The organism is Paraburkholderia sp. JHI869, assembly GCF_038900775.1.
GTDB lineage: Bacteria > Pseudomonadota > Gammaproteobacteria > Burkholderiales > Burkholderiaceae > Paraburkholderia.
This window is the reverse complement of record NZ_JAYMSC010000020.1, coordinates 57,672-160,880: the sequence shown is the minus strand read 5'-3', so window position 1 is coordinate 160,880 and position 103,209 is coordinate 57,672. Positions and strand designations below refer to the sequence as shown.

The following is a 103,209-nucleotide window of genomic DNA, read 5'->3' as shown; positions in this document are numbered from 1 at the left end:
CGTTCACACCGTGCGGGCGGACCATGCAAAACCGGCCGGAGGCCGGGCCGCCCAAGGCGGGGGCGCGCCCGGCCTCCGGCCGGTTGCGTTTGAAGCGCAGCTTATTGCCTTATTGCGTCAAGGTCGACGCCTGCACCGCCGGTTCCGCCACCGGGCCGCCGACGGTCGGCACGTCGGCCGATTCGGAGGGCCGGATTGCCTTCACGACGAGCCGCTCGGGGTGGATCTGCCGGTTCAGGTGCTGGGTTTCGCGCGTACCCGAAGAGGGCGTCGGGCCGAACATGCCGGCAATGGCCGCAAAGGCCAGCCCGTTGGCGAGAATCAGAATGGCGATCAGCCAGCGCAGCATCGTGTGAAGCTCCTTCGAAATCGTTCGTTCAGTTTCAGGGCCAGATATGGGCGCCGCGGCGGCGAAGCGCTCTTCAGCACTGCGCCGCGATGAGCGCCAGGCCCGAAAGCACCAGTGCATCGTGGCGAGTATGCGGCACCTTGAGCGCCGCTGTCACTTCGGCCGCGGCGCCGCCGCTCACCACGAGCCGCACCGGCATTCTCCACGCATCCTGTAAATCGGCCCAGGCGCGCTCGATCAGCGCCGCCTGCGCAAGCGCACAGCCCGCCGAAATCGAGCTTCGCGTGTCGGTGGCGAAGGCGATGCCCGGTTGCGCAGCATCTGCCATGCCGCCGGCGACCACGGGCAGTTGCGCCGTGTGTTCGCCGAGCGAGCGCATCATGAGCGTGAAGCCCGGCGCGATCATGCCGCCCACGAACGTGCCGTCGGCGCGTAGCGCTTCGAGCGTGGTGGCCGTGCCGAACGTCGCGATCAGGAGCGGCTCGCCCGGATACGCGGCGTGCGCGCCGATCATGCCCGCCCAGCGGTCGCTGCCGAGGGAGTCGGGTGTCGCATAGCTGTTCGTCACGCCGCACTGCTGCGCGCAGGCCCGCACGACCGTGCGCGTGAGACCGGGCCAGTGCGCCTCGACTAGCGCGTCGAGGCGCTCCCCGACTGACGCGCCCGCGACGTTCGAAATCCACGCGCCAGTGGGCCGGGGCAGCGCTGCCCATTCCTCGCAACCGGCCTCATCACGTGGGGCGGGCGTGGATGGCGCGCCGTCATCACGCATGTGATCCATCGCACCCGCATGCAGGCGCGACCCGTCCTGTGCGACGAGCGCCCATTTGATCCTGCTGTTGCCTGCGTCGATCAGGAGGAAGGGGCCGCGGCTCATGCGCCGCTGTCCGCGAGCCGCAGCGACACGTCGCCGGCCGTGACAGTCTCGCGCCCGGTCGGCGTATCGACGAGCAACTGGCCGCGCTCGTCCACGCCGGCCGCCGTGCCGCGCAGCAGCTCCCGGCCTTGCTCGTAGATGGCGACCTCGCGGCCCGCGTACGCGTGGCACGCGTTCCAGCGCGCCTGGAAGGGCGCGAAGCCCGCCGCGCCGAAGCGTTGCAGCGCGGCTTCGAGCGCGTTGAGTTCGGCGGCGAGCGTGTCGGTGAGATTGGCGTTCGGCCAGGCGCGCGAGAGCGCCGTGGGCGTCGTGCCGGGCACGACGGCCGCGCTGCCGCCGGCGGCGTTGAGCGCTTCGACCTTGGCGGCGAGCGCATCTTCGCCGCGCACGTTCGTGCCGATGCCGATCACGACCGCTGTGGCGTCGGCGGTGGTCCAGGCCGTCTCCACGAGGATCCCCACCAGCTTGTCGCCTTCGAGCAGCACGTCATTGGGCCACTTGAGCGCGATTTGTCCGGGCGCCGTCACGGGCAGCGTGCGCAGGCCGTCCACCAGCGCCGAGCCGATGGCGAGGCTCAAGCCCGCAAGTCCTTCGATCGGACGTGGCAGCACGCAGCCGATCGAGAACAGCAGCGCGTCGCCGGGCTGCGCGACCCAGGTGCGGCCGCGCCGGCCGCGGCCGGCTGTTTGCAGATAGGCCACGCGCACGATCGGCCGCGCGAGCGCGTCGCGCTTTTGCGGCAGCGCCTTCAGGCGCGCCATGAGGTCGGCGTTGGTCGAGCCGGTTTCCTCGACGATCTCGATGGGCCAGTCGTGCGCGGCCGGGCCGAACAGCGTAATCGCGCGGTTGCGGTCGATGCGCCAGTCGTCGGCGCTCGGAGTATCGGGGGTGGGGGGCGTCGCATTCATGTCTCATATTGTAGTGGCTGGGACGCGGGCGGCAGGCCGCAACGCCGGGTTTGACCCGAAATGTGGGTAATTCACATGCCACCCACAGGCGGCCCACAGGTTATCCACGGAATCATCCACAGGCTCGAAGGTGTCCGATGGTGACCATCGCGCCGCCGATTTCCTTGCAATTTGCTTAATCTTTAGGCAATTCACAGCTCGCCCACAGGCAGTCCACAAGTTATCCAGAGATTTGTCCACAGTGCGTCTCGGTTGTGACTGTCGGCTGTGCGCTTTCGGCCCGACGAAACGGGGCGCGTTCGCTACAATGTTTGCTCACCCCGTCCGTCGAGTGCTTACCCTTGAATCAAGACACGCCGCCCGGCCTTGAAGTCTCGGCCGGCACCCACGGAAAGACCGTGCGCCTGTCTGGCCAGTGGACAGCGCTCGCGCTCGCGCGCGACCGCGACCAGGGCGGCGCGGCAGTGCGGCTGCGCGCGCTCGCCGAAGAGCGCGTCGGCGAATGGGACCTCTCGCGCGTGGAGCGCATGGACCACGTGGGCGGCCAGGCGCTCTGGCGCGTCTGGGGCCACAAGCTTCCCGCCGATCTCGTTGACCTCACGCAAACGCAGCGCGATATCTTCGAGCGCATCGCGCTGCTCGATTCCGTGCGCGAGCCGGCGGAGCGCGTTGTACGGATCGATCCGGTCACGCAGCTCGGTCTCGCGATTTTTTCGTTCTTCGACCACCTGTACGGCGGCATCGCCATGTTCGGGCGCGTGATCCTCGATCTGCTGCTCGTGCTGCGCAAGCCGAAGGTCACACCGTGGATCGAGATTTCCGCGAACATCTACAACGCAGGCGCGCGCGCACTGCCCATCACGGCGCTCGTCGCGTTTCTGATCGGGATCGTGCTGTCGTACCTCTCGGCGCAGCAATTGCGGCTGTTCGGCGCGAACCAGTTCATCGTCAACATCCTCGGTCTCGCGGTGATCCGCGAACTCGGGCCCGTGCTCTCGGCGATTCTCGTGGCGGGGCGCTCGGGTTCGGCCATCACCGCGCAGATCGGCGTGATGCGGGTGACCGAAGAACTCGACGCCATGCGCGTGATGGGCATCTCGCACGGGCTGCGCCTCATCCTGCCGCGCGTCATCGCGCTCGGCGTCGCCATGCCGCTGCTCGTGATCTGGACCGACATCATTGCGTTGCTAGGCGGCGCGATCGCGGCGAAGATCGTGTTGGGCATCGACATTTCGTGGTTCATGCGCTCGATGCCCAGCGTCGTGCCGATCGCCAACGTGTGGATCGGCCTCGGCAAAGGAGTGGCGTTCGGCATGCTGGTGGCGATCGTGGGCTGTCACTTCGGCTTTCGCATCAAGGCGAATTCGCAGAGCCTGGGCGAGGGCACGACCACGTCAGTCGTCACGTCGATCACGATCGTGATCCTCGCCGACGCCGTGTTCGCGATCCTGTTCCAGAACGTGGGGCTTTCATGAGCACGACTGGCACGACGGTAACGACGATCGAGACGAAAACGACCGGCACGATCACCACGCCGCTCAAGGAGGTCGCCCAGGATCTCCCGCTGCCGACAATCGGCGAGCCGGTGATCGAGGTCCACAACCTCTCGAAGCGCTATGGGCGCAACATCGTCCATCAGCATCTGAACCTCGAGATTCGCCGCGGCGAGATCGTCACGCTCGTGGGCGGCTCGGGCTCGGGCAAGACCACGCTCGTGCGCCAGATCCTCGGGCTCGAGAAGCCGACCTCGGGCAGCATCAAGATGTTCGGCGAAAACATCACGACCATCGACGCCGAGCACGCCCGCCTCATGCGCACGCGCACCGGCATGCTGTTCCAGCAAGGCGCGCTCTTTTCGTCGCTCACGGTGTTCGACAACATCGCCCAGCCGGTGCGTGAGCTCGGCAAGGTGCCGGCCGGCCTGCTGCGCGACATCGTGATGCTCAAGCTCGAAATGGTCGGGCTGCCGTGCAAGCACGCCTCGAAGATGCCGGCCGCGCTCTCGGGCGGCATGATCAAACGCGTGGGCCTCGCGCGCGCGATCGTGCTGGAGCCGGAACTGCTCTTTCTCGACGAGCCCACGGCCGGGCTCGACCCGCGCTCCTCCGACGAAGTGGTGGAGCTCATCAGCACGCTGCACCGGGCGTTGGGCCTCACGGTGGTACTCGTCACGCACGACCTCGACGCCATGGTCGCGCTCTCCACGCGCGTGGCCGTGCTCGCCGAGCGCAGGGTGCTCGTGGCGGCGCCAGTGGAGGAGGCGGCGAGCGTCGATCATCCGTTCATCCGCGAGTACTTTCTGGGCATGCGCGGTCGGCGCGCGCTCCAGGCGCTGCCGCCCGAGCGGCGCGCGAAGCTGCCGCCGGCGGCGCTCGCTCCCGCGGCGGTGGGGTACAAGCCGTGGTAGGGCCCGCGCACGACAATAACCGGCTTAGCCAGCGCCTCGCGGCCGCCAAAGAAGGAATCTGACGATGGAAAACAAACCGCATGCGTTCTGGGCGGGCATGTTCACGATAGTGCTTCTCATCGTGATCGCGCTTGTCGTCATCTTCTTCAGCGCAGACCGCGCCGTGCGCGTGCCGTACGACCTCATCTCGCGCTCGAGCGTGACGGGCCTCTATCCGGATGCGGCGGTGCGCTTTCGCGGGATCGACGTGGGCAAGGTGCAGTCGATCAAGTTCGATACCCAGCATCCGGGCCAGATCCGCATTCGCATTCTCGTCGACCAGAAGGCGCCGATGACGCGCTCCACCTTCGGCTCGCTCGCGCTGCAGGGCGTGACGGGCATCGCGTTCGTGCAGCTCGACGACAACGGCATCGACCTCTCGCCGCTGCATTCTTCGCTGGCGCATGTGGCCGAGCTGCCGTTGCGCCCAGGCCTGCTCGATCAGCTCCAGCGCCGCGGCGACGCGCTCCTGCGCAAGCTCGACAACATCGCGGGCGACATCGACCAAATGCTCTCCGAAGACAACCGCAAGCAGGTGATGCAGGCCGTGAACAGCCTGCAGCAGGCCGCGAGCAGCGTGAACGTGCTCGCCCAGCAGCTCCAGCCCACCACGAAGGCACTGCCGGGCGCGGTGACCGAGCTGCAGCGCACGCTGCAGTCCACCAACACGCTCGTCACGAGCATGAACCGCCCGGACGGCCCGTTCCAGACCAACCTGAACAAGGCCGGCACGGCGGCGGCCCAGGCGGGCGCGGCGCTGACCTCGATCGACGCCTCGATCCAGGAGCTTTCGGCGCGCGTGGGCTACGACACGCTGCCGCGTGTGGACTCGCTCACCGACGACGTGCGCTCAGCCATGCGCTCCGTGGACCGCGCGGCGGGCACCTTCAGCATGAGCCCGCGCAGCGTGCTGTTCGGCGGCGCGCCGCAGCCCGCACCCGGGCCCGGCGAGCCGGGCTTTGCGTGGCCGTCCGCTGCGGGGACGAAGTAAGTCGCGCTCCCGTGTGCGGCCTTACGCGGCACCATTCGATGCACTTTCGCGCGGCGCCTGCGCCGCGCGCCCAAGAAGGAAACGCAATGTCACGTACTTCACGCCTGCCACGATCGATGCAACGCGCCGCATGGCTGGCGGCGCTCGCGCTCGGTGCGCTCCTGGCCGCCTGCGCGGGCAGTCCGTCTTCGATCAACGATGTTCGCTACGACCTCGGGTTGCAGTCGTCGCAGGCGGTGCAGGGTGCGCAGGCCGCCCCCGCGGCGCCGGGGGCCAAGCCACTGCTGAAGGTGCTGGCTGTCAGTGCGCCGCCGCCGCTCGAAAACGACGGCATCGTCTACCGCATGAATTTCGATTCGCAGCGCACGGCACGCTACGCGAACAGCCGCTGGACGATGTCGCCCGCGCGGCTGCTCACGGAACGCCTGCGCACGTCGCTTGGCGCTTATGCGACTGTGGTCGCGGGCGGCGACGCCGTGCATGCGCCGATGCTCAAGGTCGAGCTGTACGAGTTCGAGCAGGTGTTCGAGAGCGAGACGCAAAGCGCGGGCGTGCTGGCGGCGCGCGCCACGCTCATGCAGGGCGGCAAGGTGCTGGCGCAGCGCTCGTTCGCCACGCGTGCCCCGGCGGCGACGCCGGACGCCGCGGGCGGCGTGCGCGCGCTGCAGGCGGCCAGCGACGATTTCGCGAACCAGCTGGGTGCGTGGCTGAGCACGCAGTCATTGGCGGGCACGCCTTGAGGGGGGCGTCGAGGGGCAGATACAGGCGCGCCGCGATGACGGCGCGCGGCGTGGCATTGGGGGCAAGGGCGGGATAGCGGCATGATCGAAGCGGGACGGCTCCGGCTGCGCGCCCCGCACGGCGGGCGGCGCGGGATGGACGGCGACGAGGGTGGCCAAAGCGGTGGCCCGGGCGCAGGCGAAGAGCGCGGTGCGATCGCCAGCGGCGACACACCTGCGCCGCATGCGGCTACGCCCGCGTCCGCGTCGTCATCCCCGACGCCCGCCCCCGCACGCGAGCCGCTGCCGCGCCAGGCCTCGACGCTCTCGCGCCAGTCGCTCGCGCTCTACACCGCGCTGATCGTCTACGGCTCGTGGTATCCGTTCTCCGGCTGGCGCTCGCTCGGCCTCAGTCCCTTTGCCTATCTTGGCGATCCGTGGCCGCGCTACTGGACGGTTTTCGACATCGTCACCAACGTGCTCGGCTACATGCCGTTCGGCGCGCTCGTCGTGCTCGCCGCGTGGCCGCGCTGGCGCGGCTTGCTCGCGGTGCTGCTCGCCGCGGTCGCGGGCACGCTGCTCTCGGGCGTGATGGAGGCCGTGCAGACCTGGCTGCCCACGCGTGTCGCGTCCAATCTCGATCTCGCCTCGAATGCGCTCGGTGCGTTGCTCGGCGCGCTCGTCGCGGCGCCCGCCACCGGCGCGCTGCTCGAGCGCGGCTTCCTGCGCCGCCTGCGCTTTCGCTGGTTCGAGCGCGACGCGGCCGTGCTGATGGTGCTCGCGGGGCTCTGGCCGTTCGCGACGATGTATCCCACGCCGCGACTCTTTGGCTTGGGCGAGTGGGCGCGCGCGCTGTGGCAGCGCCTCGACGGCTCGATGCAGGACGCCGTGCTCGCCTGGACGCCCGCCGCCTGGCATCTGCGCTCGCTGCCCGACATGCTCGCCGCGCGTCTGCCCGATAGCGGCTGGGAGGCGATCGTCACGACGCTGAACCTGTTCGGTGCGGCGGCGTTCGCCACGCTCCCCATGCGCTCGCGCGCGCCGCGTGCGCGGCTCGTCATCGCGCTCATTGCGGTTACCCTCGTCGTCAAGGTGGGCGCGACCTTTCTGCAGTCGCAAAGCGGGCTCATCTTCGACTGGGCGACACCGGGGGCACTCGCGGGCCTCGTGTGGGGCACGTTGCTTGCGTTTCTCGCACTGCGCCTGCCACGCGCCGTGCGCGCGGCGGCGGCGACGCTCGCGCTTGCTGCGGCCCTCGTGTTCGCGAACGTGCTGCCCGTGAACCCGTATTTCGACGTCGTGCTCGCGGACTGGCGCCAGGGCCGCTACCTGCACTTCAATGGCCTCGCGCGCTGGCTCGCATGGACATGGCCGTGGGCCGCGCTCGCGTGGACGGCGTTTTCGCTCGAACGCGCGTGGCTCGTGCGGCGCGCTCGCCGGGCCGCGAAGCGCGCTCGCCACGACGCGTGAACGGTCGCGGGGCTCATCTGAGCGTTCACGCCACGCTCGTTATAATCGACCGCATCGCCGCGCAGCCACGCTCGCGCGCATTTCAACGTAATGCAATGCCTCATGTAACGCCTCAGGCGGGCCACGCGCTTTCAGCAAGCCTGCGCTCACTGCACGACACTCACCGGTGCCCCACGCCATGACCGATTCGTTCTACAAGTACCACGTCTTTTTCTGCCTGAATCAGCGCGAGCCTGGCGCGGACCGCCCGAGCTGTGCGAACTGCAACGCGCAAGCCATGCAGGAGTACGCGAAAAAACGCGTGAAGCAGCTTGGCCTCGCAGGCCCAGGCCAGGTGCGCATCAACAAGGCGGGTTGTCTCGACCGCTGCGAGGAAGGCCCGGCCGTCGTCGTGTATCCGGAAGGCACGTGGTACACGTATATCGACGAGAGCGATATCGACGAAATCGTCGTCTCGCATCTGCAGAACGGCCAGGTGGTCGAGCGCCTGAAAATCGACCGCTAACTGGCCGCAGATTGACCGATAAGGACTGCCGCACGATGAACGCCCAGACACAAAAATTCCAGATCGACGGTCCCGTCGGCAAGATCGAATGCGCGCTCGACGTGCCCGACGCCGGCACGACGCCGCGCGGCATTGCGCTCGTCGCGCATCCGCATCCGCTCTTCGGCGGCACGATGGACAACAAGGTCGCGCAAACGCTCGCGCGCACGCTCGTGCAGCTTGGGTACACGACCTACCGCTCGAACTTTCGCGGCGTAGGCGAAACGGCCGGCACGCACGACAACGGCATCGGCGAGCAGGACGATCTGCTCGAACTCATTGACTACATGCGCGCGCAACCGGGCCAGGCCGACGTGCCGCTCGTGCTCGCGGGGTTTTCGTTCGGCACCTTCGTGCTCTCGCACGTCGCGAAGCGCTATCTCGAAGCGGGCGGCGCGATCGAGCGCATGGTGTTCGTCGGCACCGCGGCGAGCCGCTGGGAAGTCGCGCCCGTGCGCGAAGACACGCTCGTGATCCACGGCGAACTCGACGACACCGTGCCCATTCTCTCGGTGTACGAGTGGGCCCGCCCGCAGGAATTGCCGATTGTCGTGATTCCGGGGGCAGAACACTTCCTGCATCGCAAGCTGCACATCCTGAAGCGCGTCATCGTCGAAGCGTGGCGCTGACGACGCATTTGCATCGGGCCGCGATGTTTCGGGGCCTGATGCAAGGCGTTCGTCATGCGTCGAATGCCGAGAGAAATGCGTGAAAAATGCACGACAGGTATGCGCAAACGTGTGACATCGCGAAAATTCGCCGCGACGTGACGCGTATAATGTTCGCCAATTTTGTGCTTGCTGCGCTGCGATCGGCGCATGCACGTTATCCGCATTCCGCCTTTTACCGACCGTGCGCCGCATGGCGCGCTACGTTCATCCCGTCCCAATTCAGCCCGACCTGAACCTATGCGTTTTCTCTCCTCCGGCCAACCGTCTTCTTTCGTTTCTTCCTCGATCGTCCGCAACGTCACGCTCGCAGCGCTGTTGCCCGCCTCGCTTCTCGCGAACGCGGATGCATTCGCCCGTACGCCCGCACACAGCGCGGGCGTGAAAGTGCAGGCGCAGCCGCAAGCAGAAGTGGCTGTCGGCACCCCTGCGGACAACGTGCTCGGCGGGCTGCCGCCTCCGGGCGTGAATGCGCGCTCGTGGGTGCTCGTCGACGCCACCGCGAACCAGGTGCTCGCCTCCGGCAATGCCAATGAGCGTGTCGAGCCCGCGTCGCTCACGAAGCTCATGACCGCGTACCTCGTGTTCGAGGCGCTGCAGAGCAAGAAGATCACGATGGATCAGATCGTCAATCCGAGCGAAGCCGTGCGCCGTGTGAAGAACGACGAGTCGCGCATGTTCATCGAAGCCAACAAGCCGGTCTCGGTGCATGACCTCGTGTACGGCATGATCATCCAGTCGGGCAACGACGCGGCTATCGCGCTTGCCGAACTGGTGGGCGGCAGCGAAGCGAACTTCGTCAACATGATGAACGCCGAAGCGGCGAAGCTCGGCATGACGCACACGCACTTCGCCGATGTGAACGGCATGCCCGACCCGAATCACTACACGTCGGCCGGCGACCTCGCCACGCTCTCCGCGCGTCTGATTCGCGACTATCCCGAGTACTACGACATCTTCTCGGTCAAGGAATTCAAGTACAACAACATCAAGCAGCCGAACCGCAACCGCCTGCTGTGGATCGACCCGACGGTCGACGGCCTGAAGACCGGCCACACGCAAGCCGCGGGCTACTGCCTGATCGCGTCGGCCAAGCGCCCGATCGCGGGCGGCGGCAACCGCCGCCTCGTCTCGGTGATGATGGGTGAGGAGAAGGAACACGATCGCGTGCAGGACAGCCTGAAGATGCTGAACTACGGCTATAGCGCGTACGACACCACGCGCATCTATCAGGCGAATCAGGCCGTGGCGACGCCGCGCGTCTACAAGGGTACGCTCGACGCCGTGAAGGTCGGCGTGCAGAAGGACCAGTTCGTCACGCTGCCCAAGGGCGCTGCCGACAAGGCCAAGCCGCAGGTCGAACTCTCGAGCCCGCTGATCGCACCGCTCACGGTTGGCCAGCAGGTCGGCACGGCGAAGTTCGTCGGCGCGGACGGCAAGGTGCTCGCGCAGGTTCCGCTCGTTGCGCTCGAAGCCGTGCCGCAGGCCGGCATCGTGGGCCGCGTGTGGGATTCGCTCATGCTGATGGTCAACAAGAAGAAGGGTTGATGAGCGCTTCAGCGATGCAAGCGGCCGAGCCGCTCGTCTGGCTCAACGGCGAGCTCACGCCGCTTTCCGAAGCGCGCATTCCCGTGCTCGATCGCGGTTTTATCTTCGGCGACGGCATTTACGAGGTCGTGCCCGTTTATGCGCTCAACGCGGGTGAGGCCAAGGTGCGTGTGCCGTTTCGCATGACGCACCATCTCGCGCGGCTCAAACGCTCGCTCGAGAAGGTCGGCATTGCGAATCCGTTCGACGAAGCGGGCTGGCGCGCGCTGGTCGCGCGCCTGATCGAGGCGAATGAAGCCGCGGGCGCGCTCGCGCGCGAGGCTCACGCCAACTTCTACGTGCAGGTCACGCGCGGCGTGGCGCCGCGCGGCCACGCCTTCCCGGCGGCGGCCACGCCCACCGTGTTCGCGATGGTCAATCCGCTCAAGCTGCCAGGCGACGCGCAGCGCGAGCAAGGCGTGCGCTGCGTCACGGCGGAAGACAAACGCTGGCTGAACTGCGACATCAAGTCGACCTCGCTGCTCGGCAACGTGCTGATGGCGCAGCACGCAGCGGAAAACGACGCGTTCGAGACGATCCAGCTGCGCGACGGCTGGCTGACCGAGGCGTCTTCGTCGAACGTGTGGATCGTGAAGGGCGGCGCGCTCTTTGCGCCGCCGCGCAGCAACCGCATTCTCGAAGGCATTCGCTACGGCCTGATCGAGGAGCTGGCCGAGGAATGTGGCGTGCGCTTCGAAGCGCGCGAAGTATCAGAAGCCGAACTGCGCGAGGCGGACGAGATTCTCGTGACCTCGGCAACGAAGGAAGTGCTGGCGGTCGTCTCGCTCGACGGCAAGCCAGTTGGCGGTGGTAAGCCGGGCCCGGTCTACGCGGCGCTCCACGCGGCGTATCAGCGCGCGAAGCAACGCGAGGCAGAGGCTGTGCGAGTATCGGCCGCCGAGCTACAGGAAGTGGAGAAATGAACGTGACACAAATGAATGTGACGCAGCAGGCAAGCAACCCCGAAGCGAAAGAGTCGCTGATCGAATTCCCCTGCGATTTTCCGATCAAGGTGATGGGCAAGACGCATCCGGAATTCCAGGACACGATCGTGACGGTGCTGCGCGAATTCGACGGCGGCTTCGACGCCACGACCATCGAGACGCGTCCGTCGAGCGGCGGCAACTACACGGGCCTCACCGTGACGGTGCGCGCCACGAGCCAGGCGCACCTCGACGACATTTACCGCGCGCTCACCGGGCATCCGATGGTGAAGATCGTGCTGTAAGGGCTGGCGTTCCGCTGGCTGGAGTTTCAACGACAAGGGCCGCACACAAGTGCGGCCCTTGTTGCATCTGCGGCTTCTATTTCAGGGCATGTCGCCGATGCGCGCGCGTTGCGCCGCCGCGGCGGCCGTCATCAGCGGACCGGCTTCGCAGGCGTCCTCGTAGAGCCGCCGGAAACGCGCAACCTCGTCGAACACCCAGTCGCGAAACGCCTGCACGCGCTCTGTCTGCATGCGTTGCGGCGGGCAGATGAAGTAGTAGCGCCACGGGCTCGGCCCGTCGACGTCCTTGAAGAGACGCACGAGGCGCCCGAGCGTGATCTCGTGCATGGCGAGCGAGCGGCGCACGAGCGCGATGCCCTGGCCGTCCATCGCGGCCTGCAGCAGGTTCGACGAGTCCTGGTAAAGCACGCCGCGCTTCGGTTCGGGCAGGTCCTCGAGGCCCGCCGCGTCGAACCAGGGGCGCCAGAGTTCGTCGTCCGAGCGCAGCAGCGGCAGCTTCGAGAGTTCGCGCGGGTCCTCGGGCAGCTTGCCGCCGTTGAAATCGGGCGAGCAGGCGGGAAAGAAGATCTCGTCGAGCAGGAGCTCGGCGTGCAGCCCCGGATAGTGGCCGTAGCCGAAACGGATGGCGACATCGACATCGTCGCGCGCGAAGTCGGTGAGCGAATTCGTGGATTGCAGCTCGACGTCCCACTGCGGATGCGCCTCGATGAAGCGGCCGATGCGCGGCGTGACCCAGCGCGCCGCGAACGACGACAGCATCGACACCACGAGCCGCCGGTCGCGGTCGCCCGCGCGAATTTCCTGGGTGGCGTGCGCGAGCTGGTTGAGCGCGTCGCGCACCTGACCGGCGTAGCGGCGGCCGGTGTCGGTCACGCGCACGCGCTTGCCGTCGCGGGCAAAGAGCGCCACGCCCAGCTCCGCTTCGAGCGCGCGGATCTGGTGGCTCACGGCGCCGTGCGTGACGAAGAGTTCGTCGGCGGCGCGCGAGAAGCTTTCGTGGCGGGCGGCGGCCTCGAAGGCCTTGAGCGCGTTCAGCGCGGGTAGCTGGCGCAGATCCATATCGTATTTTTTCTCACATAGCCGTGAAAATTGATCGTTTTGCTCGATCCCTTATGGCATCTAGGATTGTAGCCATTGGAGCAGGTCATTCGGAGTCGAAAATGAGAGAAATTTCTTCGGATATCACGTTTGAAGTGGCGGCCGATCAAACGGCTTCTGTACGCGTCACGCGCAGCACGCGGCTGACCGTGAAGTGCGGCACCATCTGGGTCACGCGCAGCGACGACACCGCCGACTACTGGCTCGAACCCGGCCACACGCTGCGGCTGCGGCGCGGCGAGCGGCTGTGGATCGGCGCGGAAGGCGGTGCGGCAGCGTGGGTCGGGTTCGCGGCGCCGGCGCGCCTGAGCGAGCGCGTGGTCGATCTGGCCGCGCGCGCCGCGCAGCGCGCAGGCGTTCACATCGGCGACGGCTGGCGCACGGTTTGATCGTACGGTTGTCTTTTCAAAACGGCGGCGATGGGAGGGCAACCCCACCGCCGCCGTTATCCGTAGCATGCCCGGCGCGCTTGTCCCGAATTCGGTAAACTCCCGGAATCATGTGCGCCACCCCGGTTTCACCCTCGCAAATTTCTTCCGACCCCGGCGAAGCCGCGGCCGCGTCTCAAACGGCAAGTTCGCCCATCGTCGTGCGCTGGCGCGGCAACGAGGCTTATCAGGCAAGCTTCGACGCCATGCGCGAGTTCACGACTGCCCGTGACGCCCATACGCCGGACGAAATCTGGCTCGTCGAGCATCCACCCGTGTTCACGCTTGGCCAGGCCGGCAAGCCCGAGCACCTGCTCGTGGCCAACAGCGGCATCCCGCTCGTGCAGATCGATCGCGGCGGGCAGATCACGTACCACGGGCCGGGCCAGGTGGTGGCCTATCTGCTGCTCGACTTGCGGCGACGGAAGCTGATGGTGCGCGAGCTCGTCACGCTCATCGAGGACGCCGTGATTGAAACATTGGCGGCGTATAATCTCGCGAGCGAGCGCAAGGCCGGCGCGCCTGGCATTTACGTGCCACAACAGGCAACCGGCGCGAGCGCCGCGCACACGGGCGCGAAAGTCGCCGCCCTCGGGCTGAAGATCCGCAACGGCTGCAGCTATCACGGCGTGAGCCTGAACGTGTCGATGGATCTGGGTCCATTTCTCGCGATCAATCCCTGTGGTTACGCCGGTCTCGAGACCGTCGACATGGCCACGCTGGGTATCGATGCGAGTTGGCGCGATGTCGCCGCCACGCTGGCGGCGCGGCTCGAGGCGAATCTCGCGGCGCACGCAGCAACCATTCTTTTGGCAGCCGAAGCGGCTGCCACAGACCCTTCAGCCGAAGCGGCTGTCGTGGAACCGGCCGTATCGGCCGTCTCCGGCGGGGAACCGCCGCAACCGCAGGCTGGCGTTGCTCCGGCGGCCTGACTGGATCGAAAGCATGACTGACATCACTGCGAACCCCGCTGGCGCCAACGCCGACGCCGTTCCCTACGACGCCACCGCAAAACAGAAGGCGCAGGCCAAGACCTCGCGCATTCCGATCAAGGTCATTCCCATCGAGAAGCTCAAGAAGCCCGAGTGGATCCGCGTGAAGGCGGCCACGGGCAACTCGCGCTTCTACGAGATCAAGAACATCCTGCGCGAGCACAACCTGCATACGGTGTGCGAGGAAGCGAGCTGCCCGAACATCGGCGAATGCTTCGGCAAGGGCACCGCGACGTTCATGATCATGGGCGACAAGTGCACGCGCCGCTGCCCGTTCTGCGACGTGGGCCATGGCCGCCCCGATCCGCTCGACGCGGACGAACCGGCGAACCTCGCGCGCACCATCGGTGCGCTCAAGCTCAAGTACGTCGTGATCACGAGCGTGGACCGCGACGACCTGCGTGACGGCGGCGCAGGCCACTTCGTGGAGTGCATCCGCCAGGTGCGCGAACAGTCGCCCGAAACGCGTATTGAGATTCTCACGCCGGACTTCCGCGGCCGTCTGGATCGTGCGATCTCGATCCTCAACGCCGCGCCGCCGGATGTGATGAACCATAACCTCGAAACGGTGCCGCGCCTCTACAAGGAAGCGCGTCCGGGTTCGGACTACGCGCACTCGCTCAAGCTGCTCAAGGACTTCAAGGCGCTGCATCCCGAAGTCGCGACGAAGTCGGGCCTGATGGTGGGGCTCGGCGAAACGCCGGAAGAGATTCTTCAGGTCATGCGCGATCTGCGCGACCACGACGTCGACATGCTGACGATCGGCCAGTATCTCCAGCCTTCCGAGCATCACCTGCCGGTGCGCGAATACGTGCATCCCGACACGTTCAAGATGTACGAGGAAGAGGCGTACAAGATGGGCTTCACGCACGCGGCCGTTGGCGCGATGGTGCGTTCGAGCTATCACGCCGATGTGCAGGCGCATGGGGCGGGGGTGGTTTAAACAAGCCGCCGCTTGCCGCACGCAATCGAAAAGCCCGCTGAAATGCGGGCTTTTTGTTTTGCGCTGCGCTCGAACAGCGCGACACACGCAGCGATTCCAGGCCCATCCACCTCAACGCGAAAAGCAATGCTTCAGCAGCGTCATTAGCTAACGCGGATAAGTTAGAACCACCTGCCGCCAGACTCCCTATAGTCGGAACCTTCATTCACTCGAACGTCGTTCCGCCGGAGTCTCTCGATGAACCCTCGCGCCATCCCTGCATTCGCACGCCGCCCGCACATCGCCGCCGTTGCATTCGCCGCCGCCTGCCTCGCCGCCGCGTTCGGCACGCCGCGCGCGCACGCCGAAACGCGCGAGGTCGTGATCGCGTATCAGGACATGGTGGTGCCGTGGCGCTACGCGCAGGCGACGGGTGAAGTCGAAAAGGAAACGGGCTACAAAGTCACCTACCGCAAGCTCGCGAGCGGCGCCGACGTGATCCGCGCGCTCGCCTCGGGCTCGGTGCAGCTCGGCGAGGCCGGTTCGAGCCCGATCGCGGCGGGCCTCTCGCAGGGCGTGGATCTCTCGCTCTTCTGGATTCTCGACAACATTAACGACGCCGAAGCGCTCGTCGCGCGCGACGGTTCGGGTGTGACGAGTATCGCGGGCCTCAAAGGCAAGACGATCGGCGTGCCGTATGTCTCGACCTCGCACTTTCACGCGCTCGTCGCGTTGCAGAACGCGGGCGTGAATCCCGCCGACGTGAAGATCGTCAATCTGCGTCCGCCGGAAGTCGCGGCCGCCTGGCAGCGCGGCAATATCGACGCGACCTACATCTGGGACCCCGTGCTCGCGCAGGTGAAGAAGAACGGCCGCGTGCTGATTACGTCGGGCCAGGTGGCGAAGGCCACGGGCAAGGCGACCTTCGACGGCTTCGTCGTGGACAAGCGCTTCGCGAAAGACAACGCTGACTTCGTCGCGAAGTTTGTGAAGGTGCTGGCCGCCGCCGATGCCGATTACAGCGCGCATCGCACCGCGTGGAGCGCCGCCTCGCCGCAGGTGCAGGCCGTGGCGAAGGAGTCGGGAGCGGATGCCGCAGAAGTGCCCGCGAGCCTCGCGCTCTACGCGTTCCCCACGCCCGCCGAGCAGGCCTCCAGGCAATGGCTGGGCGGCGGCGCGCAGTCGGGTGCGGCGCAGTCGCTGCTCGCAACGGCCGCCTTCCTCAAGGAGCAGGGCACGATCCAGAATGTGCTGCCCGACTACTCGGTGGGCGTCGATCCGCAGTACGTGCAGCGCGCCGCTGCGCATTAAGCGCAAGGAACTGCACATGAGCGCGCTCGCGATCCGCGATCTCACCGTTATCTACGAAGGCGCGCGACGTGACGCTGCGCCGAACGTCGCGCTCGCGAACGTGAACCTCGATGTGGCGAGCGGCGAGTTCGTCGTGGCGCTCGGTGCATCGGGCTGCGGCAAGACTACGTTGCTCAACTGCATCGCGGGGTTCATCGAGCCGGCGCTTGGCGAGGTGCGCGTGAACGGCGCACGCGTGGAGGGCCCGGGTGCCGAGCGCGGCGTGGTGTTCCAGAAGCATGCGCTGCTGCCGTGGCTCGACGTGCTCGATAACGTCGCGCTGGGTTTGCGCTTTCGGCGCGTGCCGAAGGCGCAGCGCGAGCGCATCGCGCGCGAGCAGCTTGCGCTCGTGGGGCTCGAAGCGCAGGCGCGCGAACGCGTGTACGCGCTCTCGGGCGGCATGCAGCAGCGCGTGGGCATTGCACGCGCGCTCGCAAGCGATCCGCAGATTCTGCTGATGGACGAACCGATGGGCGCGCTCGACGCCATGACGCGCGAGCAGGTGCAAACGCTCGTGCTCGACGTCTGGGCGCGCACGCAGAAGACGGTGTTCTTCATCACGCACAGTGTGGAGGAGGCGCTTTTTCTCGCGACGCGCATCGTGGTCATGACGCCGGGGCCGGGCCGCATCGAGCGCGAATACGAGGTGCCGTTCGCGCGCCAGTATCTCGCCACGCGCGATGCGCGCGCGGTGAAGTCGTCGCCGGAATTCATCGCGTGGCGCGAGCGACTGGTGGATTTGCTGCACGCGGACGCTGGCGCACACGAGGAGCCGGTATGAGCGTGCCGCAAGAGTCGTTGAGAGACGTTGCGCTGAAGGCGCGTCGCGTCACACCTTTGGCCGTTGATGCACGCGAGGCGAAAACGGCCCGCTCGAAAGTCTGGCGCATGCCCGGCGAAGGCCCGACTGCCGCGCTGAGCGCGGCCTCGGTGGCGGCGCTCGCGCTGCTCTGGTGGCTCGCCACGCATCTGCACTGGCTGCCGCCCCTCTTTCTGCCGACGCCCGAGGCCGTCTGGCACGCCTTCACCGACGCGCTGCACGGTCGCATTCAGGGCGGCCTGCCGCTCTCCGAGCATCTGTTCTGGAGCGCGCTGCGCGTGTTCGGCGCGTTCCTGCTGGCGGTGGTGACGGCCGTTCCCGTCGGTATTCTGATGGGCGTGTCGCGCATCGCGCGCGGCCTGCTCGATCCGCCGCTGGAGTTCTACCGTCCGCTGCCGCCGCTCGCCTATCTGCCGCTCGTGGTGATCTGGTTCGGTATCGACGAGACGGCCAAGATCGTCGTGATCTGGCTCGCGTGCTTCGCGCCGATTGCGATGGCCGCGCGCGCCGGTGCGAAGAGCGCGAGCGTCGAGCAGATCCGCGCGGCGGCGTCGCTCGGCGGCGGCTTCGCGCAGATCGTGCGCTTCGTCGTACTGCCCGCCGCGCTGCCGGAGATTCTCACGGGCCTGCGCATCGCCATCGGCTTTGGCTGGACCACGCTCGTGGCCGCCGAAATGGTCGCCGCCACGGCGGGCCTGGGCCAGATGGTGCTCAACGCGTCGAGCTTCCTGCGCACCGATGTCGTGGTGATGGGCATCGTGCTGATCGGGCTCATCGCCTGGGGCTTCGATCTGGGCATGCGCGCACTGGAAAAGCGGCTCGTGCCGTGGAAGGGGCGGGGTTGATCGCTTTCTGGAAATCCAAACGCCTATAGGGCGCGATTCTGGAAACCCAGATTCGCGTCATGCTTCGTCGGATAAAAATCCTTATAAATCAACGGCGTGAGCGCCTGCGCTAGCTGGCACTCTCCTTGCAATTAAGAACGCGCGGCCACCCAGGCTGCGACATAAAAACAGCAAGGAGACAGCCGATGTCCGATCCCATCTTCCGGTTTCGCTGATCCCCAGTTTCGTCCTGTCGCGGCCCGAACTCGTTTCGTTCGGCCATTGGCTTAACTCATTTGCGGGAACCATCGTGAAGAAACCTCTCCACAAAGTCCTCTACGTCCAGGTGATCGTGGCGATCGTCATCGGCGTGATCCTCGGCCACTACTGGCCCGCCCTCGGCATCGACATGAAGCCGCTCGGCGACGCCTTCATCAAGCTCATCAAGATGGTGATCGGGCCGATCATCTTCTGTACCGTCGTGACCGGCATTGCCGGCATGGAGGACATGAAGAAGGTGGGCCGCGTGGGCGGCAAGGCGCTGCTCTACTTCGAAATCGTCTCGACCTTCGCGCTCGTGCTCGGCTTGATCGCCACGCACGTGCTGAAGCCGGGCGCGGGCTTCAACGTCGACGTCCATTCGCTCGACGCCAAGGCCGTGGCCAGCTACGCCGAGAAGGCGCACGGCCAGAGCTCGGTCGACTTCCTGATGCACATCATCCCCGACACGATCACCTCGGCGTTCGCACAGGGCGAAATCCTGCAGATCCTGCTGATCGCGCTGCTGTTCGGCGCCGTGCTCACGCAAATCGGCGAGCGCGGCCGCGTGGTGACCGAGTTCATCGACAGCGTGTCGGGCGTGCTGTTCGGCGTCGTGAAGATCGTCACGAAGCTCGCACCGATCGGCGCGTTCGGCGCAATGGCGTTCACCATCGGCAAGTACGGCGTGGGCTCGCTCATCCCGATGCTCAAGCTCATCGGCACGTTCTATCTCACGTCGATCGTGTTCGTGCTCGTCGTGCTCGGTACGATCGCGCGCTTCACGGGCTTTTCGATCATCCGCTTCGTTTCCTACATCAAGGAAGAAATGCTGATCGTGCTCGGCACGAGCTCGTCGGAATCGGCGCTGCCGCAGCTGATGCAGAAGCTCGAGCGCCTTGGCTGCTCGCGCTCGGTGGTGGGCCTCGTGGTGCCGACCGGCTATTCGTTCAACCTCGACGGCACTAACATCTACATGACGATGGCGGTGCTCTTCATCGCCCAGGCGACCAACACCGACCTCACGTGGACGCAGCAGCTCACGCTGCTGGCGGTGACGATGCTCACCTCGAAGGGCGCGAGCGGCGTGACCGGCGCGGGCTTCATCACGCTTGCGGCGACGCTCGCCGTGGTGCCGACCATTCCGCTCTCGGGCATGGTGCTGATCCTCGGCATCGACCGCTTCATGAGCGAGTGCCGCGCGCTCACCAACATCGTCGGCAACGGCGTGGCGACGGTCGTGGTCTCGGCATGGGAGAAGGAGCTCGACCGCAACAAGCTGCGCGCCGTGCTCTCCGGCGAGATCGAAGAAATGAAGGAAAACGCGGGCGCGTAAGTCCCGCTGGGCGGGCGCGCGCAAGCTGTGAGGCGCGCGCCGCCCGCCGATGTTTCGCCTCTCGATGTTTCGCGGCCATAGCCGCTGGGCGGCGCGAGCGTTTCCCCTGCGTGAGCGTCGCCCTTTTTGTTTTTCTCGTCTGACCTGGCTGCACGTTGTCTGCGTGTGCCCGAAGCCCGCTGTCTGCCCTGGACGTCCGGGACGCCCCAGCGCGGCCGTGTGCCACAATCTCCCTCATCCCCCTCGACCGTCTGGAAGCCGCTCACGTGACGCGCCGCCTCATCATCCTCTTCGCGCTCGCAGCCGGCCTCGTCGCGGTCTGCGCGCTGACGTGGGCGCTCACGTGGCAGGCCGGCATCGACGCGCTGCGCCGCAATGCCGCCGTGCGCGGCGACCGCACCGCGGCCTCGCTCAAGAGCACGCTCGAGCGCTACGACTCGCTGCCCTATATCGTCGGCGAGCATCCGCTCGTGCAGGACGTGCTCGTCGATCCGCGGCCCGAGTGGGTGGCCGCCGCGAATCGCTATCTCGAAGACGTGAACCGCCACGCGCGCGCCACGACGACCTACATCATCCGCGCCGACGGCATGAGCATCGCGGCCAGCAACTGGCGCGATCCCGACAGCTTCGTCGGCGTGGATTACCGCTTCCGGCCGTATTTCATCGACGCGATGAACGGCGGCGTGGGCCGCTTCTTCGGCATCGGCACGATCTCGCACGATCCGGGCTACTACGTTTCACAGCCCGTGCGGCGCGACGGCAAGATCGTCGGCGTGGCCGTGGTGAAGCTCAATCTCGAATGGTTTCCGGGCACCGATGCCTCGGAGCCGCTGCTCGTCACCGACGATCACGGCGTGATCTTTCTCTCCTCAGTGCCCGCGTGGAAGTACCGCACGGTGCGCCCGCTGCCGCCGGCCGTCGTGGCCTCGATCGACGCCACGCGCCAGTACGCAAGCGAGCCGATCGCGCCGCTGCCGACGAGCGTCGAGCGCGTGTTGCAGGGCGACGCCGACATCGTGCGCATGGGCGCGGGCATCCGTGCGCCGCGCTACCTGGAAACGCGCCGCTCGCTTGGCGAGCCCGACTGGCATCTCGTCACCATGTCGTCGATCGACCCGGTGCTCGACGCCTCGCGCAACGCGACCATCATGACGGGCTTCGGCTATGTGTCGCTGTGCCTGTTTGGCTTTTACTGGCGCATGCGGCGCGCGCGCGTGAAGGAGGTGATGCGCAGCCGCGCGATGCTGCAAAAAGCCTACGCGATGCTCAACGAGCGCGTGGCCGAGCGCACCGCCGATCTCTCTCAGGCGAACGAGCGCCTGCAGCGCGAGGTGGCGGAGCGCACGCGCGCCGAGGCGGAACTGCGCGCCACCCAGGACGAGCTGATCCAGGCGAGCAAGCTCGCGGCGCTCGGGCAGATGGCGGCGGGCATCACGCACGAGCTGAACCAGCCGCTTGCGGCCCTGCGCAGCTTCTCGGACAACACGCGCGTCTTTCTCGAGCGCGGCCAGTACGCGGCGGCCACCGAAAACCTGGAGGCGATCGGCTCGCTCACCGATCGCATGGGCAAGATCGTGAACCAGCTCAAGCTGTTCGTCGGGCGTGCACGGCCCAAGAGCGCGCGCGCACCGGTTGCCCGCGCGCTGCGCAACTCGCTCGCGTTGCTCGGCAAGCGGCTCGACGGCGTGCGCGTCGATCTCTCGTTGACGCAAGACGGCGCACCGCCGGTGCCGCTCGATGTGGATGCCGAGTACCCGGACCTGAGCGCGCAGAGCGACGACCTGCGGCTCGAGCAGGTGCTCATCAACGTGCTTGGCAATGCACTCGACGCCGTGGCGGGCCTGCCGTCGCCGCGCATTGCAATCGACGTTCAGGCGAGCGCTGCGACGCTCGCCATCGCGGTGAGCGACAATGGGCCGGGCATTCCGGAAGAGGTCTTGCCGCGCCTCTTCGAACCGTTTTTCACAACGAAGGAAATGGGGCAGGGGCTTGGCCTCGGTCTCGCGATTTCCTCGTCGATCGCACGCGACTGCGGCGGCTCGCTCACGGCGAGCAACGCACCGGAAGGCGGCGCGCGCTTCGTGCTGACATTGCGACGTGCGCGCGCGGACGCCGCGAGCGCGGCGCGTGCGGCCGGGCTGTGAAGTCTGTAGCCCGCTTTTGAATGAATCAGGATGACGAACGAACACGGTGAACGCATGGTCAACACCGCGCCCGGCCGGGTGCTCTACGTAGAGGATGACGAGCTCGTGCGCCGTGCGGGCGTGCAAAGCCTGCAGCTCGCGGGCTTCGACGCCGCCGGTTTCGCCAACGCGGAAGGCGCGCTGCCGCTCATCGACGCCGACTTCGCGGGCGTCGTGGTGAGCGATATCCGTCTGCCGGGCATGAGCGGGCTCGACTTGCTCGCGCAATGCCACGAGCGCGCGCCCGAGGTGCCCATCATCCTCGTGACGGGTCACGGCGATATCTCGATGGCCGTGCAGGCCATGCGTGACGGCGCGTACGACTTCATCGAGAAGCCGTTCGCCTCCGAGCGTCTCATCGAAACGGTGCGGCGCGCGCTGGAGCGGCGCCTGCTCGTGCTCGAAAACCTCGCGCTGCGCCGCGAACTGGCGGGGCAGAACGCGCTTGCGCCGCGCATCATCGGCAAGAGTCCGGCCATCGAACAGGTGCGCAAGCTCATTGCGAACGTCGCGCCCACGGACGCCTCGGTGCTCATCAACGGCGACACCGGCGCGGGCAAGGAGCTGATCGCGCGCAGCCTGCACGAGCTTTCGCCGCGCCACGACAAACCGTTCGTCGCGCTGAACTGCGGCGCGCTGCCGGAGACGATGTTCGAGTCGGAGATGTTCGGCTACGAGGCGGGCGCGTTCACGGGCGCGGCAAAACGGCGGATCGGCAAGCTGGAACACGCGAGCGGCGGCACGCTCTTTCTCGATGAGATCGAGAGCATGCCGCTCTCGCTGCAGGTGAAGCTGCTGCGCGTGCTGCAGGACGGCGTGCTGGAGCGCCTCGGCTCGAACCAGCCGGTGCGCGCCGACTTGCGCGTGGTCGCGGCGGCCAAGGGCGACATGAGCGAGCACGTCGCCGCGGGGACGTTCCGGCGCGACCTGTTGTATCGGCTTAACGTCGTGACGATCGCGCTGCCGCCGCTCGCGGAGCGCCGCGAGGATATCGTGCCTTTGTTCGAGCATTTCCTGCTCGATGCGGCGGTGCGCTACCAGCGTCCCGCGCCGCTCCTCACCGAGCGCGACCGCATGCGCCTCGCGCAGCGCGACTGGCCGGGCAACGTGCGCGAGTTGCGCAATGCGGCGGACCGCCGGGTGCTCGGGATTCCCGACGATCTCTCCACGGGCGCGGCGGGCGGTGACGACGATGCGTTGCCGCTCAAGGAGCGTGTGGAGCAGTACGAACGCGCGCTGATCGCCGACGCCCTTCAGCAGAGCAACGGCGCGGTCGCCCAGGCCGCCGAGCGGCTGCAGATGGCGAAAGCCACGCTGTACGAGAAGATTCGCCGCTATGGGCTGGTGGCGCGCGGCGAGGCGTGAAGACGTAAAAAAAGCAGCGGAGTTTCCGCTGCTTTTTCGTTGGCCAGCCGTTGCGTACGTTGCGTATCAGGTCGCCAGCGCCTTTTGCAGCAACTGGTCGAGTTCCGCGAACTGCGGCTCGCCCACATAGCGCTTGAGAATCTTGCCGTCGCGGCCGATCACAAAGGTCGTGGGCGTGAGCTGGACGTTGCCGAACTGCTTCGCCGCCGAGCCGTCATCCATCGCCACCTTGAACGGCAGCTGACGCGTTTGCGCGTAGTTGGCCACGTACATCGGCGCGTCGTAGTTCATCGCCACGGCTACGAACTCAAGACCTTCGCCCTTGAAGCGGTTATAGGTCTGGACCATCTTCGGCATTTCGGCCATGCAGGTGGTGCAGCTCGTCGCCCAGAAGTTGACAAGGTAGACCTTGCCCTTGAGGTCGTTCGTGGAGACCTTCTGCCCGGACAGGAGCGTGAAAGTCGCGTCGGGTACGCGCTGCTGGCTGCCGAAAAAGGCGAAGTAGCCGGCCACGGCGATCGCGACGACCACCACCGCCGCGCCGATGCGCATGAGCGCGCCAGAACGCGAGTTCGATGAATTCTGGGATGCAGCAGTCATGAGTCTTGCCTCGTGCGCCAGACGACGCGGGTGTTTAGCCGAAACATTGTAGCGCCGAATTTCCCGGCATAGCGGTTGCTGGACAACACCCGGGTATGCGCCGGCGGATAATGTCGCGCACCTTTCACTCCCGTGACGACTCGCGCCCCATGGCCCTAGACATCCTTCGCCGCGTCCGCCTTTCGCTGAACCTCCCGTTGCGCGCCTTCGTTCCCGCCCGCCTGGCGGCGCTGGGCGTAGTTGCCGCCGCGCTCACGCTGGCTGCCTGCTCACCCACCTACGACTGGCGCACGATTTCGAATGACGCGAGCGGCTACTCGATCGACATGCCGGCCAAGCCCGACAAGGACGAGCGCAGCATCGTCGTGAACGGCACGCCCATGCGCATGCGCGTGCAGACGGCCGAAGTCGCTGGCGACGTGTTCGTGGTCGGCACGCTCGACCTGCCCGACGCGCAGCCCGCAACGCAGCAAAAGGCGCTCGACTTCCTGCGCGCGGGCCTCGCGCGCAACGTAGGCGCGCCGACCGACGCGCACGCGGTGGCGGTGCCGCTCGCAGCGGGCGGTTCAGTCGACGGTGTGGAGATGCGCATCGCTGGCAAGGCGGGCGCAAATGGCGAGACGCGCACGATCCACGCACGGCTCGTCGCGAAGGGCGCGCGCGCCTACCAGGTGGCGATCGTCGGACGCAGCGAGCCCCCCGTCGAGCAGGCCGACCAGTTCTTCGGATCTTTCAAGCTGTACTGAGTTTTTGGACTCCGCAGTACGCCTGACGGAGCGATGTTTCGCTCACGCAGCGACGGGCGTTTGCGGGCCGAAGTGAAAGTTGCGCCGCAGGTAAACACGCTAATTACCGGATTTGATTGAGGGTTTACTGGTTACCCACAGGACCTGTGGGTAACTTTGTGGAAAACAATGCGGCGTTGGCCGGAAAGGGCCGTCCTGTGGGCTTTCTGTTAGTTTTTACTGCTTTTCTGTAAACGCAGAAAGGCAGAAGAATCAATGGGTTATGAAAGTCGGTCAAGTGTAATGCGAACCATACACAAATCCGGGGTCAACATGACGAAGTGTGCATAAGTCAAGTCTTGACTTCGATTTATTGGCGCTATTCACATTCCTGGACGGCACAAGCACCGCCGTGCTTTTCCGCGAATTTGCCATTGCGTTTTCTTATCGCTCGGCAAACACGCGTCGGTACTGCACAGCCTCCGCCACGTGCGCGGCCTCGGGCATCGCGGCACCCGCGAGATCGGCAATTGTGCGCGCGACCTTGAGCACCCGGTAATGCGCGCGCGCCGACCAGCCGAAGCGCTCGCCCGCTTCGCGCAGCAGCGTTTCACCTGCGGCGTCCGGCTGGCAGACTGCGTCGGTCTCGCGGCCGGTCAATTCGCGATTGGTTTTCCCCTGGCGCGCAAGCTGGCGCTCGCGCGCCGCCTGCACGCGAGCGGCGATCGCGGCGCTCGGTTCGGCGTTCGCGCTCGCGCGGGCGGCCAGTTCGGCGGGGGGCAGCGCGGGAATCTCGATCTGGATGTCGATGCGGTCCAGCAGCGGCCCCGAGAGCTTGCGTAGATAGCGCGCGGCGCTTTCGGGCGTGCAGCGGCAGCGCCCTGCGGGGTCGCCGCGCCAGCCGCACGGGCAGGGGTTCATGGCCGCAATGAGCTGACACGCGGCAGGAAAGTCGGTTTGCCACGCGGCGCGCGAAATCGTGATCGCACCGACTTCGAGCGGCTCGCGCAGGGTTTCGAGCACGTGGCGGTCGAACTCGGGCAACTCATCGAGAAATAGCACCCCTAAGTGCGCGAGCGTGATCTCGCCCGGTTGCGGCGGATTGCGGCCGCCGATCAGCGCGGCTGCGCTCGACGAATGATGCGGCGCGCGAAACGGCCGCTTGCGCCACTGCTGCGGCGTAAAGCCGACCGCGCTGGCCGAGAGCAAGGCGGCGGAGGCTAGCGCCTCGTCGTCGGTCATGAGGGGCAGGAGTCCGGGCAGGCGCGCGGCGAGCATCGACTTGCCAGCGCCAGGCGGCCCCACCATCAACAGATGATGCCCGCCGGCCGCTGCGACTTCGAGCGCCCGGCGCGCGCCGCGCTGGCCGACCACGTCGGCCATGTCGAGAGGCGCGGCGGTGGAGGCGGCGTCGAGGGCGCTCGCATGTACGGGGGCGAGACGCGCTTCGGGATCGACGCCCGCAAGGTGCGCGCAGAGCGAGCGCAGGTCTGCCGCGCCGTACACCGCGACGCCCGGCACCAGCGCCGCTTCTGCGGCATTCTGCGCAGGCAGATAAAGCTCGGGCACGCCCGAGCGTTCGCGCGGGGCATAGGCGAGCGCGAACATTGCTTCGTCGGTCTCAGTATCAGGAATCCGAAGGATATCGCCCTCGGTTGCGGCTTTAGCGCCGGACGTTGCTGCATCGTCGGCACGCGCTTCGCGATTCTTGCTCGCGCGTGCCGTGCCGCATGCCATGGCGAACGCGCCGCGCATCGGCCGAACGGCGCCGGTGAGCGAAAGCTCACCCGCGAACTCGCGGTGCGCAAGCGCCGCAGCCGGAAGCTGCCCGCTCGCGGCGAGAATGCCGAGCGCGATCGGCAGATCGAAGCGGCCCGATTCCTTGGGCAGATCGGCGGGCGCGAGATTGACGGTGATGCGCCTCACGGGGAAATCGAAGCCGCAGTTCGAAAGCGCGGCGCGCACCCGCTCGCGGCTTTCGCGCACTTCGAGGTCGGGCAGGCCGACGATGGAAAACGACGGCAGCCCGTTGGCGAGATGGACTTCTACGGTGACTTCGGGCGCGCGGCCAGCAGCCGGCGCGCGGCTGCGCACCACGGCAAGCGACATGGGATTCTCCGGAAGGTTGGCATGCGGAAGTGGCGCGCGCGTCGTACATCGCTTCGGACGTACTGCGCGCGCCATGCATGCGCCAGGCTGGTGAGGCGTATGCCCCTTTACGGTTCCATTGCGATGACGCTACGGATCGCTTGCGGCGGTGCGGCAGGGTGCTGCACTCAATTGCGCACAGGAATGCGCAACGAAATGATCAGGAGGACTGGCTAGTCACCGGCAGCTTCTGTTCGAGTTCGGCCACGCGGCGCTCGAGTTCTTCGAGGCGCTGGCGCGTGCGCACGAGCACCTGCGTTTGCGCGTCGAATTCCTCGCGCGTGACGAGGTCCAGCTTCGAAAAGCCTTGCGACAACATTGCACGCACATTGCGTTCGACGTCGCGCGCCGGCGAGTTCTTGAGCAGATCGCTCACGCGCGACTGCAGATCATTGAATACGTCATTAGGTTGCTTCATTCGATTCCCCTTCGCTGCACAAAAAATGTGCAAGTTTTGTTTCGCCTGTGCCCCGCGACGGACCGTGATCGATCTTGGTGCGAACTCGCAGGGCAACGGCCTAGTGTGCGCGCAAGTGGTGCGCACCGCTGGCCAGTGTGCTTCGCGCGGTGGCGCGGCGGGCCAGTTTCAGCCGCTGTGCGGCGCCCAGCGCGGCAGCGATGCCTGAGAACACTGTAGCAACGTTCCCCCCGCCACGCCACCGCGCGCGCGTCACGCTGGCCGTTCGGCCAGGGCCTTGCGCGCCGCGCCCCTCAAGGCGCGGACCGGCATTGTCCATGGCTTTGGGCGCGCTTGCATCGAAGTCCATCACACGGGCTTTGCAGACGGGGTGATGCGAATTGGCACGGGTGTTGCTAATACTGCCCCGCGCACCGAACGACGGTTGGCTCACGGTGCGCCAGCGGAGCGGCGACGCATCATGCGCCGCTCGCAAGGCGCCCGTTGCAGAAGCAAACAAGGAATGAAGCAAACCACAGCGAGGACTACATGAAACTGATTACAGCAATCATCAAGCCCTTCAAGCTCGATGAGGCGCGCGAAGCCCTTTCGGCGATCGGCGTTTCGGGGATCACGGTGACGGAAGTGAAAGGCTTCGGTCGCCAGAAGGGGCACACCGAGCTGTACCGCGGCGCGGAGTATGTCGTCGACTTCCTGCCGAAAGTGAAGATCGAAGCCGCCGTGGCCGACGACATCGTCGAGCAGGCCATCGAGGCGGTCGAACGCGCGGCCCGCACGGGCAAGATCGGCGACGGCAAGATTTTCGTCACGCCGATCGAACAAGTGATCCGCATCCGCACCGGCGAAACCGGCGCCGACGCGCTGTAAAGGCCCGCAGTCGAGCCTAAAGAGACCGAGACAAGAGGAAAGAGGAAACCGAGATGCGCAAACTTTTGATGTCCTTGATGATGGCTGGCTCGCTGCTGGCCGGCGGCGTCGGCGCCGCACTGGCGGACGACGCGTCCGCCCCCGCCGCGGCCTCCGCGCCGGCGGCTGCCGCATCGGCACCCGACGCATCGGCGCCCGCAGCCGCTCCGGCTTCGGCCCCCGCCGCCGACGCTGCATCGGCGCCGGCAGCCGCCGCAAGCGCCCCGGCCGACGCATCAGCTGCCGCTGCAGCCGCCGCGCCCGCCGCACCGACCGCGCCGTTCTCGGTCGATTCGTCGAAGATCAACTCGGGCGACACCGCGTGGATGCTGACCTCCACCGCGCTCGTGCTGTTCATGACGATCCCGGGCCTCGCCCTCTTCTACGGCGGCATGGTCCGCAAGAAGAACGTGCTGTCCACGCTCATGCAGAGCTTCGCGATCACTTGCGTGGTCACGGTGATCTGGACGGTGGTCGGCTACTCGATCGCGTTCACGCCGGGCGGCTCGTTCATCGGCGGCTTCTCGCGCATCTTCCTTGAGGGCATGAACTACATCAAGGGCGACAAGGCGACGACGCTCACCGTGAGCCACCTCGCGCCGACCATCCCCGAGACCGTGTACTTCGTCTATCAGATGACGTTCGCGATCATCACGCCGGCGCTCATCACGGGTGCGTTTGCCGACCGCATGAAGTTCTCGGCGATGCTCGTGTTCATGTCGCTGTGGTCGATCATCGTCTACTCGCCGATCGCGCACATGGTCTGGGAACCGACGGGCTGGCTCGCCAGCGCCGGCATCCTCGACTTCGCGGGCGGCACGGTCGTGCACATCAACGCCGGTATCGCGGGCCTCGTGTGCTGTATCGTCCTCGGCAAGCGCGTGGGTTACGGCCGCGAAGTAATGGCGCCGCACAACCTCGTGCTCACGCTGATGGGCGCGGCCATGCTGTGGGTGGGCTGGTTCGGCTTCAACGCGGGTTCGGCAGTCGCGGCTGACGGCCGTGCCGGCTTCGCGATGCTCACGACGCAAATCGCCACCGCCTGCGCTGCGCTCGGCTGGATGTTCGCGGAGTGGATCGCCAAGGGCAAGCCCTCGGTGCTCGGCATCGCTTCGGGTGCTGTGGCGGGTCTCGTGGCCGTGACGCCGGCATCGGGCTTCGTCGGCGTGCTGGGTGCGATCGTGATCGGCGTGGTGGCGGGCGTGGTCTGCTTCTGGTCGGCCACGTGGCTCAAGCACAAGTTCAACTATGACGATTCGCTCGATGCGTTCGGCGTGCACGGCATCGGCGGCATCATCGGCGCAATCCTGACCGGCGTGTTCGCGGTGAAGGACATCGGCGGCGCCGACGGCAGCGTCATCCTCCAGATCAAGGGTGTGCTCACGACCCTCATCTACAGCGGCGTGGTGAGCTTCGTGCTGCTGAAGGTGATCGACATGGTGATGGGCCTGCGCGTTTCGGAAGAGGAAGAGCGCGAAGGTCTGGACGTGGTTCTGCATGGCGAACGCGTGGAATAAGCGCGCCGTTCTCGATGGTTTGATCTAGCAGGGCAGCAAGCAGCGACCTGGGCCCGCCTTTTCGGCGGGCCCTTTTTCTTTTTGCGCGCTCGGGCGCTGGGTGTGGGGATTGCTCTCGCGGGAGTGAGTGCGGGTGGAATAAGCGCTTGCCCCGCGCGTTCGCATAGTGCCCCTTCAGCTCGTGTGCCCAATTGCGCCGGACGGCGCGCGCGGTCCAGAATGGATATCCGGCGTGAATATCCGCGCGGATGGAACCGGCGATTGACCCTACCGCTCATGCGGGAATGCAAGCGGGGAATGCAGGCGGGAATTCACGCGGGGAGGCATCAGGGCAAGCCCGTCTTGCAACTGGCGTGATCGTCCCCAGATAGACGACCGGTTTCCCTACAATCAAAGCATTTCGTCCGCGAGTCACCCCTTATGGTCCCGCATCTGGTTACGGCGTTGAATGGACCGCTCCTCGAACTGGAGCAGCGCATCCTCGACGCGACGCCGGCCATCGAGCGCTGGTTCCGCCTCGAATGGCAGGAGCACACGCCGCCGTTCTACGCCTCGGTCGACCTGCGCAACGCCGGCTTCAAGCTCGCGCCCGTCGACACCAACCTGTTTCCCGGCGCCTTCCACTGCCTGCCGCAGGAAGTGCTGCCGCTCGCCGTGCAGGCGGCCATGGCCGCCATCGAAAAGATCTGCCCGGACGCGAAGAACCTGCTCGTGATTCCGGAGATGCACACGCGCAACGCGTTCTATCTGGAGAATGTCGCGCGTCTCGCCACGATCATGCGCCAGGCGGGCCTGAACGTGCGCTTCGGCACGCTCGACGAAACCATCGCCGGGCCGGTCACGATTTCGCTCGCAGACGGCCAGAAGATCGTGCTCGAACCGCTCGAGCGTTCGCAGCGGCGCCTGGGTCTGAAGAACTTCGACCCGTGCTCGATCCTGCTGAACAACGATCTATCGGGCGGCATTCCGCCGGTGCTCGAAAACCTGCACGAGCAGTACTTGTTGCCGCCGCTGCACGCGGGTTGGGCCGTGCGCCGCAAATCCACGCACTTCTCCTGCTACGACGACGTGGCGAAGAAGTTCGCAAAGATGGTGGGCGTGGACCCGTGGATGATCAATCCGTACTTCTCGCATGTGGAAGGCGTGGATTTCGAGGCGCGCACGGGCGAAGAGCAGCTCGCCACCGCCATCGACGCCGTGCTCAAGAAGATCGCGAAGAAGTACCGCGAGTACGGCATCACCGAAAAGCCCTACGTCGTCATCAAGTCCGATGCCGGCACGGACGGCCGCGGCGTGATGACGGTGCACGACGCCTCGGAGGTCGCCGCACTCACGAAGCGCGAACGTGCGAAGATGTCGGCCACGAAGGACGGGCTCGAAGTGCATGACGTCATCGTGCAGGAAGGCGTCTACACGTTCGAGCACATCGGCGACGAAGTGGCCGAGCCGGTCGTGTACATGATCGACCGCTACGTGGTGGGCGGCTTCTACCGCGCGCACGGCAGCCGCGAGCGCGACCAGAACCTGAACGCGCCGGGCATGCACTTCGTGCCGCTCGGCTTCGAGCACACGGCGCTGCCCGACACGCGCGCGAAAGCGGGCGCGGCGCCGCCGAACCGCTTTTACATGTACGGCGTGGTGGCGCGGCTCGGGTTGCTGGCGGCTTCGGTCGAGCTGGAGAAGACCGACCCAGAGGCGATCCAGGTCTGATCCGGCCATCAACATTCATACAATTGAACGCAGCGCCCGCCACCGTGCGGGCGTTGCCGTCATAAAACCAGGAACGACGCAGAGACGATATGGACATTCTCTTCATCGCCGATCCGCTCGAGCGGTTCAAGATCTACAAGGACTCGACCTACGCGATGATGGCCGAGGCCGCGAAGCGCGGTCACAGGCTCTTCGCGTGCGAGCCCCAGCACCTCGCATGGGTGAACGGCCAGGTCGAAGCCGATGTGCGGAGTTTCACGATCATCGGCGACACGGCGGACCTGCATCGCGAAACGTGGTTCGAAGCCACGGCCGATGCGCGCGCGCTCACCGGCTTCGACGCCGTCGTCATGCGCAAGGACCCGCCGTTCGACATGGAGTACGTGACGTCCACATGGCTGCTCGAGATCGCCGAGCGCGCGGGCGCGAAGATCTTCAACAAGCCGCAGTCGATTCGCGATCACTCGGAAAAGCTCGCCATCGGCGAGTTTCCGCAGTTCGTCGCGCCCACGCTCGTCACGCGCAGCGCGGCGCGTCTGCGCAAGTTCCACGAAGAGCACCAGGACGTGATCCTCAAGCCGCTCGACGGCATGGGCGGCATGGGCGTGTTCCGCGTGAAGGCGGACGGCATGAACCTCGGCTCGATCATCGAGATGCTGAGTCACGACGGCGCGCGCAGCGTGATGGCGCAGAAGTTCATCCCCGAGATCAAGGCCGGCGACAAGCGCATTCTGCTGATCGGCGGCGAGCCGGTGCCGTTCTCGCTCGCGCGCATTCCTCAGGGCAGTGAGGTGCGCGGCAATCTGGCGGCGGGCGGGCTTGGCGTCGCGCAGCCGCTCACGGCGCGCGACATGGAGATCGCGCAAGCACTCGGGCCGACGCTCGCGGCACGCGGCCTGCTGCTCGTAGGGCTCGACGCCATCGGCGACTGGCTCACCGAGGTCAATGTCACGAGCCCGACCTGTTTCCGCGAAATCATGGAGCAGACGGGCTTCGACGTGGCCGCCATGTTCATCGACGCGCTGGAGCGCGCGGCGGCGTGAGTTTGGGCCCCGGAGCGTTGCCCGGGGCGCATTTGAGGCCCGCACCTGGAATGCGGGCTTGAAAGCCGCATGTATGGCGGCATCTGCCGGCTGTGGGCGCCTTGCAGGGCGGGCGCTCCATCGAAACCTTGGCTGGCGGGCAGTTTCGGACCACGAAAGGTTGCGCACGCGCCTGGAGCTTGTGAATCGCGCGCGATATCTGTCGCCGCGGTGAGCAGAACCGCCTCGCGTGCGCGAAAATGACCCTGCTACAATGCCGCGAGCCCGCGTTCCGGGCTGGCAAACCAGCGTCGACAAGGCGTTTTGGCTGCCGCGCGGCGCGTGTTCCGACCCTGCGAGCCCACGGCTGGCCGCAGGTTCGGCGCTGCAGGACGCGACCCACGAATCGTCCGGGCATCAACCTGAGCCGTTTTTTGCAGTCAAGCTGACATGGCAGGGATTCTGATCATTGCGCACGCACCGCTCGCCACCGCGCTACGCGAGTGCATCGCGCATATCTACGGCGGTTGTCCGGCGCGCATCGGCGCGCTCGACGTGCTCCCCGACAGCGACCCGGCTGAAGTGGTCGCCAAGGCGAATTCGGAGATCGAGCGCTTGCGCGAGGAGAACGGCGCGCTCGTGTTGACCGACATGTTCGGCGCCACGCCTTCGAACATCGCGGCGCGCCTCGCCACGGTGCCCGAAGTGCGCGTGCTGGCCGGCGTGAATCTGCCGATGCTGGTGCGGGCCGTGTGCTACCGCGCAACGCCGCTCGACACGCTCGTCGAAAAGGCGCTGGCCGGCGCGAGCAAGGGCGTCCAGACCATCGGACCGACCATGCCGCCCGTTGCGCCCGCCGCGAGCGCGTGCGGTTGCCCGCCGACGCCCTGCGCCGAAACCGCTGCCGACGAGGCAAAGCAGCCCGCGAATCAGGCCATAGCCCAAGGCGCAACGCAGACCGCTGGCGCGACCCGCGAGCCAGTTTGCACCGGCGGCGTTGCCGCCGGCATGCTCAGGCCGGCTGGCAGCACCTGAACCGGCAGCGCAGCACCGAAAGGCAAAAACAAGGCACATCGAAAGAACACAGTCACACTTCCACACCCTGCGTCCGGATCGACCTATGCTGCAACAAGAAACGACCATTGTGAACAAACTCGGCCTGCACGCGCGGGCGTCGGCGAAGCTGACGCAGCTCGCAGGCAACTATCAGGCGGAAATCTGGATGAGCCGCAACGGCCGCCGCATCAACGCCAAGAGCATCATGGGGGTCATGATGCTGGCGGCAGGCATCGGCAGCACGGTGATGATCGAAACCGAAGGCCCGGACGAGGCCGACGCCATGAGCGCGCTGCTCAAGCTGATCGCCGACAAGTTTGGCGAAGGTCAGTAAGACGCGCGTGGTCATTGCGCCTGGCTCGAGACGCCGCGGTTCGCCGCGGCGTTTTTGTTTGTGCGCGGGGACTGCTGCACTTGGCCGCAGTCAGGCTCGAACAGGCGCGCATGGCCACATTCGGCCGCGCTGGAATTTATAATCATCGCCGGGGTCTGAGAGAGCGCATTGCAGCGGTTTGCCGCAGCATCAAATAACCAGAGGAGGTGCGCGTGCCGTTCACGCTGCATGGAATTCCCGTATCACGCGGTATAGCCATCGGGCGAGCGTATCTGATCGCCCCGGCTGCGCTCGACGTCGACCATTACCTCATCGAGCACGCGCAGATCGAAGACGAAATCGTGCGTTTTCGCGCGGCGCTCAAGGCCGTGGAGCACGAGCTCGACACGCTGCGCTCCGACCTCGCCGCCGACGCCCCTTCCGAAATGGGCGCGTTCATCGGCGTTCACCTCATGATCCTGAACGACGTGATGCTCGTGCAGGAGACCATCGACCTCATCCGCACGCGCCGCTTCAATGTGGAGTGGGCGCTTACCGAACAGCTCGAACGCCTCTCGCGCCACTTCGACGACGTAGAGGACGAATACCTGCGCGAGCGCAAAGCCGATATCGAGCAGGTCGTGGAGCGCGTGCTGAAGTCGCTCGCGGGCGCCATGCCCCCTTCGCTGCACGGCGGCTGCGACGAGATGATCGTCGTCGCGCACGACATCGCGCCGGCCGACATGCTGCAGTTCAAGGGGCAAACCTTCCAGGGTTTCGTCACCGATCTGGGCGGGCGCACCTCGCACACGGCCATCGTCGCGCGCAGCCTCGGCATTCCGGCGGCCGTGGGCGTGCAGCAGGCGAGCGCGCTGATCCGTCAGGACGATCTCATCATCGTCGACGGCGACCATGGTGTCGTGATCGTCGATCCCGCGCCCATCGTGCTGGAGGAGTACACCTACCGGCAAAGCGAGATGGCGCTCGAGCGGCGCAAGCTGCAGCGCCTGAAGTTCTCGCCCACGCAAACGCTGTGCGGCACGAAGATCCAGCTCTACGCGAACATCGAGCTGCCCGAGGACGCGCAGGCTGCGCTCGACTCGGGCGCGACGGGTGTGGGCCTCTTTCGCACCGAGTTCCTGTTCATGAACCACAAGAACCACCTGCCGGAGGAGGACGAGCAGTTCGCCGCCTACCGCCGCGCGGTGGAGCTCATGAACGGGCTGCCCGTGACGATCCGCACGATCGACGTGGGCGCAGACAAGCCGCTCGACGCGATGAGCGCCGGCGACGGTTACGAAACCGCGGCGAACCCGGCGCTCGGCCTGCGCGCGATCCGCTGGAGCCTGTCCGAGCCGCAGATGTTCCTCACGCAGTTGCGCGCGATCCTGCGCGCCTCGGCGTTCGGTTCGGTCAAGATCCTGATTCCGATGCTCGCGCACGCGCAGCAGATCGACCAGACGCTCGACCTGATCCGCGAGGCGAAGCGCCAACTCGACGACGCCGGTTTCGCCTACGATCCCAACGTGCAGGTCGGCGCGATGATCGAGATTCCGGCGGCCGCGCTCGCGCTGCCGATGTTCCTGCGCCGTCTCGACTTCCTATCGATCGGCACCAACGACCTGATCCAGTACGCGCTCGCCATCGACCGGGCCGACAACGCGGTGGCCGACCTGTACGATCCGCTGCATCCGGCCGTGCTGCAGCTGATCGCGCATACGCTGCGCGAGGCGAAGCGCGCAGGCGTGCCGGTTTCGGTGTGCGGGGAAATGGCGGGCGACCCGGCGTTCACGCGCTTGCTGCTCGGCATGGGGCTCACCGAATTTTCGATGCATCCGAGCCAGTTGCTCGTGGTGAAGCAGGAGATCCTGCGCTCGCAGCTCAAGGCGCTGGAAAAGCCCGTGTCGGAAGTGCTGGCCGCTTTCGAGCCCGAGGAACTGCAGGCGGCGTTGCAGCGTGTGGCGCAGGCCTGAACCTCTCTACGCGCGCGCAAATGCAAAAAGCCCCGGCGTGTCCGGGGCTTTTTTCTGGCTTGGCTCACGCGTGCGTCAGGCGTGCCGGTGCCGCTCGCCGCACACCGGGCAGTCGGGCTGCCGCGCCACGCGCATCGTGTTCCACTCCATGCGCAGCGAGTCGAGCATCATGAGCCGCCCGACGAGCGTCGCGCCGATGCCGCCGATCACGCGCAGCGCCTCGGCCGCCTGCATCGCGCCGATGATGCCCACCGTCGGCGCGAACACGCCCATGGTCGAGCACGCCACCTCCTCGAACGGCTGGTCTTCGGGAAACACGCAGGCGTAGCAGGGCGAGGCGTCGTCGCGGAAGTCGAACGTGCTGATCTGCCCGTCGAAGCGCAGCGCCGCGCCCGAAACGAGCGGCACGCCGTGCTTCACGCACGCGCGGTTGATGGCGTGACGCGTGGCAAAGTTGTCGGTGCAGTCGAGCACGACGGTCGCGCCCGGCACGTGCGCGTCGAGCCACGCATCGTCGATGCGCGTTTGCAGCGCGTTCACCTTCACCTCGGGATTCAGCCGTGCGATGGCCTCGCGCCCCGACTCGACCTTCGCGCGGCCCACCGACGCCGTCTCGTGCATGATCTGCCGCTGCAGGTTGGTGAGGTCGACGGTGTCGTTGTCGACGAGCGTGAGCGTGCCCACGCCCGAAGCCGCGAGATACATCGCCGCCGGCGACCCCAGGCCGCCCGCGCCCACGACAATCGCGTGCGCGTCGAGGAAGCGCTGCTGCGCCTCGATGCCGATCTCGTCGACGAGGATATGGCGGGAATAGCGAAGGAGTTGGTCGTCGTTCATCGCGATGCGCTTGTTCGATGGCGCTGCGATGGACTTCCAGAGCCTGAATGGCCCTGAATCGGGAAGCGCGCGCCGGGGAAAGACAGTGCCGTTATTGTAACGACGCCGGCGGCTGGAGGAGGGGCGGCCTCGCGACCGGCGTACAAGACGCGCGGGTCGCGAGGCGGTGCGGCGTGTTACTTACTTCGCCGGAGCCGAGGCCGGAGCCGGAGCCGGAGCCGACGCTGAGCCCGGGCCCGGCGCCATGATGAGCGTTGCGGGCTTCACGGCGATCGGTGCGGAAGCGGAGGTCGGCGGCTTCTGCTGCGCGAGGCGGCGCTCCATCGGCGACTTCGATTCCGTCACCGGCTTGCCCTGGAGCTTGTTCAGGGCTTGCTGGAGCATGAAGTCGTCGGTGGAACCGAACTCGACCGGCTTGCGCTCGCGATCCTTCTGGCGCTGTTCCGGCGTCTTCTTGTCGTTCTGCTCTTCGAGCTGACGCAGCATGTCCATGCGCTCCTGCTCGCGCACTTCCTGCTCCTTCTTCTCGTCTGGGTCCTGCGTGTTGGCGAGGTGGTTCTGGTAGTCCACTTCGCGCGTGACGAGTGCGTCGTCCGGATCGCCGTCCGAGTACTGGTCGACCGCGATGTCAGGACGGATGCCCTTGTTCTGGATCGAGCGGCCGCTCGGCGTGTAGTAGTACGCCGTGGTCAGGCGCAGCGCCGTGTCGGCCGTCATCGGGCGCACGGTCTGCACCGAGCCCTTGCCGAACGTCGTCTTGCCGACGATGAGCGCGCGCTTGGAGTCCTGCAGGGCGCCCGCGACGATTTCCGATGCCGACGCCGAGTAGGCGTTGGTCAGGACGACCATCGGCACGGTCTTGAACTCGGCCGCCTCGCCCTTGAGCGGGTCGCCGTCGAACGACGGCAGGCGGTAGTTCTCGTAGGTGTCGCGGTAGACCTGCTTCGAGTCCGGGATCTGGCCGTTCGTCGAGACGACGACCGAATCCGGCGGCAGGAACGCGCCGGCCACGCCCACGGCGCTTTGCAGCAGGCCGCCGCCGTTGTTGCGCAGGTCGAGAATGATGCCCTTGAGGTTAGGCTCCTGGCGCGCGATGTCCTGGAGCTTGGCGGCGAGGTCAGGGACCGTGCGCTCCTGGAAGCTCGTGATGCGGACATACGCGTAGCCCGGCTGCAGGATCTTCGACTTCACGCTCTGCACCTTGATGATGGCGCGCGTGATGGTGAGCGGGAACGTGCGATCGTCGGTCTTGCGGAAGATCGTGAGCGTGACCTTGGTGCCCGGGTCGCCGCGCATTTGCTTCACGGCCTGGTCGAGCGTCATGCCGCGCACCGGCTTGTCGTTGATGCGCGTAATGAGGTCGCCCGGACGAATGCCGGCGCGGTACGCGGGCGTGTCTTCGATCGGCGAGATGACCTTGATCAGGCCGTCTTCCGACGAGATTTCGATGCCGAGACCCGCGAAGCGACCCTTGGTCTGCTCCTGGAGCTCCTGGTAATCGGTCTTGTCGAGATACGACGAGTGCGGGTCGAGGCTCGACACCATGCCCTTGATGGCGGCGGTGAGGAGCTTCTTGTCGTCGACCGGCGTGACGTACTCATGCTTGATTTGACCGAACACTTCGGCGAAGAGCCTTAGCTGGTCGAGCGGCAGCGGCTCTACGACCGTCTGCTGGGTTTGCTGCGCCTCGGCGGAAATCTGCAAGGTGGCAAATACGCCGGTTGCGAGGCCAGCGGCGATCAGGCCGATGTTTTTCAGGTTCTTTCGCATAGAGTATGTTGCGTGCGGTCGAAAAGGCGCGTGGCAGCGTCTATTGGAAAAGCGACGGACAAGTATAACTGCACACCCGCCGTGGCTGTGTATATGGCGCGTACGATGGGACTAAGACAGCGTAGCCGCGGCCTGGTTCGCAAACCATGTGCCTCAATTTCGGTGCTGGCAAGGCGCTGGCAATCCTGCCAGCCAGGCACAAGAAAAACGGGAAAAAGGGGAATGTGCAACGAATTGCCGGGGCGAAGCCGCACGGCGCCCGCGCGGCCACTGGGTGCGGCCCGCGAGTCGCCGCCGGCCCGACGGGCCGGCGGTTGCCTGACTAAACAAGGCACGGCCAAGGTGCGGCCGGTGACGCAAAGCGCGGACCCTTAGCCCGCCTTCTTGCCCTGGTTCGCCACGGCGGCCTGCGCCTTCGCGATGGCTTCGGCGTCGCCCAGATAGTAGTGCGTGATGGGCTTGAGGTTCTCGTCCAGCTCATAGACGAGCGGCACGCCGTTCGGGATGTTCAGGCCGACGATGTCGTCATCCGAGATGTTGTCGAGGTACTTCACGAGCGCGCGGATCGAGTTGCCGTGCGCGGCGATCACCACTTTCTTGCCCGCCTTGATGGCCGGTGCAATCGACTCGTTCCAGATCGGCAGCACGCGCGCGACCGTGTCCTTCAGGCACTCGGTGAGCGGCAGCTCCTCGCGCGGCACCTTGGCGTAGCGCGGGTCGTTGTAGGCCGTGCGCGAGTCGGTCGGCTCGAGCGCGGGCGGCGGCGTGTCGTAGCTGCGGCGCCAGACCAGCACCTGGTCGTCGCCGAACTTCTCGGCCGTTTCGGCCTTGTTCAGGCCCGAAAGCGCGCCGTAATGACGCTCGTTCAGGCGCCACGAGTGGACCACGGGCAGGTACATCTGGTCCATCTGGTCCTGTACGTGCCAGAGCGTGCGGATCGCGCGCTTGAGCACCGAGGTGTAGGCGATGTCGAACGTGTAGCCGGACTCCTTGAGCAGCTGGCCTGCTTGCTGCGCTTCGCGGTTGCCCTGCTCGGTGAGGTCGACGTCCACCCAGCCGGTGAAGCGGTTTTCCTTGTTCCACGTCGATTCGCCGTGGCGGATGAGTACGAGTTTGTACATGAGGATGCCGGTCGGTAGTGAAGGAAGCGGTAATCGGGGACGGGAGACGCAACGCCAAGGCTGCGGCCCGGTCCCGCGGGCTGCACGCCCGGGCTGGGGGGCGGTAACCCTGCGACAAACGGTTATTTTATAATGAGCGGATTGCCCGAATCCGATTTCGAACGATTTCTCCGACTTTCCCTTTTTCCGGCGGACCCTCCGTGACGTTCTTCACCAATTACATCAACCTTGTACTCATCGCGATCGTCCTCATCTCAGGAGGGTTGCTCCTGTGGCCGACGCTCAAGCGCGGCGGGCGCGGCGGGGTTTCCACCGCCGAAGCGACGCAGCTCATCAACCGCCGCAACGCGGTGGTGGTCGATCTGCGTCCCGCGGGTGAATTCGCGAAGGGCCATCTGCCCTCGGCGCGCCAGGTCGAATTTGGCGAACTCGAGGCTAAGATCGGCCAGCTCGTGAAGAACAAGAGCAACCCGGTGTTGCTGGTCTGCCAGACGGGCCAGCAGTCGCACAAGGCGCTGCGCCTTGTGAAGGACGCCGGTTTTGCCGAGGTCCATGTGCTGGACGGCGGCGTGAACGCCTGGCAGCAGGCCGGAATGCCGGTCGTGAAACAAGGAGGTTCGAAGTGAGCAAAGTGGTCATGTACAGCACCCAGGTGTGCCCGTATTGCCAGATGGCCGAGCGTCTTTTAAAGTCGCGCGGCGTCGAACACATCGAGAAGGTGCTGATCGACCGGGACCCGGCGCGGCGCGAAGAGATGATGACGCGCACCGGCCGGCGTACCGTGCCGCAGGTTTTCATCGGCGAGACGCACGTGGGCGGGTACGATGACCTCTCCGCGCTCGACCGTGCGGGCGGCTTGATGCCGCTGCTCGAAACCGCCTGAGGTTAGGGGCGGCGAGTCCAGGCAGATGCATAGCCTGATTCGCAGCCCGATAGCCGTGCGGCCTTGGTCCGCAGGCGGGCTGCGCAGCGTGACGTAGCGACGCCAAGGTTTCGGCCCGCGCGAGCCAGTGAGGCTTGCGCGGGCCTGTTGCCGTTCATTGCCGTAGTGCGGCGCATTTTCGGGCCTTCGAGATGCCGCGATAATGCCGCCGTGATCCATTCAATCAGGGAAGCCATACACCATGTCTGACGAGAACAACCAGCCGTTCTTCAATATCCAGCGCATCTACCTCAAGGACATGTCGCTCGAGCAGCCGAATTCGCCGGCCATCTTCCTTGAGCAGGACATGCCGTCGGTCGAAGTGGAAGTCGACGTCAAGGCCGAGCGCCTCGCCGAATCGGTGTTCGAGATCCTCGTCACGGGCACCGTCACGGCCAAGGTCAAGGACAAGGTTGCGTTCCTGATCGAAGCCAAGCAAGCCGGCATTTTCGACATCCGCAACATCCCGGCCGAACAGGTCGACCCGCTCGTCGGCATCGCCTGCCCGACCATCCTGTTCCCGTACCTGCGCTCGAACATCGCCGACGCGATCACGCGCGCGGGCTTCCCGCCGATCCATCTGGCCGAGATCAACTTCCAGGCGCTCTACGAGCAACGCCTGCAGCAACTCGCCCAGCAAGACGGCGCGAGCAGCGCTACGCACTAAAGCGTACGTTGATCGTTTCCACGAACTACCGGTGCGGAGTATCGGAATGAACATCGCCGTTCTCGGCGCCGGAGCGTGGGGCACCGCGCTGGCAGGGCACCTCGCCCAGGCGCATCACACGCTTTTGTGGGCGCGCGACGGCGCGCTCGTCGACAGCTTGCGCAAGACGCATGAAAACGCCCGCTATCTCGCGGGCGTCGCGCTGCCCAAGTCTCTTCAATACGAAACCGATCTCGCCGCCGCGCTCGACCATGCGTCGGGCGAGGCGGATCTCGTCGTGCTCGCCACGCCCGTGGCGGGCCTGCGCGGCATGCTCTGCACGCTGCGCGACATGGGCCGCGTGCCCGCGCACTTCGTCTGGCTCTGCAAGGGCTTCGAGGCAGAAACCCAGTTGATGCCGCATCAGGTCGTGGCGGCCGTTTTGCCCGGCCACGCAAGCAACGGCGTGCTTTCGGGGCCGAGCTTCGCGCGCGAAGTGGGCGAAGGCCTGCCCGTCGCGTTGACGGTGGCGAGCGCCTCCGCCGATTGCCGCGAGCGCACGCTCGCCGCGTTCCATCACCGCGCCATGCGCATCTATACAGGCGACGACGTCGTCGGCGTGGAAGTGGGCGGCGCGGTGAAGAACGTGCTCGCGATCGCGACCGGCATTGCCGATGGCCTGGGTCTCGGCCTGAACGCACGCGCCGCGCTCATCACGCGCGGTCTCGCGGAAATGACGCGCCTTGGCGTCACGCTCGGCGGGCGTGCGGAAACCTTCACGGGGCTGACCGGCCTGGGCGACCTCATTCTCACCGCCACGGGCGACCTCTCGCGCAACCGCACCGTGGGCAAGCAGCTCGCGAGCGGCCGTACGCTCGACGATATCCTGGGCGCGCTCGGCCACGTGGCCGAAGGCGTGCGCTGCGCGCAGGCCGTGCTGGCGCTCGCGCACGCGCATGGCATCGACATGCCGATCACCCAGGCGGTATGCGCCGTCCTGTTCGACGGTGTCACGCCGCGCGACGCCGTGAGCGCGCTGCTCCGGCGCGACGCGAAGGCGGAGTAGGGCGTTTCGGTCCTGCTGCGCTTTGCATGAAGCACGCATCGAGGAGGACCGTATGCTGACCATCGGAAATTGCCGCATCGAAGCGCAGGCCGTCGACATCACCACATTGAAGGTCGATGCAATCGTCAACGCGGCGAATGAATCGCTGCTCGGCGGCGGCGGCGTGGATGGCGCGATTCATCGCGCCGCCGGACCGGACCTGCTGCGCGAGTGTGAGACCCTGAACGGCTGCCCGACCGGTGACGCCAAAATCACCGGCGGCTATCGCCTTCCCGCGAAACACGTGATCCATACCGTGGGCCCCGTCTGGTACGGCGGCGGCCGTGACGAAGCGTATCTGCTCGCTTCGTGCTACCGGCGCTCGCTCGAGTGCGCGCGCGAGGCGGGCGTGACGAGCATCTCGTTTCCGGCAATCAGTTGCGGCGTCTACCGTTATCCGGCTGATGACGCGGTGCAGATTGCCGTAGCGACCGTGATCGACGAGTTACCGAAATACCCAGCGCTCGAGCATGTGATCTTCGCGTGCTTCGATAATGCGATGCTCACGCGCTACGAGCGTGAGCTTGCGGAGCGCGGTAACGCCTAGCGCCGCATTTGCCGCATTTGCCTTATTCGCCGCCTTCGAACCCCGCCTGGCGCCACGCTTCGAACACCACGACCGCGACCGTATTCGAGAGATTCAGGCTGCGATTGCCCGGCCGCATCGGCAGGCGCACGCGCTGCGGCGTCTCGAAGCGGTCGAGCACCGCATCGGGCAGGCCGCGCGTTTCCGCGCCGAACACGAACCAGTCGCCCGGCTGGAACGCGTGCGAGTGAAAGCGGCTCGAACCGCGCGTCGTGAACGCGAACATGCGCGACGGGTCGGGCGCTTCCTTCGCGATGAAGGCATCCCAGTTGCCATGCACGTGCATCTGCGCGTACTCGTGGTAATCGAGCCCCGCGCGGCGCATTTTCGTGTCGTCGAGGGGAAAGCCGAGCGGCTCGATCAGATGCAGTCGCGCCCCCGTGTTCGCGCAAAGGCGGATCACGTTGCCGGTGTTCGGCGGAATTTCGGGTTCGACGAGAACGACGTTGAACATGGCGATGAAACTCTCTCGATGTCTTGAATAGTGTGAGGCCGATCAGTCTTTCGGCGTGCGCAGCGCGACGAAATTCGTCACGCGCCCTGCGCCTGCCGCCTTGAGCGTATGCGCGAGCGCGTCGAGCGTGGCGCCCGAAGTCATCACGTCGTCGACCACGCCCACATGTTGGCCGCTGAGCGGCCGCGTGAGTGCAAACGCCCGGCCGACGTTGCGGCGGCGCGTTTCGCGATCGAGCTTCGATTGCGGCGCCGTATGCAGAATGCGTCGTACGAGCGTGGTGTCCGCGTGCGTGCCCAGGCGGCGTGCGAGCGGACGCGCGATCTGCCACGCCTGGTTGTAGCCGCGCTCGATCAGGCGTTCGCGCGAGAGCGGCACCGGCACGACGATCTCCGGCATCCCGTGTTCGGCGGACATGTCTTGTGCGGCCAGCGCGAGGCGTCGCGCGAACTCTTCGCCGAGCGCGAGGCGCGCGCGAAACTTCAGGCCCCGCGCGAGCAGGTCGAGCGGCGCGCGATAGTCGGCGAGTGCGAGCGTGGCGTCGAATGCGGGCGGCGCGTCGACGCAGGCCTCGCAGCGGTAGCGCGCGCGTCCCGCCGCACCGCGCCTGTGCGCGAGCGGCATGGCGCAGACCGTGCAGCGCAGGCGCGGCTCGTTCCAGTACGCCGCGTCGCAGCACACACAGAGCGTGGCTCGCGTCAAATTGCCGCATAATGGGCACAGGTTGGGCAGCACGAAGTGGGCAAGCCGTGACGGCAGCGCCCGCGCTTTTCGACAGGCGCGCGCAACGCCCGCAAGACGAATGCGGTGCGCACTGTGGTCCGAAACGAGCGGCGTGACACGCGGTGCATTGCGTGGCTCACGTGAAAAAGGGCGCGGTGGCATCGAAGGACGGCCCGCTCAACGGGCTCGCGTGACTGAAAGGAAAGGAGTGAGCGAGTATACTTCGCAGACTTCGCCAATACGACCGACATGTCCCCGTCTCCCGCAAGAACTGGCCGTCCGGACTATGACACCCGGCACCTTCGGCGCATTTTCGATCGCCGAGCGGCGACTTTCGACGACGTTGCCTTCCTGCCGCGTGAAATTGCGCAACGCATGCGCGAGCGCCTCGAGTACATCAAGGTGAGCCCCACGGCCGTGCTCGACATCGCGTGCGGTCAGGGCGACGACCTGCCCGGCTTGCGCGAGCGCTTTCCTGAAGCGCCCGTGTTCGGCACCGATCTCTCCCTCGCCATGTTGCGTCGCGCCCGCGAGCACGATGCCCCCGACACGAGCTGGCGGCGTTTTCTGCCTGTATCGGTTGGCCGTGCGCTCGGCTCGCGCGGGCCGCGTGTAGCGCAGGCCGACTTTGCCGACCTGCCATTCGCACATGACGCGTTCGAATTGCTGTGGTCGAATCTCGCGCTCCATTGGCATCCGCGCCCCGACCTCGTGTTCGGGGAGTGGCAGCGCGTGCTCAAGGTCAACGGCCTTCTCATGTTCAGCACGCTCGGGCCCGACACGCTTAAGGAGCTGCGCGGCGCGTTCGCCGAAGTCGAGGCCGCGCACGGCGTGCCGACGCGCGCGCACGTCATCGATTTCGTCGACATGCACGATCTTGGTGACATGCTCGTCGAGAACGGTTTCGAGATTCCGGTGATGGACCAGGAAACGCTCACCATCACCTACAAGACGCCGGAAAAGCTGCTCGCCGATGTGCGCCGCTGGGGTGCGTATCCGTTCGAACGCGAAGGTGATCGCGAAGGCACGCATGGCGCGCGGCGCCTGCACCGTGCGCTCGTGGCCGCGCTCGAGGCGCGCCGCTGCACGGATGGGCCGCACGCGGGCACGATCCCGCTGACCTTCGAGATCATCTACGGCCACGCGTGGAAGGCCGTGCCGCGCACGACCGCCGAAGGCCATGGCATTGTGCGGCTCGAAGACATCGGGCGAGGTCCGGCAAGGAATCGGTAACGTGGTAAGGGGGCTTTCGTTATGCCTGAAATTAGCGCCTGAAAAGCCCCGGGAAAATGCTTGAAAAATCGCTGCAACGCCCGTCTGGTATGGGTTTGCTGGCGATTGAGTCTTGCTTGTGAGGGCTGGGGATCGCGCCTATAATGCGTCAGCTTGCTGAACGGAAGGGTCCCCAAAATCCATTGTGGCAAGTCCAGATGTTCCCGTAGTTGTGCAAGGCGCAACGCGGCGATAGTCTGGCGAGGTTGCAAGTGGGGGAGGCGAGCGATGCAGGCGTCTGAGCTGCTGGCGAGTCCGGAACCGGTCCTGAAAGACTGGACCATGAAGCGCAACTGTTCGGTTTCGCCCAGGCAATTCGTGTTCTTCTATGTGTCGCTGGCGCTGGTTTCCATCGCGATCGCCGTTCTGTTGTTGATCCACGGCGCCTGGCTGGTTTTGCCGTTTACCGGTATCGATCTGTTGGTAGTAGGCGGCGCTTTTGTCATTTATGCGCGCCATGCTGTCGATTACGAACGTATCAGGCTTTATCCGAACCGGCTGGTGATCGAACAGATGAGCGCCGACGCGCTCACGCAGTTCGAATTCAATCCCCGCTGGGTCCGGGTCGAGCCGGGCGCGACCCCACGCGACCCGGTGCGTCTCGTGTCCCGCGGTCAGGCGGTCGCTGTCGGGTTGCATCTGCCGCAATATCGGCGTGCGCAGTTCGCGCGGGAACTGCGTACCTGGCTTGCGCGCGCGGTTTGATGCGCGGCGCGTGAGTTTGCCGGTTGGCGGTACGAGCGTCCCAGGGGGCGCCCTGGTTGCAAAACCTTCCTGCGGGGTCGAGGGTTTGAATGGAAATTATGGGTAAGGAAGCTATGAAAACAATCAAGCGAGCCCTCCAGGGCGTGCTGGCGTGCAGCGGATTCCTCGTCGCCGGCGCGGCACTCGCAGTCGGAGACAGCCCAGGCGGCCCTGCGGTGAACGAGATCAATTTTCAGCCGCCCGTCACGCGCATCGCCGAAGAGCTCTACAGCCTCCACATGATGATGCTGCTCTTGTGCGCCGTGATTTTCGTCGGCGTATTCGGCGTCATGTTCTATTCGATCTACGCGCACCGTAAATCGAAAGGCCACAAGGCCGCTCACTTCCATGAGAGCACCACGGTCGAAATCATCTGGACGGTGGTGCCGTTCATCATCGTCGTGCTGATGGCGCTGCCCGCCACCAAGGCCGTCGTCGCGATGAAGGACACGTCCAACGCCGACCTCACCGTGAAGGTCACGGGCTACCAGTGGAAATGGGGCTACGACTACGTGAAGGGGCCGGGCGAGGGCATCAACTTCCTCTCCACGCTCAGCACGCCGCGCTCCGAGGTGAACAACCGCCAGCCGATCACCGATACGTACCTGCAGGAAGTCGACAACCCGCTCGTCGTGCCGGTCAACAAGAAGATCCGCATCATCACCACGGCCAACGACGTCGTGCACTCGTGGTACGTGCCCGCGTTCGGCGTGAAGCAGGACGCGATTCCGGGCTTCGTGCGCGACACGTGGTTCAAGGCCGAAAAGGTCGGCACCTATCGCGGCTTCTGCACGGAACTGTGCGGCAAGGAGCACGCGTTCATGCCGGTCGTGGTCGAGGTGCTTTCCGACGACGACTACGCAAAGTGGGTCGATACGCAAAAGGCGAAGATGGCCGCCGCCAACGACGACCCGAACAAGACCTATACGCTGGCTGAGCTCAAGGAGCGCGGCGAGAAGGTCTACACGTCGAATTGCGCGGTGTGCCACCAGCCCACCGGCAAGGGCGCAGGCGCGTTCCCGGCGCTCGACGGCAGCAAGATCGCCAACGGCCCGATCGCCGAGCACGTGAGCATCGTACTGAAGGGCAAGAACGCCATGCCTTCGTGGGCGCCCACGCTCAACGACGTCGAGATCGCATCGGTCATCACGTTCGAGCGCAATTCGTGGGGCAACCACACCGGCGACATTCTGCAACCGCGCCAGGTGGCCGACGCGCGTAACGGCAAGATGCCCGAAGGCGGCGACCATACCGCCGCGGCGGGTGCTGGCGAAGCGAGTGGCGCGGCAGCGGCCAGTGGCGCGCAAGAGGCAAGCGGCGCGGCGGAAGCCAGCGCGGCAAGTGCTCCGGCTGCCGCAAGCGGCGCGGATCAGGCATCGGGTGCTGCGGCGCCGAGTGCTGCCGCTCTGCCGGCTAGCGTCTACTTCGAAGTGGGCAAGAGCACGCTGCCCGCCGACGCGAAGGACGCCATTCAGGCTGCCGCCGACTACGCGAAGGCGCACCCGGACGCGAAGTTCACGCTCTCGGGCTACACCGATGCAAGCGGCAACGCCAGCACGAACGCCGACCTCGCCAAGCGCCGCGCACAAGCCGTGCGCGACGCGATGAAGGCGGCAGGCATTTCCGAAGACCACATCATTCTGAAGAAGCCGGAAACGATCACGGGCGGCGCGAACGCGAAGGAAGCGCGCCGGGTGGAAATCAGCGCGGCGGCCTGAGCGGGCCCGCGCCATAAGAACAAGCAGCAAGAGACGCAAAGCAATTCGCTTCAGCATTTCAATTGCATGGGGCTGGAGTCAGGCGCTAAAGCGCCAACTCCGGACCGACAGGAGATAAGACATGTCTAGCATCGGACACGATGTAGCTGGCGGGCACGGTCACGTGCACGGCGACCACGCGCACGCCACGCCCCACGGCTGGCGACGCTGGCTGCTCGCGACGAACCACAAGGACATCGGAACGCTGTATCTGCTTTTCTCGTTCGTGATGTTCCTCTCGGGCGGCGTCATGGCGCTCGCCATTCGTGCGGAGCTGTTCGAGCCGGGCATGCAGATCATGCGCCCCGAGTTCTTCAACCAGCTCACCACGATGCACGGTCTGATCATGGTGTTCGGCGCGATCATGCCGGCGTTCGTGGGCTTCGCGAACTGGATGATTCCGCTGCAGATCGGCGCCTCGGACATGGCGTTCGCGCGCATGAACAACTTCAGCTTCTGGCTGCTGCCCGCTGCCGCGTGTCTGCTGGTCGGCTCGTTCTTCTCGCCGGGCGGCGCGACCGCCGCGGGCTGGACGCTCTACGCGCCGCTCTCCACGCAGATGGGCCCGGGCATGGACTTCGCGATCTTCGCGGTGCACATCATGGGCGCCTCGTCGATCATGGGCGGCATCAACATCGTCGTGACCATCCTGAACCTGCGCGCGCCGGGCATGACGCTCATGAAGATGCCGATGTTCGTGTGGACGTGGCTCATCACCGCCTACCTGCTGATCGCCGTGATGCCGGTGCTCGCAGGCGCGATCACGATGCTGCTGTTCGACCGCCACTTCGGCACGAGTTTCTTCAATGCAGCCGGCGGCGGCGACCCGGTCATGTACCAGCACATCTTCTGGTTCTTCGGGCACCCCGAGGTGTACATCATGATCTTGCCGGCGTTCGGGATCGTTTCGCAGGTGATTCCGGCGTTCTCGCGCAAGCCGCTGTTCGGCTATAGCTCGATGGTGTACGCCACGGCATCGATCGCGATTCTCTCGTTCATGGTCTGGGCGCACCACATGTTCGCGACCGGCATGCCGGTCACGGGCCAGCTCTTCTTCATGTACGCGACGATGCTGATCGCCGTGCCGACGGGCGTGAAGGTGTTCAACTGGGTCGCCACGATGTGGCGCGGCTCGCTCACCTTCGAAACGCCGATGCTGTGGGCCGTGGGCTTCCTGATCGTGTTCACGTTCGGCGGTCTCTCGGGCCTCATGCTCGCCATGGCGCCGCTCGACATCCAGTATCACGGCACTTACTTCGTGGTCGCGCACTTCCATTACGTGCTGGTGGCGGGGTCCTTATTCGCGTTGTTCTCAGGGTGGTATTACTGGGCTCCAAAATGGACCGGCTGGATGTACAACGAGACGCGCGGCAAGATCCACTTCTGGTGCTCGCTCATCTTCTTCAACCTCGCGTTCCTGCCGATGCACTTCGTCGGTCTCGCCGGGATGCCGCGCCGCTATGCCGACTATCCTGCCCAGTTCACCGACTGGAACCAGGTGATCTCGATCGGTGCCTTCGGTTTCGGACTTTCTCAGGTGTACTTCCTGTTCGCGGTGGCGCTGCCGGCTTATCGCGGCGGCGGCGATCTGGAAAAGGCCAGCGACAAGCCGTGGGACGGTGCAACCGGCCTCGAATGGACCGTGCCGAGCCCGGCGCCGTTCCACACGTTCGAGAATCCGCCGACGGTCGAATAAGCCGTTGAGTTTGTGGCGTCCGGCTGTGCGCAGCCGGACGCAAACGAAATCCGCGGTCTTCAACCACGAATGCATGAGAGGCGCTTCACGATGCAAGGAGAAGCCGCGGCCAACCGCGCTGAACGCATGACCCGGGACCCCCAAAAAAGACGCACGCCTGAGCAGATCCGCGCGGGCAATCTGCGACTCGGTCTGATTTTGCTGGCCGTCGTAGTCGGTTTCTTTGTGGCTGCCGTCGTCAAGCAGGTGTATTTCCCCGGCCACTGACGCGAGGCGCGTTGGCCGGAAGATCGTTCGAGGAAGTCCGATGTCCACGCAAGCTGGAAATGATCGCGCATTCAACCGGTCGATGCTCATCAAGCTCGTCGTCGTGGCGCTGCTGATGTTCGGGTTCGGTTTCGCGCTGGTGCCGATGTACCGCGCGATCTGCCAGGTCACGGGCATCAACAACCTGGTCCAGCGCGACGCCACCGAGCGCGAGGCGCGCAACACGCAGGTGGACATGACGCGCACGATCTCGGTGGAGCTCGACGCGAACGCGCGCGGGTTGCTGGGGTTCAAGCCGGAGCAATCGAGCATCGACGTGCACCCGGGCGAAGTCATGACGGTGATGTACGACATTTCGAACAACGAAGGACGCACGATCGACGCGCAGGCCATTCCGAGCTACGCGCCGAAGCAGGCCACGGAGTACTTCCGCAAGATCGAGTGCTTCTGCTTTACGCAGCAAACCTTGAAGGCGAACGAGACGAAGCGCATGCCAGTGGTGTTCGTGATCGACCCGAAGCTGCCGAAGGACGTGAAGACGATCACGCTGTCGTACACGTTCTTCGAGCTGAACAAGCCGGCCGTGCCGCCGCCGCCGAAGCAATCGGCGGGAGCATGACGCTGCGGCGCCGAGGTCAACGTTGCCAGGAGGCGAAAGGCGCATGAGCGACGAACGCGGCGGAGCGGGGCCGGCCAAGAAGAAAGGCGGCATCCTGCAGGTGATGAAGGCGGTGGCGTGGTCCTTCCTCGGCGTGCGCAAGCGCGCCGACCTCGAAGACGACGCCGCGAACCTGCACCCCGTGCAGTTGATCATCGCGGGCATCATCGGTGCGGTGCTGTTCATCGTCGTGCTGCTGTTGATCGTGCACGCGGTAGTGGGATGAGATTCTCGCGCGCCATGCCGCGTGCGAGACAGTGAATAACGAGGACACACTCGGGTACAAGCAGCCGGCGACGTCCGGTGCAACTGGAAATTGGAGAAACAGGCATGAGCGGCCAAAACGATAGCCCGTACTACTTCGTACCGCACCCGTCGCGACATCCGATCAGCGCGTCCATTGGGCTTCTGGTCATGCTCGCGTCGCTCGCTTCGTGGATCAACGGCGAGTCGTGGGGGCCGATCGGCGTGCTCGTCGGCCTGCTGTGGCTGCTCTTCACGCTATGGCACTGGTTCGGCGACGCGATCGCCGAATCCGAGGGCGGCATGTACGGCAAGCGCGTCGACGTGTCGTACCGCTGGAGCATGAGCTGGTTCATCTTCTCGGAGGTGATGTTCTTCGGCGCGTTCTTCGGTGCGCTCTTCTACGCGCGTGCGATCGCCCTGCATCAGCTCGGCAGCCTCGACTACAAGCTGATCTGGCCGGACTTCTCGGCCGTCTGGCCGAACAACGGTCCCGCGGCGCTGGTCTCGCACTTCCGCTCGATGACGCCGTGGCCCGTGCCGACCATCAACACGGCGCTGCTGCTCTCCTCGGGCGCGACGCTCACCGTCTCGCACCATGCGTTGCGCGACAACCATCGCTCGAAGGCCATTGCCTGGCTCGCCGCGACGATCGTGCTGGGCGTGTGCTTCCTCTTCCTGCAGGCGTTCGAGTACATCCACGCGTACGGCGAACTGAACCTCACGCTCGCTTCGGGCATCTACGGTTCGACGTTCTTCCTGCTCACGGGCTTCCACGGTTTCCACGTGTTCCTGGGCGGCACGATGCTGACCGTCGTGATGATCCGGCTCATTCGCGGCCACTTCACCGCGGAGCATCACTTCGCCTTCGAAGGCGCGGCGTGGTACTGGCACTTCGTTGACGTGGTGTGGCTCGGCCTCTACGTCGTCGTGTACTGGCTGTGAAGCGTGGTGCGCCGCGCAGGCCGCGGCGTTTGGGAAGAGAATGAAACAAGGCGCCGCCCGACCTCGTCGGCGCGGCGCCTTGTGTTTTCGGCGATGGGGTTTGCGCTGCGGTGTTCGGTGATGGTCAGCCGGGCTCAGCGACCGTAAGGAATCCCGGTTGACTGAATCCAGCCCATCCAGTGTGCGAACAGGATGAACAGAAAGAGCGAGATGGAAAGACCCACGCGCGTGGCGAGCGACCAGACCATCCGCTTGGTGCGGCCCCGGTCGTGCATCATGAAGTAAAGCGCAGAGATCATGCTCGCGATGATCAGCGCGAACGCAACGGGGACGAGTATGTGCATGAAGTTCACGGAATTTGGCATGCCTGAAAACGTCTGTCTCATTATCGCACCGTGCCACACGGCGCGGGGTTCGATCACTGGTATCTTCCGCATCGGACGTACCCAATGAAATTCCGGCTCGTCCCCGCATTGCTCATCCTGATCGTGATGGCCGTGACGATCCGGCTCGGCTTCTGGCAACGCGACCGCGCGCATCAGAAGGAGGCACTGCAGGCGCAAATCACGCAGTACGAATCGTCCACGCCGCAACCGGTGGGTGCAACGCCGCTCGCGCTGAAGGACATCGAGTTCCATCGCGTGCGGGCGACGGGCACCTTCCTGCCCGAGCGCGTGGTGTATCTCGACAATCGTCCCTATAACGATCAGCCGGGTTTTTATGTCGTGATGCCGCTTAAACTCGAGGGCGGCGGCTACGTGCTGGTGAATCGCGGCTGGTTGCCGCGCAACATCGCGGACCGCGCTGCGATCGCGCCCTATGTCACGCCGCAGGGGCCGGTCGTCGTGGAAGGCATCGCGCGCGCAAACGCCTCGCGCGCGTTTGAACTCGGTGCGGGCGGCTCTGCAGCGCATCAGAAGATACGGCAGAATCTCGCCGTCGCTTCCTACGCAGCGGAAACCGGGTTGCCGCTGCAACCGTTCGTGATCCAGCAGACCGGCTTCGTGCCGGCCGTCAAGGACGGGCTCGTGCGCGACTGGCCGGTGCCGGATACCGACGTCGAGCGCAACTACGGCTACATGCTCCAGTGGTGGGGCATGGCGCTCGCGGCGCTCGGTTTCGGTCTTTTTGCGGCTCGTAAAGCTGCGAAAAGCGCTGCGACAAAAGAGCGCACCGAAGGCGAGACCAGGCGGCATACCGAAGAGCCCGGAAGGCAAAACGCCGGCAGCGCGAAGGACGCCTGATGATCCGTCGGACGAATCAATTCCGTTCCGACGTGATCCCGGCAATGGCGCTGCATATGCGGCGCATGGACAACTGAAAGCGACAGAAGCGAGGTACCACGAGAGTGTCGACGCAATCCCCCCGTTCCGCCCAGGTCGCACAGCCGGCCGCCACGCCCGCTCAGAAGGGCTCGAAGCGGCGTGGCCGCTGGACGCTGCTCGTCATCATGCTGATCTGCGGCGCGCCCATCGCGATTTCGTACTTCACGTACTACGTCATCAAGCCCAAGGGTGGCACGACGAGCTATGGCGCGCTCATCGAGCCGCAGCGGCCCATTCCCGACGCGCTCATGGTGACGGGCGACGACGGCCACGAAGTGCCGCTCGCCTCGCTCAAGGGCCGCTGGCTCATGATCTCGGTGAATGGCAGCGCCTGCGACGAGGCGTGCGCCACGAAGCTTTACTTCATGCGCCAGGTGCGCGCGACGCAGGGCCCGGAGCGCGAGCGCATCGTCACGGTCTGGCTGCGCACCGACGACGCGAGCGTCTCCGAAAAAGTAAAGGGCGCCTACGCGGACACGCGCATGCTGCGCGCCGATCCGGTCGCAGTCGCCGCGTGGCTGCCCGCGACGGAAACGACGAAAGACACCGATCACATCTATCTGGTCGATCCGAACGGCAACCTGATGATGCGATTCCCGGCGAATGCCGATCCGTCGAAAATCAAACAAGACGTCACTAAACTGCTCAAGTGGTCCCGCATCGGTTAAGGTGCGCAGCGCGAGTCTGACAGAGAAGAGTAAGAGAGATGTTTATCCTGGAGCTGGGCCTGATCGGCCTGTGCATCGCGTTGCTGCCGCTCTCGTGGGTCTGGGTGAAGGCCGACGACAACAAGTTTCGCAAGCTCGTGTGGCTCACGACGTTCATGACGCTCGACCTCGTGATGTTCGGCGGCTTTACGCGCCTGACCGATTCGGGCCTCGGCTGTCCTGACTGGCCGGGTTGCTATGGGACTTCGTCGCCGTTCATCGCGCATGTGCAAATTGCCGCAGCGCATCTCGCCATGCCGAGCGGCCCCGTGAGCATGACGAAGGCGTGGATCGAGATGATCCACCGCTATTTCGCGATGGCGATCGGAGTCCTGATCATTGCCCAGATGGCGATTGCCTGGCGCGCGCGCGTCAAGCGCCTGCCGCTGCACGTCTCGCCGTGGTGGCCCACGGCGCTGCTCGGGCTGATCCTCGTGCAGGGCGTGTTCGGCGCATGGACTGTGACGATGAAGTTGCAGCCCATCATCGTCACGACGCACCTCCTGCTCGGCCTCACGCTGCTCGGCTCGCTCGCGTGGCTCGCCGCGCGCATGACGCCGCTGCCCGCGTACGAGCCCGACGCCGCGCGCTGGCGCGTGGCCGCACTGGCTGCGCTCGTGCTGCTCGTCGTGCAGATCGCGCTGGGCGGCTGGGTGAGCACGAACTACGCGGTGCTCGCGTGCACCGACTTCCCGACCTGCAACGGCGCATGGATTCCGCCGATGGATTTCCATCACGGCTTCCACCTTTGGCGCGCGCTCGGCATGGACGGCAACGGTGACGTGATCACGCAGGACGCGCTCGTCGCGATCCACTGGACGCATCGTACGTTCGCGTTCGTCGTGATCGCTTATCTGGTATGGTTCGCCCTCAAGTTGCGACGCTATGCCTCGCTGCGACGCCCGGCAAATTGGATCATGATCGTGATCTTTATCCAATTTCTGACAGGGCTTTCAAACATCGTGCTGCAGTGGCCGCTGCCCGTGGCAGTGGCGCACAACGGTGGCGCGGCGATCCTGCTGCTTTTGGTCGTCGTGCTAAACTTTCGAATTGCTTGTAGCCGCCCCGGCCGCGCCATTCTCCCTGCGCGCGACACCGCTGCGGTGTGATCCCGCCCTATGGAAAGTACAACCCTATCCCAGACGCCCGGTAGCCGGATTTCCCAATATCTCGCGCTCACCAAGCCGCGCGTCACGCAACTGGCCGTGTTTTGCGCCGTCATCGGCATGTTTCTCGCAGTTCCTGGCATGGTGCCCTGGAAGCAGTTGATCGGCGGCACCGTCGGCATCTGGCTGACGGCAGGCGCGGCCTTCGCGATCAACTGTCTGGTCGAGCAAAAGGTCGATGCGCGCATGCGTCGCACGTCGTGGCGTCCTTCGGCGCGCGGCGAGATCACGAGCCGTCAGATCCTGATCTTCTCGGCGATCATCGGCGGCATCGGTATGTGGGTGCTGTACACGTTCACCAATCCGCTCACCATGTGGCTCACGGTCGCGACCTTCATTGGCTACGCGATCATCTACACGCTGCTGCTCAAGCCCGCCACGCCGCAAAACATCGTGATCGGCGGCGCCTCGGGCGCCATGCCGCCGGCGCTCGGTTGGGCCGCCGTGACGGGCCACGTGCCCGGCGACGCCTGGATTCTCGTGCTCATCATCTTCGTGTGGACGCCGCCGCACTTCTGGGCGCTCGCGCTCTACCGCCGCAAGGACTACGAAAACGCCGGCCTGCCGATGCTGCCCAACACGCACGGCGAGAAGTACACGCGTCTGCATATCCTGCTCTACACCGTGATCCTGTTCGCGGTCACGCTGATGCCGTACATCTCGGGCATGAGCGGCGTGCTGTATCTGGCCTCGGCCGTGCTGCTCGGCGCGGTGTTCCTCGCTTACGCCTGGAAGATCTACATCGAGTATTCCGACGCACTGGCGCGCAAGACTTTCCGCTATTCGATCGTCTACCTCTCGTTGCTGTTCGTGGCGTTGCTCGTCGACCATTACGTGCATGCGCTCATCGCGGCGTAACGCTATGGCCCACCGCACGCTTGCGCGCGTCGCGCGCGCCACGGTCGTCGCGCTTGCCGCTGCGCTCGCGCTCGGCGGCACGTTGGTTCTGGAGGGCTGCGGCCAGCAACCGCCCTCGTTCACGAACCTCGACATCACCGGCAACACGCAGTTCGGCAAGGACTTCGCGCTGCCCGACACGAGCGGCAAGACGCGCACCCTCGCCGACTTCAAAGACAAGGTGGTCGTGCTGTTCTTCGGCTACACGCACTGCCCGGACGTTTGCCCGACCACCATGGCCGAGCTTTCGCAGGCGCTCCAGCAACTGGGGCCCGATGCGGCGAAGCGCGTGCAGGTGTTGTTCGTCACCGTCGATCCCGAGCGCGACACATCGCAGATCCTGAGCCAGTACACGGCTGCGTTCAATCCGACTTTCATCGGGCTGCGCCCGGCCAACGAGGATCAGCTCAAGCAAGTGGCGAAGGATTTCCGCGTGTATTACGCGAAAGTGCCGGGCAACACGCCGGACAGCTACACGATGGACCACACCGCCGCGAGCTACGTGTTCGACACGACCGGCAAACTGCGTCTCTTCGCGCGCGACGGGCAGGGCGTCACGCCCTGGCTGCACGATCTGAAGATTCTGCTCGGCTCGAATCCAGACTAAGTGAATTCCGGCGCGTTCGCCGCGAGAGGCGGACGCACGCCGCGGCGCGCGCTTGCTGGCCGTGCTGGCATACCAGTATGCGAATTCATTATTTCCCCCAACCGGTGCCATATGAGACGATTTATATCGTCCGGCAGACGGCGCACAACGCCGCGGAACCGGAGCAACAAGAAAACCACGCAGGAACATCATCTCCATGCAGCGCAGAAATCTGATTAAAGCACTCCTCACCGGCATTGCCGCCACCACGCTCGCAGCCAGCTTCGGCGCCCGCGCCGACGACCAGGTCATCAAGGTCGGGACCGTTTCGGGTCCGGACGCGCAAGTCTGGGCCGTCGTCCAGAAGGTCGCCAAGCGCGAAGGCCTGAACGTCAAGGTCATCGAATTCAACGACTATGTGCAGCCGAACGCCGCGCTCGACGCTGGCGACCTCGACGCCAACAGCTTCCAGACCGGCCCGTATCTCGACAGCCAGATCAAGCAGCGCGGCTACAAGCTCGTGAACGCGGGCCTCACGTATATCTCGCCGATTGGCGTGTACTCGAAGAAGCTCAAATCGCTGAACGACCTGCCGCAAGGCGCGAAGGTCGCGGTGCCCAATGACCCGTCGAACGAAAACCGCGCGCTGCTGCTCCTGCAAAGCAAGGGCCTGATCAAGCTGCGCGCCGGCGCGGGCACCAACGGCAACAACGCGACGCCGCTCGACGTCGCCGAGAACCCGAAGAAGATCAAGCTCGTCGAACTCGACGCCGCGCAACTGCCGCGCGCGCTCGGCGACGTCGACGCCGCCGTGATCAACACGAACTACGCGCTCGCAGCCGGCCTGCAGCCGACCAAGGACGCCATCGCCATCGAGGACATCCACAGCCCGTACGCGAACCTGATCGCCGTTCGCGCCCAGGACAAGGACAAGCCGTGGGTGAAGAAGCTGGTTGCCGCGTACCAGTCGGAAGACGTGCGCCAGTTCATCAAGAACGAGTTCAAGGGCTCGATGGTTCCGTCGTTCTAAGGGACATTCGAGCAGCGGCTGCCTGCGTCCAATCGACGCATGAGCCCAGCAGAACCCGAACGCCGTGGCGAATGCCACGGCGTTTTTTTATTGCGTGTGCACTATCGGGATTGTTTGAAATTCAGGTTCGCAGCGTGCCGGTTTGAGGTCACTCAATTGAGACGCTAGGGAATCGCTCACGTGCGCGCTATCTTTCCTGGCGAAGACACACCGTGGTCCTATGGAGGTACTACGGTGGTCTATGTCAGATAACCTGTTGATGCCACTTTGGTCCCATTGTGGAGCCCGTTGGAGCCTTTCCAGGGTAAATCCTGATACCGAATTATGCCGGCGCAGAGCCTTGTGTGTTCGTGTAATTCATTGATTTTTAAGAATTTTTTTCGATGTCTCGCGGCGGACTCGCATTTGTTGACTGGTCTTATTGTGGTTATATAATGGGCTCGGTTTCGCACCGGACCAATCTGCACGCCACGTAGCATGCCCGTCCGGCCCCCCACGATCGTCCAACCGCTGGCGCCAAGTCCATGGAAACCCGTTGGTCTGCCCTGATGCCCGATGCGCGCAATGTGACGCCGCTCTATCTGCAGCTGGCGCGCAACCTGGCCACCGCCATTCACTGCGGCGTGTGGTCGGCCGGCGAGGCGTTGCCCTCGGAGCGCACGCTGTCGGATGCCATCGGCGTGTCGCGCATCACCGCGCGCAAGGCGATCGAGCTGCTCGTGGAGCAGGGGCTGATCCGGCGTGCTCGCGGCGCGGGCAGCTTCATCACGCCGCGCGTGGAAGATCCGCTTTCGCGCCTCACGGGCTTCACGAAGAAAATGGAGCAGCGCGGCTTCACGCCCGACTCGGTGTGGCTCGCGCGCGAGGTTCGGCCCGCGCACCGCGAGGAAATCGTGCAGCTCGGGCTCTCGCCGGGCGCTTCGGTCGCGAGCCTGCGCCGCCTGCGCCGCGCCGACGGCACGGTGATGGCCGTCGAGCATACGGCGCTGCCTGTGTCGATCGTGCCGGACCCGGAAGCCATCGAAGGCTCGCTGTATTCGTATCTGGAGCAGCGTCGCGTGCCCGTGGTGCGCGCCCTGCAGCACTTTCGCGCGGTCAACGCGACGGGCGAGATCGCGGCGCTCATGGGCGTCGAGCCGCGCGCCGCGCTGCTCGTCATCACGCGCGTGGGCTTTTCCGCCGATCAGCGCGCCATCGAGTTGACCGACACCTATTGCCGCGACGGCTACTACGACTTTGTTGCGGAGCTGCGCCAGTGAGCGCCCCGCGGGAACGGCACGCCGCCGCAATCTCTCTCATGCACGTCACCGAAGCGTCCTACCGCGCTTTGATGCGCCTCATCGGAAAACTCTCATGCTGAGCGGAAACATACTCACCCCTGAAGGCTGGATCCACGGCACGCTGTCGTTCGAAAACGGACGCATCTCCGCGATCACGGGCGAGGCCACCGATCCGGCGAACAACGACGCGCTCTACATCCTGCCGGGCTTCATCGATCTGCACGTGCACGGCGGCGGTGGTGCCGACGTGATGGAAGCCGGCGACGCGATTGAAACCATCGCGCGCACCCACGCGCGCTACGGCACGACGAGCCTGCTCGCCACCACCATGACCGCGCCGCGCGACGAACTGATGAACGTGGTCGCGGGCCTCGGCAACGTCACGCGCAACCGCACGGCGGGCGGCGCGCGCGTGCTGGGCGTGCACCTCGAAGGCCCGTACATCAACCCCGGCAAGCTCGGCGCGCAGCCCGACGCCGCCGTCTCGGCCGTGCTCGACGAAGTGCTCAAGTACCTGTCGATCGCGCCCATTCGCGTGGTGACCGTGGCGCCCGAAATCGCGGGCCATATCGAGATCATCGGCGAGATGGCGGCGCGCGGCGTGCGCGTGCAGATCGGCCACTCGCTCGCGACCTACGACGACGCCGTGGCCGCGCTCAAGCACGGCGCCTGCGGCTTCACGCATCTCTTCAACGCGATGTCGCCGCTGCATCATCGCAATCCGGGCGTGGTCGGCGCGGCGCTCGCGCATGCCGAGTACGCGGAGATCATTCCCGACCTGCTGCACGTGCACCCCGGCGCGATCCGCGCCGCGCTGCGCGCCATTCCGCGCCTGTATGTGGTCACCGACAGCACCTCGGCCACCGGCATGCCCGACGGCGAATACCGCCTCGGCAGCCAGCGCGTGACGAAGTGCCTCGGCGGCGTGCGTCTTGCCGACGGCACCCTCGCGGGCAGCACCCTCACCATGGACCAGGCGTTGCGCAACCTCGTCTCGATCGGCCTGCCGATCGCCGATGTTTCCGCGCGCCTGTCACGCTATGCCGCCGACTACCTCGGCATCGAAGACCGTGGCCGCCTCGTGCGCGGCGCATGGGCCGATGTCAATGTGTTCGATCGCGAGCTGGCGCTCACCGCGACCTACGTCGAAGGAGAATCGATTGTCGAATATGCTTAAAGAAGCGCTGGCCTCGGCCAGCGTCGTCGCCGCGCAGCTCGCGGACACCTCGCGTGTCGAGGCGCTCGCCCGCGCGCTGGATGCCGAGCCGCGCCACGTCGCGCTCACCGTCGCGCGCGGCAGTTCGGACCATGCGGCGAGCTACTTCGCGGCGCTCACCATGAGCCGCATCGGCGTGCCGGTAGCCACGCTGCCGATGTCGATCGCCACGCTCCAGCAGGCGCCCTTACGTGTGAGCGGCCAATTTGCCCTTGCTTTCTCCCAATCGGGTAGGAGTCCTGATCTCGTTGCGACGATCAAGGCACTGCGCGAAGCGGGCGCGCTGACGGCGGCAATGGTCAACGTCGCGGGCTCGCCGCTCGCCGAAGCTGCCGGCACGGAACTGCCGCTCCTCGCCGGTGCCGAGCTGAGCGTGGCCGCCACCAAGAGCTATATCGCGATGCTCGCGATGTCGGCGCAACTCGTCGGCTTCTGGCAGCGCGACGCCGCGTTCCTCGACGCCGTGCGCGCGCTGCCCGACGTGCTCGATCGCGCGGGCACGCTCGACTGGTCGAAGGCCGTCGACGAGTTGCGCGATGTCAAGCAGATGATTGTTATCGGCCGCGGTCCGGGCCTGGCCGTTGCACAGGAAGCTGCGCTCAAGCTCAAGGAAACCTCGGGCATTCAGGCCGAAGCGTTTTCGAGCGCCGAAGTGCGCCACGGCCCGATGGAGCTGATCGATCGCGATTACCCGCTGCTCGTGTTCGCACCGCGCGGGCCGGAGCAGGCGGGCCTGATCGAGTTCGCCCGCGACATGGAAAAGCGCGGCGCCCGCGTGCTGCTCGCGGCGCCCGCCGACGTAGCCGGCGCGGCGCTGCCGCTCGAAACGGCTGCCGACGCGGCGCTCGATCCGATTGCAGCGATTCTCTCGTTCTACGTAATGGCGGCAGGCCTTGCCGCTGCGCGCGGCCGCAATCCCGACGAGCCGCGTTACCTGAACAAAGTCACCGAAACACACTAGATTGGAAAGCGAATGGAACGCATCGAGGAGTCTCGCCTGATGGATCCGCATACTCGCGTCGAGGGGCACATCGTACTGGTTTCGCCACTCACCGGGCCGGTCGTGCCGCTCGCGTCGGTGCCCGATCCGGTGTTTTCGGAAGGGTTGTTCGGTGACGGCATTGGCGTCGATCCGCTTGTCGGCCGCGTCGTCGCGCCGTGCGACGGCATCGTCGTGCATCTCGCACGCACCGGCCACGCGGTCACGCTGCAAACGGCCGAAGGCGCACAGGTGCTCGTGCACGTCGGCATCGACACCGTCGAGCTGAACGGCAAGGGCTTCACGCCGAAGGTCGCGCAGGGCGCGCAGGTGCGGCTCGGCGACACGCTGATCGAGTTCGATCTCGACGTCGTCGCCTGCAATGCGCCGAGCCTCGTCTCGGTCGTCGCCATCGCCAATTCGGATGCATTCGAAGTGGTCGAGCGCGCGGGCGCAGGGCATGTCGAAGCGGGCAAGTCCGCGCTGCTCGTGCTGCGCGTGCGCGCTGGCGCGGAGATCGCCGCCGCCCACGAATTGATCGCGGACGAAGTGCGCCGCAGTGTCACGCTCACGCACGCGGGCGGCCTTCATGCGCGGCCGGCGGCGCGGGCGCGCGAAGCCGTGCGCGGCATCGACGCGCGCGTCGAGGTGCGCTTTGGCGAGCGCAAGTCGGCCATCGAAAGCGTCGTGGGTCTGCTCGCCCTCGGCGCGGGTGAAGGCGCGACCGTCGAACTCGTCGGCATCGGCAACGAGGCGCAGCGCGCCGTGGACGCCGTAGCGAACGAACTCCTGCGCGAAGCGCCCGGCGAGGCCGGTGAAGCGCCGGCGCGGCAGGTATCGCCCGCGCCCGTGATGCAGGAAGCCGCGGCCGCTGTGGCGTCCTCCGCCGAGCCGGGCGTGCTCGCGGGCGTGTGCGCGGCGCCGGGCGTCGCGGTCGGCAAGCTGGTGCGCTGGGACGAAGCCGAACTCACGCCACCCGAACTCGCGAGCGGCTCGTCGGCCGCGGAAAGCCGTCTGCTCGACAAGGCGATCGCCGCTGTGGACGCCGAGCTGAACCAGAGCGTGCGCACCGCTTCGCAGCGCGGCGCGATTGGCGAGGCGGGCATCTTCACGATGCACCGCGTGCTGCTCGAAGACCCGACGCTCGTCGACGCCGCGCGCGACGCGATCAGCCTCGGCAAGAGCGCGGGCTACGCATGGCGTGAAGCGATTCGCGCGCAGATCGCGGTGCTCGGCCAGGTGGACGATCCGCTGCTCGCGGAGCGTGCCGCCGACCTGCGCGACCTCGAAAAGCGCGTGCTGCGCGCGCTCGGTCTTTCGAACACGGCCGCGCGCACGCTGCCCGATGAAGCCGTGCTCGCCGCCGACGAATTCACGCCATCCGACCTCGCCTCGCTCGACCGCAAGCGCGTGATGGCGCTCGTGATGGCGCGCGGCGGCGCGACCTCGCACGCGGCGATCATCGCGCGCCAGGCCGGCATTCCGGCGATCGTCGCGCTCGGCGACGCGCTTCATGCGGTGCCTGAGGGCACGGAAGTCGTCATCGATGCGGGCGCGGGCCGCTTTGCCTACACGCCTAGCGCGCTCGACATCGAACGCGCTCGCAGCGAGAAGCAGCGCCTGGCGGGCGTGCGCGAAGCGAACCGCCGCACGTCGCACGAGGCCGCTGCCACGCGCGACGGTCACGCGGTGGAAGTCGCCGCGAACATTGCGACGCTGGACGACGCGACCACGGCGGTGGAAAACGGCGCGGACGCAGTCGGCCTGCTGCGCACGGAGCTGCTGTTCATCCATCGCCAGGCCGCGCCGACGGTGGAAGAGCATCTTCAGAGCTACCAGGCAATTACGGACGCACTCGCGGGCCGCACGGCGATCATTCGCACGCTCGACGTGGGGGCCGACAAGGAAGTCGACTATCTCACGCTGCCGCCCGAGCCGAATCCGGCGCTGGGTTTGCGTGGCATCCGCCTCGCGCAGGTGCGGCCCGATCTGCTCGACGACCAGCTTCGCGGTCTCGTTGCCGTGAAGCCGGCGGGCAAGGTGCGCATCCTGCTGCCGATGGTGACCGACGTGGGCGAACTCGTGCGCCTGCGCGAACGCATCGACACGTTTGCACGCGAAGCGGGCCGCACCGAGCCGATCGAAGTGGGCGTGATGATCGAGGTGCCCTCGGCTGCGCTGCTCGCCGACCAGCTTGCACGCCACGCCGATTTCCTCTCGATCGGCACCAACGACCTCACGCAGTACACGCTCGCGATGGACCGTTGCCAGCCTGACCTCGCGGCGCAAGCCGACGGTCTGCACCCGGCCGTGCTGCGTCTCGTGGCGGCGGCGGTCGAGGGCGCGAACAAGCACGGCAAGTGGGTCGGCGTGTGCGGCGCGCTGGCGGGCGATCCGCTCGCGGTGCCGCTGCTCGTCGGCCTCGGTGTGACGGAGCTTTCCGTCGATCCGGTTTCCGTGCCGTTGATCAAGGCGCGCGTGCGCAAGCTCGACTACAACGAATGTCGCCAGCGCGCGCAAAACGCGCTCGCACTCGAATCGGCGCAAGCCGTGCGTGCGGCAAGCCGCGAAAGCTGGCCGCTCGATTGATGGTTTCTGCTTCACCCACCATGAGTAATCCGTAGGAACACGCCGGCGTGCGCAGCGATCGCGCGCCGGCCTCTCTCACCCACACACGTCAAGCAAGAGATAGAGACTGGAGGCAGTTCAATGGATGGCAATCCGTTTCTCAAAATACAAAGCCTCGGCCGCGCGCTGATGCTTCCCATCGCAGTGCTGCCGGTTGCCGGCATCCTGCTTCGCTTCGGCCAGGCCGACATGCTCAATATCAAGATCATCGCCGACGCGGGCGGCGCGATCTTCGATAACCTGCCGCTGCTGTTTGCGATCGGCATCGCAGTGGGCTTCGCGAAGGACAACAACGGCGTAGCCGGCCTTGCAGGCGCGCTGGGCTATCTGGTCCAGACCGCCGTGATGAAGGACATCAACGACAAGCTCAACATGGGTGTGCTGTCGGGCGTGGTGGCCGGTGTCGTCGCGGGCATGCTGTACAACCGCTTCAAGGACATCAAGCTGCCAGAGTTCCTCGCGTTCTTCGGTGGCAAACGCTTCGTGCCAATCGTCACAGGGCTCACGTGTCTGGTACTGGGTATCGTGTTCGGCTACGTGTGGGGACCGGTGCAGGGCGTGATCGACACCGCCGGACATTGGCTCACCACGGCTGGCGCAATCGGCACCTTCGTGTACGGCTTGCTCAACCGCCTCTTGCTCGTCACGGGTCTGCACCACATCCTGAATTCGCTCGTGTGGTTCGTGTTCGGTTCGTTCACGCCGGCAGCCGGCGGAGCGGCCGTCACGGGCGACCTGCACCGCTTCTTCGCGGGCGACCCCACTGCGGGCAGCTTCATGGCCGGCTTCTTCCCGGTGATGATGTTCGGCCTGCCGGCAGCGTGCCTCGCGATGCTGCATGAAGCGCCGAAGGACAAGCGTGCGATGGTGGGCGGCCTGCTGTTTTCGATGGCGCTCACCTCGTTCCTCACGGGCGTGACCGAACCGATCGAGTTCACTTTCATGTTCCTGGCGCCTGTGCTCTACGCGATCCACGCGGTGCTCACGGGCCTGTCGCTGGCGATCTGCTCGCTGCTCGGCATCAAGCTCGGTTTCACGTTCTCGGCGGGCGCGATCGACTACGTGCTGAACTACGGGCTCTCCACGCATGGCTGGTATGCGATTCCGCTCGGCGTGGTCTATGCGGTCGTGTACTACGGGCTGTTCCGCTTCTTCATCCGCCGCTTCAATCTGCCCACGCCGGGCCGCGAAGCGTCGGCGGGCGATACGGCTATCGCCTCGACGATGTCGGGCGTTGCGGTGCCGGCTGGCGGTGCGGCATCGGCGGCAACGCTTTCGCGTGCTGCGCGTTACATCGATGCGCTGGGCGGCGCGGCCAACCTCAAGGTGGTCGACGCCTGCACGACGCGTCTGCGTCTCACAGTTGTCGATCCGGCGCATGTCTCGGAACCGGCACTGAAGGCGATCGGCGCGCGCGGCGTGCTCAAGCGCGGCGGCGAAAGCGTGCAGGTCATCATCGGACCGGAAGCGGACATCATCGCCGATGAAATGCGCGGCGAAATCGCACGTGGCGGTGCGGCAGTCAAGGTAGCGCCGGTGGCACAGCCAGCAGCACAGGCTCCTCAGGCGAGCGCAAACGCCGATGTCGCGCAGGGCCCGCTCGATCCGAACCCGTCGCGCTGGCTCGCGGTGTTCGGCGGCGTGGCCAACATCGTCTCGCTCGACGCCGTGGCGGCCACGCGCCTGCGCGTGATCGTGCGCGACCCGGCGGCCGTGGATCGCGAGAAGCTCGGCGCGCTCGACGTGGCGTGGATTTCGGCGGACACGCTGCACATCGTGGTCGGCGACGCCGCGCCGCGCTATGCGCGTGAGCTGGCGCTCCAGCCGGCGTAATCGATTCGTTGTCTGTCCATGAAAAACGCCGCGGCACATGTCGCGGCGTTTTTGTTCATGGCGCTTTTAAGCGGCTTCGGCGCTTAGTACAACGTATGCTGGTTGTCCCGTATCGTCTCGGCGGTGATCTTGCCGTGCATGACGCGATAGACCCACGCCGTATAGCCGAGCACGATCGGCAGGAAGATGATGACGGCCACGAGCATGATCTCGAGCGTCATCTTGCTCGAGGTCGCGTCCCAGACCGTGAGGCTCGAACGCGGGTCGAGCGACGAGGGCATGATGAACGGGAACATCGAGAAGCCCGCAGTCAAAATCACGCCGACGATCTGCAGCCCCGTGCTGATGAACGCAAGCCGCTCGAAGCGCGAACCCGCGAGTGCGAACGCGAGCACGCCGCCGAGCACGCCCACGGCAGGGGCGAGCGTCATCCACGGATAAAGCCCGTAGTTCGCGAGCCAGAGCCCAGGCCCCGAATCGACGCTCTTGAGGAGCGGATTGGCCACCGTGTCCAAAGGCGCAGGCGACGTGATCGTATAGCCGCCGATGAGCGTCGCCACGAGCGCGCCCGCCACCAGGAACAAAACGATGGTGAGCGCCGAGAAGAGCCGCAGTGCCTTCGAGGCGCGCGTGGCGACGATGCCGTCGCTCTTCATCTTCAGGAACGCCGCGCCGTGCGCGGTGAGCATGCAAAGACTCACGAGCCCGCAGACCAGCGCGAACGGATTCAGGAGTGCGAAAAAGCTGCCGTGATACGTCACGCGCAGATCAGTGTCGTAGGCGAACGGCACCCCCTGGAGCAGATTGCCGAACGCCACGCCGAACACGAGCGCGGGCACGAAGCCGCCGATGAAAAGACCGTAGTCCCAGCCCTGGCGCCATCTCACGTCCACGCGTTTGCCGCGATAGTCGAAGCCCACGGGCCGGAAAAACAGCGAGAAGAGCACGAGCAGCATCGCGAAGTAAAAGCCCGAGAACGACGCCGCATAGGCGAGCGGCCAAGCGGCGAACATCGCGCCACCTGCCGTGATGAACCAGACCTGGTTGCCTTCCCACGTCGCGCCCACCGCGTTGATGACGATGCGGCGCTCCTCGTCGGTCTTGCCGACGAAGGGCAGCAGCACGGCCGCGCCCATGTCGAAGCCGTCGGTGACCGCAAAACCGATCAGCAGCACGCCGATCAGCACCCACCAGATCAACTTGAGCGTTGCGTAGTCCATGGCGTGTTTCCTTGCATCTTTCGCTATTTCGCGTCGATTCGCGTCGATCAGGCGACCTTGCCGTCTGTCGCCAGCGTGGCCGTCTGCTCGTGGAAGTAACGGCCGGTGTGCAGCGACGAAGGCCCGAGGCGCGCGTACTTGAACATCAGTGTGATCTCGATGATGAAGAGCACCGTGTAGAAGATCACGAAGCCCGCGATGCTCAGCATCACGTCGCCGGGCGCGAGGCTCGAAGCCGAGAGGCGCGTGGGCAGCACTTCCGCGATGGTCCACGGCTGGCGGCCCAGCTCCGCGACGACCCAGCCGAACTCGGCGGCGAGCCACGGCAGCGGGATCGCCACGAGGGCCCAGCCGAGGAACCAGCGGCGGTTGTCCTTGAGCAGCGAACGCTGCGCGCAGAACCAGAACGCGAGCACGAAGGTCACGAGAAAGAGGATGCCGAGCCCGACCATCACGCGGAACGACCAGAACAAGGGCGCGACGGGCGGAATCGACGTTCGCGAGGCGGCCCTGATCTGCTCGGAAGTCGCGTCGAGCACGTTCGGCGTGAAGCGCCTCAGGAGCAGGCCGTAGCCGAGGTCGGCCTTGTGCGCTTCGAACACGTCGCGCGTTTCGGTGTCGGCGGTGCCTTCTTTCATCTTTTGCAGCGCGGCGTAGGCGAGCATGCCGTTGCGGATGCGCACCTCGGCGCGGCCCATGAGGTCCTTCAGGCCGATCACGGGCGTGTCGATCGAGCGCGTGGCGATGATGCCCATCAGCCAGGGAATGCGGATCGCGTAGTCGGTGCGCTCTTCCTTCTGGTTAGGCAGGCCGAACAGCGTGAACGGCGCGGGGGCGGGCGCGGTGTCCCATTCGGCCTCGATGGCGGCGAGCTTGACCTGCTGGACCACGCCGTCGGTGTAGCCCGATTCGTCGCCGAGGATCAGCACGCACAGCGTGGAAGCCAGGCCAAAGCCCGCGGCGATCGCGTACGAGCGCAGCGCGAACTCCACGTCGCGCCGACGCAGCAGGTACCACGACGAGATGCCGAGCACGAACATCGACGCCGTCACGTAGCCCGCCGAAACGGTGTGCACGAACTTCACCTGCGCGACGGGGTTGAAGATCACCGCGAACAGATTGGTGAGTTCCATGCGCATGGTTTCGTAGTTGAACGCCGCGCCCACGGGGTTCTGCATCCAGCCGTTGGCGATGAGAATCCACAGCGCCGAGAGGTTCGAGCCGAGCGCGACGAGAAACGTGGTGAAAAGGTGCGCGCCTTTGGACAGGCGATTCCAGCCGAAGAAAAAGAGACCGACGAAAGTCGATTCGAGGAAGAACGCCGCGAGCCCTTCCACGGCGAGCGGCACGCCGAAAATGTCGCCCACGTAGTGCGAGTAGTACGACCAGTTGGTGCCGAACTGGAACTCCATCGTGAGGCCGGTGGTGACGCCCATCGCGAAGTTGATGGCGAAGAGCTTGCCCCAGAACAGCGTCATGTCCTTGTAGATCACCTTGCCGGTCATCACATAGACGGACTCCATGATGACGAGCAGCCATGAGAGGCCGAGCGTGAGCGGCACGAAGAGGAAGTGGTAGAGCGCGGTGATGGCGAACTGAAGACGCGAGAGTTCCACCGATTCAATCGTGGGCATGACGGTCTCCTCCTTGCGGCGGCGTTGCCTGAGGTTGGGACACGGACGGCTGGGCCGAAGACATGGGCACGGCCAGAATGGCCTGCGCGACAGCGGCGGGCGGCATGTTCATGTCTTCCGCCTGCGGGTGATTGAAGAACGCGTATTTGAGCGCCATCAGCAAGACGAGCTTGACGACGAGAACGAGGGCAATATCGCGCGCGAAGGTCGGGCCGCGCATCCACTGGAGGATGCGCGTGCGCAGCCACGACGGTGTGCGCTGGCGTTGACCGGATGCCGGGATCATGACGACGGGTGCCCTCGAACGCGATACGAGGCCAGACCGCGGAGCGGCGTCTGGCTCACCACCTCGAAATCATCTTAGGGTGGAATCAGCGAGGCCGGTGCGAAGGTGCGCAGCCTTCTGGGCGCGCAAAAGAAAAACCCCGTTCGCGGGAACGGGGTTTTCGGTGTGGCGTTGAGACCTGCGGCGGCTTACGCGTAGTCGGCGAGCGCGGTGCGCATCTTCTTCATGGCGCTCGCCTCGATCTGGCGAATGCGTTCGGCCGAGACGCCGAACTCGTCGGCCAGTTCGTGCAGGGTCGAGCCGCCCGAACCGTCGTCGTCGACGTTGAGCCAGCGCGCCTCGATGATGCGGCGGCTGCGCGCATCCAGCGCTTCCAGCGCGCTCGCAATGCCGTCGGACTGCAGACGGTCGCGCGAACGGGCGGCGAGCACGGCGCTCGGCTCGCTGTGCGAGTCCGCGAGCCAGGCGATCGGGGCGAACGACTCCTCGCCGTCTTCGGTCTGGCCTTCGAGCGCGATGTCGGCGCCTGACAGGCGCGTTTCCATCTCCACGACCTCTTCGCGCTTCACGTTCAGTTCCTGCGCGAGGCCGTCGATTTCCTCCGGCGTGAACGACTGCAGGCCCTGCTTGTGGCTGCGCAGGTTGAAGAACAGCTTGCGCTGCGCTTTGGTCGTGGCGACCTTCACCATGCGCCAGTTGCGCAGGATGTACTCGTGGATCTCAGCCTTGATCCAGTGCATGGCGTACGACACGAGGCGCACGTTCTGCTCGGGGTCGAAGCGTTTCACGGCCTTCATCAGGCCGATGTTGCCTTCCTGGATCAGGTCGGCGTGCGGCAGGCCATAGCCCAGATAGTTACGCGCGATCGACACCACGAGGCGCAGGTGCGACAGCACCAGGCGGCGCGCGCCTTCAAGATTGTTTTGCTCGCGAAACTCGGTCGCGAACTGACGCTCTTCCTGGAGCGTCAGCATCGGGATCCGGTTCACGGCTTGAATATAGGCATCGATGTTGCCCAGCTGGCCGGGCAACAGGGAAGCATTCGCGAGCGCCAATGAGCCCCCGGCCTTGGCCGACGACGGGCTCAGCGTACTCGGAAGGGTCATGGTCATTGCGTTGCTCACGTAGCGAACTCCTCAGGATCTTGCAAAAGTCAGGTAGCGACTCCACGCTGGATGTTAGCACTCTGAATTACCGAGTGCTAATACTTGGAGTCTGTAGGGGCTTCAAGGTTCCTTGGTTCCTATCGAAATGGTTGTATCGATAGATTACACTAAACGCTGGCAGTCAAGCGGGGCGAGGCCTCGCGCCCGGCGCAGGCCAGCGCAGAGGGCAGGCCGAAGGAACACTCTAGAACGGGACAGCAGTCCGGCGCGTGGGCGCGGGGAATAAAGGGTTGAATCAGCGGTGCTCGATGGGCCGCGCAGCGCCTGGACTCTGCCACGGAACTTGATAGATAGACATCGGATGAAGCCGAAAGTGCTGCGCTGCGACATCCGGGCGCGGCCGCGTGGATGCCGCAACCGCCACGCGCGGTTTTCGCCGGACGCGTGGTTTATGCCTCATACATGGAGGCGTTGTCTTTGATCGCAAGTATCCATGCGCTGAAACCTGGTATAAATTTCAGCCAGACGTATGCAGAAAATCTTCGGCGTGGATCTGCGCTCAGGCGCGGGGCGGCGCGCAAGGGGCTCGAGCGATGGCGGCAAAACTAATCGATGCGATTCGCGGACTTGAGCGCGAGCGCTTTCGCGCGATGGTTGACGGCGATGGCACGTCGCTGGACCAGTTGCTGTCCGATCACGCGACCTTCGTCCACACCAATGGCAAGCGCGAGACCAAACAGCAGTTCATCGAAGCGATCACGGCGGGACGCCGGCGCTATCGCCAGATCGAGATCCAGTCGCAGGACGTGCTGCATGCGGGCAACGAGGCCTGCGTAGTCTCCGGCCGCGTGCTGATCGAGATGGAAGCCAACAACGGTGCGTTGCTCTTTCCTATTGCCTATACGGCGATCCAGACGCAGGAGGATGGCCACTGGCGTCTGCTCGCATGGCAGGCGACGCGTTGCGCGATCGAGTGATGACCGGTAAGTCCACCCGCTGAAACGCCGTTTAGACGCCTCAGGCGCACGCCAACGGCCCGTTTTGCCGTCGGCGCTCAACAATGCCGCCGATTTCCCTGCTGTCACTCAAACTGCTTTGCGCGTCGCGCGCGACGAGCTTCAGGCCGCCACGCGCCGATCCACTTGCGGCCAGACCGCGCGATTCACCGCGCTGACCATCGCCGCGGCACACGCATGGACCGCGTCTTCGCCCACGCCTACGCCGTGGCGCAGCGGCTGGCCGCCCACGCGCGCGCCGACGAACACGGCCGTGCCACCTTGCGCCGTGCGCTCGGTCTCGAACGACGTGACTTCAATGCGCTCGCCCGCTATTGTCGCGATTGCGTCGGCCACGGCTTGCGCATGCGCTTCATCGATGTTCGCGGCAGCCGGCATGGCCACATCGCGACCTTCCCAGCGCACTCGACCTGAACCAGCATTGGCCGCCGGCCCGCGCGTTTCGAAGTACTCACGCGCGAAAAGCGCGCAGACCGCATCGCCGGTGATTTCCTCGCCCGACGTATCGGCGACAGTCTGCACGGCGTGGCTGAACTCGATCTGCACGCGGCGCGGCGGCGTGAAGCCCATGCCGCGTTCGAGCAGATACGTCGCGCCGCCCTTGCCCGACTGGCTGTTCACGCGGATCACCGCGTCATAGCTGCGGCCGAGATCGGCGGGATCGATCGGGAGATAGGGCACTTCCCAGACGGCGTCGGGGCGTTGCTGCGCGAAGCCCTTGCGGATCGCGTCCTGATGCGAGCCCGAGAACGCCGTGAACACAAGGTCGCCCGCATACGGATGGCGCGGGTGCACGGGCAACTGGTTGCAGCGCTCAACCACGCGGCGCACGGCGTCGATGTCGGAGAAGTCGAGGCCCGGGTCGATGCCCTGGGTGTAGAGGTTCATCGCGAGCGTGACGAGATCGACGTTGCCGGTGCGCTCGCCGTTGCCGAAGAGGCAGCCTTCGATGCGGTCCGCGCCCGCGAGCAGCGCCATTTCGGCAGCGGCCACAGCAGTACCACGGTCGTTATGCGGGTGAACCGAGAGGACGATGCTGTCGCGGTACGCGAGATTGCGGTCCATCCACTCGATCTGGTCGGCGTAGACGTTGGGCATCGCTGCTTCAACCGTCGCCGGGAGATTCACGATCATCTTGTGATCGCGCGTCGGGCGCCACGTCTGGGCCACGGCATCGCAGACTTCGCGCGCGAAGGTCAGCTCGGTCATGCTGAACGTTTCGGGCGAATACTGGTAAGTCCAGTGCGTTTGCGGGTTCTTATCGGCATGTTCGCGGATGATGCGCGTGCCTTCAACCGCGAGCGCTTTCACTTCGTCCTTCGATTGACCGAACACGATCTTGCGGAACGACGGGCAGATCGCGTTGTAAAGGTGAACGATGGCGCGCGGCACGCCTTCGAGCGCCTCGAACGTGCGCGCGATCAGTTCTTCACGCGACTGCACGAGCACTTCGATTGTCACGTCGTCGGGAATGCGCTTTTCCTCGATCAGCTTGCGCACGAAATCGAAGTCAGTCTGCGAAGCGGACGGAAAGCCGACTTCGATTTCCTTGAAGCCGATCGCGACAAGCATTTCGAAGAACTCGGTCTTCTGCTCGATGCTCATCGGCTCGATGAGCGACTGATTGCCGTCGCGCAGGTCGGTGCTCATCCAGATCGGCGCGCGTTCGACGGTGCGCGTCGGCCATTTGCGGCCGTTCAAGCGGATGGCGGGAAAGGGGCGGTACTTCTCGGCGGGATTACGCAACATGACGAGCCTCGTTCTTCATGGTGTCGTTTGCGATGGCGGTCGGCAGCGGGCGGCTGGCGGGCTGGCGACGGAGCACGATGCGCGAAACTTCACGCGTACGGGCGGCAACCTCGGACGCGAAGAAGACGGCCACGGTGACGGCGGTAGCCGGCGCGGCGAAAGCGGACGTGAACGATGCCCAAGCAACGTGCATTTTGACCTCGCGACTCGTCCGAACGGTAAACGGACGAATGCAGACGACAGGTTGTAGAGATACAGCGGATTTGGGGTACTGCGAGAACTGCTTTGGGAGGACCGCGGTGACCGGTGGAGGTGGTCGTTGCGGCGCTACACCAGCTTTAGGCTAGGCGTAGCGATAGGGCCGATAGTAGGCCGAAGGCAATGCGGAGGGTGTTCGGGAAGGAACGCATTCGTCCAATGTAAATCAGGGCGATTGCGCGTGTCAACAGGGAATTTGCAGATCGGCCGCGCGAAGATGCATGAAGATGGCGGACGTTGCGCGCCGATGCGCTTGCGGTGAAATGCGCGGGTCGCCCGCTCCGTGCGGCTTTCAGCGGATTGGGCGATGTGTTTTTTCTTCAGCGCTTCGCGATGCGCTTGATCGTCTCGATCTGGCGCGTGATCGCATCAGGCACCGGCGCTTCGCCGCGCAACACGGCTTCGATCCAGGCAGCCGTAGTTGGCGCGTCGCGGCCTTCCGGCAGATCGATTTCGGGCGCGCCCGGCGACGAGCGTTCCGGCTCGACCAGCGTTTCGCAGATTCCGTCGTGCAGCCAGTCGACCTGCACCTGGCGCCGCGTATCGGCGACGGCTTCGCCTTCGGTGCCGCGCGCGAGCAGCGCACCGCCCACGGCGGCTTCCGGATGCGCCGCGAAGAGGGCGCTCAGGCTTTCGCGGTACGGCGGGTGCGTGTAGTTCACGAGGCGCAAGCCCGGCTCGGCGAACGGTTGCAGCAGTTTTACGAGCGTATGCGTGGAGTTGCGCACGCCCATGCGCCGGCGCAGCGAGAGCAGCCGCGCGAGTTTGGGGGCGAGCGTTTCGATCGATGAAAACGCCACACGGCTCGACGCCAGTTGCGCCTCGACTTTGGCGTGATCGTGGGCTTCGGGCCGGTTCAGCGCCGCAAAGATCTCGGCGCTCGTCACGCGGCCCGGATCGGTGATCACGCCGTGCACGAGCGTCGGGACGCCTTCGCGCGCGAGCAGCAGGGCGAGCAGCGGCACGAGATTCGGTTGTTTGCGCGCGCCGTTGTAGCTTGGGATCGACACGGGCCGATAGTCGCCTCGAGGAACCGCTAGCGGCGCGAACGAGGCGTGCGCCGCGCAAAGCATGGCGGCCAGCTCATCCGCGGTTTCGCCCTTGAGGCGGTACGCGAGCAGCACCGCGCCTAGCTCCAGCTCGGGCACGCGGCCGTCGAGCATCGCGGCGTAGAGCGCGTGCGTGTCTTCCGACGAGAGCGAGCGCGCGCCGTGCGGTCCGCGGCCGATCTCCTTGATGAAGCGGGCGCACGGAAAGATGTCGGTGGAGTCTGCGGTGGTCATGGGCGAGCGCGGTTCGTTCGGCGGCGTGCGGGCGGGCCGCCGTCCTATTGAAATGGGGGATGCCACAAGTATCGCACGAGCACGCCGTGCCTCGCCGGGCACGCCAGCGGCTCATCGCGGTGGCCGCTTCGCTTGAAGACTCCGCCGCGCGCTCCCCAGCGCGCGTTACACTCGCGATTGTTCTGGCGGCGCAAGCCGTGCCGCTACGCCTTAAGCGCCCTAACGATCTACAGGCCCGCGTGCCTCGCGCACGCCCCATCACAAAGACGGAGAACTCCATGACGTACGCATTCGAACCGGCGGCGCTCGCCTCGGTGCCGGTGGCCGGCAGTGATACGCGTTTCCCGGTGCGGCGCATCTACTGCGTTGGCCGCAATTACGAAGCGCATGCGCGCGAGATGGGCCACGATCCGAACCGTGAACCGCCGTTCTTCTTCTCCAAGCCCGCCGACGCCATCCTCTATGTGGCGCCCGGCTCGACCGCCGAGTTTCCGTATCCCGCGCAGTCGCAGAACGTGCACTTCGAGATGGAGCTCGTCGCGGCGATCGGCAAGGGCGGCAAGGACATTCCGGTGGCGAGCGCGCTCGACCACGTTTATGGCTACGCGCTTGGCCTCGATATGACGCGCCGCGACCTGCAGGGCGAGGCGAAGAAGCTCGGCCGTCCGTGGGATACGGCGAAGGGCTTCGACCATTCGGCGCCAATCGGCCCGATCCATCCGGTTTCGAAAATCGGTCAGCTCGCGAAGGGTGACATCTGGCTCGCGGTGAACGGTGAGGAAAAGCAGCGCTCGGATATCTCGCAGATGATCTGGCCGGTTGCCGACACGATCGCGTTCCTTTCGACGCTGTTCGAGCTGAAGGCCGGCGACCTGATCTACACGGGCACGCCCGAAGGCGTGGGCGCCGTCGTCAAGGGCGACGTGATGACAGGCGGTGTGGCGGGGATCGGCGAATTCGCGGTGCGGGTCGTCTGAGCGGCGCCTGTCGCATCACGATTCAAAAGGAGCAAGAGAGGAGCATGAAGCTTTACAGCTATTTCCGCAGTTCGGCGTCGTATCGGGTGCGTATTGCGCTGAATCTGAAGAACCTGTCGTACGAGTACGTGCCGGTCCACCTCGTGCGCGACGGCGGCGAGCAGCTCAAGCCCGCCTACCGCCAGGTCAATCCCGACGCGATCGTCCCTGCGTTCGTCGACGACGAAGGGCACACGCTCCAGCAGTCGCTCGCGATCATCGAGTATCTGGAAGAGACGCATCCCGAGCCGCCGCTGCTGCCGAAGTCGCCGGCCGATCGCGCGCACGTGCGCTCGCTCGCGCTGCAGGTGGCGTGCGAGATTCATCCGGTGGACAACCTGCGCGTGCTGAAGTACCTCAAGCACACCGTAGGCGCAGACGACGCGACGAAAGACGCGTGGTACCGCCACTGGATCGAGGCGGGTTTCGCGACGCTCGAACAGCGGCTCGCCGGCGATTCGCGCACTGGCAAGCTCTGCTACGGCGACACGCCCACCATCGCCGACCTTTGCATCGTGCCGCAGGTCTACAACGCGAACCGCTTCAAGATCGACACGACGCGTTACCCGACCATTCAGCGCATCAACGACTACGCGCTCACGCTCGACGCGTTCGCGCGCGCAGCGCCTGGCGTGCAGCCGGATTCGGAGTGAGCGTCTGACCGGCTCATCTGAGTTTCGCCAATGAAAAAGGGCGTCGTTCGTGAGAACGACGCCCTTCGTGCATCTAAAGCTGCGTAAAATCTGGTCTTCAGCCGCCAAGCAGCGCGTCGGCGAATTCTTCGGCCACGAACGGCTGCAGGTCCTCGACCTTCTCGCCCACGCCGATGAAGTACACGGGGATCGGACGTTGACGCGCGATCGCAGCGAGAATGCCGCCCTTGGCCGTGCCGTCGAGCTTCGTGACGATGAGGCCCGTGAGGCCGAGCGCGTCGTCGAAGGCCTTGACCTGCGCGAGCGCGTTCTGGCCCGTGTTCGCGTCGATCACGAGCAGCACCTCGTGCGGCGCGCCGTCGAACGCCTTGCCGATCACGCGCTTGACCTTCTTCAGCTCGTCCATCAGGTGCAATTGCGTGGGCAGGCGGCCCGCCGTGTCGGCCATCACCACGTCGATGCGGCGTGCGCGCGCGGCGCTCACGGCGTCGAAGATCACCGCGGCCGGGTCGCCGCTTTCCTGCTGCACGACCGTCACGTTGTTGCGCTCGCCCCAGATGGCGAGCTGTTCACGTGCAGCGGCGCGGAAGGTGTCGCCCGCGGCGAGCAGAACGCTCTGGTCGAAGCTCTGCAGATGCTTCGCCAGTTTGCCGATGCTGGTGGTCTTGCCCGCGCCGTTCACGCCCGCGATCATCATCACGAGCGGCTGCGCGCGGCCGAGCATGAGCGACTTTTCGAGCGGCTTGAGCATGCCGATAAGCAGTTCGCGCAGGGCGTTCTTCACCTGCTGCGCGTCGGTCAGGCGTTCGGCGCGCACCTTCTGGCGCAGCGTTTCGAGCAGATATTCGGTGGCGTCGACGCCTGCATCCGACATCAGCAGTGCGGTTTCGAGTTCCTCATACAGATCGTCGTCGATCTTCGCGTTGACGAAGATGCTCTGGATGTTCGAGCCCGTTTTCGAGAGCCCAGACCTCAGGCGCTTGAGCCACGATTGCTTTGCTGCGGCCTCGAGCGCAGGCGGCGGGACGATCTCGATGGCTTCCGGTTCGTCGTCGTAGGTGGCGGCCGTAGCTTGCGGCGGTGCGACCGGCTTGACCGGAGCGGTCACGGCCGGTGGGACGGGCGCCGCAGGCAACGCCTCGGGCGCCGTGCTGGCGGGCGCTTCGATGGCCTCGTCCGGCGCCTCGAGGGTGGCTTCGTCCTGCGCGTTTTCGGCCGGCGCGTTCTCGGCGTCCTTCGAGCCGCGGAATCGTTTGAAGAAACTGAACATGGTCTGGGGTGGGTCAGGCGCGCTGCGGGTCGGACCGAGGGGCGGTCAGCGACGGCATGGGAAGAGGTAACGCGCGGAAAACATGGCATTTTATCAGGCACATTACCTGGAGTCGCTGCGGCTTCGCGGCGAGGTGCCGCCAGGGGGGCTCTGTGGCGCGCGCAGGGCACGTGAGCGCCCCTGTGGTAACGTGCGCGCATTGGAGGGTGCGATGCGAAAGCGTGGCGCCCGCCCCCCCGCAATCGAGTTCCGCCGGCAGGTTGACTGCCTGCGGTCAAATGCATACAGCCGTACGACACAGCGCATGACCCGTTCCTCATCTCCACGTGGCCAAGGCGGCCGCTCTCATCAGTCCGATCCGCGCGCACGTGGCGGCGGTGGCGGCGGCGCGCACACGATCCGCATCATCGGCGGCGACTGGAAGCGCACGCCGCTGCCGGTGCTCGATCTCGATGGCCTGCGCCCGACCCCCGACCGCGTGCGCGAAACGCTCTTCAACTGGCTCGGCCAGCGCCTCGACGGCCTGCGCTGCCTCGACCTGTTCGCGGGCAGCGGCGGGCTTGGTTTCGAGGCGGCCTCGCGCGGCGCCGCGCGCGTCGTGATGGTGGAGCGCAGCGCGCGCGCCGCGGCGCAGTTGCGGGCTAACCAGGCGCGCCTTGGCGCGCGCATGATCGAAATCGCGGAAGCCGACGCGCTGCGCCTCGCGGCCAATCTCGCGCCAGGCTCATTCGATGTGGTGTTCCTCGACCCGCCGTTCGGCGACACCGCGCTGCTCGCGCGCTCGCTCGAAGTGGCTGCGCCGCTCGTCGCCCAAGGCGGCTGGCTTTACGTGGAGTCGGGTGAGCACGTCGATCCGGCTGCGCGGCCCGCACTGGCAGGCTGGAGTGTGGTGCGCGAGGGCAAGGCAGGTGCGGTTCACTATCATTTGCTGCAGCGCGAAAATGAGGAATAATGCGCGTTCGATAAGAAGCGGCGGGCGGCCTGACCGTCACGCACGCACGTGTGCATGCGTCGCCACGGCACTGCATTGCACCCCATTTCTGTTGAGAGGAGAAGCCTCATGGTAGTCGCCGTGTACCCCGGTACCTTCGACCCGCTCACGCGCGGCCACGAAGATCTCGTGCGGCGCGCGTCGAGCATTTTCGACACGCTGGTAGTCGGCGTTGCGGACAGCCGCAACAAGAAACCGTTCTTCTCGCTCAACGAGCGGCTCGAGATCGCCCACGAGGTGCTCGGCCACTATCCGAACGTCCAGGTCATGAGCTTCAAGGGGCTCCTGAAGGACTTCGTGCGCACCAACAACGCACGCGTGATCGTGCGCGGCCTGCGCGCGGTCTCGGACTTCGAGTACGAGTTTCAGATGGCGGGCATGAACCGCTACCTGCTGCCCGACGTCGAGACGATGTTCATGACGCCTTCTGACCAGTATCAGTTCATTTCGGGCACGATCGTGCGCGAAATCGCCCAATTGGGCGGCGATGTCAGCAAGTTCGTGTTTCCTTCGGTGGAAAAGCGCTTGCAGGACAAAGTGGCCGCGATGGGCGGCCCGGTTGCGTAGGCGTGAACGCGCGGCGAAAGCAGCGTAAACTATAGGGCTGAGCAACGTGTACGCCGGCCCTCGCGCCGGCAGGAAGTGAGATAAGCATGGCCCTGATGATTACCGACGAGTGCATCAATTGCGACGTCTGCGAGCCCGAGTGCCCGAACGACGCAATCTCGATGGGCCCGGAAATCTACGTGATCGACCCGAAGAAGTGCACCGAATGTGTCGGCCATTTCGATGAGCCGCAGTGCATCCAGGTGTGCCCGGTGGAGTGCATTCCGAAGAATCCGGAGCATGTCGAGTCGCCCGAGCAATTGATGCAGAAGTACCACGCGCTGACGGCGGCGAAGAACAACGCCTGAATCGCTGGATCCTCCGGAAATAAAAAACGCGCCAACTGGCGCGTTTTTTATTTCATCTTGCCGCCTTCTTACGCGACGATGGCCTTGAGCGCATCGACGAGCGTATCGCACTCGGCGTCAGTGCCGATCGAGATGCGCAGATGCTGGTTCACGCGCGGCGCGTTGAAATGGCGCACGAAGATCTCTTTTTCGCGCAGTTTGGCCGAAATTGCGGCAGCGTCGTGCGCGGGATGCTTCGCGAACACGAAATTGGCCGCCGAAGGCACGACTTCGAAGCCGAGCGCCGTGAGCGCGGCCGTCAGGCGCTCGCGGCTTGCGATCACGCGCTCGCTCGTCGTCTTGAGCCATTCGGCGTCTTCGTATGCAGCCGTAGCGGCAGCTTGTGCGAGGCGGTCTAGCGGGTACGAGTTGAAGCTGTCCTTCACGCGGTTGAGCGCGTCGATGAGATCGGGGTGACCGAACGCGAAGCCCACGCGCATGCCCGCGAGCGAGCGCGATTTCGAGGTCGTGTGCACGACGAGCAGGTTCGGATAGCGGTCGATCAGCGCAATTGCCGACTCGGCGCCGAAATCCACATAGGCTTCGTCGATCACCACCACCGATTCCGTATTCGCGGCGACGAGCCGCTCGATTTCCGCGAGCGGCAGCGCGTGACCCGTAGGCGCATTCGGATTCGGGAAGATCACGCCGCCATTCGGCTTCAGGTAATCGTCGACGCGAATTGTGAACTGCTCGGTAAGCGGCACCGTGCGGTACTCGACCTCGTAGAGCCGCGCGTAGGTCGGGTAGAAGCTGTAGGTGATGTCGGGAAAGAGGATCGGCTTGTCGTGCTTGAGCAGCGCCTGGAACGCGTGAGCCAGTACCTCGTCCGAGCCGTTGCCGACGAACACCTGCTCCGCGCGAATGCCGTGATGCGCGGCCACAGCGGCGCGCAGGCGTTTCGCGACAGGGTCGGGATAGCGGCGCAGCGACTCGCCCGTCTCGGCGAGTTCGTGGCGGATCGCCTCGAGCACGCGCGGGGAGGGCGCATACGGATTCTCGTTGGTGTTGAGCTTGACCGGCTTCGCGAGCGCGGGCTGTTCGCCCGGCACGTAGGGCACGAGCCGGTTGACGATGTCACTCCAGTAACGACTCAAGACGCTCTCCTTGTTTCAACCATTGCGATGCAACTGCATCACCGCGCGTTCGGCCTCGCCCTTCACGAACGTCGGCATCACTGCCAGCGCGCGCTCGATCGATTGATCGATGACATCCTGCTCCTCGCGGCGCGGCGGCTTGAGCACGAAGTTCGCGACATCGGGCTTGGCACCGGCGCGCGCGCCTTCGGGAATCAGGTCGCGCGGATGGCCAATGCCGATCCGCAAACGCCAGTACTGCTGGGTCGAGAGATGCGCGGAAATGTCCTTCAGGCCGTTGTGGCCGCCGCTGCCGCCGCCGAGCTTGAGCTTGACGGTGCCGGGCGGCAGGTCGAGTTCGTCGTGCGCGACGAGGATCTCATCGGGCAGGATCTTGAAGAAGTTCGCGAGCGCGACGACCGATTGCCCCGAGCGGTTCATATAGGTCTGCGGCTCAAGCAGATGCACTTCCTCGCCGTACAGGCGCGCCTTCGCATAGTGGCCGTGGAAGCGCCGCTCGTCGCGCAGCGTCGTGCCGGCTTCGCGCGCGAGCTGGTCCACGAGCCAGAAGCCCGCGTTGTGGCGCGTCGCCGTGTATTCGGCGCCCGGATTGCCGAGCCCGACGATCAACCTGATCATTGTGGTGTTCCGCCTGCGTAAATCGTTGAGTCGACCCGCAAGTGTACGGAAGAGTCGAAAAGAGTGCGAAAAAAAACCCGCCGGGGCGAACCGCGGCGGGTCACGTCGTCCGCTTCAGGGAAGCGGATCGAGAGGATCGGCTCGTTGAAGCCGCTGCGATTACTCTGCAGCCGGCGCTTCTTCGCCTTCAGCAGCCGCTTGGGCGCCAGCCGGCACAGGTGCCGACACGACGACCGGGTTTTCAGCTTCCACGTGCGAGACGAGCGTCACGCCGGCGGGCAGCGTGATGTCCTTGGCGTGCAGCGACTGGCCAGCTTCGATCTTGGCGAGGTCGACTTCGAGGAATTCCGGCAGTTGGGCAGGCAGGCACTGAACTTCGATTTCAGCCAGAACGTGCGAGATGATCGCGCCACCCGTCTTCACAGCCGGGTTGGTTTCCTGGTTCATGAAGTGCAGGGGCACCTTCGTGTGGATCTTCTTGTTCGGATCCACGCGCTGGAAGTCCACGTGCAGCACGAGCTGACGGAACGGGTGGTATTGCACGTCGCGCAGCAGAACTTGTTGCGACTTGCCGGCCACTTCGAGGTCGAGGATCGACGAGTGGAAGGCTTCCTTCTTCAGGGCGTGCCACAGCGCGTTGTGGTCGAGTTCGACCAGTTGCGGCTCCGAACCCACACCGTAGACGATGCCAGGGGTCTTGCCAGCAATGCGCAGGCGGCGGCTCGCACCCGTACCTTGCAGGTTACGCTCGAAAGCGATGACTTTCATTTGATTCTCCAATGCACTGCCCGCGACCAGGCAGTAAAACGGGGCCCGCATTTTAAAACGCAGAGCAGAACGCCTGCGTCAGGGCCCCCAGCGATGCAGCGCGAACCTTCGTCCGCTCGCGCCGATTACGTACAAAAGCGCGGCGTTCTTGCGAACACCGCGCCTTGCGCGTCAATTCTTTTTAGCTTTCCGCGAACAGCGACATCACCGAGTCGCCGCGACGGATACGCGAGAACGTTTCGGCGAGGAGACCGGCGCTCGTGAGCGAGCGGATCTTCGCGCACGAACGCGCTTCGGCGCCCAGCGGAATCGTGTCGGTGACAACCAGCTCGTCGAGCTCCGAAGCGGCGATACGCTCGCCTGCGCCACCCGAGAGAACCGGGTGCGTGGCGTAAGCGAACACCTTCTTGGCGCCGCGTTGCTTCAGCACTTGCGCTGCCTTGCAGAGCGTGCCGGCGGTGTCGACCATGTCGTCCATGATCACGCAGGTGCGGCCTTCGACTTCACCGATGATGTTCATCACTTCGGCGACGTTCGCCTTCGGACGACGCTTGTCGATGATGGCGAGATCGCAATTCAGTTGCTTGGCGAGCGCACGGGCGCGCACCACGCCGCCGACGTCCGGCGAAACGACCAGCAGGTTCTCGTGATTCTGCTTGCGCAGATCGCCGAGCAGCACGGGCGTTGCGTAGATGTTGTCGACGGGAATATCGAAGAAGCCCTGAATCTGGTCGGCGTGCAGATCCATCGTGATGATCCGCTCGACGCCCGCGATTTCCAGCATGTTCGCCACGACCTTCGCCGAGATGGCGACGCGCGCCGAACGGGGGCGGCGGTCTTGACGGGCATAGCCGAAGTAGGGGATTGCTGCGGTGATCCGGCCTGCGGATGCGCGCTTGAGCGCATCGACCATGATCATCAGTTCCATCAGGTTGTCGTTGGTCGGCGCGCAAGTCGACTGAAGGACGAAGACGTCCTTGCCGCGCACGTTTTCCTGGATTTCGACCTGGATTTCACCGTCGGAAAAGCGGCTAACCATAGCCTTGCCGAGGGGAATACCGAGGATCTTGACGACTTCCTGGGCAAGCGCGGGATTTGCGTTGCCAGTAAAAACCATCAGGCCGTCATGGCTGCTCATCATGCACCTGCTGCGGACTTGGGGGGGCGAGAGGAACTACTTAGGCGAACTGCTCTGGGTAACCCACAGAACGAACTGCCTGGAATATTTGGCAGGGGAGGAAGGACTCGAACCCTCGCATGCCGGAATCAAAATCCGGTGCCTTAACCAACTTGGCGACTCCCCTACACTCAACTTCGAGCCTGGCTGACCGGTAGGTCGATCAACCACGCAAAACTATGCCGCGAAAGCGAAGAGTGGATGCGTATCCAGACTCGAGGCTACCGCGCTTCTCCAGTCCGGTTGTTCCGCAAGCAGTTTGGCTTGTGCCGATTCTGCTTCGGACCGACTGGCGAATGCTGCAAAAACGCTGGCACCCGATCCGGTCATCCGCGCTGGTGCGATGCTGTTCGAGACACTCTCAAACCATCGAAGCACCTGCGCTACTTCCGCGTATTTTCCTGCGACAACCGCTTGCATATCGTTATGACCGAAGCTTTCTGGCCATCCGTTCTGCGTTGCTTGCTGTGCAAGAAAGACTGCTATTGTGCAGGCCTTTGTGTCCCTTGTCAATGATTTTTCCGAAAAAATCTCAGCAGTAGGAACATGAACCCGCGGCGTCACGACCAAAAAATGACGCGGGGGCAATTGTACAGCCTCCAACGCTTCGCCAACACCCTCCGCGAACGCATTTTTTCCGAACACGAAAAAGGGCACATCCGCGCCCAGCTTGAGTGCGAGCGCCTGTAGTTCTTCGCGCTGCAGGTTGAGCTTCCACAGGCGATTCAGTGCGAGCAGCGTTGTGGCTGCGTCCGAACTGCCGCCGCCTAGACCCGCGCCCATCGGCAGACGCTTTTCGATATCGATCTCGACGCCCTCGCTCGTGCCCGTGTGCTCCTTGAGCAGCAGCGCGGCGCGCACGGTCAGGTCTTGCTCGGCAGGAACGCCCTCCACTTCTACGGTGCGCGTGATGCGGCCGTCGCGGCGGCGCGTGAAATGCAGCGTGTCGCCCCAGTCGAGCAACTGGAACACGGTCTGCAGATCGTGATAACCGTTGGGGCGGCGACCCGTGATGTGCAGGAAGAGATTGAGTTTCGCGGGCGCGAGACAGTCGCGCAGCGAGTCCTGGGTTTCGATCATGATGCTCTAGGGATGATGCCTGGATCCTGGCCGGCGCGTGCCGGCCAGTTATTGCCGATGATGGGACGGCCCGCTTACTGGTCGAGCACGAGCTTGATCTGGAGCGGCGGATCTTCGCGCGTGAGATTGACGCGCTTCACGCCGGTGGCGGGCGAATCAGCGTACGCGACGTAATCGATGGTCCAGCCGTCCTGCTCAATTTGCGAAAGCCGTTGCGGATTCTGCGGGTCGGGCGTTGTGCTCGCGTGCGACGTAGGCGCGACCGAAGGCTGCAGCCAATAGCGCAGCCCTTCCACCGGCAGCGCGAAGCCGAGCGCCTGTTGCATGAGCGTGCTCACGTTGTCGGCGGTGAGCGGCTGGCGGTTAGGCAGTTCCAGCGTCGCTTGCGCCGGCGCCGACGTGACGAGCGCGAGCGTCTGGCCGAGCGGATTGAGCAGTTGCAGCGTCACTGTCGAATCGGTCTCGTGCCACTCGAAGTTGCCGTATGCGTTGCGCTGCTGGCCGTTCTGGTCCACGTACTGCACGGCGAAGCGGCCGTGATAGGCGCGGTTCGTCTGCGTAGTGAGCGAGGTCGTGGCGTTCGCAGTGGACGGCTGGCGCGGCGGTTGTTGCGTGGCGCAGCCCGCGAGCACGAGGAGCGCCGCCGCCGCTGCGCCGAGCGACGCGCGCCGCGCGAAGCGGGCTGCGCGCGCAGCGGGGAGGGCCATCGGGGATACTGAAGTGAACAAATCTGCCATCAGAGATCGTTGACCTGAAGGCGCTTGAGCGTCTTCAGGAGCGTGTCGTTGTCGGGTTCGAGCTTGCGGGCCTCGCGCCAGGCGGCGCGTGCGCCGTCCTGGTCGCCGTTTTTCCACAGCACTTCGCCAAGGTGCGCGCCGATTTCCGCGTTCGGCTGGAGGCTGTAGGCCTTGCGCAGGAGCTTGATCGCGTCGGCGTTGTCACCCATGCGGTATTTCACCCAGCCCACGCTGTCCATGATGAACGCGTCGTCCGGTGCGAGCGCCGAGGCTCTTTCCACCAGTTTGTCGGCTTCCTGCAGGCGCTGGTTGCGGTCTGCTAGCGAGTAGCCGAGCGCGTTGTAGGCCTGCGGATTGTCGGGCTGCGTCTTCATCAGCTTGCGCAGCTGCGCTTCCATGACGTCGTAATGGCCGGTTTTTTCCGCGGCCATCGCGTAGTCGTAGGTGAGGTCCGGGTCGTCCGGGAAGTCGGTGGTCGCCTTTGCAAGCCGTGCCTCGGCCTCCGCGTAGCGTTTCGCGTCGAACAGGATCGCGGCGTCGGTGCGCGCGATCAGCGCCTGGTCGCGCGGATCGTCGGCCTGGATGCTCGCGAGCTGGCGGCGCGCGTCGTCGGTCTTGCCTTCCTTGTCGAGGATCTGCGCGCGCGTGATCTGGGCCGGCACGTACTGCTGGCTGTTCGGCTGGATCTTGTCGAGCCATTTCTGCGCGCCGGCATCGTCCTTCTGCTCTACCGACAGCTGCGCGAGGTAGATATAGGCCTGGCCGGGGTCTGCGGCCGGATTCTTCTCGGCAAGCTGCGCATATTGCGTCAGATACTTCTGCGCTGCGTCGAACTTCTTCTGCTGCACGCTGATGAGCGCGAGCGCCATGAGCGGCATCAGGTCGTTCGAGTTGTCCTTGTGCAGGATCTCGAACTGCTTTTGCGCGTCATCGAGTCGGTCGGAGGCGAGATACGTCTGCGCGAGCGCAAGACGGCCTTCGCGCGACTTCGGGTTCTGCTGGACATACTTTTCGATCGACGCGATGCCTTCGGCGCGCTCCTCCGGCCCCATCTGCGCGAGCATCAGCGCGGCGGGCAGGTAGTCGGGCTTGAGCGTGAGCGCCTGCTCGAACGACTTGCGTGCGCCGGGCGTGTCGTCGGCGAGCAGTTGCTGGCGGCCGATTGCGAGCTGCGCCTCGGGACGGTTCATGTCGTCCTTGAGCAGCGCCTTGAGCACATTCAGGCCGCCCACGCGGTTCGGGCCGCGCGAAAGCAGAAGCTGCAGCGAGAGGATCGCCTGGCCGCGGCTGTCGGCCGGCACTTTGGCCAGTTCGCGTGCGAGCAGCGGCTGGGCGTCGTCGGGCTTGCCGGCGAGCACGAGCAGCGAGGCGTCTAGCTGCGCCGCGCGCTCGGAATCGGGCGCGTACTGCTGCCAGAGCTGAACCGCGGTCAGCGCGTCCGACGGGCTTTGCGCCGCGAGCGCGATTTCGGTCGCGCGCTGCGCCATGCGCGGGTCGTGCGTGTCGCGCGCGAGCGCGAGATACGTTTGAAAGGCGGGCGCAGGCTGGTCGCGCTGCAGCGCGATTTCGGCGGCGAGCACCTGGAAGACGATCTGGCTCGACAGCGGAACGCTCGGCAGATCCTTCTTCTCGTCGGGCGAGGCGGGGCCGAAAGCGTCCGGCATGGTGACGGAAGTGTCGTCCGTGTCGGGGGACGGATCCTGCGCATATGCGCTCGACGTGGTCAGCGCCCAGGCGGCGAGAACCGCGGCGCCAACGAGGCGACGGGCGAAGGCGGCAGGCACGCGGGGCGTCGCGGGACGCTTCGCGAACAGCTTAACGAAAGACAGTTCCATGGAATTCCGTCGAATGTTTCGGTCGATTGTAACGCGCTGGCTACAATACGCGCACAACGCGCACACACGTTTACGCAAGTTGCAGACCAACCCGGACCAGCATCCGAATCAGGCCGCCAGACATGCCAGAGTTGCCAGAAGTTGAGGTTACCCGAAGGGGGATCGAACCGTGGGTCGCGGGCCGCCGCGTTGAGCGTGTGGAGGTGCGCAACCCCTCATTGCGCTGGCCCGTGCCGGCCACGCTCGCGCGTACGCTGCGCGGCCGCACGATCCGTTCCGTGGGGCGGCGCGGTAAATATCTGTTGTTCGAGGTCGACGAGGGCTGGTTCATCGTGCACCTGGGCATGACCGGCACGCTGCGCGTGCTGCGCAATCTGCCCAAGCCGCCGGCCGCGGAGAAGCACGATCACGTCGACTGGTTTTTCGACGACTTCACGCTGCGCTTTCGCGACCCGCGCCGTTTCGGGGCGGTGCTCTGGCACCCGCGCGAGGCTGGCGACGTGCTCGGCCACCCGCTGCTGGCGGGGCTCGGCATCGAGCCGTTCACGCCGGCCTTCGACGGCGCGCTGCTCTTTCGCGAGACACGCGGCCGCAAGGTGGCGGTCAAGCAGGCGCTGCTTGCGGGGGATATCGTGGTGGGTGTCGGCAATATCTACGCGTCGGAGAGCTTGTTCCGCGCGGGCATCCGGCCGACGACCCCAGCCGGCCGCGTTTCGCTCGCGCGCTACGAACTCCTCGCGGACGCCGTGCGCGCCGTGCTCGCCTCGGCCATCGAGAAGGGCGGCAGCACGCTGCGCGACTTCGTTGGCAGCAATGGCGAAAGCGGCTATTTCCAGCTCGAATACTTCGTTTATGACCGCGCGGGCCAACCCTGCCGCGTGTGCGGCACGCCGATCAAGCAGATCGTGCAGGGCCAGCGTTCCACTTATTTTTGTCCGCGCTGCCAGCGCTGACCGCAAGCTTTTACATGTACCGAACTTCGTCCACTTCTGCGCCGCTGCCGGCTGGCGCATATCCCGCTGAGCTCCTCACCGGCTTCGCGCCGCGCCTGATCGCCTGGCAGCGCGAGCACGGCCGTCACGACCTGCCCTGGCAGAATACGCGCGACGCGTACCGCATCTGGCTCTCGGAAATCATGCTGCAGCAGACTCAGGTCTCGACCGTGATTCCGTACTACGCGCGTTTTCTCGAGCGCTTTCCCACGGTCGAAACGCTTGCCGCCGCGCCCGACGACGACGTGATGGCGCTCTGGGCCGGCCTCGGCTATTACTCGCGTGCGCGCAATCTGCATCGTTGTGCTCAGGTCGTCGCTGAAACTCACGGCGGCAAGTTTCCGTCGACGGTCGAGGCGCTTGCTGAGCTGCCAGGCATCGGCCGGTCGACTGCGGCAGCGATCGCGTCGTTCGCGTTCGGCGCGCGCGAGACGATCCTCGACGGCAACGTGAAGCGCGTGCTCGCGCGCGTGTTCGGTGTGGAGGGTTTTCCGGGCGAAAAGCGCGTGGAGAACGCGATGTGGACGCTCGCGGAATCGCTCGTGCCGGGTCCCAAAGCGAACGACGCCGACGTCAGCGCGTACACGCAGGGCTTGATGGATCTCGGCGCGACATTGTGCGGGCGCGGCAAGCCTGACTGCGCGCGCTGCCCGTTCGCCGACGACTGCGTAGCGAATACGACCGGACGTCAGCGCGAACTGCCTGCCGCGCGTCCGAAGAAGGCCGTGCCCACGCGGCGCACGTGGATGCTCGTGCTGCTCGACGGCGACGCTGTGATGCTGGAAAAGCGCCCGCCATCGGGTATCTGGGGCGGTTTGTGGAGCCTGCCCGAAGCCGCTGATGAACCGGCGCTGGCCGAGCGAGCGCGCGACTTTGGCGTGACGCCCGAGCGCGCGGCGTCAAGCTCCGCGCTCATGCCGCTCACGCACACATTCACGCACTTCAAGCTCGACATCGAGCCGCGCGTGATCGAATTGAAGCGCAGCGCTGCGCCGCTCGAAGCGAACGATGGACAGACCGCATGGGTGTCGCTCGGCAATATCGACGCGTATGGCCTGCCCGCGCCGGTGCGCAAGCTGCTCGATGGTTTGCGTGGACCGCTGATCTGAATCAGCGAGAGAGCAGCATCAAAGCAATTGATGCTGCTGCATGTAGTGATGCACGATTTCGATACGCGCGCCCGCGTCGTTCAGCTCCATGAGCTTCTGACGCGCGCGTAGCGCGATCGGCAGCACCTCGGCGAGACGGTTCGATACCCACGAGGGATCGTCGAAGCGGAACGGCTCCGCAAACGGCAGGCTCGCCGGGTCGCGCTCGCGGATCGTCGCGATGATGCGCTCGAGCACTTCCGCACACGCGCCGAATTGCGCGAGCTGTTTGCCGCCTTCCAGCGGAATGTCTTCGGGGATCAGTTCGGCCATGCCGACGAGCAGGCCGTCGGCTTCCACGCGATGCGAGAGCAGCTGAAAGCGCTGCGTGCCATGCGCCTGAATATGCAGCATGCCGACGGTCTCGACATCGCATTGCTCGATGAGCGCGAGGCAACCAACGGGTTCGGGCACGGAGGTCTCGTCCGGCAGTGCAACTTCGGCGCCGCTCTTGAGCAGACACACGCCGAACGGCGTGTGCTCGCGCAGGCACTCGCTCGCCATGTCCAGGTATCGCGCTTCGAAGATCTTGAGCGGCAGCAGGCCGCCAGGGAAGAGCACCGTATGCAGCGGAAACAGCGGCAAATCGGCAAGCACGGCAGGAGACGAGGACATGGCGCAACGCTTTCGGTTAAGGGCCGCGCGATGCGCAGCCGGTTAGGCGATCAGCCGTGACGACTCTCCGACATCGAGAGGCGCGTCGCGGTGACGCACGATAACGTTCGACTCGCCGGCAAAGCGCGTGGCGAGTGTCTGGGCGATGTACACCGAACGATGCTGGCCGCCCGTGCAGCCAATCGCAACGGTGAGATAGCTGCGGTTGTCGGCGCGAAAATGCGGCAGCCATTTCGCGACGAATCCATAGACATCGTCGATCATTTCGTGGACGGCCGGCTGCGCATTCAGAAAGTCGATCACGGGTTGATCGAGACCGGTGAGTGGACGCAGCCGGGCGTCGTAATGCGGATTCGGCAGCGTGCGAACATCGAACACGAGGTCCGCGTCGAGCGGCACGCCACGCTTGAAGCCGAACGATTCGAACGTGAGCATGAGCGAGCCCCGCTCACCTCCGACGAACACCTTTACCCACTGGCGCAGCGCATTCGAACTCAGGTTACTCGTATCGACCTGATGGCCGAATTCGGCGAGGTTCGAAACGAGTTCGCGCTCGTGCTCGATCGCTTCTTCGAGTGACTTGAGCATGCCCACGTTCGCGTCATGCGCAGCGGAGCCCGAGAGCGGATGGCGGCGCCGCGTTTCCGAGAAGCGCTGGATGAGCGCCTGTGTGCTCGCGTTGAGGAACAGCACGCGCACGTCGTGGCGAAGCGCCAGGTCGCGGATCATCTCCGGCATGTCGTCGAACGACGAACTCGAGCGCGCATCGATAGCGACGGCGAGGCGTTCGTAGCCGTCGTCGCTGAGATATTGCGCGAGTTGGGGCAAAAAGCGTGGCGGCAGATTGTCGACGCAGTAGTAGCCGGCGTCTTCGAGCGCATTGAGCGCCACTGACTTGCCGGAGCCCGAAATGCCGGTGATCAGGATGATACGCATGGGAGAGTCGATGAACCCGATTGGGTCATCATAGCATCCGATCCGCACGCCTGTATTGGCTCTCCGGGCCGCAGGCGCTTGTTTCGAGGGCGCGCGCGGGGAGATTCGCGCGCCTCTACAGGCGTCAGATCAGCTTGCCGGGAAACTGGCTGTCGGGGTCCTGCATGGCGAGACGCTGACGGTCCATGAAGTCGCGCAGCGTGTCGATGCCGCGCAATTGCAGGATCGTGTTGCGCACGGCGGCCTCGACCAGCACGGCGAGGTTGCGGCCCGCGGCCACCTGGATCGTGACCTTGCTGATGGGCAGGCCGAGCACGTCCACGGTCTGACTCTCCAGCGGCAGACGCTGGAACTCGCCGTCCGGGCGGCGCACGAGTTGCACGATGAGCTTGAGCTTCATCTTCCGGCGCACGGCCGTTTCACCGAAGATCGTCTTGATGTCGAGCAGACCGAGGCCCCGCACTTCGAGCAGGTTCTGCAAAAGCGGCGGGCAGCGGCCTTCGACAAAATCGGGGCCGAGGCGCACGAAGTCCACGGCGTCGTCGGCCACGAGGCCGTGGCCGCGGCTGATCAATTCCAGACCCAGTTCGCTCTTGCCGAGACCCGAGTCTCCAGTGAGCAGCACACCCATGCCCAGAATATCGAGAAACACGCCGTGCAGCGTCGCGCGCGGCGCAAGAATGCGCGACATGTAGAGGCGCAGGCTGTCGATCACCGTGGCCGCGGACATCGGCGTGGTGAAGAGCGGCGTGGACGAGCGCGTACAACGCAGCACCAGTTCGGGTGGCGCCGTCATGCCGTCGGCGACCACGAGGAACGGCGGCTCGAGCGCGATCAGTTCGGCCATATGGCGCGAGCGGTCTTCGTCGGTTTGGCGCTGGTAGTAGTGGATTTCGGCGTCGCCGAGCACCTGAATGCGGTTCGGGTGGATGAGGTTCAAGTGGCCGACGAGGTCCGCGCTCGCCGTGGCCGTGGCCACCGTTTCCGTCGAAAAGCCGCGTTCCCAGCCTTCGTGCCCCGTCAGCCAGCTGAGCTTCAGCGTGGTGGCGTTGTCGTCGAAGATGCTTTGGGCGTTGATGCTGGAAGTGTCCATGAGTCGGTGACTCCGCGAGATGGCTCGCTTAACTGCTAGCTAAATGAACCGCTTAACCTGGATGCTGGATGCTTAACGGCTGCCGGCGTTTGCGCTTGAACCCTGCAACGAGCGTCGAGCGCGCGCTTTCAGGCCGCGCGAACCGCGACCGCGCCACGCAAGACGCCGCACGTTACATCAAGGTTGCCACTGGGTGAGCAGGCGATGCAACGTTTCGCGGTCCTCTTCGGTATGGAGGCGCTCACGCGTTTCGCGATCCGACAACAGTTGTGCGATCTCGGACAGGATTTCAAGGTGCTGCTGCGTGGCCTGTTCGGGCACGAGCAGGAAGATGAGGAGCGAGACGGGCTGACCGTCTGGCGCTTCGAAGGCGATCGGCTCGGCGAGGCGCACGAAGGCGGCCTGCGGCTGCTTCAGGCCCTTGATGCGGCCGTGCGGGATCGCGACGCCTTCGCCGAGGCCCGTGGAGCCGAGGCGCTCGCGTGCGAAAAGGTTGTCGGTGACCGTGCTGCGGGCGATGCCGTTCTGGTTTTCGAAGATCAGGCCAGCCTGTTCGAAGACGCGTTTCTTGCTGGTAACGGACAGGCCGACGACGACGTTCTCGATGGGAAGTATTTTGGCTAAACGATTCATGTTGGCAGGCGAAAACGTGGCCTGAATGCTCCACACCCCGACAGCTTCACGCCTTGGCGGAAGCTTTGGATCTGACGACGAAGCCCGGTACCGGGACCGTGGGGACCTGTTGGCGCGTTAGACCCCGTAATACGACTGGACCATTATAGAACAAGCGTCCACGCCGATGGTGCGATGCGCCACGCATGAGCGCAACCCTCGTTGCCCGGTTGCACCCAGCGGTAAAACCCTGCGTTGCGCTGACTTCCGGTTGCTCACGAAAAAGCCGCCCGGTTCGGGCGGCTTCGCTTCGAGGGGCGGAGGATGAACTATCGACTCCAGCCCCGGTTAGGACACTGTGGGATCACTGCGGCGGGATTTCGATGATGGGCGCAGGCTGGTGCTTGATCGCCTCATGTTGATGTCCCTGCACGCGGTCCTTGTGACGTACGACCTGGCGATCGAGCTTGTCGACCACGAGATCGATGGCGGCGTACATGTCGCCGTTCGCGCTCTCCACAAATATGTCCTTGCCTTTCAGATGAAGGTTCACTTCAACCTTCTGTCTCTTATCCTTTTCCTTGTGGTTGTCGACCGAGAGGACCACATTGCCATCGATTACCTGATCGAAATGTCTTAGCACCCTGTCCAGTTTGGTGATCACGTATTCTCGCAACGCTGGCGTTACTTCGAGATGGTGTCCACTGATCTTCAGATTCATAGTGCTTCTCCAGGCTAATGGCCGCGCGACGCGTGAAGTGCGGCAATGCCGGTCGACTGTCTGCCAGTGCGCGGCTCCCCGAAAGGCCTGCGACGGCGGGCTAACTCGGCCGGCCATGTCCGCCCAACGGGCGTAGCGGCCGGAAAACGCCTGCTCCGTGAAAGCCGGAACAGGCTAAAGAGACTTGCGCAGATTGACCGCCGGAATCTTCAGCGCCTCACGGTACTTCGCAACTGTGCGTCGCGCGACCACGAAGCCCTGTTCCGCCAGCAGTTCGGCTATGCGGCTGTCTGAAAGAGGAGATTTGGTGTTCTCGGCTCCTATGAGTTGCTTGATGAGGGCACGGATGGCGGTGGAAGATGCAGCGCCCCCGGTGTCCGTCGATACATGCGATCCGAAGAAGTACTTAAATTCAAGTGTCCCGAATGGAGTCAGCATGTATTTACCGGTTGTCACACGCGAGACAGTTGATTCGTGTAGGCCCAGCGTATCAGCAATCTCCCTCAAAACCAAGGGGCGCATGGCGATTTCGCCGTGCACGAAAAAGTTCTTCTGACGCTCCACGATTGCCTGCGCGACACGCAGGATCGTCTCGAAGCGCTGCTGGATATTCTTGATGAGCCAGCGTGCTTCCTGCAGCTGTTGACGCAGCGAACCGCTGCCCGGGTCGCCCCGGTTGTTGCGCAGAATATTCGCGTACAGATGGTTGATGCGCAGCTTCGGCACCACCTCCGGGTTCAGTTCCGCATGCCAGTTCTGGCCGGCCTTCTTCACGATGATGTCCGGCACCACGTAATCGGCTTCGGCCTTGCCATACGACGCGCCCGGGAACGGTTCGAGCGAGCGGATCAGCGCATGTGCATCGCGCAGTTCGTCGTCGCCCGTCTTCAGTTGTTTGCGCAACCGCGTGAAGTCGCGCGCGGCGAGCAGTTCCAGATAGTTCGACACGATCTCGAGCGCGAGCGTGCGCGTGGGCGACGAATTGACGCGCAGCAGCTGCAGCTTGAGGCACTCGGAAGCCGAACGCGCGCCCACGCCGGCGGGGTCGAAGCTGTGCAGCAGCGCTAGCGCCGCGTTGAATTCGTCGGCGTCGACTTCTAGTTCTTCGGGTATGTCGGCAAGAATTTCCTCACAGGTCACGCTGAGGTAGCCGTCTTCGTCGAGCGATTCGATGAGGAACGTGATGAGCGCCCGGTCGCGCTGGCTCGCGTTCGTTTCGCGCAGCTGCGCCATGAGATGGTCGCGCAGCGTGGTGGTCGATTCGTGGATTTGCAGCGGCGGCAGGTCGTCGTCGTCGGAGGCGTTGCCGGAGCGGCCGTAGTCGTCCAGATTCCACTGGCTCGCCTCGCCGTTCGAGTCGCCGCCCAGGCCGTCGTACTCGTCCACGCCTCGCGGCTCGCTTTCGCTGTTCTCGCCGCTGCCGTTAGATGCTGTGCTCGAGCTGTTCGCGCCCTGCATCGGTTCGGCGCCGGAGGGCGTGGGCGGCTGTGCGATGACCGAGCCGTCCGCGGCCACGCGCAGCGGGCTCGCGATCCAGTCGTCCTCGTTCTCGAGCAGCGGGTTCTGCGAGATCGCCGTGGCGACCTCCTGCTGCAGTTCGAGCGTCGACAGCTGCAGCAGCCGGATGGACTGTTGCAGTTGTGGCGTGAGCGCAAGATGCTGCGAGAGGCGGAGTTGGAGGCTGGCTTTCATGGCGGTGTGCGAACCATTGTAAAGAGTTTGCCACGCGGACGAAACCACAGGGCATTCGCAAAAACGAGCGTGCGCCGCGCCGGTGCGTGCCCGGAATTTGGTGCGCAAACAGGGGGCGCTGCTCGTCCTGCCATGCACCGTTTTGGGGGCAAGGTCGATACAGCGGAGTTACACGGGGAAACGCGAAAGATGAGACCGGAAAAACGCGGAAGCGGATTGCGCTCGCCCGGTGGATGCTGCGGGACAGCGGTGAGCGGGCGCGCGCGGTGTGCGATGCGCGCCCCGGGGCTTACATGCGGAAGTGCTCGCCGAGATAGACGCGGCGCACGTTCTCGTTCTCGATGATCTCGCCGGGCGCGCCGGCCGCGAGCACGCTGCCGTCGCTGATGATGTACGCGTGGTCGCAGATGCCGAGCGTTTCGCGCACGTTGTGGTCCGTGATCAGCACGCCGATGTTGCGCTGCTTGAGGAACTTCACGATCTTCTGGATTTCCAGCACGGCGATCGGGTCGACGCCCGCGAACGGCTCGTCGAGCAGGATGAAGCTCGGGTCGGTTGCGAGCGCGCGCGCGATTTCAACGCGACGACGCTCGCCGCCCGAGAGCGACAGCGCCGGGTTCTCGCGCAGGTGCGCGATCTGCAGCTCGTCGAGCAGCGCTTCGGCGCGCTCGGTGATGACGTCTTTCGACAGACGTTTGCCGTTGCCGTCCACCTGCAGTTCGAGCACCGCGCGGATGTTCTCCTCGACGGTGAGCTTGCGGAACACCGAAGCTTCCTGCGGCAGATACGACAGGCCGAGCGCCGCGCGCTTGTGGATGGGCAGCAGGCTGATGGAGCTGCCGTCGAGATCGATCTCGCCGGCGTCGAGCGGCACGAGACCCACGATCATGTAGAACGAGGTGGTCTTGCCGGCGCCGTTGGGGCCGAGCAGTCCGACCACTTCGCCGCTTTTCACGTCGAGCGAAACGTCCTTGACGACGGTGCGCGAGCCATAGCGCTTCTTCAGGTTGCGCACGACGAGCGTGCTCGTCTTGCCGGCCAGCTGGCGGCCGTAGCTTTGGGGGGCGGTGATGGTATTCACTGTGGCGGCGCTTCCTGCAGCTTGGTGGACGGCGTGAGCGCGGCCGGGGCGCCGGCCGCGGGCTGTGCACCCGTGGTGGTGTTGCGCGGCGAGAGCATGGCGCGAACGCGGCCGCCGGGGTTGCCGGGACCCGCGACGTCCTTGCCGGAGCGCGCCGTATAGAAGTCGTTCTGGCCATCGTACGTGACGACGCTGCCGTGAACCTGATCCATTACTGTCGAGAGGCCTTGCAGGCGGCGCACCGTGGCGCGCGTCGTGAGCGTGGTGAGGTCCTGCTTGCCGTCGTAATCGATGCGCTCGGCCGTGCCGTCGACGTATTCGTCGAGGCCTTCGCGCTTCTGGCGGAAGTAGGCGAGCTTCTCGGCGGGCGTGCCCGGCGCGACGGTGCCGGTCGCGAACTGGTAGCCCTGCGGGTCCTGCGTGACGACGAGCCTGTCCGCCTTGATGAGGATCGTGCCCTTGGTGGCGACCACGTGGCCGGTGAAGACGGTCTGCTGCTTCAGATCGTCATACGTCATGTTGTCCGCTTCGATATTGAGCGGCTTGTCCTTGTCGGCGCGCTCGGCGTGAGCCGCGGGCGCGAGGCCGGCGAACAGCAGGGCGCCGGCGAGCGCCATCAGCGCCGCGAAGCGTGCGCGGCGCGCGTCGGGCGAACGGCCGTTCAGTGGACGGGGAAGCGAATCGTTCATGCAATCGTGCCTTGCGTGGACGGCCCGGCGTTCAGGACGAGCCGCCGGAGTCAGCCGGGGCGATGGCTCCACGGACGTTGCCGAAGAGCTGGATGACCCGGGAGACATTGTTGTAGTTCATGCCGCTGGTGGCCGTCATGACCGACTGGCCGCGTCGAAGTTTAACCGGCTTTTCAGTCAGGATCACATCGTCGTTCACGAGCACTTTGAAATGCTCGGAATCAGCCTGCATTTCCGGGTCGCCGGCGCCAGCCGCGCGCAGGATGCGCGCGTTGTCGTACAGATTGACGATCGAGGCGTCGGCGTTGACCGTGCCGCGCAGCCCCGTGGCCGTGACGATCGGCTTGCCGGGCTGGAAGGCGCGCACGGCGGGGTTCGTGAGGTCGCTGTTCTCGTCGTCCTCGTAGTGAACCATGTGCGTGGCCGTGAGCCGGTACTGCGTGGCGCCCGACTGGTCGAGCTCGGACACCGAGAAGTTGTCGGCGAAATAATCGGGCGTATGCGTGAGCGGACGCGGCGCCGCCTCCTTCTCGCGCGGCTGGACGGCCTGCAGCAGCCACCACGTGAAACCGGCGAGCGCGGCGACGCACACGAGCGGCACGAGCGAAGTGAGGCGGAACTTCTGGTTCATCGCGGCATCCCGGCGAGCGGCGCGCAGGCCGCGGCGAGCAGGGCGTCGTAGCGGTTCTGCGCGCGCAGGATCAGGTCGGTGACTTCGCGCACGGCGCCGTGGCCGCCCGTCTTGTCGGACACCCAGTGGGCGCGCGAGAGCACGTCAGGATGGGCGTTCGCGGGCGCGGCGGCGAAGCCGACCTGGAGCATCACGCCGAGGTCGGGCCAGTCATCGCCCATGTAGCCGCACGCTTCGGGCGCAATGCCGGTTTGCGAGAGCAGCTCGGCGAACGCCACGCGCTTGTCTTCCGCGCCTTGCCACAGGTGCGTGATCTTCAGTTCCTTCGCGCGCACGGCGACGATCTCCGAGCGACGTCCGGTGATGATGGCCGTGTCGATGCCGGCTTCGCGCAGGAGCTTGGCGCCGTGGCCGTCGAGCGAGTTGAACGCCTTCATCGTGTCGCCCGCGCCGGTGAAGAGCAGACCGCCGTCGGTCAGCACACCGTCGATGTCGAAAATCATGAGGCGCACGCGCGCGGCGCGTGCGGTTGCGTCGAGTGGGGTAGCCATCAGATCACCTTCTTGGAGAACAGGTCGTGCATGTTGAGGGCGCCGATCAGCGTGCCCTCGGCATCGACAACCAGCATCTGATTGATGCGATGGCGCTCCATCAGTTCCACAGCTTCGACAGCAAGTTGGTCCGGGCCGATGGTGCGCGGGCCTTTCGTCATGACCTGCGCGATCGGCAGGTCGCGGAAATCGCCCACGCGCTCGAGCACGCGGCGCAGGTCGCCGTCGGTGAAAATGCCTTGCACGTGGCCGTCGGCGTTGACGACCGCCGTCATGCCCATGCGCTTGGCCGTGAGCTGGAAGAGGGCGTCGCGCACGGTGACGTCGTCGCGCACCTTCGGAATTTCGTCGCCCGTGCGCATCACGTCGCGCACGTAGGTCAAGAGGCGCCGGCCGAGCGCGCCGCCCGGATGCGAGCGCGCGAAGTCGTCGGCGCCAAAGCCGCGGGCGTCGAGCACCGCGACCGCAAGCGCGTCGGAAAGCGCGAGCGCCGCCGTCGTGCTGGCGGTGGGCGCGAGGTTCAGCGGGCAGGCTTCCTTCTCCACGCCGGCGTCCAGATGCACGTCGCAGAGCTGGCCGAGCGTCGATTGCGGGCGATTGCCCGTCATGCCGATGAGCTTCGCGCCAATGCGCTTGACGAGCGGCAGGATCGCCACGAGTTCTTCGGATTCGCCGGAATTCGACAGGCCGATGAAGACGTCGTCGGCGGTGACCATGCCGAGGTCGCCGTGGCTCGCTTCCGCCGGGTGCACGAAGAACGCCGGGGTGCCCGTGGAGGCCAGCGTGGCCGCGAGTTTGCGGGCAATATGGCCCGATTTGCCGATGCCGGAAACGACCACGCGTCCGCGGCAACTGAGGATAAGGTCAACCGCGCCGACGAAGTTGTCGTCGAGCCGGTCGCGAAGCCCGCGCACGGCGTCCGCTTCGATGTCGAGCACGTTGCGAGCGAGCTTCAGCGCCCGGTCGCCATTGATTTTCGCTATCATCCGCGGAGTATAGCAAAGGCGTCTGCGCGCCGCGCCAGCGCCCCCAGCGCCAAAACACCGTGCGCGAGCCGCCTGGCTTGCCCAGCCGTTTCTCCGTAGCCCTTCCCATGTAGCCGCCTTTGCGTCGATCATTGACCCGGCGCGGGGCAGAATTTGCATCGCCGGTACCGCTGACGAACGAGGACGCTTCACACGATGATCTCCCCGCTGGAAATGACGCTGTTCCTGCTGCTCGCCTCGGTGGTTGGCGTCGTGCTGTTTCGTTATCTGAATTTGCCGCCGATGCTCGGCTATCTCACGGTCGGCATTCTCGTGGGCCCGCGCTCGCTCGGCATCGTGCCGGACACGCACGGCGCGCAGAATCTGGCCGAGTTCGGTGTCGTGTTCCTGATGTTCTCCATTGGCCTCGAGTTCTCGCTCTCGAAGCTGCGCGCCATGCGCCACGCCGTGTTCGGCCTCGGGCTCTCGCAGGTGCTCGGCACGATCGTGGTCGCGCTGTTGCTCGGGCTCGTGCTGGAGCCATGGGTGCATATCACGTGGCAGGCGTGCGTGGCGCTGGGCGGCGCGCTCGCCATGTCGTCCACGGCTATCGTCAGCAAGATGCTTTCCGAGCGGCTCGAGATCGAGTCGGAGCATGGCCGCAATATTCTGGGCGTGCTCCTGTTCCAGGATCTGGCCGTGGTGCCGCTTCTCATCGTGATCGCAGCGTTCGGCGGCTCGGGAGCGTCGCTCGTCGAGTCGCTCGGCACGGCGGCGGTGAAGATCGTGCTCGCGCTCGGCATTCTGCTCATCGTCGGGCAGAAGTTCATGACGCGCTGGTTCAACGTCGTCGCGCGGCGCCGCTCGCAGGAGCTGTTCGTGCTCAACGTGCTGCTCGTCACACTGGGCGCGGCGTTCATCACCGACAAGTTCGGCCTCTCGCTCGCGCTCGGCGCGTTCATCGCGGGCATGCTGATCGCCGAGACGCCGTACAAGCATCAGGTGGAAGAAGACATCAAGCCGTTTCGCGACGTGCTGCTGGGCCTCTTCTTCGTGACCACGGGCATGCTGCTCAACCCGCACGTGATCTGGCAGCACCCGATCATGGTGGCGGCGTTCTTCCTCGGGCCGGTCGTGCTCAAGGCCGTGCTCATCACGGCGCTCACGCGTATTTTCGGCGCTTCGCCCGGCGTGGCCATGCGCACGGGCCTCGGTCTCGCGCAGGCCGGCGAATTCGGCTTCGTGCTGCTGAACCTCATTCTCGACAAGCATCTCGTCGATCCGACGCTTTTGCAGGCGATTCTCGCGGCGATGCTGCTGTCGATGCTCGCCGCGCCGTTCCTGATCCAGAACGCCGACCGCATCGTGCTGCGCCTCTCCTCGACGGAATGGATGCAGCAGTCGCTGATGATGACGCGCATCGCCACGCAAAGCATCAAGCAAAGCGGCCACGTGATCGTGTGCGGCTATGGCCGCGCGGGGCAGAACCTCGCGCGCATGCTCGAATACGAGGGCCTTTCGTATGTGGCGCTCGACCTCGACCCGGACCGCGTGGCGGCGGCTGGGGCAGCGGGCGAGTCGGTGGTGTTCGGCGACGCGGCGCGGCGCGAGTCGCTCGTCGCGGCGGGCATCCACCGGGCGGCTGCGGTGGCGATCACGTATGCCAACACGCAATCGGCGTTTCGCGTGCTCCATCACATTCACGAGCTGGAGCCCACCTTGCCCGTGATCGTTCGCACGGTGGACGACGCCGATCTCGAACGCCTGCTCGCGGCGGGCGCGACCGAGGTGATTCCGGAGATCGTGGAAGGCAGCCTCATGCTCGCCTCGCACATGCTGGTGCTGATGGGCGTGCCGATGCGGCGCGTGGTGCGCCGCGTGGAGGAGCTGCGCGACGAGCGCTACAGCCTGCTGCGCGGCTACTTCCACGGCACCGACGACGTAGGCGAGGACGGTCACGAGCAGGTGCGGCTACAATCCGTACCGGTCGACGAGCGCGCCGACGCCGTGGGCCGCACGCTCGCGGAACTGGGTCTGTTCGACCTCGGCGTCGAGGTGACGGCGATACGCCGCCACGGCATTCGCGGCGTGGAACCGGACCCATCGACCAAGCTGCGTCAGGCAGACATCGTCGTGCTGCGCGGTTTGCCCGAGCAGCTTGCGCAGGCCGAAGAGCGGCTTTCGCGGCATCGCAAGCCGGGCGCAGCCGGCGCGGGCGCGGCGGCGGCCTGATACTGATACGCCTCTGAAGCCGTCATTGCGAAGTCCAGCTTGCGGGGTCCCGCCCCGTTTAAGCGGTCCTGCCGTCGTTTATTCATTCAGTCACTAGCGTCACTACCCGGAGAAATCATGTCCAACGCACCTGCGAACCCGAGCGCTGAAGCCGCCCAGTTCGTGAAAAGCCTGATCCGCACGGTGCCCGACTGGCCTGCGCCGGGAGTGCAGTTCCGCGATATCACGCCGCTCATCGGTCATCCGAAGGGCCTGCGCGTGCTGATCGACCTGTTCGTCGAGCGCTATGTCGATGCGAAACTCGACTACGTGGCGGGGCTCGACGCGCGCGGCTTCATCATCGGGCCGATCGTCGCGTATGAGTTGAACGTGGGCTTCATTCCGATCCGCAAGATCGGCAAGCTGCCGTACAAGACCGTTTCCGAGACCTACAAGCTCGAATACGGCGAAGCGACTGTCGAGATTCACGAAGACGCCTGCGGCAAAGGCGACCGCGTCGTGATCGTCGACGACCTGATCGCCACGGGCGGCACCATGATGGCCGGCAAGCTGCTGCTCGAACGTCTGGGCGCAAGCGTTGTGGAAGGCGCCGCGATCATCGACCTGCCGGATCTGGGCGGTTCGAAGCTGCTTACCGACGCAGGCCTGCCGCTCTTCACCGTGACCGCCTTCGGCGGGCATTAATCGCCACCGAACCCCGAACGCACACCGCCACGAGTCGATCTCATGCCGAATTTCGCACTCTTTCTCGCTACGTCCATCGCCATCACCTTCGCGCCGGGCCCCGACAATCTGCAGGTGCTCGCGCGCGGCATTTCGCAGGGCCGCGCCGCCGGTCTCGTGGCCGCGCTCGGCTTTGCCGCGGGCGTGACGTTCCACATCACGCTCGCCACGCTCGGCGTGGCCGCCGTGCTGCGCTCGTCGCCGCTCGCATTCCAGATTCTCAAGCTCGCGGGCGCTGCGTATCTCGTGTGGATCGGCGTGAAGGCGCTGCGCAGCCAGGGTCTCGCCGCCGCCGGCGACCGGCCGCGCCAGCCGCTTTCCGCGATCTTTCGCCAGAGCGTGCTCGGCAACATGATGAATCCGAAGGTGACGCTCTTCTTCGTCGTGTTCCTGCCGCAGTTCGTCGATGCGCATGGCGCGCAGAGCGTCACGCTGCAGATGCTCGAACTCGGCCTCGCGTTCATGGCGCAGACGGTCGTGGTGTTCTCCATTTTCGGTTTGTGCGCGGGCACGATCGGCAGCTGGTTGAAGCGCCGTCCGCGTGCCGGCCTGTGGCTCGATCGCTTTGCCGGCCTGACCTTCATCGCCATTGGTATTCGCATCGCCCTGCGCGACTGATCTACGGAGTCCTGATCGATGACCTTGCCTTGCATTATCGACGCGCGGCGTTTCGATGCCGGCGCGCATCTGCCGTTTCATATCGGCGACGAGCGCGTGGGCTGGATACGCGCAAACGACGTGGCGCTGCTCGCGCGCTGGCCCGACGTGTTCGAGATCGACGGCGATGCCGATAGCGCGCGTGTGACGCTCGCCCCACAGTTCGACAACGTCTCGACGCGCAGCGCTGCGCTCGGCTCGGTGATCGGCGCACTCGCAGCCGAAGGGCACATTCCGGGCTGGCGCAACGAAACCTACGCGATCCGCAACGCCTTCGACGCGCCGCCGCTCGCCTTTATCGAACGCGCGGCCTCGCGCTTTTTCGGCACGATGACGTACGCGGTGCATCTGAACGGCGTCGTAGAATACGCGGATGCCGTGTCGCCCGGCGCGCCGCAATTGTGGATCGCGCGGCGCAGCGACACCAAGGCCACCGACCCCGGCATGCTGGATAACGTCGTGGCGGGCGGCATCGGCTGGGGCCTCGGCATCGAGGCCACGCTCGTGAAGGAATGCTGGGAAGAGGCGGGCATCGCCGAGGACCTGGCGCGCGAGGCGCGCGCGGGCCGCACCGTGCACGTGCTGCAGTCGCTGCCGGAAGGCACGCAGGCCGAGCAGATCTTCATCTACGATCTCGTGCTCCCGGCCGACTTCGTGCCGCACAACCAGGACGGCGAAGTGGGCGAGCATCGCCTCGCGCGCATCGACGAAACTGCGCGCTGGATCGAGGAGGGCGCGATGACGGTCGACGCGAGCCTCGCGACGCTCGACTGCCTGCTGCGCCGCCAATGGATAGACGAAGACGCGTGCGAGGGCATGGCCGCGATCTTCGAACCGCCGACGCTGTGAAAGGGCGCCGGTTCTTTTAGCAAAGCCCAAAGCCCTTTTAGCAACACCAAAGTATTGACGGGAGTTACCAAGGTCATGTCGACCGATCACAGCTTCATCCTCAAACTGTCGTGCGCCGACCGGCCTGGCATCGTGCATGCCGTGTCGGGCTTTCTGTTCGATCGCGGCAGCAATATTCTCGACTCGGCCCAGTTCGGCGACAGCCACACGGGCGAGTTCTTCATGCGTGTGCACTTCCAGCAAGTGGGCGGCGACCCGGGCCTCGACGGCCTGCGCAGCGCGTTCGAGCCGCTCGCGCAAGAGTTCGGCATGCGCTGGGAACTGCATGACGCGAACGTGAAGCCGCGCGTCGTCATCATGGTCTCGAAGATCGGCCATTGCCTGAACGACCTGCTGTTCCGCTATCGCACCGGCCAGCTGCCCATCGAGATTCCGGCGATCATCTCGAATCACAAGGACTTCTATCAGCTCGCCGCGAGCTACAACATTCCGTTCCATCACTTCCCGCTGCTCGGCGGCACGGATGCCGACAAGGCCGCGCAGGAAGCGCGCGTGCTCGAAGTGGTGAACCGCGAAGGCGTCGATCTCGTGGTGCTCGCACGCTACATGCAGATCCTCTCGCCGCAGCTTTGCCGGGCGCTCGAAGGCCGCGCGATCAACATCCATCACTCGTTCCTGCCGAGCTTCAAGGGCGCGAAGCCGTACTACCAGGCGTTCGATCGTGGCGTGAAGCTCATTGGCGCAACGGCGCACTACGTGACGTCCGATCTCGACGAAGGCCCGATCATCGAGCAGGAAGTGGAGCGCGTGGATCACAACATGACGCCGGACCAGCTCACCGCCATCGGCCGCGACGTGGAGTGCGTGACGCTCGCGCGCGCGGTGAAGTGGCACGTTGAGCACCGCATCGTGCTCAACGGGCACAAGACGGTCGTGTTCCGCTGATCGTTCATTGATCGCGTGCGACACCATGCCGTAGCGTGTTTCATGACACGCTACGGCTTTTCGAAATATTCTTGTTGTTCACCGGCGCGTTCGCACGCATGCGATTTTTCTTCCGCGCCAACCCATTTCACCCGTACTACTCCTTAAGTTCTAGCGGCGCATCGTCGCGCACTCCCTGCGGAGAAT

103 protein-coding genes and 1 tRNA gene are annotated in these 103,209 nt (G+C 65.4%); 65 read left to right on the top strand and 39 right to left on the bottom strand.

Annotation, left to right across the window (positions count from 1 at the left end; translation table 11 throughout):
- Positions 1 to 109 precede the first annotated feature (109 nt).
- From VSR72_RS28950 to VSR72_RS28940, 3 genes are all read right to left on the bottom strand, one after another.
- A complete protein-coding gene (locus VSR72_RS28950) occupies positions 110 to 349 on the bottom strand; it encodes a hypothetical protein (RefSeq protein WP_342955747.1) in 240 nt (79 codons plus the stop codon).
- A gap of 73 nt (positions 350 to 422) precedes the next feature.
- The gene (locus tag VSR72_RS28945) at positions 423 to 1,226 is read right to left on the bottom strand and encodes a type III pantothenate kinase (protein ID WP_342955746.1); all 804 of its coding nucleotides are present in this window, start codon (positions 1,224 to 1,226) and stop codon (positions 423 to 425) included.
- Positions 1,223 to 2,134 carry a biotin--[acetyl-CoA-carboxylase] ligase gene (locus VSR72_RS28940; protein ID WP_342955745.1) on the bottom strand — a complete coding sequence of 304 codons (912 nt, stop codon included), beginning with the start codon at positions 2,132 to 2,134 and terminating at the stop codon, positions 1,223 to 1,225. The genes VSR72_RS28945 and VSR72_RS28940 overlap by 4 nt, the downstream gene beginning before the upstream one ends.
- A 341-nt stretch (positions 2,135 to 2,475) precedes the next feature.
- Between VSR72_RS28940 and VSR72_RS28935 the strand changes: the two genes are divergently transcribed.
- From VSR72_RS28935 to VSR72_RS28890, 10 genes are all read left to right on the top strand, one after another.
- Positions 2,476 to 3,609, top strand: a complete 1,134-nt coding sequence (locus VSR72_RS28935) for an ABC transporter permease (protein WP_342955744.1) — start codon at positions 2,476 to 2,478, stop codon at positions 3,607 to 3,609.
- Positions 3,606 to 4,541: an ATP-binding cassette domain-containing protein gene (locus VSR72_RS28930; protein ID WP_342955743.1), complete on the top strand. Its 936-nt coding sequence runs from the start codon at positions 3,606 to 3,608 to the stop codon at positions 4,539 to 4,541. The genes VSR72_RS28935 and VSR72_RS28930 overlap by 4 nt, the downstream gene beginning before the upstream one ends.
- 64 nt (positions 4,542 to 4,605) lie before the next feature.
- Positions 4,606 to 5,571 (top strand): MlaD family protein, encoded by a 966-nt coding sequence (locus tag VSR72_RS28925; protein ID WP_342955742.1) that lies wholly within the window; start codon positions 4,606 to 4,608, stop codon positions 5,569 to 5,571.
- An 86-nt stretch (positions 5,572 to 5,657) separates the two neighbouring features.
- Positions 5,658 to 6,311 carry an ABC-type transport auxiliary lipoprotein family protein gene (locus tag VSR72_RS28920; protein ID WP_342955741.1) on the top strand — a complete coding sequence of 218 codons (654 nt, stop codon included), beginning with the start codon at positions 5,658 to 5,660 and terminating at the stop codon, positions 6,309 to 6,311.
- Positions 6,312 to 6,392: 81 nt separating this feature from the next.
- On the top strand, positions 6,393 to 7,760 hold the full coding sequence (locus tag VSR72_RS28915; protein WP_342955740.1) for a VanZ family protein: 1,368 nt from the start codon (positions 6,393 to 6,395) through the stop codon (positions 7,758 to 7,760).
- Positions 7,761 to 7,938: 178 nt separating this feature from the next.
- Positions 7,939 to 8,265, top strand: a complete 327-nt coding sequence (locus VSR72_RS28910; RefSeq protein WP_321907556.1) for a (2Fe-2S) ferredoxin domain-containing protein — start codon at positions 7,939 to 7,941, stop codon at positions 8,263 to 8,265.
- 35 nt (positions 8,266 to 8,300) lie between these two features.
- On the top strand, positions 8,301 to 8,933 hold the full coding sequence (locus VSR72_RS28905) for an alpha/beta fold hydrolase (protein WP_342955739.1): 633 nt from the start codon (positions 8,301 to 8,303) through the stop codon (positions 8,931 to 8,933).
- Between the two features lie 279 nt (positions 8,934 to 9,212).
- A complete protein-coding gene (locus tag VSR72_RS28900) occupies positions 9,213 to 10,520 on the top strand; it encodes a D-alanyl-D-alanine carboxypeptidase family protein (protein ID WP_342955738.1) in 1,308 nt (435 codons plus the stop codon).
- Between the two features lie 14 nt (positions 10,521 to 10,534).
- The gene (locus tag VSR72_RS28895) at positions 10,535 to 11,482 is read left to right on the top strand and encodes a D-amino acid aminotransferase (RefSeq protein ID WP_342955756.1); all 948 of its coding nucleotides are present in this window, start codon (positions 10,535 to 10,537) and stop codon (positions 11,480 to 11,482) included.
- Positions 11,479 to 11,787 (top strand): DUF493 family protein, encoded by a 309-nt coding sequence (locus tag VSR72_RS28890; RefSeq protein ID WP_342955737.1) that lies wholly within the window; start codon positions 11,479 to 11,481, stop codon positions 11,785 to 11,787. The genes VSR72_RS28895 and VSR72_RS28890 overlap by 4 nt, the downstream gene beginning before the upstream one ends.
- Positions 11,788 to 11,868: 81 nt before the next feature.
- Here VSR72_RS28890 and VSR72_RS28885 read toward each other — a convergent pair whose 3' ends face one another.
- Positions 11,869 to 12,846 (bottom strand): transcriptional regulator GcvA, encoded by a 978-nt coding sequence (locus VSR72_RS28885; protein ID WP_342955736.1) that lies wholly within the window; start codon positions 12,844 to 12,846, stop codon positions 11,869 to 11,871.
- A gap of 101 nt (positions 12,847 to 12,947) precedes the next feature.
- Here VSR72_RS28885 and VSR72_RS28880 point away from each other — a divergent pair, with 101 nt between their 5' ends.
- The 9 genes from VSR72_RS28880 to VSR72_RS28840 all read left to right on the top strand — a co-directional run bounded on the left by VSR72_RS28880 (position 12,948) and on the right by VSR72_RS28840 (position 23,363).
- Positions 12,948 to 13,274: a DUF2917 domain-containing protein gene (locus VSR72_RS28880; RefSeq protein WP_342955735.1), complete on the top strand. Its 327-nt coding sequence runs from the start codon at positions 12,948 to 12,950 to the stop codon at positions 13,272 to 13,274.
- A 110-nt stretch (positions 13,275 to 13,384) separates the two neighbouring features.
- Entirely contained in the window at positions 13,385 to 14,245 is an 861-nt protein-coding gene (gene lipB, locus VSR72_RS28875; protein WP_342955734.1) for a lipoyl(octanoyl) transferase LipB, read from the top strand.
- Positions 14,246 to 14,258: 13 nt separating this feature from the next.
- Complete coding sequence (gene lipA / locus VSR72_RS28870) at positions 14,259 to 15,248, top strand: lipoyl synthase (protein ID WP_342955733.1); 990 nt, start codon at positions 14,259 to 14,261, stop codon at positions 15,246 to 15,248.
- Between the two features lie 237 nt (positions 15,249 to 15,485).
- Positions 15,486 to 16,538 carry a taurine ABC transporter substrate-binding protein gene (gene tauA, locus VSR72_RS28865; RefSeq protein ID WP_342955732.1) on the top strand — a complete coding sequence of 351 codons (1,053 nt, stop codon included), beginning with the start codon at positions 15,486 to 15,488 and terminating at the stop codon, positions 16,536 to 16,538.
- 16 nt (positions 16,539 to 16,554) lie between these two features.
- Positions 16,555 to 17,358, top strand: a complete 804-nt coding sequence (locus VSR72_RS28860) for an ATP-binding cassette domain-containing protein (protein ID WP_342955731.1) — start codon at positions 16,555 to 16,557, stop codon at positions 17,356 to 17,358.
- Complete coding sequence (locus VSR72_RS28855; protein WP_342955730.1) at positions 17,355 to 18,242, top strand: ABC transporter permease subunit; 888 nt, start codon at positions 17,355 to 17,357, stop codon at positions 18,240 to 18,242. The genes VSR72_RS28860 and VSR72_RS28855 overlap by 4 nt, the downstream gene beginning before the upstream one ends.
- A gap of 289 nt (positions 18,243 to 18,531) precedes the next feature.
- Complete coding sequence (locus tag VSR72_RS28850) at positions 18,532 to 19,815, top strand: dicarboxylate/amino acid:cation symporter (protein WP_342955729.1); 1,284 nt, start codon at positions 18,532 to 18,534, stop codon at positions 19,813 to 19,815.
- A gap of 188 nt (positions 19,816 to 20,003) precedes the next feature.
- Positions 20,004 to 21,959 carry an ATP-binding protein gene (locus VSR72_RS28845; protein ID WP_342955755.1) on the top strand — a complete coding sequence of 652 codons (1,956 nt, stop codon included), beginning with the start codon at positions 20,004 to 20,006 and terminating at the stop codon, positions 21,957 to 21,959.
- Between the two features lie 54 nt (positions 21,960 to 22,013).
- Positions 22,014 to 23,363, top strand: coding sequence for a sigma-54 dependent transcriptional regulator (locus tag VSR72_RS28840; RefSeq protein ID WP_342955754.1), 1,350 nt, complete (start codon positions 22,014 to 22,016; stop codon positions 23,361 to 23,363).
- A 66-nt stretch (positions 23,364 to 23,429) separates the two neighbouring features.
- Here the strand turns inward: VSR72_RS28840 and VSR72_RS28835 are convergent, their stop codons facing one another.
- Positions 23,430 to 23,963, bottom strand: coding sequence for a TlpA disulfide reductase family protein (locus tag VSR72_RS28835; RefSeq protein ID WP_342955728.1), 534 nt, complete (start codon positions 23,961 to 23,963; stop codon positions 23,430 to 23,432).
- A gap of 149 nt (positions 23,964 to 24,112) precedes the next feature.
- Here VSR72_RS28835 and VSR72_RS28830 point away from each other — a divergent pair, with 149 nt between their 5' ends.
- Positions 24,113 to 24,709 (top strand): hypothetical protein, encoded by a 597-nt coding sequence (locus tag VSR72_RS28830; protein ID WP_342955727.1) that lies wholly within the window; start codon positions 24,113 to 24,115, stop codon positions 24,707 to 24,709.
- 423 nt (positions 24,710 to 25,132) lie between these two features.
- On the opposite strand, the gene VSR72_RS28825 is transcribed toward VSR72_RS28830, so the two are convergent.
- Positions 25,133 to 26,797 (bottom strand): YifB family Mg chelatase-like AAA ATPase, encoded by a 1,665-nt coding sequence (locus VSR72_RS28825; protein WP_342955726.1) that lies wholly within the window; start codon positions 26,795 to 26,797, stop codon positions 25,133 to 25,135.
- Positions 26,798 to 26,996: 199 nt separating this feature from the next.
- Positions 26,997 to 27,254: an accessory factor UbiK family protein gene (locus VSR72_RS28820; RefSeq protein ID WP_028201802.1), complete on the bottom strand. Its 258-nt coding sequence runs from the start codon at positions 27,252 to 27,254 to the stop codon at positions 26,997 to 26,999.
- 64 nt (positions 27,255 to 27,318) lie between these two features.
- Between VSR72_RS28820 and VSR72_RS28815 the strand changes: the two genes are divergently transcribed.
- The 8 genes from VSR72_RS28815 to ptsP (VSR72_RS28780) all read left to right on the top strand — a co-directional run bounded on the left by VSR72_RS28815 (position 27,319) and on the right by ptsP (VSR72_RS28780) (position 35,751).
- Complete coding sequence (locus tag VSR72_RS28815) at positions 27,319 to 27,462, top strand: hypothetical protein (protein ID WP_342955725.1); 144 nt, start codon at positions 27,319 to 27,321, stop codon at positions 27,460 to 27,462.
- A 320-nt stretch (positions 27,463 to 27,782) separates the two neighbouring features.
- Positions 27,783 to 28,121 carry a P-II family nitrogen regulator gene (locus VSR72_RS28810; protein WP_028201804.1) on the top strand — a complete coding sequence of 113 codons (339 nt, stop codon included), beginning with the start codon at positions 27,783 to 27,785 and terminating at the stop codon, positions 28,119 to 28,121.
- Positions 28,122 to 28,174: 53 nt separating this feature from the next.
- Entirely contained in the window at positions 28,175 to 29,677 is a 1,503-nt protein-coding gene (locus tag VSR72_RS28805) for an ammonium transporter (protein WP_342955724.1), read from the top strand.
- A 420-nt stretch (positions 29,678 to 30,097) separates the two neighbouring features.
- The gene (gene gshA / locus VSR72_RS28800) at positions 30,098 to 31,387 is read left to right on the top strand and encodes a glutamate--cysteine ligase (RefSeq protein ID WP_342955723.1); all 1,290 of its coding nucleotides are present in this window, start codon (positions 30,098 to 30,100) and stop codon (positions 31,385 to 31,387) included.
- An 89-nt stretch (positions 31,388 to 31,476) separates the two neighbouring features.
- Positions 31,477 to 32,430, top strand: coding sequence for a glutathione synthase (gene gshB / locus VSR72_RS28795; protein WP_342955722.1), 954 nt, complete (start codon positions 31,477 to 31,479; stop codon positions 32,428 to 32,430).
- Between the two features lie 429 nt (positions 32,431 to 32,859).
- Positions 32,860 to 33,444, top strand: a complete 585-nt coding sequence (locus tag VSR72_RS28790) for a PTS sugar transporter subunit IIA (RefSeq protein WP_342955721.1) — start codon at positions 32,860 to 32,862, stop codon at positions 33,442 to 33,444.
- Between the two features lie 85 nt (positions 33,445 to 33,529).
- Positions 33,530 to 33,799: an HPr family phosphocarrier protein gene (locus VSR72_RS28785; RefSeq protein WP_028201809.1), complete on the top strand. Its 270-nt coding sequence runs from the start codon at positions 33,530 to 33,532 to the stop codon at positions 33,797 to 33,799.
- Between the two features lie 212 nt (positions 33,800 to 34,011).
- The gene (gene ptsP / locus VSR72_RS28780) at positions 34,012 to 35,751 is read left to right on the top strand and encodes a phosphoenolpyruvate--protein phosphotransferase (RefSeq protein WP_342955720.1); all 1,740 of its coding nucleotides are present in this window, start codon (positions 34,012 to 34,014) and stop codon (positions 35,749 to 35,751) included.
- Positions 35,752 to 35,826: 75 nt separating this feature from the next.
- Here ptsP (VSR72_RS28780) and moeB read toward each other — a convergent pair whose 3' ends face one another.
- The 3 genes from moeB to gpmA form a co-directional block, all read right to left on the bottom strand.
- Positions 35,827 to 36,588, bottom strand: a complete 762-nt coding sequence (moeB, locus tag VSR72_RS28775) for a molybdopterin-synthase adenylyltransferase MoeB (RefSeq protein WP_342955719.1) — start codon at positions 36,586 to 36,588, stop codon at positions 35,827 to 35,829.
- A 180-nt stretch (positions 36,589 to 36,768) separates the two neighbouring features.
- On the bottom strand, positions 36,769 to 38,358 hold the full coding sequence (locus VSR72_RS28770; RefSeq protein ID WP_342955718.1) for a S41 family peptidase: 1,590 nt from the start codon (positions 38,356 to 38,358) through the stop codon (positions 36,769 to 36,771).
- 371 nt (positions 38,359 to 38,729) lie between these two features.
- Positions 38,730 to 39,479 carry a 2,3-diphosphoglycerate-dependent phosphoglycerate mutase gene (gene gpmA / locus VSR72_RS28765; RefSeq protein ID WP_342955717.1) on the bottom strand — a complete coding sequence of 250 codons (750 nt, stop codon included), beginning with the start codon at positions 39,477 to 39,479 and terminating at the stop codon, positions 38,730 to 38,732.
- A 200-nt stretch (positions 39,480 to 39,679) separates the two neighbouring features.
- On the opposite strand from gpmA, the gene VSR72_RS28760 reads away from it, so the two are divergent.
- The 5 genes from VSR72_RS28760 (at position 39,680) to VSR72_RS28740 (ending at position 42,699) form a co-directional block, all read left to right on the top strand.
- A complete protein-coding gene (locus VSR72_RS28760) occupies positions 39,680 to 40,105 on the top strand; it encodes a rhodanese-like domain-containing protein (RefSeq protein ID WP_028201814.1) in 426 nt (141 codons plus the stop codon).
- Entirely contained in the window at positions 40,102 to 40,362 is a 261-nt protein-coding gene (grxC, locus tag VSR72_RS28755; RefSeq protein WP_112172083.1) for a glutaredoxin 3, read from the top strand. The genes VSR72_RS28760 and grxC overlap by 4 nt, the downstream gene beginning before the upstream one ends.
- Before the next feature lie 241 nt (positions 40,363 to 40,603).
- A complete protein-coding gene (secB, locus tag VSR72_RS28750; RefSeq protein WP_028209298.1) occupies positions 40,604 to 41,068 on the top strand; it encodes a protein-export chaperone SecB in 465 nt (154 codons plus the stop codon).
- A 46-nt stretch (positions 41,069 to 41,114) separates the two neighbouring features.
- Positions 41,115 to 42,113: an NAD(P)H-dependent glycerol-3-phosphate dehydrogenase gene (locus VSR72_RS28745; RefSeq protein ID WP_342955716.1), complete on the top strand. Its 999-nt coding sequence runs from the start codon at positions 41,115 to 41,117 to the stop codon at positions 42,111 to 42,113.
- A 52-nt stretch (positions 42,114 to 42,165) separates the two neighbouring features.
- Complete coding sequence (locus tag VSR72_RS28740; RefSeq protein ID WP_342955715.1) at positions 42,166 to 42,699, top strand: O-acetyl-ADP-ribose deacetylase; 534 nt, start codon at positions 42,166 to 42,168, stop codon at positions 42,697 to 42,699.
- Between the two features lie 22 nt (positions 42,700 to 42,721).
- Here the strand turns inward: VSR72_RS28740 and trmL are convergent, their stop codons facing one another.
- Together trmL and VSR72_RS28730 are read right to left on the bottom strand one after the other, a co-directional pair.
- A complete protein-coding gene (trmL, locus tag VSR72_RS28735; protein ID WP_342955714.1) occupies positions 42,722 to 43,192 on the bottom strand; it encodes a tRNA (uridine(34)/cytosine(34)/5-carboxymethylaminomethyluridine(34)-2'-O)-methyltransferase TrmL in 471 nt (156 codons plus the stop codon).
- A gap of 42 nt (positions 43,193 to 43,234) precedes the next feature.
- On the bottom strand, positions 43,235 to 43,951 hold the full coding sequence (locus tag VSR72_RS28730) for a ComF family protein (protein WP_342955753.1): 717 nt from the start codon (positions 43,949 to 43,951) through the stop codon (positions 43,235 to 43,237).
- Between the two features lie 213 nt (positions 43,952 to 44,164).
- On the opposite strand from VSR72_RS28730, the gene VSR72_RS28725 reads away from it, so the two are divergent.
- The 8 genes from VSR72_RS28725 (at position 44,165) to VSR72_RS28690 (ending at position 51,497) form a co-directional block, all read left to right on the top strand.
- A complete protein-coding gene (locus VSR72_RS28725; RefSeq protein ID WP_342955713.1) occupies positions 44,165 to 45,148 on the top strand; it encodes a methyltransferase domain-containing protein in 984 nt (327 codons plus the stop codon).
- A gap of 267 nt (positions 45,149 to 45,415) precedes the next feature.
- Positions 45,416 to 45,892 (top strand): DUF2244 domain-containing protein, encoded by a 477-nt coding sequence (locus VSR72_RS28720; RefSeq protein WP_342955712.1) that lies wholly within the window; start codon positions 45,416 to 45,418, stop codon positions 45,890 to 45,892.
- A gap of 89 nt (positions 45,893 to 45,981) precedes the next feature.
- Complete coding sequence (gene coxB / locus VSR72_RS28715) at positions 45,982 to 47,649, top strand: cytochrome c oxidase subunit II (protein ID WP_342955711.1); 1,668 nt, start codon at positions 45,982 to 45,984, stop codon at positions 47,647 to 47,649.
- A gap of 121 nt (positions 47,650 to 47,770) precedes the next feature.
- Positions 47,771 to 49,384: a cytochrome c oxidase subunit I gene (gene ctaD / locus VSR72_RS28710; RefSeq protein ID WP_342955710.1), complete on the top strand. Its 1,614-nt coding sequence runs from the start codon at positions 47,771 to 47,773 to the stop codon at positions 49,382 to 49,384.
- Between the two features lie 126 nt (positions 49,385 to 49,510).
- Positions 49,511 to 49,651: a cytochrome oxidase small assembly protein gene (locus VSR72_RS28705; RefSeq protein ID WP_208867222.1), complete on the top strand. Its 141-nt coding sequence runs from the start codon at positions 49,511 to 49,513 to the stop codon at positions 49,649 to 49,651.
- A gap of 40 nt (positions 49,652 to 49,691) precedes the next feature.
- Positions 49,692 to 50,270, top strand: coding sequence for a cytochrome c oxidase assembly protein (locus tag VSR72_RS28700; RefSeq protein WP_342955709.1), 579 nt, complete (start codon positions 49,692 to 49,694; stop codon positions 50,268 to 50,270).
- Positions 50,271 to 50,313: 43 nt separating this feature from the next.
- Positions 50,314 to 50,535, top strand: coding sequence for a DUF2970 domain-containing protein (locus VSR72_RS28695; protein WP_342955708.1), 222 nt, complete (start codon positions 50,314 to 50,316; stop codon positions 50,533 to 50,535).
- A gap of 104 nt (positions 50,536 to 50,639) precedes the next feature.
- Positions 50,640 to 51,497: a cytochrome c oxidase subunit 3 gene (locus tag VSR72_RS28690; RefSeq protein WP_342919473.1), complete on the top strand. Its 858-nt coding sequence runs from the start codon at positions 50,640 to 50,642 to the stop codon at positions 51,495 to 51,497.
- A 134-nt stretch (positions 51,498 to 51,631) separates the two neighbouring features.
- On the opposite strand, the gene VSR72_RS28685 is transcribed toward VSR72_RS28690, so the two are convergent.
- The gene (locus tag VSR72_RS28685; RefSeq protein WP_028201826.1) at positions 51,632 to 51,841 is read right to left on the bottom strand and encodes a twin transmembrane helix small protein; all 210 of its coding nucleotides are present in this window, start codon (positions 51,839 to 51,841) and stop codon (positions 51,632 to 51,634) included.
- Positions 51,842 to 51,946: 105 nt separating this feature from the next.
- Here VSR72_RS28685 and VSR72_RS28680 point away from each other — a divergent pair, with 105 nt between their 5' ends.
- From VSR72_RS28680 to nagE, 11 genes are all read left to right on the top strand, one after another.
- Positions 51,947 to 52,741 (top strand): SURF1 family protein, encoded by a 795-nt coding sequence (locus VSR72_RS28680; RefSeq protein ID WP_342955707.1) that lies wholly within the window; start codon positions 51,947 to 51,949, stop codon positions 52,739 to 52,741.
- Positions 52,742 to 52,845: 104 nt separating this feature from the next.
- Positions 52,846 to 53,490, top strand: a complete 645-nt coding sequence (locus tag VSR72_RS28675) for a cytochrome C oxidase subunit I (protein WP_342955706.1) — start codon at positions 52,846 to 52,848, stop codon at positions 53,488 to 53,490.
- Between the two features lie 38 nt (positions 53,491 to 53,528).
- The gene (locus tag VSR72_RS28670; protein ID WP_342955705.1) at positions 53,529 to 54,638 is read left to right on the top strand and encodes a COX15/CtaA family protein; all 1,110 of its coding nucleotides are present in this window, start codon (positions 53,529 to 53,531) and stop codon (positions 54,636 to 54,638) included.
- A gap of 9 nt (positions 54,639 to 54,647) precedes the next feature.
- A complete protein-coding gene (gene cyoE / locus VSR72_RS28665; RefSeq protein WP_342955704.1) occupies positions 54,648 to 55,553 on the top strand; it encodes a heme o synthase in 906 nt (301 codons plus the stop codon).
- A 4-nt stretch (positions 55,554 to 55,557) separates the two neighbouring features.
- Complete coding sequence (locus tag VSR72_RS28660; protein WP_342955703.1) at positions 55,558 to 56,199, top strand: SCO family protein; 642 nt, start codon at positions 55,558 to 55,560, stop codon at positions 56,197 to 56,199.
- Between the two features lie 196 nt (positions 56,200 to 56,395).
- Entirely contained in the window at positions 56,396 to 57,208 is an 813-nt protein-coding gene (locus VSR72_RS28655; RefSeq protein WP_342955702.1) for a MetQ/NlpA family ABC transporter substrate-binding protein, read from the top strand.
- 524 nt (positions 57,209 to 57,732) lie between these two features.
- Positions 57,733 to 58,467: a GntR family transcriptional regulator gene (locus tag VSR72_RS28650; RefSeq protein ID WP_342955701.1), complete on the top strand. Its 735-nt coding sequence runs from the start codon at positions 57,733 to 57,735 to the stop codon at positions 58,465 to 58,467.
- A 94-nt stretch (positions 58,468 to 58,561) separates the two neighbouring features.
- The gene (gene nagA, locus VSR72_RS28645) at positions 58,562 to 59,665 is read left to right on the top strand and encodes an N-acetylglucosamine-6-phosphate deacetylase (protein WP_342955700.1); all 1,104 of its coding nucleotides are present in this window, start codon (positions 58,562 to 58,564) and stop codon (positions 59,663 to 59,665) included.
- Positions 59,658 to 60,665, top strand: a complete 1,008-nt coding sequence (locus VSR72_RS28640) for an SIS domain-containing protein (RefSeq protein ID WP_342955752.1) — start codon at positions 59,658 to 59,660, stop codon at positions 60,663 to 60,665. Before nagA ends, VSR72_RS28640 begins: the two co-directional genes overlap by 8 nt.
- 12 nt (positions 60,666 to 60,677) lie before the next feature.
- Entirely contained in the window at positions 60,678 to 63,272 is a 2,595-nt protein-coding gene (gene ptsP, locus VSR72_RS28635; RefSeq protein ID WP_342955699.1) for a phosphoenolpyruvate--protein phosphotransferase, read from the top strand.
- A gap of 120 nt (positions 63,273 to 63,392) precedes the next feature.
- The gene (nagE, locus tag VSR72_RS28630) at positions 63,393 to 65,144 is read left to right on the top strand and encodes an N-acetylglucosamine-specific PTS transporter subunit IIBC (protein WP_342955698.1); all 1,752 of its coding nucleotides are present in this window, start codon (positions 63,393 to 63,395) and stop codon (positions 65,142 to 65,144) included.
- Between the two features lie 83 nt (positions 65,145 to 65,227).
- Here the strand turns inward: nagE and cydB are convergent, their stop codons facing one another.
- The 4 genes from cydB to rpoH all read right to left on the bottom strand — a co-directional run bounded on the left by cydB (position 65,228) and on the right by rpoH (position 69,408).
- Positions 65,228 to 66,364 (bottom strand): cytochrome d ubiquinol oxidase subunit II, encoded by a 1,137-nt coding sequence (gene cydB / locus VSR72_RS28625; protein ID WP_342955697.1) that lies wholly within the window; start codon positions 66,362 to 66,364, stop codon positions 65,228 to 65,230.
- Between the two features lie 47 nt (positions 66,365 to 66,411).
- Entirely contained in the window at positions 66,412 to 67,998 is a 1,587-nt protein-coding gene (locus VSR72_RS28620; RefSeq protein ID WP_342955696.1) for a cytochrome ubiquinol oxidase subunit I, read from the bottom strand.
- On the bottom strand, positions 67,985 to 68,284 hold the full coding sequence (gene cydP, locus VSR72_RS28615; RefSeq protein WP_342955695.1) for a cytochrome oxidase putative small subunit CydP: 300 nt from the start codon (positions 68,282 to 68,284) through the stop codon (positions 67,985 to 67,987). The genes VSR72_RS28620 and cydP overlap by 14 nt, the downstream gene beginning before the upstream one ends.
- Positions 68,285 to 68,472: 188 nt before the next feature.
- Entirely contained in the window at positions 68,473 to 69,408 is a 936-nt protein-coding gene (gene rpoH / locus VSR72_RS28610) for an RNA polymerase sigma factor RpoH (RefSeq protein ID WP_342955694.1), read from the bottom strand.
- A 575-nt stretch (positions 69,409 to 69,983) separates the two neighbouring features.
- Here rpoH and VSR72_RS28605 point away from each other — a divergent pair.
- Positions 69,984 to 70,367, top strand: a complete 384-nt coding sequence (locus tag VSR72_RS28605; protein ID WP_342955693.1) for a nuclear transport factor 2 family protein — start codon at positions 69,984 to 69,986, stop codon at positions 70,365 to 70,367.
- A gap of 141 nt (positions 70,368 to 70,508) precedes the next feature.
- Here VSR72_RS28605 and leuA read toward each other — a convergent pair whose 3' ends face one another.
- Positions 70,509 to 72,155: a 2-isopropylmalate synthase gene (leuA, locus tag VSR72_RS28600; RefSeq protein WP_342955692.1), complete on the bottom strand. Its 1,647-nt coding sequence runs from the start codon at positions 72,153 to 72,155 to the stop codon at positions 70,509 to 70,511.
- 578 nt (positions 72,156 to 72,733) lie between these two features.
- Positions 72,734 to 73,696 (bottom strand): DNA-binding protein YbiB, encoded by a 963-nt coding sequence (ybiB, locus tag VSR72_RS28595; protein ID WP_342955691.1) that lies wholly within the window; start codon positions 73,694 to 73,696, stop codon positions 72,734 to 72,736.
- A gap of 278 nt (positions 73,697 to 73,974) precedes the next feature.
- Here ybiB and VSR72_RS28590 point away from each other — a divergent pair, with 278 nt between their 5' ends.
- Together VSR72_RS28590 and maiA are read left to right on the top strand one after the other, a co-directional pair.
- Positions 73,975 to 74,673: a fumarylacetoacetate hydrolase family protein gene (locus VSR72_RS28590; protein WP_342955690.1), complete on the top strand. Its 699-nt coding sequence runs from the start codon at positions 73,975 to 73,977 to the stop codon at positions 74,671 to 74,673.
- A gap of 44 nt (positions 74,674 to 74,717) precedes the next feature.
- Positions 74,718 to 75,365, top strand: coding sequence for a maleylacetoacetate isomerase (gene maiA, locus VSR72_RS28585; protein ID WP_342955689.1), 648 nt, complete (start codon positions 74,718 to 74,720; stop codon positions 75,363 to 75,365).
- A gap of 97 nt (positions 75,366 to 75,462) precedes the next feature.
- Here the strand turns inward: maiA and ftsY are convergent, their stop codons facing one another.
- On the bottom strand, positions 75,463 to 76,635 hold the full coding sequence (ftsY, locus tag VSR72_RS28580) for a signal recognition particle-docking protein FtsY (protein ID WP_342955688.1): 1,173 nt from the start codon (positions 76,633 to 76,635) through the stop codon (positions 75,463 to 75,465).
- 304 nt (positions 76,636 to 76,939) lie between these two features.
- Between ftsY and rsmD the strand changes: the two genes are divergently transcribed.
- The 3 genes from rsmD (at position 76,940) to VSR72_RS28565 (ending at position 78,540) form a co-directional block, all read left to right on the top strand.
- Positions 76,940 to 77,587 (top strand): 16S rRNA (guanine(966)-N(2))-methyltransferase RsmD, encoded by a 648-nt coding sequence (gene rsmD / locus VSR72_RS28575; protein WP_342955687.1) that lies wholly within the window; start codon positions 76,940 to 76,942, stop codon positions 77,585 to 77,587.
- Between the two features lie 108 nt (positions 77,588 to 77,695).
- Entirely contained in the window at positions 77,696 to 78,193 is a 498-nt protein-coding gene (coaD, locus tag VSR72_RS28570; protein ID WP_324140502.1) for a pantetheine-phosphate adenylyltransferase, read from the top strand.
- An 86-nt stretch (positions 78,194 to 78,279) separates the two neighbouring features.
- Positions 78,280 to 78,540 carry a YfhL family 4Fe-4S dicluster ferredoxin gene (locus VSR72_RS28565; RefSeq protein WP_069264882.1) on the top strand — a complete coding sequence of 87 codons (261 nt, stop codon included), beginning with the start codon at positions 78,280 to 78,282 and terminating at the stop codon, positions 78,538 to 78,540.
- A 68-nt stretch (positions 78,541 to 78,608) separates the two neighbouring features.
- Here VSR72_RS28565 and hisC read toward each other — a convergent pair whose 3' ends face one another.
- The 8 genes from hisC to VSR72_RS28525 all read right to left on the bottom strand — a co-directional run bounded on the left by hisC (position 78,609) and on the right by VSR72_RS28525 (position 85,891).
- Positions 78,609 to 79,676 (bottom strand): histidinol-phosphate transaminase, encoded by a 1,068-nt coding sequence (gene hisC, locus VSR72_RS28560; protein WP_342955686.1) that lies wholly within the window; start codon positions 79,674 to 79,676, stop codon positions 78,609 to 78,611.
- A gap of 15 nt (positions 79,677 to 79,691) precedes the next feature.
- Positions 79,692 to 80,294 carry an aminoacyl-tRNA hydrolase gene (gene pth, locus VSR72_RS28555; RefSeq protein ID WP_342955685.1) on the bottom strand — a complete coding sequence of 201 codons (603 nt, stop codon included), beginning with the start codon at positions 80,292 to 80,294 and terminating at the stop codon, positions 79,692 to 79,694.
- A gap of 159 nt (positions 80,295 to 80,453) precedes the next feature.
- Positions 80,454 to 81,062 (bottom strand): 50S ribosomal protein L25/general stress protein Ctc, encoded by a 609-nt coding sequence (locus VSR72_RS28550; RefSeq protein WP_342955684.1) that lies wholly within the window; start codon positions 81,060 to 81,062, stop codon positions 80,454 to 80,456.
- A gap of 181 nt (positions 81,063 to 81,243) precedes the next feature.
- A complete protein-coding gene (locus VSR72_RS28545; protein ID WP_342955751.1) occupies positions 81,244 to 82,200 on the bottom strand; it encodes a ribose-phosphate pyrophosphokinase in 957 nt (318 codons plus the stop codon).
- Between the two features lie 89 nt (positions 82,201 to 82,289).
- A tRNA-Gln gene (locus VSR72_RS28540) sits at positions 82,290 to 82,366 on the bottom strand.
- Positions 82,367 to 82,416: 50 nt separating this feature from the next.
- Positions 82,417 to 83,319: a 4-(cytidine 5'-diphospho)-2-C-methyl-D-erythritol kinase gene (ispE, locus tag VSR72_RS28535; protein WP_342955683.1), complete on the bottom strand. Its 903-nt coding sequence runs from the start codon at positions 83,317 to 83,319 to the stop codon at positions 82,417 to 82,419.
- Positions 83,320 to 83,393: 74 nt separating this feature from the next.
- Positions 83,394 to 84,026 (bottom strand): lipoprotein insertase outer membrane protein LolB, encoded by a 633-nt coding sequence (gene lolB, locus VSR72_RS28530; RefSeq protein ID WP_342955682.1) that lies wholly within the window; start codon positions 84,024 to 84,026, stop codon positions 83,394 to 83,396.
- A gap of 29 nt (positions 84,027 to 84,055) precedes the next feature.
- Positions 84,056 to 85,891, bottom strand: coding sequence for a tetratricopeptide repeat protein (locus VSR72_RS28525; RefSeq protein ID WP_342955681.1), 1,836 nt, complete (start codon positions 85,889 to 85,891; stop codon positions 84,056 to 84,058).
- 122 nt (positions 85,892 to 86,013) lie between these two features.
- On the opposite strand from VSR72_RS28525, the gene mutM reads away from it, so the two are divergent.
- Both mutM and mutY read left to right on the top strand, forming a co-directional pair.
- Positions 86,014 to 86,844 (top strand): bifunctional DNA-formamidopyrimidine glycosylase/DNA-(apurinic or apyrimidinic site) lyase, encoded by an 831-nt coding sequence (gene mutM, locus VSR72_RS28520; RefSeq protein WP_342955680.1) that lies wholly within the window; start codon positions 86,014 to 86,016, stop codon positions 86,842 to 86,844.
- A 14-nt stretch (positions 86,845 to 86,858) separates the two neighbouring features.
- Positions 86,859 to 87,992 carry an A/G-specific adenine glycosylase gene (gene mutY / locus VSR72_RS28515; RefSeq protein ID WP_342955679.1) on the top strand — a complete coding sequence of 378 codons (1,134 nt, stop codon included), beginning with the start codon at positions 86,859 to 86,861 and terminating at the stop codon, positions 87,990 to 87,992.
- A gap of 18 nt (positions 87,993 to 88,010) precedes the next feature.
- On the opposite strand, the gene VSR72_RS28510 is transcribed toward mutY, so the two are convergent.
- The 11 genes from VSR72_RS28510 to kdsD all read right to left on the bottom strand — a co-directional run bounded on the left by VSR72_RS28510 (position 88,011) and on the right by kdsD (position 97,638).
- Positions 88,011 to 88,646, bottom strand: a complete 636-nt coding sequence (locus tag VSR72_RS28510; protein WP_342955678.1) for an LON peptidase substrate-binding domain-containing protein — start codon at positions 88,644 to 88,646, stop codon at positions 88,011 to 88,013.
- A gap of 42 nt (positions 88,647 to 88,688) precedes the next feature.
- A complete protein-coding gene (gene rapZ, locus VSR72_RS28505) occupies positions 88,689 to 89,582 on the bottom strand; it encodes an RNase adapter RapZ (RefSeq protein WP_342955677.1) in 894 nt (297 codons plus the stop codon).
- Between the two features lie 124 nt (positions 89,583 to 89,706).
- Positions 89,707 to 90,675, bottom strand: a complete 969-nt coding sequence (gene hprK / locus VSR72_RS28500; protein ID WP_028201859.1) for an HPr(Ser) kinase/phosphatase — start codon at positions 90,673 to 90,675, stop codon at positions 89,707 to 89,709.
- Between the two features lie 177 nt (positions 90,676 to 90,852).
- On the bottom strand, positions 90,853 to 91,308 hold the full coding sequence (gene ptsN, locus VSR72_RS28495; protein ID WP_028201860.1) for a PTS IIA-like nitrogen regulatory protein PtsN: 456 nt from the start codon (positions 91,306 to 91,308) through the stop codon (positions 90,853 to 90,855).
- A 343-nt stretch (positions 91,309 to 91,651) separates the two neighbouring features.
- Positions 91,652 to 92,008 carry a ribosome-associated translation inhibitor RaiA gene (raiA, locus tag VSR72_RS28490; protein WP_028201861.1) on the bottom strand — a complete coding sequence of 119 codons (357 nt, stop codon included), beginning with the start codon at positions 92,006 to 92,008 and terminating at the stop codon, positions 91,652 to 91,654.
- 174 nt (positions 92,009 to 92,182) lie between these two features.
- On the bottom strand, positions 92,183 to 93,700 hold the full coding sequence (locus tag VSR72_RS28485) for an RNA polymerase factor sigma-54 (RefSeq protein ID WP_342955676.1): 1,518 nt from the start codon (positions 93,698 to 93,700) through the stop codon (positions 92,183 to 92,185).
- 289 nt (positions 93,701 to 93,989) lie between these two features.
- A complete protein-coding gene (gene lptB / locus VSR72_RS28480) occupies positions 93,990 to 94,772 on the bottom strand; it encodes an LPS export ABC transporter ATP-binding protein (protein ID WP_342955750.1) in 783 nt (260 codons plus the stop codon).
- Between the two features lie 5 nt (positions 94,773 to 94,777).
- The gene (gene lptA, locus VSR72_RS28475; protein ID WP_342955675.1) at positions 94,778 to 95,470 is read right to left on the bottom strand and encodes a lipopolysaccharide transport periplasmic protein LptA; all 693 of its coding nucleotides are present in this window, start codon (positions 95,468 to 95,470) and stop codon (positions 94,778 to 94,780) included.
- Between the two features lie 31 nt (positions 95,471 to 95,501).
- Positions 95,502 to 96,101, bottom strand: coding sequence for an LPS export ABC transporter periplasmic protein LptC (gene lptC / locus VSR72_RS28470; RefSeq protein WP_042269979.1), 600 nt, complete (start codon positions 96,099 to 96,101; stop codon positions 95,502 to 95,504).
- The gene (locus VSR72_RS28465; protein ID WP_342955674.1) at positions 96,098 to 96,652 is read right to left on the bottom strand and encodes an HAD family hydrolase; all 555 of its coding nucleotides are present in this window, start codon (positions 96,650 to 96,652) and stop codon (positions 96,098 to 96,100) included. Before VSR72_RS28465 ends, lptC begins: the two co-directional genes overlap by 4 nt.
- Entirely contained in the window at positions 96,652 to 97,638 is a 987-nt protein-coding gene (gene kdsD, locus VSR72_RS28460; RefSeq protein ID WP_342955673.1) for an arabinose 5-phosphate isomerase KdsD, read from the bottom strand. Before kdsD ends, VSR72_RS28465 begins: the two co-directional genes overlap by 1 nt.
- 195 nt (positions 97,639 to 97,833) lie before the next feature.
- Here kdsD and VSR72_RS28455 point away from each other — a divergent pair, with 195 nt between their 5' ends.
- The 5 genes from VSR72_RS28455 (at position 97,834) to purU (ending at position 103,023) form a co-directional block, all read left to right on the top strand.
- The gene (locus VSR72_RS28455) at positions 97,834 to 99,849 is read left to right on the top strand and encodes a cation:proton antiporter (RefSeq protein WP_342955672.1); all 2,016 of its coding nucleotides are present in this window, start codon (positions 97,834 to 97,836) and stop codon (positions 99,847 to 99,849) included.
- 117 nt (positions 99,850 to 99,966) lie between these two features.
- Entirely contained in the window at positions 99,967 to 100,533 is a 567-nt protein-coding gene (locus VSR72_RS28450) for an adenine phosphoribosyltransferase (protein ID WP_342919438.1), read from the top strand.
- A 42-nt stretch (positions 100,534 to 100,575) separates the two neighbouring features.
- Positions 100,576 to 101,190 (top strand): LysE family translocator, encoded by a 615-nt coding sequence (locus tag VSR72_RS28445; RefSeq protein ID WP_342955671.1) that lies wholly within the window; start codon positions 100,576 to 100,578, stop codon positions 101,188 to 101,190.
- 18 nt (positions 101,191 to 101,208) lie between these two features.
- Positions 101,209 to 102,078 (top strand): DUF4743 domain-containing protein, encoded by an 870-nt coding sequence (locus VSR72_RS28440; protein ID WP_342955670.1) that lies wholly within the window; start codon positions 101,209 to 101,211, stop codon positions 102,076 to 102,078.
- A 75-nt stretch (positions 102,079 to 102,153) separates the two neighbouring features.
- Positions 102,154 to 103,023: a formyltetrahydrofolate deformylase gene (purU, locus tag VSR72_RS28435; protein WP_342955669.1), complete on the top strand. Its 870-nt coding sequence runs from the start codon at positions 102,154 to 102,156 to the stop codon at positions 103,021 to 103,023.
- Positions 103,024 to 103,209: the final 186 nt, after the last annotated feature.

Bases quoted from the DNA above. Each gene is read 5' to 3' on its own strand.
- VSR72_RS28950 (WP_342955747.1), bottom strand. From the start codon at position 349: ATGCTGCGCTGGCTGATCGCCATTCTGATTCTCGCCAACGGGCTGGCC.
- VSR72_RS28945 (WP_342955746.1), bottom strand. From the start codon at position 1,226: ATGAGCCGCGGCCCCTTCCTCCTGATCGACGCAGGCAACAGCAGGATC.
- VSR72_RS28940 (WP_342955745.1), bottom strand. From the start codon at position 2,134: ATGAATGCGACGCCCCCCACCCCCGATACTCCGAGCGCCGACGACTGG.
- VSR72_RS28930 (WP_342955743.1), top strand. From the start codon at position 3,606: ATGAGCACGACTGGCACGACGGTAACGACGATCGAGACGAAAACGACC.
- VSR72_RS28925 (WP_342955742.1), top strand. From the start codon at position 4,606: ATGGAAAACAAACCGCATGCGTTCTGGGCGGGCATGTTCACGATAGTG.
- VSR72_RS28920 (WP_342955741.1), top strand. From the start codon at position 5,658: ATGTCACGTACTTCACGCCTGCCACGATCGATGCAACGCGCCGCATGG.
- VSR72_RS28915 (WP_342955740.1), top strand. From the start codon at position 6,393: ATGATCGAAGCGGGACGGCTCCGGCTGCGCGCCCCGCACGGCGGGCGG.
- VSR72_RS28910 (WP_321907556.1), top strand. From the start codon at position 7,939: ATGACCGATTCGTTCTACAAGTACCACGTCTTTTTCTGCCTGAATCAG.
- VSR72_RS28905 (WP_342955739.1), top strand. From the start codon at position 8,301: ATGAACGCCCAGACACAAAAATTCCAGATCGACGGTCCCGTCGGCAAG.
- VSR72_RS28900 (WP_342955738.1), top strand. From the start codon at position 9,213: ATGCGTTTTCTCTCCTCCGGCCAACCGTCTTCTTTCGTTTCTTCCTCG.
- VSR72_RS28895 (WP_342955756.1), top strand. From the start codon at position 10,535: ATGCAAGCGGCCGAGCCGCTCGTCTGGCTCAACGGCGAGCTCACGCCG.
- VSR72_RS28890 (WP_342955737.1), top strand. From the start codon at position 11,479: ATGAACGTGACACAAATGAATGTGACGCAGCAGGCAAGCAACCCCGAA.
- VSR72_RS28885 (WP_342955736.1), bottom strand. From the start codon at position 12,846: ATGGATCTGCGCCAGCTACCCGCGCTGAACGCGCTCAAGGCCTTCGAG.
- VSR72_RS28880 (WP_342955735.1), top strand. From the start codon at position 12,948: ATGAGAGAAATTTCTTCGGATATCACGTTTGAAGTGGCGGCCGATCAA.
- lipB (WP_342955734.1), top strand. From the start codon at position 13,385: ATGTGCGCCACCCCGGTTTCACCCTCGCAAATTTCTTCCGACCCCGGC.
- lipA (WP_342955733.1), top strand. From the start codon at position 14,259: ATGACTGACATCACTGCGAACCCCGCTGGCGCCAACGCCGACGCCGTT.
- tauA (WP_342955732.1), top strand. From the start codon at position 15,486: ATGAACCCTCGCGCCATCCCTGCATTCGCACGCCGCCCGCACATCGCC.
- VSR72_RS28860 (WP_342955731.1), top strand. From the start codon at position 16,555: ATGAGCGCGCTCGCGATCCGCGATCTCACCGTTATCTACGAAGGCGCG.
- VSR72_RS28855 (WP_342955730.1), top strand. From the start codon at position 17,355: ATGAGCGTGCCGCAAGAGTCGTTGAGAGACGTTGCGCTGAAGGCGCGT.
- VSR72_RS28840 (WP_342955754.1), top strand. From the start codon at position 22,014: ATGGTCAACACCGCGCCCGGCCGGGTGCTCTACGTAGAGGATGACGAG.
- VSR72_RS28835 (WP_342955728.1), bottom strand. From the start codon at position 23,963: ATGACTGCTGCATCCCAGAATTCATCGAACTCGCGTTCTGGCGCGCTC.
- VSR72_RS28830 (WP_342955727.1), top strand. From the start codon at position 24,113: ATGGCCCTAGACATCCTTCGCCGCGTCCGCCTTTCGCTGAACCTCCCG.
- VSR72_RS28825 (WP_342955726.1), bottom strand. From the start codon at position 26,797: ATGTCGCTTGCCGTGGTGCGCAGCCGCGCGCCGGCTGCTGGCCGCGCG.
- VSR72_RS28820 (WP_028201802.1), bottom strand. From the start codon at position 27,254: ATGAAGCAACCTAATGACGTATTCAATGATCTGCAGTCGCGCGTGAGC.
- VSR72_RS28810 (WP_028201804.1), top strand. From the start codon at position 27,783: ATGAAACTGATTACAGCAATCATCAAGCCCTTCAAGCTCGATGAGGCG.
- VSR72_RS28805 (WP_342955724.1), top strand. From the start codon at position 28,175: ATGCGCAAACTTTTGATGTCCTTGATGATGGCTGGCTCGCTGCTGGCC.
- gshA (WP_342955723.1), top strand. From the start codon at position 30,098: ATGGTCCCGCATCTGGTTACGGCGTTGAATGGACCGCTCCTCGAACTG.
- gshB (WP_342955722.1), top strand. From the start codon at position 31,477: ATGGACATTCTCTTCATCGCCGATCCGCTCGAGCGGTTCAAGATCTAC.
- VSR72_RS28790 (WP_342955721.1), top strand. From the start codon at position 32,860: ATGGCAGGGATTCTGATCATTGCGCACGCACCGCTCGCCACCGCGCTA.
- VSR72_RS28785 (WP_028201809.1), top strand. From the start codon at position 33,530: ATGCTGCAACAAGAAACGACCATTGTGAACAAACTCGGCCTGCACGCG.
- moeB (WP_342955719.1), bottom strand. From the start codon at position 36,588: ATGAACGACGACCAACTCCTTCGCTATTCCCGCCATATCCTCGTCGAC.
- VSR72_RS28770 (WP_342955718.1), bottom strand. From the start codon at position 38,358: ATGCGAAAGAACCTGAAAAACATCGGCCTGATCGCCGCTGGCCTCGCA.
- gpmA (WP_342955717.1), bottom strand. From the start codon at position 39,479: ATGTACAAACTCGTACTCATCCGCCACGGCGAATCGACGTGGAACAAG.
- secB (WP_028209298.1), top strand. From the start codon at position 40,604: ATGTCTGACGAGAACAACCAGCCGTTCTTCAATATCCAGCGCATCTAC.
- VSR72_RS28745 (WP_342955716.1), top strand. From the start codon at position 41,115: ATGAACATCGCCGTTCTCGGCGCCGGAGCGTGGGGCACCGCGCTGGCA.
- VSR72_RS28740 (WP_342955715.1), top strand. From the start codon at position 42,166: ATGCTGACCATCGGAAATTGCCGCATCGAAGCGCAGGCCGTCGACATC.
- trmL (WP_342955714.1), bottom strand. From the start codon at position 43,192: ATGTTCAACGTCGTTCTCGTCGAACCCGAAATTCCGCCGAACACCGGC.
- VSR72_RS28725 (WP_342955713.1), top strand. From the start codon at position 44,165: ATGTCCCCGTCTCCCGCAAGAACTGGCCGTCCGGACTATGACACCCGG.
- VSR72_RS28720 (WP_342955712.1), top strand. From the start codon at position 45,416: ATGCAGGCGTCTGAGCTGCTGGCGAGTCCGGAACCGGTCCTGAAAGAC.
- coxB (WP_342955711.1), top strand. From the start codon at position 45,982: ATGGAAATTATGGGTAAGGAAGCTATGAAAACAATCAAGCGAGCCCTC.
- ctaD (WP_342955710.1), top strand. From the start codon at position 47,771: ATGTCTAGCATCGGACACGATGTAGCTGGCGGGCACGGTCACGTGCAC.
- VSR72_RS28705 (WP_208867222.1), top strand. From the start codon at position 49,511: ATGACCCGGGACCCCCAAAAAAGACGCACGCCTGAGCAGATCCGCGCG.
- VSR72_RS28700 (WP_342955709.1), top strand. From the start codon at position 49,692: ATGTCCACGCAAGCTGGAAATGATCGCGCATTCAACCGGTCGATGCTC.
- VSR72_RS28695 (WP_342955708.1), top strand. From the start codon at position 50,314: ATGAGCGACGAACGCGGCGGAGCGGGGCCGGCCAAGAAGAAAGGCGGC.
- VSR72_RS28690 (WP_342919473.1), top strand. From the start codon at position 50,640: ATGAGCGGCCAAAACGATAGCCCGTACTACTTCGTACCGCACCCGTCG.
- VSR72_RS28685 (WP_028201826.1), bottom strand. From the start codon at position 51,841: ATGCACATACTCGTCCCCGTTGCGTTCGCGCTGATCATCGCGAGCATG.
- VSR72_RS28680 (WP_342955707.1), top strand. From the start codon at position 51,947: ATGAAATTCCGGCTCGTCCCCGCATTGCTCATCCTGATCGTGATGGCC.
- VSR72_RS28670 (WP_342955705.1), top strand. From the start codon at position 53,529: ATGTTTATCCTGGAGCTGGGCCTGATCGGCCTGTGCATCGCGTTGCTG.
- cyoE (WP_342955704.1), top strand. From the start codon at position 54,648: ATGGAAAGTACAACCCTATCCCAGACGCCCGGTAGCCGGATTTCCCAA.
- VSR72_RS28660 (WP_342955703.1), top strand. From the start codon at position 55,558: ATGGCCCACCGCACGCTTGCGCGCGTCGCGCGCGCCACGGTCGTCGCG.
- VSR72_RS28655 (WP_342955702.1), top strand. From the start codon at position 56,396: ATGCAGCGCAGAAATCTGATTAAAGCACTCCTCACCGGCATTGCCGCC.
- VSR72_RS28650 (WP_342955701.1), top strand. From the start codon at position 57,733: ATGGAAACCCGTTGGTCTGCCCTGATGCCCGATGCGCGCAATGTGACG.
- nagA (WP_342955700.1), top strand. From the start codon at position 58,562: ATGCTGAGCGGAAACATACTCACCCCTGAAGGCTGGATCCACGGCACG.
- VSR72_RS28640 (WP_342955752.1), top strand. From the start codon at position 59,658: ATGCTTAAAGAAGCGCTGGCCTCGGCCAGCGTCGTCGCCGCGCAGCTC.
- ptsP (WP_342955699.1), top strand. From the start codon at position 60,678: ATGGAACGCATCGAGGAGTCTCGCCTGATGGATCCGCATACTCGCGTC.
- nagE (WP_342955698.1), top strand. From the start codon at position 63,393: ATGGATGGCAATCCGTTTCTCAAAATACAAAGCCTCGGCCGCGCGCTG.
- cydB (WP_342955697.1), bottom strand. From the start codon at position 66,364: ATGGACTACGCAACGCTCAAGTTGATCTGGTGGGTGCTGATCGGCGTG.
- VSR72_RS28620 (WP_342955696.1), bottom strand. From the start codon at position 67,998: ATGCCCACGATTGAATCGGTGGAACTCTCGCGTCTTCAGTTCGCCATC.
- cydP (WP_342955695.1), bottom strand. From the start codon at position 68,284: ATGATCCCGGCATCCGGTCAACGCCAGCGCACACCGTCGTGGCTGCGC.
- VSR72_RS28605 (WP_342955693.1), top strand. From the start codon at position 69,984: ATGGCGGCAAAACTAATCGATGCGATTCGCGGACTTGAGCGCGAGCGC.
- leuA (WP_342955692.1), bottom strand. From the start codon at position 72,155: ATGTTGCGTAATCCCGCCGAGAAGTACCGCCCCTTTCCCGCCATCCGC.
- ybiB (WP_342955691.1), bottom strand. From the start codon at position 73,696: ATGACCACCGCAGACTCCACCGACATCTTTCCGTGCGCCCGCTTCATC.
- VSR72_RS28590 (WP_342955690.1), top strand. From the start codon at position 73,975: ATGACGTACGCATTCGAACCGGCGGCGCTCGCCTCGGTGCCGGTGGCC.
- maiA (WP_342955689.1), top strand. From the start codon at position 74,718: ATGAAGCTTTACAGCTATTTCCGCAGTTCGGCGTCGTATCGGGTGCGT.
- ftsY (WP_342955688.1), bottom strand. From the start codon at position 76,635: ATGTTCAGTTTCTTCAAACGATTCCGCGGCTCGAAGGACGCCGAGAAC.
- rsmD (WP_342955687.1), top strand. From the start codon at position 76,940: ATGACCCGTTCCTCATCTCCACGTGGCCAAGGCGGCCGCTCTCATCAG.
- coaD (WP_324140502.1), top strand. From the start codon at position 77,696: ATGGTAGTCGCCGTGTACCCCGGTACCTTCGACCCGCTCACGCGCGGC.
- VSR72_RS28565 (WP_069264882.1), top strand. From the start codon at position 78,280: ATGGCCCTGATGATTACCGACGAGTGCATCAATTGCGACGTCTGCGAG.
- pth (WP_342955685.1), bottom strand. From the start codon at position 80,294: ATGATCAGGTTGATCGTCGGGCTCGGCAATCCGGGCGCCGAATACACG.
- VSR72_RS28550 (WP_342955684.1), bottom strand. From the start codon at position 81,062: ATGAAAGTCATCGCTTTCGAGCGTAACCTGCAAGGTACGGGTGCGAGC.
- VSR72_RS28545 (WP_342955751.1), bottom strand. From the start codon at position 82,200: ATGAGCAGCCATGACGGCCTGATGGTTTTTACTGGCAACGCAAATCCC.
- ispE (WP_342955683.1), bottom strand. From the start codon at position 83,319: ATGATCGAAACCCAGGACTCGCTGCGCGACTGTCTCGCGCCCGCGAAA.
- lolB (WP_342955682.1), bottom strand. From the start codon at position 84,026: ATGGCCCTCCCCGCTGCGCGCGCAGCCCGCTTCGCGCGGCGCGCGTCG.
- VSR72_RS28525 (WP_342955681.1), bottom strand. From the start codon at position 85,891: ATGGAACTGTCTTTCGTTAAGCTGTTCGCGAAGCGTCCCGCGACGCCC.
- mutM (WP_342955680.1), top strand. From the start codon at position 86,014: ATGCCAGAGTTGCCAGAAGTTGAGGTTACCCGAAGGGGGATCGAACCG.
- mutY (WP_342955679.1), top strand. From the start codon at position 86,859: ATGTACCGAACTTCGTCCACTTCTGCGCCGCTGCCGGCTGGCGCATAT.
- VSR72_RS28510 (WP_342955678.1), bottom strand. From the start codon at position 88,646: ATGTCCTCGTCTCCTGCCGTGCTTGCCGATTTGCCGCTGTTTCCGCTG.
- rapZ (WP_342955677.1), bottom strand. From the start codon at position 89,582: ATGCGTATCATCCTGATCACCGGCATTTCGGGCTCCGGCAAGTCAGTG.
- hprK (WP_028201859.1), bottom strand. From the start codon at position 90,675: ATGGACACTTCCAGCATCAACGCCCAAAGCATCTTCGACGACAACGCC.
- ptsN (WP_028201860.1), bottom strand. From the start codon at position 91,308: ATGAATCGTTTAGCCAAAATACTTCCCATCGAGAACGTCGTCGTCGGC.
- raiA (WP_028201861.1), bottom strand. From the start codon at position 92,008: ATGAATCTGAAGATCAGTGGACACCATCTCGAAGTAACGCCAGCGTTG.
- VSR72_RS28485 (WP_342955676.1), bottom strand. From the start codon at position 93,700: ATGAAAGCCAGCCTCCAACTCCGCCTCTCGCAGCATCTTGCGCTCACG.
- lptA (WP_342955675.1), bottom strand. From the start codon at position 95,470: ATGAACGATTCGCTTCCCCGTCCACTGAACGGCCGTTCGCCCGACGCG.
- lptC (WP_042269979.1), bottom strand. From the start codon at position 96,101: ATGAACCAGAAGTTCCGCCTCACTTCGCTCGTGCCGCTCGTGTGCGTC.
- VSR72_RS28465 (WP_342955674.1), bottom strand. From the start codon at position 96,652: ATGGCTACCCCACTCGACGCAACCGCACGCGCCGCGCGCGTGCGCCTC.
- kdsD (WP_342955673.1), bottom strand. From the start codon at position 97,638: ATGATAGCGAAAATCAATGGCGACCGGGCGCTGAAGCTCGCTCGCAAC.
- VSR72_RS28455 (WP_342955672.1), top strand. From the start codon at position 97,834: ATGATCTCCCCGCTGGAAATGACGCTGTTCCTGCTGCTCGCCTCGGTG.
- VSR72_RS28450 (WP_342919438.1), top strand. From the start codon at position 99,967: ATGTCCAACGCACCTGCGAACCCGAGCGCTGAAGCCGCCCAGTTCGTG.
- VSR72_RS28445 (WP_342955671.1), top strand. From the start codon at position 100,576: ATGCCGAATTTCGCACTCTTTCTCGCTACGTCCATCGCCATCACCTTC.
- VSR72_RS28440 (WP_342955670.1), top strand. From the start codon at position 101,209: ATGACCTTGCCTTGCATTATCGACGCGCGGCGTTTCGATGCCGGCGCG.
- purU (WP_342955669.1), top strand. From the start codon at position 102,154: ATGTCGACCGATCACAGCTTCATCCTCAAACTGTCGTGCGCCGACCGG.